Annotated in this window: 107 protein-coding genes and 1 tRNA gene (2 of these 108 only partly in view); 56 read left to right on the top strand and 52 right to left on the bottom strand. The window is 61.7% G+C overall.

Annotated elements, in window-relative coordinates; genetic code table 11:
- Positions 1-930, bottom strand: the 5' portion of a protein-coding gene (locus R0J92_RS10190; RefSeq protein ID WP_411051578.1) for an NCS1 family transporter. 447 nt of this gene lie to the left of the window's left edge; the window shows 930 of its 1,377 coding nt (coding positions 1-930); the start codon lies at positions 928-930; its stop codon lies off the left edge, out of view.
- Between the two features lie 35 nt (positions 931-965).
- Positions 966-1,664, bottom strand: a complete 699-nt coding sequence (locus R0J92_RS10185; RefSeq protein ID WP_106165130.1) for an aspartate/glutamate racemase family protein — start codon at positions 1,662-1,664, stop codon at positions 966-968.
- Positions 1,665-1,798: 134 nt separating this feature from the next.
- Here R0J92_RS10185 and R0J92_RS10180 point away from each other — a divergent pair, with 134 nt between their 5' ends.
- Positions 1,799-2,485 carry a GntR family transcriptional regulator gene (locus R0J92_RS10180; protein WP_411051577.1) on the top strand — a complete coding sequence of 229 codons (687 nt, stop codon included), beginning with the start codon at positions 1,799-1,801 and terminating at the stop codon, positions 2,483-2,485.
- Between the two features lie 944 nt (positions 2,486-3,429).
- Here R0J92_RS10180 and R0J92_RS10175 read toward each other — a convergent pair.
- The 4 genes from R0J92_RS10175 to R0J92_RS10160 are packed head-to-tail and all read right to left on the bottom strand — an operon-like array spanning position 3,430 to position 8,093.
- Entirely contained in the window at positions 3,430-4,341 is a 912-nt protein-coding gene (locus R0J92_RS10175) for a glycoside hydrolase family 26 protein (protein WP_106165127.1), read from the bottom strand.
- Complete coding sequence (locus R0J92_RS10170) at positions 4,338-6,185, bottom strand: glycosyltransferase family 2 protein (RefSeq protein ID WP_411051576.1); 1,848 nt, start codon at positions 6,183-6,185, stop codon at positions 4,338-4,340. The genes R0J92_RS10175 and R0J92_RS10170 overlap by 4 nt, the downstream gene beginning before the upstream one ends.
- On the bottom strand, positions 6,169-7,173 hold the full coding sequence (gene galE, locus R0J92_RS10165; RefSeq protein WP_411051575.1) for a UDP-glucose 4-epimerase GalE: 1,005 nt from the start codon (positions 7,171-7,173) through the stop codon (positions 6,169-6,171). Before galE ends, R0J92_RS10170 begins: the two co-directional genes overlap by 17 nt.
- Entirely contained in the window at positions 7,170-8,093 is a 924-nt protein-coding gene (locus tag R0J92_RS10160; protein WP_411051601.1) for a UDP-glucuronic acid decarboxylase family protein, read from the bottom strand. The genes galE and R0J92_RS10160 overlap by 4 nt, the downstream gene beginning before the upstream one ends.
- Here R0J92_RS10160 and R0J92_RS10155 point away from each other — a divergent pair.
- The gene (locus tag R0J92_RS10155; RefSeq protein ID WP_411051604.1) at positions 8,010-8,189 is read left to right on the top strand and encodes a hypothetical protein; all 180 of its coding nucleotides are present in this window, start codon (positions 8,010-8,012) and stop codon (positions 8,187-8,189) included. The genes R0J92_RS10160 and R0J92_RS10155 overlap by 84 nt on opposite strands.
- A gap of 212 nt (positions 8,190-8,401) precedes the next feature.
- Here the strand turns inward: R0J92_RS10155 and R0J92_RS10150 are convergent, their stop codons facing one another.
- The 3 genes from R0J92_RS10150 to R0J92_RS10140 form a co-directional block, all read right to left on the bottom strand.
- The gene (locus R0J92_RS10150) at positions 8,402-8,902 is read right to left on the bottom strand and encodes a hypothetical protein (protein ID WP_106165123.1); all 501 of its coding nucleotides are present in this window, start codon (positions 8,900-8,902) and stop codon (positions 8,402-8,404) included.
- Positions 8,899-9,666, bottom strand: coding sequence for a helix-turn-helix transcriptional regulator (locus R0J92_RS10145; protein WP_243395070.1), 768 nt, complete (start codon positions 9,664-9,666; stop codon positions 8,899-8,901). Before R0J92_RS10145 ends, R0J92_RS10150 begins: the two co-directional genes overlap by 4 nt.
- 196 nt (positions 9,667-9,862) lie before the next feature.
- A complete protein-coding gene (locus R0J92_RS10140; protein WP_411051574.1) occupies positions 9,863-10,057 on the bottom strand; it encodes a hypothetical protein in 195 nt (64 codons plus the stop codon).
- Between the two features lie 790 nt (positions 10,058-10,847).
- Between R0J92_RS10140 and R0J92_RS10135 the strand changes: the two genes are divergently transcribed.
- The 4 genes from R0J92_RS10135 (at position 10,848) to R0J92_RS10120 (ending at position 18,213) form a co-directional block, all read left to right on the top strand.
- Positions 10,848-12,593 carry a hypothetical protein gene (locus tag R0J92_RS10135; protein WP_411051573.1) on the top strand — a complete coding sequence of 582 codons (1,746 nt, stop codon included), beginning with the start codon at positions 10,848-10,850 and terminating at the stop codon, positions 12,591-12,593.
- A 140-nt stretch (positions 12,594-12,733) separates the two neighbouring features.
- Entirely contained in the window at positions 12,734-14,821 is a 2,088-nt protein-coding gene (locus tag R0J92_RS10130) for a type I secretion protein ATPase (RefSeq protein ID WP_411051572.1), read from the top strand.
- Between the two features lie 16 nt (positions 14,822-14,837).
- Positions 14,838-16,880: a type I secretion system permease/ATPase gene (locus R0J92_RS10125; RefSeq protein ID WP_411051600.1), complete on the top strand. Its 2,043-nt coding sequence runs from the start codon at positions 14,838-14,840 to the stop codon at positions 16,878-16,880.
- On the top strand, positions 16,873-18,213 hold the full coding sequence (locus R0J92_RS10120; RefSeq protein WP_106165119.1) for an HlyD family type I secretion periplasmic adaptor subunit: 1,341 nt from the start codon (positions 16,873-16,875) through the stop codon (positions 18,211-18,213). Before R0J92_RS10125 ends, R0J92_RS10120 begins: the two co-directional genes overlap by 8 nt.
- Positions 18,214-18,336: 123 nt before the next feature.
- Here R0J92_RS10120 and metH read toward each other — a convergent pair whose 3' ends face one another.
- From metH to R0J92_RS10105, 3 genes are all read right to left on the bottom strand, one after another.
- Positions 18,337-21,054, bottom strand: a complete 2,718-nt coding sequence (metH, locus tag R0J92_RS10115) for a methionine synthase (RefSeq protein ID WP_411051571.1) — start codon at positions 21,052-21,054, stop codon at positions 18,337-18,339.
- Positions 21,047-22,108 (bottom strand): homocysteine S-methyltransferase family protein, encoded by a 1,062-nt coding sequence (locus R0J92_RS10110; RefSeq protein ID WP_106165117.1) that lies wholly within the window; start codon positions 22,106-22,108, stop codon positions 21,047-21,049. The genes metH and R0J92_RS10110 overlap by 8 nt, the downstream gene beginning before the upstream one ends.
- Before the next feature lie 937 nt (positions 22,109-23,045).
- On the bottom strand, positions 23,046-24,101 hold the full coding sequence (locus R0J92_RS10105) for a Glu/Leu/Phe/Val family dehydrogenase (protein ID WP_411051570.1): 1,056 nt from the start codon (positions 24,099-24,101) through the stop codon (positions 23,046-23,048).
- A 126-nt stretch (positions 24,102-24,227) separates the two neighbouring features.
- Between R0J92_RS10105 and R0J92_RS10100 the strand changes: the two genes are divergently transcribed.
- From R0J92_RS10100 to R0J92_RS10090, 3 genes are all read left to right on the top strand, one after another.
- Positions 24,228-24,695 carry an Lrp/AsnC family transcriptional regulator gene (locus R0J92_RS10100; RefSeq protein WP_411051569.1) on the top strand — a complete coding sequence of 156 codons (468 nt, stop codon included), beginning with the start codon at positions 24,228-24,230 and terminating at the stop codon, positions 24,693-24,695.
- 166 nt (positions 24,696-24,861) lie between these two features.
- Complete coding sequence (locus R0J92_RS10095) at positions 24,862-25,263, top strand: HU family DNA-binding protein (RefSeq protein WP_411051568.1); 402 nt, start codon at positions 24,862-24,864, stop codon at positions 25,261-25,263.
- 19 nt (positions 25,264-25,282) lie between these two features.
- A tRNA-Val gene (locus R0J92_RS10090) sits at positions 25,283-25,357 on the top strand.
- A 590-nt stretch (positions 25,358-25,947) separates the two neighbouring features.
- On the opposite strand, the gene lon is transcribed toward R0J92_RS10090, so the two are convergent.
- From lon to tgt, 3 genes are all read right to left on the bottom strand, one after another.
- Positions 25,948-28,356: an endopeptidase La gene (gene lon, locus R0J92_RS10085; protein WP_106163461.1), complete on the bottom strand. Its 2,409-nt coding sequence runs from the start codon at positions 28,354-28,356 to the stop codon at positions 25,948-25,950.
- Between the two features lie 334 nt (positions 28,357-28,690).
- A complete protein-coding gene (locus tag R0J92_RS10080) occupies positions 28,691-29,776 on the bottom strand; it encodes an alkene reductase (RefSeq protein ID WP_207796907.1) in 1,086 nt (361 codons plus the stop codon).
- Between the two features lie 273 nt (positions 29,777-30,049).
- Positions 30,050-31,180, bottom strand: coding sequence for a tRNA guanosine(34) transglycosylase Tgt (gene tgt / locus R0J92_RS10075; RefSeq protein WP_411051567.1), 1,131 nt, complete (start codon positions 31,178-31,180; stop codon positions 30,050-30,052).
- A gap of 70 nt (positions 31,181-31,250) precedes the next feature.
- On the opposite strand from tgt, the gene rimK reads away from it, so the two are divergent.
- The 6 genes from rimK to tpiA all read left to right on the top strand — a co-directional run bounded on the left by rimK (position 31,251) and on the right by tpiA (position 35,789).
- Entirely contained in the window at positions 31,251-32,666 is a 1,416-nt protein-coding gene (gene rimK, locus R0J92_RS10070) for a 30S ribosomal protein S6--L-glutamate ligase (protein ID WP_106163458.1), read from the top strand.
- A gap of 93 nt (positions 32,667-32,759) precedes the next feature.
- Entirely contained in the window at positions 32,760-33,647 is an 888-nt protein-coding gene (locus R0J92_RS10065; RefSeq protein ID WP_106163457.1) for an SPFH domain-containing protein, read from the top strand.
- Positions 33,647-33,919, top strand: coding sequence for an NfeD family protein (locus R0J92_RS10060; protein WP_411051566.1), 273 nt, complete (start codon positions 33,647-33,649; stop codon positions 33,917-33,919). Before R0J92_RS10065 ends, R0J92_RS10060 begins: the two co-directional genes overlap by 1 nt.
- A gap of 116 nt (positions 33,920-34,035) precedes the next feature.
- Entirely contained in the window at positions 34,036-34,398 is a 363-nt protein-coding gene (locus tag R0J92_RS10055) for an SUF system Fe-S cluster assembly protein (RefSeq protein ID WP_106163455.1), read from the top strand.
- A 122-nt stretch (positions 34,399-34,520) separates the two neighbouring features.
- Positions 34,521-34,877 carry a HesB/IscA family protein gene (locus R0J92_RS10050; RefSeq protein ID WP_106163454.1) on the top strand — a complete coding sequence of 119 codons (357 nt, stop codon included), beginning with the start codon at positions 34,521-34,523 and terminating at the stop codon, positions 34,875-34,877.
- Between the two features lie 171 nt (positions 34,878-35,048).
- Entirely contained in the window at positions 35,049-35,789 is a 741-nt protein-coding gene (tpiA, locus tag R0J92_RS10045) for a triose-phosphate isomerase (protein WP_411051565.1), read from the top strand.
- Positions 35,790-35,998: 209 nt separating this feature from the next.
- Here tpiA and R0J92_RS10040 read toward each other — a convergent pair whose 3' ends face one another.
- The 5 genes from R0J92_RS10040 to R0J92_RS10020 form a co-directional block, all read right to left on the bottom strand.
- The gene (locus R0J92_RS10040) at positions 35,999-37,375 is read right to left on the bottom strand and encodes a TRAP transporter large permease (RefSeq protein WP_106163452.1); all 1,377 of its coding nucleotides are present in this window, start codon (positions 37,373-37,375) and stop codon (positions 35,999-36,001) included.
- On the bottom strand, positions 37,375-38,052 hold the full coding sequence (locus R0J92_RS10035; RefSeq protein ID WP_411051564.1) for a TRAP transporter small permease: 678 nt from the start codon (positions 38,050-38,052) through the stop codon (positions 37,375-37,377). The genes R0J92_RS10040 and R0J92_RS10035 overlap by 1 nt, the downstream gene beginning before the upstream one ends.
- Positions 38,053-38,169: 117 nt before the next feature.
- A complete protein-coding gene (locus tag R0J92_RS10030; protein ID WP_106163451.1) occupies positions 38,170-39,174 on the bottom strand; it encodes a DctP family TRAP transporter solute-binding subunit in 1,005 nt (334 codons plus the stop codon).
- Between the two features lie 249 nt (positions 39,175-39,423).
- Positions 39,424-40,653 carry a sigma-54-dependent transcriptional regulator gene (locus tag R0J92_RS10025; protein WP_106163487.1) on the bottom strand — a complete coding sequence of 410 codons (1,230 nt, stop codon included), beginning with the start codon at positions 40,651-40,653 and terminating at the stop codon, positions 39,424-39,426.
- Positions 40,654-40,673: 20 nt separating this feature from the next.
- Positions 40,674-42,425, bottom strand: coding sequence for an ATP-binding protein (locus R0J92_RS10020; protein ID WP_411051563.1), 1,752 nt, complete (start codon positions 42,423-42,425; stop codon positions 40,674-40,676).
- Between the two features lie 61 nt (positions 42,426-42,486).
- Between R0J92_RS10020 and R0J92_RS10015 the strand changes: the two genes are divergently transcribed.
- Positions 42,487-43,674, top strand: coding sequence for a cytochrome P450 (locus tag R0J92_RS10015; protein WP_411051562.1), 1,188 nt, complete (start codon positions 42,487-42,489; stop codon positions 43,672-43,674).
- Positions 43,675-43,848: 174 nt separating this feature from the next.
- Here R0J92_RS10015 and R0J92_RS10010 read toward each other — a convergent pair whose 3' ends face one another.
- Complete coding sequence (locus tag R0J92_RS10010; RefSeq protein ID WP_411051561.1) at positions 43,849-44,757, bottom strand: LysR substrate-binding domain-containing protein; 909 nt, start codon at positions 44,755-44,757, stop codon at positions 43,849-43,851.
- A 105-nt stretch (positions 44,758-44,862) separates the two neighbouring features.
- Here R0J92_RS10010 and R0J92_RS10005 point away from each other — a divergent pair, with 105 nt between their 5' ends.
- Positions 44,863-45,144 (top strand): hypothetical protein, encoded by a 282-nt coding sequence (locus tag R0J92_RS10005; protein WP_411051560.1) that lies wholly within the window; start codon positions 44,863-44,865, stop codon positions 45,142-45,144.
- Between the two features lie 105 nt (positions 45,145-45,249).
- Here the strand turns inward: R0J92_RS10005 and R0J92_RS10000 are convergent, their stop codons facing one another.
- Positions 45,250-45,729, bottom strand: coding sequence for an Lrp/AsnC family transcriptional regulator (locus R0J92_RS10000; protein ID WP_106163446.1), 480 nt, complete (start codon positions 45,727-45,729; stop codon positions 45,250-45,252).
- A gap of 145 nt (positions 45,730-45,874) precedes the next feature.
- Between R0J92_RS10000 and cobA the strand changes: the two genes are divergently transcribed.
- From cobA to R0J92_RS09970, 6 genes are all read left to right on the top strand, one after another.
- On the top strand, positions 45,875-46,696 hold the full coding sequence (cobA, locus tag R0J92_RS09995) for a uroporphyrinogen-III C-methyltransferase (protein ID WP_411051559.1): 822 nt from the start codon (positions 45,875-45,877) through the stop codon (positions 46,694-46,696).
- Entirely contained in the window at positions 46,696-47,016 is a 321-nt protein-coding gene (locus R0J92_RS09990) for a DUF2849 domain-containing protein (protein WP_411051558.1), read from the top strand. Before cobA ends, R0J92_RS09990 begins: the two co-directional genes overlap by 1 nt.
- A complete protein-coding gene (locus tag R0J92_RS09985) occupies positions 47,009-48,676 on the top strand; it encodes a nitrite/sulfite reductase (protein ID WP_411051557.1) in 1,668 nt (555 codons plus the stop codon). Before R0J92_RS09990 ends, R0J92_RS09985 begins: the two co-directional genes overlap by 8 nt.
- A gap of 3 nt (positions 48,677-48,679) precedes the next feature.
- Entirely contained in the window at positions 48,680-49,441 is a 762-nt protein-coding gene (locus tag R0J92_RS09980) for a phosphoadenylyl-sulfate reductase (protein ID WP_317385801.1), read from the top strand.
- Positions 49,442-49,446: 5 nt separating this feature from the next.
- Positions 49,447-49,851, top strand: coding sequence for a DUF934 domain-containing protein (locus R0J92_RS09975; protein ID WP_411051556.1), 405 nt, complete (start codon positions 49,447-49,449; stop codon positions 49,849-49,851).
- 156 nt (positions 49,852-50,007) lie between these two features.
- On the top strand, positions 50,008-50,889 hold the full coding sequence (locus tag R0J92_RS09970; protein WP_411051599.1) for a ferredoxin--NADP reductase: 882 nt from the start codon (positions 50,008-50,010) through the stop codon (positions 50,887-50,889).
- 102 nt (positions 50,890-50,991) lie between these two features.
- Here the strand turns inward: R0J92_RS09970 and R0J92_RS09965 are convergent, their stop codons facing one another.
- The gene (locus R0J92_RS09965) at positions 50,992-51,822 is read right to left on the bottom strand and encodes a hypothetical protein (protein ID WP_411051555.1); all 831 of its coding nucleotides are present in this window, start codon (positions 51,820-51,822) and stop codon (positions 50,992-50,994) included.
- A gap of 248 nt (positions 51,823-52,070) precedes the next feature.
- On the opposite strand from R0J92_RS09965, the gene infC reads away from it, so the two are divergent.
- Both infC and R0J92_RS09955 read left to right on the top strand, forming a co-directional pair.
- On the top strand, positions 52,071-52,619 hold the full coding sequence (infC, locus tag R0J92_RS09960; protein ID WP_106163439.1) for a translation initiation factor IF-3: 549 nt from the start codon (positions 52,071-52,073) through the stop codon (positions 52,617-52,619).
- Between the two features lie 220 nt (positions 52,620-52,839).
- On the top strand, positions 52,840-53,478 hold the full coding sequence (locus R0J92_RS09955) for a methyl-accepting chemotaxis protein (RefSeq protein ID WP_317385798.1): 639 nt from the start codon (positions 52,840-52,842) through the stop codon (positions 53,476-53,478).
- Between the two features lie 88 nt (positions 53,479-53,566).
- Here the strand turns inward: R0J92_RS09955 and R0J92_RS09950 are convergent, their stop codons facing one another.
- The 7 genes from R0J92_RS09950 to R0J92_RS09920 all read right to left on the bottom strand — a co-directional run bounded on the left by R0J92_RS09950 (position 53,567) and on the right by R0J92_RS09920 (position 62,076).
- Positions 53,567-54,352 (bottom strand): FAD binding domain-containing protein, encoded by a 786-nt coding sequence (locus tag R0J92_RS09950; protein ID WP_411051554.1) that lies wholly within the window; start codon positions 54,350-54,352, stop codon positions 53,567-53,569.
- A 94-nt stretch (positions 54,353-54,446) separates the two neighbouring features.
- Positions 54,447-56,825 (bottom strand): xanthine dehydrogenase family protein molybdopterin-binding subunit, encoded by a 2,379-nt coding sequence (locus R0J92_RS09945; RefSeq protein WP_411051553.1) that lies wholly within the window; start codon positions 56,823-56,825, stop codon positions 54,447-54,449.
- A 151-nt stretch (positions 56,826-56,976) separates the two neighbouring features.
- A complete protein-coding gene (locus R0J92_RS09940) occupies positions 56,977-57,462 on the bottom strand; it encodes a (2Fe-2S)-binding protein (RefSeq protein WP_106163435.1) in 486 nt (161 codons plus the stop codon).
- 205 nt (positions 57,463-57,667) lie between these two features.
- Complete coding sequence (locus tag R0J92_RS09935) at positions 57,668-58,666, bottom strand: molybdopterin-binding protein (protein WP_411051552.1); 999 nt, start codon at positions 58,664-58,666, stop codon at positions 57,668-57,670.
- Positions 58,663-59,664 (bottom strand): XdhC family protein, encoded by a 1,002-nt coding sequence (locus R0J92_RS09930; protein WP_411051551.1) that lies wholly within the window; start codon positions 59,662-59,664, stop codon positions 58,663-58,665. Before R0J92_RS09930 ends, R0J92_RS09935 begins: the two co-directional genes overlap by 4 nt.
- A gap of 162 nt (positions 59,665-59,826) precedes the next feature.
- Positions 59,827-61,095 carry a vWA domain-containing protein gene (locus R0J92_RS09925; protein ID WP_411051550.1) on the bottom strand — a complete coding sequence of 423 codons (1,269 nt, stop codon included), beginning with the start codon at positions 61,093-61,095 and terminating at the stop codon, positions 59,827-59,829.
- A 63-nt stretch (positions 61,096-61,158) separates the two neighbouring features.
- Positions 61,159-62,076: a MoxR family ATPase gene (locus R0J92_RS09920; RefSeq protein WP_317385792.1), complete on the bottom strand. Its 918-nt coding sequence runs from the start codon at positions 62,074-62,076 to the stop codon at positions 61,159-61,161.
- A 187-nt stretch (positions 62,077-62,263) separates the two neighbouring features.
- Between R0J92_RS09920 and R0J92_RS09915 the strand changes: the two genes are divergently transcribed.
- From R0J92_RS09915 to R0J92_RS09805, 23 genes are all read left to right on the top strand, one after another.
- On the top strand, positions 62,264-63,292 hold the full coding sequence (locus R0J92_RS09915) for a glycosyltransferase family 2 protein (RefSeq protein ID WP_411051549.1): 1,029 nt from the start codon (positions 62,264-62,266) through the stop codon (positions 63,290-63,292).
- Positions 63,292-63,960: a sulfotransferase gene (locus R0J92_RS09910; RefSeq protein WP_411051548.1), complete on the top strand. Its 669-nt coding sequence runs from the start codon at positions 63,292-63,294 to the stop codon at positions 63,958-63,960. Before R0J92_RS09915 ends, R0J92_RS09910 begins: the two co-directional genes overlap by 1 nt.
- Entirely contained in the window at positions 63,960-66,323 is a 2,364-nt protein-coding gene (locus R0J92_RS09905) for a glycosyltransferase family 2 protein (RefSeq protein ID WP_411051547.1), read from the top strand. Before R0J92_RS09910 ends, R0J92_RS09905 begins: the two co-directional genes overlap by 1 nt.
- 2 nt (positions 66,324-66,325) lie before the next feature.
- Positions 66,326-67,423 carry a glycosyltransferase family 2 protein gene (locus R0J92_RS09900; RefSeq protein ID WP_411051598.1) on the top strand — a complete coding sequence of 366 codons (1,098 nt, stop codon included), beginning with the start codon at positions 66,326-66,328 and terminating at the stop codon, positions 67,421-67,423.
- Between the two features lie 126 nt (positions 67,424-67,549).
- Positions 67,550-68,545 (top strand): phosphoadenosine phosphosulfate reductase, encoded by a 996-nt coding sequence (locus tag R0J92_RS09895; protein ID WP_317385788.1) that lies wholly within the window; start codon positions 67,550-67,552, stop codon positions 68,543-68,545.
- A gap of 42 nt (positions 68,546-68,587) precedes the next feature.
- Positions 68,588-69,628 carry a dihydroorotase gene (pyrC, locus tag R0J92_RS09890; protein WP_411051546.1) on the top strand — a complete coding sequence of 347 codons (1,041 nt, stop codon included), beginning with the start codon at positions 68,588-68,590 and terminating at the stop codon, positions 69,626-69,628.
- A 76-nt stretch (positions 69,629-69,704) separates the two neighbouring features.
- Complete coding sequence (locus R0J92_RS09885; protein WP_411051545.1) at positions 69,705-70,385, top strand: orotate phosphoribosyltransferase; 681 nt, start codon at positions 69,705-69,707, stop codon at positions 70,383-70,385.
- A 252-nt stretch (positions 70,386-70,637) separates the two neighbouring features.
- A complete protein-coding gene (locus R0J92_RS09880) occupies positions 70,638-72,155 on the top strand; it encodes a replicative DNA helicase (RefSeq protein WP_411051544.1) in 1,518 nt (505 codons plus the stop codon).
- Between the two features lie 184 nt (positions 72,156-72,339).
- On the top strand, positions 72,340-73,377 hold the full coding sequence (gene alr / locus R0J92_RS09875; RefSeq protein ID WP_106163423.1) for an alanine racemase: 1,038 nt from the start codon (positions 72,340-72,342) through the stop codon (positions 73,375-73,377).
- Positions 73,374-74,156 (top strand): MlaE family ABC transporter permease, encoded by a 783-nt coding sequence (locus R0J92_RS09870; RefSeq protein WP_106163422.1) that lies wholly within the window; start codon positions 73,374-73,376, stop codon positions 74,154-74,156. Before alr ends, R0J92_RS09870 begins: the two co-directional genes overlap by 4 nt.
- Positions 74,157-74,164: 8 nt before the next feature.
- Positions 74,165-74,911: an ABC transporter ATP-binding protein gene (locus tag R0J92_RS09865; RefSeq protein WP_411051597.1), complete on the top strand. Its 747-nt coding sequence runs from the start codon at positions 74,165-74,167 to the stop codon at positions 74,909-74,911.
- A 9-nt stretch (positions 74,912-74,920) separates the two neighbouring features.
- On the top strand, positions 74,921-75,871 hold the full coding sequence (locus tag R0J92_RS09860; protein WP_411051543.1) for a DUF2971 domain-containing protein: 951 nt from the start codon (positions 74,921-74,923) through the stop codon (positions 75,869-75,871).
- A 3-nt stretch (positions 75,872-75,874) separates the two neighbouring features.
- The gene (locus tag R0J92_RS09855) at positions 75,875-76,330 is read left to right on the top strand and encodes a paraquat-inducible protein A (RefSeq protein WP_411051542.1); all 456 of its coding nucleotides are present in this window, start codon (positions 75,875-75,877) and stop codon (positions 76,328-76,330) included.
- Between the two features lie 362 nt (positions 76,331-76,692).
- Positions 76,693-78,057 carry a DNA repair protein RadA gene (gene radA, locus R0J92_RS09850; RefSeq protein ID WP_317385783.1) on the top strand — a complete coding sequence of 455 codons (1,365 nt, stop codon included), beginning with the start codon at positions 76,693-76,695 and terminating at the stop codon, positions 78,055-78,057.
- A 43-nt stretch (positions 78,058-78,100) separates the two neighbouring features.
- Entirely contained in the window at positions 78,101-78,655 is a 555-nt protein-coding gene (locus tag R0J92_RS09845) for a CvpA family protein (RefSeq protein ID WP_106163416.1), read from the top strand.
- 388 nt (positions 78,656-79,043) lie between these two features.
- Positions 79,044-79,769 (top strand): Hint domain-containing protein, encoded by a 726-nt coding sequence (locus R0J92_RS09840; RefSeq protein ID WP_411051541.1) that lies wholly within the window; start codon positions 79,044-79,046, stop codon positions 79,767-79,769.
- A gap of 444 nt (positions 79,770-80,213) precedes the next feature.
- Positions 80,214-81,734, top strand: a complete 1,521-nt coding sequence (purF, locus tag R0J92_RS09835) for an amidophosphoribosyltransferase (protein ID WP_411051540.1) — start codon at positions 80,214-80,216, stop codon at positions 81,732-81,734.
- A 175-nt stretch (positions 81,735-81,909) separates the two neighbouring features.
- Positions 81,910-82,473 carry a DUF2199 domain-containing protein gene (locus R0J92_RS09830; RefSeq protein ID WP_106163484.1) on the top strand — a complete coding sequence of 188 codons (564 nt, stop codon included), beginning with the start codon at positions 81,910-81,912 and terminating at the stop codon, positions 82,471-82,473.
- A 193-nt stretch (positions 82,474-82,666) separates the two neighbouring features.
- Positions 82,667-82,924 carry a hypothetical protein gene (locus R0J92_RS09825; RefSeq protein WP_106163413.1) on the top strand — a complete coding sequence of 86 codons (258 nt, stop codon included), beginning with the start codon at positions 82,667-82,669 and terminating at the stop codon, positions 82,922-82,924.
- 79 nt (positions 82,925-83,003) lie between these two features.
- Positions 83,004-83,651 (top strand): SDR family NAD(P)-dependent oxidoreductase, encoded by a 648-nt coding sequence (locus R0J92_RS09820; RefSeq protein WP_317385780.1) that lies wholly within the window; start codon positions 83,004-83,006, stop codon positions 83,649-83,651.
- A 251-nt stretch (positions 83,652-83,902) separates the two neighbouring features.
- Positions 83,903-84,685: a 5'/3'-nucleotidase SurE gene (gene surE / locus R0J92_RS09815; RefSeq protein ID WP_411051539.1), complete on the top strand. Its 783-nt coding sequence runs from the start codon at positions 83,903-83,905 to the stop codon at positions 84,683-84,685.
- On the top strand, positions 84,682-85,329 hold the full coding sequence (locus R0J92_RS09810; RefSeq protein WP_106163410.1) for a protein-L-isoaspartate(D-aspartate) O-methyltransferase: 648 nt from the start codon (positions 84,682-84,684) through the stop codon (positions 85,327-85,329). The genes surE and R0J92_RS09810 overlap by 4 nt, the downstream gene beginning before the upstream one ends.
- A gap of 128 nt (positions 85,330-85,457) precedes the next feature.
- On the top strand, positions 85,458-86,684 hold the full coding sequence (locus R0J92_RS09805; RefSeq protein ID WP_317385778.1) for a peptidoglycan DD-metalloendopeptidase family protein: 1,227 nt from the start codon (positions 85,458-85,460) through the stop codon (positions 86,682-86,684).
- Positions 86,685-87,064: 380 nt separating this feature from the next.
- On the opposite strand, the gene R0J92_RS09800 is transcribed toward R0J92_RS09805, so the two are convergent.
- The 4 genes from R0J92_RS09800 to R0J92_RS09785 form a co-directional block, all read right to left on the bottom strand.
- A complete protein-coding gene (locus R0J92_RS09800; protein WP_411051538.1) occupies positions 87,065-87,919 on the bottom strand; it encodes an ATP-binding protein in 855 nt (284 codons plus the stop codon).
- A gap of 150 nt (positions 87,920-88,069) precedes the next feature.
- On the bottom strand, positions 88,070-88,960 hold the full coding sequence (gene tatC, locus R0J92_RS09795; protein ID WP_106163408.1) for a twin-arginine translocase subunit TatC: 891 nt from the start codon (positions 88,958-88,960) through the stop codon (positions 88,070-88,072).
- A complete protein-coding gene (gene tatB, locus R0J92_RS09790; RefSeq protein ID WP_411051537.1) occupies positions 88,957-89,454 on the bottom strand; it encodes a Sec-independent protein translocase protein TatB in 498 nt (165 codons plus the stop codon). The genes tatC and tatB overlap by 4 nt, the downstream gene beginning before the upstream one ends.
- A 6-nt stretch (positions 89,455-89,460) precedes the next feature.
- Entirely contained in the window at positions 89,461-89,679 is a 219-nt protein-coding gene (locus R0J92_RS09785; RefSeq protein WP_106163406.1) for a twin-arginine translocase TatA/TatE family subunit, read from the bottom strand.
- 245 nt (positions 89,680-89,924) lie between these two features.
- Here R0J92_RS09785 and R0J92_RS09780 point away from each other — a divergent pair, with 245 nt between their 5' ends.
- The 3 genes from R0J92_RS09780 to R0J92_RS09770 all read left to right on the top strand — a co-directional run bounded on the left by R0J92_RS09780 (position 89,925) and on the right by R0J92_RS09770 (position 91,585).
- On the top strand, positions 89,925-90,236 hold the full coding sequence (locus R0J92_RS09780; RefSeq protein WP_411051536.1) for a hypothetical protein: 312 nt from the start codon (positions 89,925-89,927) through the stop codon (positions 90,234-90,236).
- Positions 90,237-90,396: 160 nt separating this feature from the next.
- Entirely contained in the window at positions 90,397-90,816 is a 420-nt protein-coding gene (locus R0J92_RS09775) for an ACT domain-containing protein (RefSeq protein ID WP_411051535.1), read from the top strand.
- Between the two features lie 79 nt (positions 90,817-90,895).
- The gene (locus R0J92_RS09770; protein ID WP_411051534.1) at positions 90,896-91,585 is read left to right on the top strand and encodes a helix-turn-helix transcriptional regulator; all 690 of its coding nucleotides are present in this window, start codon (positions 90,896-90,898) and stop codon (positions 91,583-91,585) included.
- A gap of 45 nt (positions 91,586-91,630) precedes the next feature.
- On the opposite strand, the gene R0J92_RS09765 is transcribed toward R0J92_RS09770, so the two are convergent.
- The 4 genes from R0J92_RS09765 to R0J92_RS09750 form a co-directional block, all read right to left on the bottom strand.
- Positions 91,631-92,482: a GNAT family N-acetyltransferase gene (locus R0J92_RS09765; RefSeq protein WP_411051533.1), complete on the bottom strand. Its 852-nt coding sequence runs from the start codon at positions 92,480-92,482 to the stop codon at positions 91,631-91,633.
- 42 nt (positions 92,483-92,524) lie between these two features.
- Entirely contained in the window at positions 92,525-93,640 is a 1,116-nt protein-coding gene (locus tag R0J92_RS09760; protein WP_106163481.1) for an ABC transporter ATP-binding protein, read from the bottom strand.
- A gap of 81 nt (positions 93,641-93,721) precedes the next feature.
- Complete coding sequence (locus R0J92_RS09755; RefSeq protein WP_411051532.1) at positions 93,722-94,840, bottom strand: hypothetical protein; 1,119 nt, start codon at positions 94,838-94,840, stop codon at positions 93,722-93,724.
- Positions 94,841-94,844: 4 nt separating this feature from the next.
- Complete coding sequence (locus R0J92_RS09750) at positions 94,845-95,624, bottom strand: SDR family oxidoreductase (RefSeq protein WP_411051531.1); 780 nt, start codon at positions 95,622-95,624, stop codon at positions 94,845-94,847.
- Between the two features lie 213 nt (positions 95,625-95,837).
- Between R0J92_RS09750 and R0J92_RS09745 the strand changes: the two genes are divergently transcribed.
- Positions 95,838-96,848 carry a Hint domain-containing protein gene (locus tag R0J92_RS09745; protein WP_411051530.1) on the top strand — a complete coding sequence of 337 codons (1,011 nt, stop codon included), beginning with the start codon at positions 95,838-95,840 and terminating at the stop codon, positions 96,846-96,848.
- Positions 96,849-96,896: 48 nt separating this feature from the next.
- Here R0J92_RS09745 and R0J92_RS09740 read toward each other — a convergent pair whose 3' ends face one another.
- Positions 96,897-97,280, bottom strand: a complete 384-nt coding sequence (locus R0J92_RS09740; protein ID WP_411051529.1) for a hypothetical protein — start codon at positions 97,278-97,280, stop codon at positions 96,897-96,899.
- A 4-nt stretch (positions 97,281-97,284) separates the two neighbouring features.
- Positions 97,285-97,578 (bottom strand): YqjD family protein, encoded by a 294-nt coding sequence (locus tag R0J92_RS09735; RefSeq protein ID WP_411051528.1) that lies wholly within the window; start codon positions 97,576-97,578, stop codon positions 97,285-97,287.
- A 187-nt stretch (positions 97,579-97,765) separates the two neighbouring features.
- On the opposite strand from R0J92_RS09735, the gene R0J92_RS09730 reads away from it, so the two are divergent.
- The 4 genes from R0J92_RS09730 to R0J92_RS09715 all read left to right on the top strand — a co-directional run bounded on the left by R0J92_RS09730 (position 97,766) and on the right by R0J92_RS09715 (position 102,450).
- Complete coding sequence (locus tag R0J92_RS09730) at positions 97,766-99,373, top strand: peptide chain release factor 3 (RefSeq protein WP_106163397.1); 1,608 nt, start codon at positions 97,766-97,768, stop codon at positions 99,371-99,373.
- A 66-nt stretch (positions 99,374-99,439) separates the two neighbouring features.
- Complete coding sequence (locus tag R0J92_RS09725; protein WP_411051527.1) at positions 99,440-100,393, top strand: glycosyltransferase family 2 protein; 954 nt, start codon at positions 99,440-99,442, stop codon at positions 100,391-100,393.
- 193 nt (positions 100,394-100,586) lie between these two features.
- Positions 100,587-102,098 carry a DEAD/DEAH box helicase gene (locus R0J92_RS09720; RefSeq protein ID WP_411051526.1) on the top strand — a complete coding sequence of 504 codons (1,512 nt, stop codon included), beginning with the start codon at positions 100,587-100,589 and terminating at the stop codon, positions 102,096-102,098.
- Positions 102,099-102,210: 112 nt separating this feature from the next.
- Positions 102,211-102,450 carry an RSP_7527 family protein gene (locus tag R0J92_RS09715; protein WP_411051525.1) on the top strand — a complete coding sequence of 80 codons (240 nt, stop codon included), beginning with the start codon at positions 102,211-102,213 and terminating at the stop codon, positions 102,448-102,450.
- 178 nt (positions 102,451-102,628) lie between these two features.
- Here R0J92_RS09715 and R0J92_RS09710 read toward each other — a convergent pair whose 3' ends face one another.
- From R0J92_RS09710 to R0J92_RS09655, 12 genes are all read right to left on the bottom strand, one after another.
- Positions 102,629-104,299 carry a ribonuclease J gene (locus R0J92_RS09710; RefSeq protein WP_411051524.1) on the bottom strand — a complete coding sequence of 557 codons (1,671 nt, stop codon included), beginning with the start codon at positions 104,297-104,299 and terminating at the stop codon, positions 102,629-102,631.
- Positions 104,296-105,078, bottom strand: coding sequence for a type III pantothenate kinase (locus R0J92_RS09705; protein WP_106163393.1), 783 nt, complete (start codon positions 105,076-105,078; stop codon positions 104,296-104,298). Before R0J92_RS09705 ends, R0J92_RS09710 begins: the two co-directional genes overlap by 4 nt.
- Positions 105,079-105,092: 14 nt before the next feature.
- Positions 105,093-105,842 (bottom strand): biotin--[acetyl-CoA-carboxylase] ligase, encoded by a 750-nt coding sequence (locus R0J92_RS09700; RefSeq protein ID WP_411051523.1) that lies wholly within the window; start codon positions 105,840-105,842, stop codon positions 105,093-105,095.
- Between the two features lie 88 nt (positions 105,843-105,930).
- Positions 105,931-107,367: an NADH-quinone oxidoreductase subunit NuoN gene (nuoN, locus tag R0J92_RS09695; RefSeq protein ID WP_106163391.1), complete on the bottom strand. Its 1,437-nt coding sequence runs from the start codon at positions 107,365-107,367 to the stop codon at positions 105,931-105,933.
- A 12-nt stretch (positions 107,368-107,379) separates the two neighbouring features.
- On the bottom strand, positions 107,380-108,945 hold the full coding sequence (locus R0J92_RS09690; protein WP_411051522.1) for an NADH-quinone oxidoreductase subunit M: 1,566 nt from the start codon (positions 108,943-108,945) through the stop codon (positions 107,380-107,382).
- Positions 108,945-111,053 (bottom strand): NADH-quinone oxidoreductase subunit L, encoded by a 2,109-nt coding sequence (gene nuoL / locus R0J92_RS09685; protein ID WP_411051521.1) that lies wholly within the window; start codon positions 111,051-111,053, stop codon positions 108,945-108,947. The genes R0J92_RS09690 and nuoL overlap by 1 nt, the downstream gene beginning before the upstream one ends.
- Before the next feature lie 5 nt (positions 111,054-111,058).
- Positions 111,059-111,364 (bottom strand): NADH-quinone oxidoreductase subunit NuoK, encoded by a 306-nt coding sequence (nuoK, locus tag R0J92_RS09680; protein WP_005624625.1) that lies wholly within the window; start codon positions 111,362-111,364, stop codon positions 111,059-111,061.
- A 3-nt stretch (positions 111,365-111,367) separates the two neighbouring features.
- Positions 111,368-111,970, bottom strand: a complete 603-nt coding sequence (locus tag R0J92_RS09675; protein ID WP_106163388.1) for an NADH-quinone oxidoreductase subunit J — start codon at positions 111,968-111,970, stop codon at positions 111,368-111,370.
- A complete protein-coding gene (locus tag R0J92_RS09670; RefSeq protein WP_106163387.1) occupies positions 111,967-112,377 on the bottom strand; it encodes a carboxymuconolactone decarboxylase family protein in 411 nt (136 codons plus the stop codon). Before R0J92_RS09670 ends, R0J92_RS09675 begins: the two co-directional genes overlap by 4 nt.
- Complete coding sequence (nuoI, locus tag R0J92_RS09665) at positions 112,374-112,868, bottom strand: NADH-quinone oxidoreductase subunit NuoI (RefSeq protein ID WP_106163386.1); 495 nt, start codon at positions 112,866-112,868, stop codon at positions 112,374-112,376. Before nuoI ends, R0J92_RS09670 begins: the two co-directional genes overlap by 4 nt.
- Before the next feature lies 1 nt (position 112,869).
- Entirely contained in the window at positions 112,870-113,907 is a 1,038-nt protein-coding gene (gene nuoH / locus R0J92_RS09660; RefSeq protein WP_106163385.1) for an NADH-quinone oxidoreductase subunit NuoH, read from the bottom strand.
- Positions 113,908-113,913: 6 nt separating this feature from the next.
- Positions 113,914-114,204, bottom strand: the 3' portion of a protein-coding gene (locus R0J92_RS09655; RefSeq protein WP_411051520.1) for a hypothetical protein. It continues 102 nt past the right edge of the window; 291 of the gene's 393 nt are visible here — the last part of the coding sequence; its start codon lies beyond the right edge, outside the window — the gene reads right to left on this strand; it ends in the stop codon at positions 113,914-113,916.

Here is a 114,204-nt window from a genome sequence, read left to right as displayed (position 1 = left end):
AAAAGCGATGAACAGCAGCGTGATCACAAGCAGCGGCTTGTTGTCCACCGCGCTGGAGAACACCTTGATCGGATCCACTTCGCCGGTTGCGCCAGACACCATCAGGCCGATCAACCCCATGAACAATGTCGCGGGCAGGATCGAGTTGGCATAGATGGCGATCTGTCGAACCGGGCCGACATTGCGCCGCAGCTCACGGGAATAGTCGGACACATTCAGCATCATGGTGCTGTAAATGCCCAGGAACAGCATGGTCGCGCCCCAGAACGGAGCCCCCCAGGTGCCTTCGACATTGACCAGATTGGCCGAGATTTCCTCGCCGTATTTGCTGATCACGCTGAAGAACATGTAGACCAGCGACCCGATGATAAAGACCGAGCCGATGTTCTCCAGCCATTTGATACCGTGAAAGCCAAGCACCGACAGGCCGATCTGCAGAAGCTGAAAGCCAATGAAGAACACCACAATGTTGTCATAGCCAAACAGCGTATCAGACACGAGATTGAGCGCGCCGGCCCCGATCCAGCTTTGAAAGCCAAACCAGACAATGGCGGGCACGGACCTCACCAGCGCTGGCAGCCGGGTACCGGAAAAGCCAAATGCAGACCGCGCCTGCACCATGAAGGGGATGCCGTATTTATGCCCGGCCTGCCCGTTGATCATCAGTGCTGCGCCGATGACCGTGCAACCAATGCCGATCGCGACGAGGGTCTGCAGCAGGTTCAATGTCCCCACCAGGCCCGAGCCGATAGTAAATGTCCCGATCGACACGCAACCGCCAAGCCAGGCAAACAGGTAGGACCAAGGGTCCATGATCCGTGTCTGCTGCGGCGCCAGGCTCTCCTCCCCGACCCCCTTGCCGCTATGGTCCTCTGTGTGTCCGTCTGTGCCACCACCCACGGCAGCCTCCAGATCTGTATTCATGGTCATGTCTTCCTCCCTGACATTCCTAGTTTATTCTGGGCTCACTTTTTATTGGGCCTCGCGTATGCATTTATTTTGCTGGTCTTGAGGCCGCAGCTCGCCAGTGCCTCGACCATTCGGACGGCAACACTGACCCCATCAATGACCGGAATGCCGGTTTCCTCACTGAGCCATGCAGTCAGGTCCGCCATGCCCGCGCAGCCCAGAACAACCGCTTCGCAATGGTCCTCTTCGATGGCGCGCAGGATTTCACGACGGATCTTGTCGCGCGCGTCAGAGCCCTCTTCTTCCAGTGCGAGGACCGGAATCTCAGCAGAGCGCACCCGGCGACACTGGTGCGAAAGCCCGTAGCCGTGCACGAGATGTTCGATCACCGGCACGGCGCGCGGCAAAGTGGTCACAACCGAAAAGGACGTCGCCAGCATGCTGGCCGCCTTTACCGCAGCCTCGCAAATACCAAGGACCGGCCCGGTTGCCAGTTCGCGGCAGGCGCCGATGCCCGGATCGTCGAAACAGGCAACCACGATCCCATCCACACCCTGTTCTTCGGCCGCGGCAACCTGCGCCAGCAGACCGGGCAGTGACATGGCCTCGTCGAAATGGCCTTCGATGCTGGCCGGTGCGCCCTGGGCAGTGGCGCCCAGAATGGTCACTCCGGGGCCGGCGACAGTCTTGGCCGCTTCGACGATCTTCCCTGTCATCGACTCGGTCGAATTGGGATTGACGACGAGAATTTTCATGAGCTCCTCCTTTGTTGCCATATTTTGTTAACAATCCTTGATAACAAGTCAAGCATGCCGTCGCCTCATGCCATTGCAATGCAGCCCTCCGGTCCTTAAGTTGCCTCTGTGCAAGAAAAACTTTTCAGGGCCCGATGAAGGATTCTCCCGAAGATTTGATCGTGAACGCGATTCTCGATGCCATCGCTGAACAGCGACTGCCAGCTGGCACCAAGTTGGGCGAGCAGGCGTTGAGTGATCTGTTTGCCTGTAACCGGGCCAATGTGCGCCGGGCGCTTGCGTCGCTTGCGGCACAGCAAGTTGTGGAGCTGCGCCCAAATCGCGGTGCGTTTGTGATGACGCCCTCCCCGAAAGAGGCTCGCGACATATTTCAGGCTCGCCGCGCGATCGAAAGCACCATTGCGCGGCATGCCGCAGGTCAGGCTTCTGCTGGCGACATCACATTTCTGCGCGACAATATCATCGAGGAGGCCCAGGCCCATAGGGCAGGAGACAAACCTGCGGAGCTGCGCGCCTCGCGTCAGTTTCACATGCGTATCGCGCAAATAGCAGGAAATCTTGTGCTGGAGCGGTTCCTGTCGGAACTCACGATGCGCAGCACGCTCATTCTGGGACTGTACTCCCGCACTGGCAGCTCTTCCTGCGCGGAGGATGAGCATGACAGGATTGTCGACGCCCTACAGAACGGCAGCGTAGACGAGCTGGTCCGGCTGGTGGATGAGCATCTGCGCCATTTGGAGAAGGGCTTGAACTTCGAAGAGCCGCCTGCGGCCCCTATGAGCCTGAAGGAACAGCTGATGGTTCCGCGCAGCGCGTCGTAACAAGGCTAGAGAAACGGTCGCTTTGCCGGCGACACAGCAAGCCGTGCCAGCAGGCACACGCCGCCAACATGACATGTGTAATTGGTGCCATGGTCAGAGTGCGCGCAGCGCTTCGCGTATCGACCGTCCTGCCGTGACAGGTATATGGCTGGCACCTCAAATGAGACCAGAAAAGACACTATATCAAACTGATAGAGACGACGGCTCAAGCGCCGCCATGTGCTTCTCTAGAGGGCACCACGCACTCGGACCGAGTTGGAAAGGCCCGCGTCTGAAAACCTGCGGAAATCGGTGCTACAGATCTCTGACACCGCGTCAACGGCGATAGCACCGGGACTTTTTACCAAAACCTGCAGGGGTGCAAACATAGCTGCCTGACCCCGAGGCAAGTACAACTTTGGTGGGGTCATTCTTGGGAGCGTTGACCTCATTCGCCTGAACGTCAAATGCGCTCCCGGCGATCAATGTTGCGCCCAACGCAAACACACAAAAACCGCGCCGAAACCGGCGTGCAACCTGTACTACCACAACTGCTCTCCTCGGGTTGTGAGCCCGCATTTGATCTAGCGGGTCTCTTTACCTGTGCCACTTCTAGGCCAACAATTTATTAACGGTCAAGAAGATGGCAGGAGTTGGGCGCGCTCTGGGCACACCGGCTTGAGAAGAGAATTGAAGCTTCGTCCAGTAAAAAACGCCGGTAGACATACCGGCGCAGTTTCCATTTATCCAAAACCAACAGATCGTTACAAAACGCACTTCAGGTGGTGCCTTCCCCATGCTGAAGAGGCACAGGGGCCACAAGATCACTCAGGCAAAAAACTGCCACTGCACAGCGGAAACGGGTCTGAAACCGGCCATCGCAGTCGCTTGCAGCGCCGTCGGCTCGGCGAATCCACGTCAGCTGATCACAGAGCGTGACGGCAGCCTTTGGAGCTGACCGGCGATCACTCCAAGATATGTGCCGTCTGGCGCCAGTTCGGTAAGCCAAACCCGTCGGGCCAAGGATAGACCTCTTGCTGTCCGAAATAGACCACCGCAGCCAACTCGGGATATGCGTCGCCCATGGTGCGGATATCTGCATTCCAGCGGGCGACATGTTCGGCATCACCGACAAAGCCCAGCTCGGCCACCATGACTGGTTTGCCGAATTCAACCGCACGGTCATAGCGCGGGCCGAAGATCTCGGCAAAGCTCAGTGACTGGCCCAGGATTTCACCTTCCCAAGGTTGATAGCTGAAGACCGACAGCCCGACCACATCGACAACATCGTCGCCCGGATAATAGTCAGCCATGTTCTCCCGGCCCAGCGGCGACCACATGTACTTTGCGTCCGGCGCACTGCCACGGCAGACATCATTCATCCGCCGATATGCGGAGATGTAGCGCTCCGGCTCCCAGCCCGCCCAGATGAACTGACCGCTGTCATCGTCCATTTCCTGCGCCCAGCGGATCGTCATGGGAATGTCCAGGCTCCCGAGGGCGGTGCAGATGGCAGCCATCTTTTCGTCATAGGCACCAGACTCGATCCCATTTCGCAGCACGCTTGGTGAATTGCGCTCATCCCGCGACCAGGTCCAGGGCTCGATCGTCACAAGCAGGGTGCGGTCGCGCTCCTTTGCATAGGTCTCCGCTTCCTTGAGGCTTGGCAGCAAGACGTCCTCCCAGGGAAGAAACAGATGTTCGATCGACACCCCGGCAAGGTCGGTGAAGTCGCCATTTGGATCGTAGACACCAAACGGCAGGCTTCCGGGCGGCACCGTCTGCGCCGCAGGTGCACTGACCGTTGCAAGAACCAGCGTTGCCGCGACCCCAAGATTTCTGAAGGTCTGGCGTTTGAAGTCCGATAGGCGTTTCATTTTCCCGTCCTTTGCGAAGTAAAAGAGTTAAGCAGCTGAATGTACCAGTCCGAGTCGTAGGTCATGATTGGAGCGTTGGCGGTGCTCCGCCCTGCCCCAGAGACCGGAAAATGCGGCCTGAAGATCTTGATCCCGCCCCCTGTGTCCGTAAGCGCAATCAGCGCCGCATTGCTGCGCTCGCCAAAGCCGAGAACGATGGACCCCGACAGAAGCAGCACGCAGCCGAACTGGATCGCGGTGCGCAGCGGCCAGGAGAAGAACCTGATCCCGTTTTCGCTGAGATGTTTGAGCACGATCACCAGAAACAGAACGGTATAGATCAGCGCGTTGATCAGCGCGAAAATGTAAAATCCGGCCGCCTGCGAGATCTCCTCGATCAACAGGACGGGCAGCAGCGACATCAGGGCCAGCGCCACATAGGGCAGCAGAACCGCCCATGGGAGCACGGACACCGCACCGCTGCCCTTTGGCGTGACCCGAAAGTCGACAAAGCCACCAAACAAACGGTCGCGCACGGCCATCGCAATGCCCAGCAAGACCCAAGGCCATTGCGCAAAGGCAAAAGCCAGCTTCTCCCAGCCCAGAACCTTGGCGTCATACGGCCTGAAGAACCCATCCGACCGTAAGCACCACACCAACGTCAGCAGCGCGATCGTCGATGGCCAGACATGGCCGACAAAGGCGGGAAAGGTGACATCGACATAGCGCACGTCAAACAGCAGCGCGAGAATGGGAAAGACGAACATCAACGCCATGAACCCGGCAAGAAGTGGATAGCAGAGCTGACAGAACACGAACTGAATTCGATGCCGCACAGACAGACGCATGAAATAGGACGGCGTGTACTGCAGGAAGATGGTCATCAGGCTGCGTGACCACTGAAACTCCTGAACAATCAGATCGAGAAAGGTTGCGGGACCGTCGCCAAGGGCGATCGCATCCATCGCGTGCATCCCCTTCCAGCCACCGGCATTCATCAGCATTGAGGTTGAATGGTCCTCTGCCAGCTCCGGGCCCAATCCGCCGACCTCACGCAGCGCTTTCGTACGCACCGCATAATGAGATCCGATACACATCGGAGCCAGACCATTTGCATAGCCAGCCTGCACCACACCATGGAAAACAGCCTCGCTGTGCAGACGGCTGCGCGCCGCCCAGCTTGTGCCGGAATTCTGCGAACAGATGCTTGGCGCGCTCACATATCCGACCTGCGGGTCGGCAAAGGCTCTCAGGATTTCGCGCAGGTAGTTGGGTTGCGGTACGTGATCCGCATCCAGCTGCGAGACAAAATCATAGCGGTCATATCCGTAACGATCGTAGAAATACGCCAGATTGCCTTCCTTGCAGCGGGTGCGCCGTGGCCAGGTCTTGCGATGATAGGCCTCTACCCCCTTGCGGGTTGAAATCTGGACCCCGTTTTCTGCGCACCAGTCCCGGGTCATCTGATCCGGATCCTCATCCGCAAGCCAGGTGTCATGTGGGACGTCCTGTGCCAGCATTGCGATCAGCGTGGTTCGGACAATTTCAAACGGTTCCGACGGTGCCTTGGTCACCACCATGGCAACGCGGTGCGGCCCAAGGTCCCCAACACGCCCGGTGGCGTGATGCGCCCGCATAAAGAAGAACAGCAGATAGGCCTGAACAAAGAACACCCAGAAGACACAGAGTGTCACAGGCCAGTAGAGGAACCACTGCGTGTAATGGACCGGCTGAAGCCACCATTGCCAGAAGAAGACAGCGGCAGACAGCCACAGCAGCGACAGGATCAGATATTTGACCCGAAGCGCGCCCTTGAGGACAGGGGCCCGGTAGATCTGGCGCGAGAGGTCATGCAGATTCCGCATCTTTCACCTCCAACATCCCAAAGCTGCGGGCAGCATCTGTCACGATCGTATCGATGTCAGACCGTTGCGGATCAAACCCGAGGGTCTGCCGGGCAAAGCTCGTGTCTGCGACCAGAACCGGCGGGTCCCCTGCGCGACGCTCCGCCATTCGGGTTCTGACATGGCATTGGGTAATCCGCTCAACGGTCTGCACGATTTCAAGGTTCGACACGCCCCGACCGCTTCCAAGGTTCACGGTCAGGTTGCCCTTGCGCGCCTCCAGATAGCCAAGGGCCTGAAGGTGCCCCTGCACCAAGTCGCTGACGTGGATGTAATCCCGGATGCAGGTGCCATCAGGCGTGTCATAATCTGCCCCGAACAGAGTGAGCAGATCCCGCCGGCCCGCAGCCGTGAACAGCGTCAGCGGCACCAGATGTGTCTCGGGATCATGGTCTTCGGCAAGAGCGCCACTTGCATCGGCCCCCGCCACATTGAAATACCGCAGTATTGCGAATGACATCCCGGCCTGCTGCGCGACATCGCGCAGCATCCGCTCACAGATCAGCTTGCTTTCGCCATAGGGGTTGATCGGCCGTTGCGCCGTGGACTCCTTCACTGGAATTGCATCGGGTATGCCATAAGTGGCGCAGCTGCTGGACAATACAAAGCGCTGCACCCCCGCGCCCTCGCAGGCCCGCAGCAGGGACAGCATCCCGCCCACATTGTTGTCGTAGTACTTCATCGGGTCGGACACCGACTCTCCGACATAGGCAGATGCGGCAAAATGCATGACGGTCGAAACCTCATGCGCAACCAGCGCGTCGGTCAGCTGCGCGGTGTCGCGCAAGTCGAGTTCGGCAAGCGGTCCCCAGCGGATCGCAGAGCGGTTTCCCGTCGAAAGGTTGTCGACAACAAGCGGCACCCGCCCTTCGCGCGCCAGCGCGTAGCACGCGTGGCTGCCGATATACCCGGCGCCGCCGGTGACACATATGTTGCCAAGGCTCGTCATTCCGCGACCAGAAGCCTGGTGGCCGGTCCGCCGAGATGGGCGGCAAAATACGGCACCGTCTTTTTCAGACCCTCCGCCAGAGATACCTTTGGAGCCCAGTGCAGATCCGCCATTGCCTTTGTAATATCCGGACGGCGTTGTCTGGGATCATCGACAGGCAGATCGAGATATTCGATCGCGGATTTGGACCCCAGCGTAGCGATGATGTGCCGCGCCACTTCGGTGATCGTGAACTCGCCGGGATTGCCCAGATTATAGGGGGTCACCTCCTCGTCATCAGCCGCCATGAGCGCCATCAGACCATCGACAAGATCGCTGATGAAACAGAACGACCGCGTTTGGGAGCCATCGCCGTAAACGGTAACCGGAGTCCCGGAGAGCGCCTGCGTCACAAAGTTGGAAATCACCCGTCCGTCCGCCGGACACATACCCGGCCCATAGGTATTGAAAATACGGGCGACACGTGTCCTTGCGCCGCGTGAGTGGTGGAAATCGTAAAACAGCGTCTCGACCGCCCGCTTGCCCTCATCGTAGCAGGAGCGCGGCCCCATGGTATTTACGTTGCCACGATAGGCTTCAGCCTGCGGCGAAATTTCGGGGTCGCCATACACTTCGGATGTGGACGACTGCAAAATCGTTGCGTCGTGGCGCAAGGCCAGCTCCAGCAGATTGAGCGCCCCGAACACGTTCGTCTTGAAGGTATGGATCGGGTCGACCTGATACTTTTTCGGCGACGCCGCGCAGGCCAGATTGTAGATCTCGTCCACCGGGCCAAGATCCGGCAAAGGGTCGATGATATCGTGAGAAATACAGGTGAAGTTCTGTTCATCCTGCAAATGCACGATGTTGCACGTCCGCCCGGTCTGGAAATTATCGATACAGATGACATCATGGCCATCCTGAACAAGGCGCTGGCACAGATGCCCTCCAACAAACCCAGCTCCCCCCGCTACAACAATCCGGCGAAGATCCTGACCTGTCCGTCTGCGCATCAGGAACGGCGAGAAAGATACTGACATTGCACACCCCCAAGGTGGAAATCAGCAGCTCAGATTTGCGGATTTACGCAGATGCTCTAGAACGGAACAAAAGCAGACTATCATTGCTTTTCTTCGCCGCTTTCAAGCTGCTAAAATGAAATTTATCGAGGGTATCAGCGTAAAATCAGAGCATTTTTCTGTGAAGCTAGCAATAGGGTTACACCTTACGGTTAGCCTGTCGCAGCGCTCTATTTTGGGTAGTCGAACTGGGCAATAACCTTCCAGATATTGAGGTTTATGGCAGTCAGCTCAGAGATCGCCGCCTCGATATCCTCAGCCGCCGCATCATTGAGCGGCGTGGACTGACCAATCTTCAGCGTATCCCTGCGATCTGCAATCCGCATCAGGATCGTATGCGGGTTCCCCCCATCGGCATCAAACGCATAGATGCAGTGGTTATACCTGTTCCGGAGCGCGGATTGTCGCTGGATCCGTCCGGTCAATGCCAGGATCGGCGCGCGCTCCGTCGCGGATACCTTATCGAGCTTGGTAAGCCGCTCCACCAGGTCGATACGCGCCCGCGTGGTATTCAGCGTTAGGAAGATCACCGTGGCGATCTCCTTGTCCACACCGGCGAGTCCGGCGATCAGATGGATGAGCAGGCTTTCGGTATTTGTCCATGCATAGTTCAGCTTGCCGACAAGCAACAGGAACCCGTCAAAGTTGAGTTGCTTCTCCGTATCGGTCATTGAACCAGATGGTCTGAACCGTGATTTTCGAGAAACCAGACCGCAGCCTCTGTCCGGTTGTTTACCCCAAGTTTGGCAATCACGTGATGGATATGCAGCTTGACCGTATGTTCGGACAGGCCGAGCCGATTGGCGATAAGCTTGTTCTGCTTCCCCTCCGCGACACAGGACAGCACCTGAGCCTCCCGGGTGGTCAATCGGATGCCAACGGCCTTGGCCGTCCGCGCTTCAAGTGCTTCTTTTTGAGCGACACGCGCCGCCTCGCAGGCGTGGTCTGTTTTTTCAGATGTTGACGCTGTGTCATTGCCTTGAAAAAAAATATCGTGCAATTCATCCGGCACGAAATTTTCTCCGCAAACCAATAACCGCAGCAATGTAAGCCAACGGTCCAGATCACGGTTCATGGGAAGAAATGCAACCCGTCGGCGCGGATGCAATTCGCGCATCTTGCACAGGAACGATTTCGCCAATTCAGCTTGCCGATATGCAAATGCAATTGTCGCACTTGGAAACGCTTCTTGTATGCGCTCCATCTGATCAACCAGCGTTTTGCCCATGGATTGGTTTAGAATAACCGACCGCACCCGGTCAGGTCTCTCCAAATTCAGGGCGATCAATTCGTCTATCGTTTCAAGCCGTTCGAACTTAACTGAGCTGAAACTAATAGTAGCAAGATCAATAGCAGAGGAGGAAAAATCATGCGAATTCCCCACAAAATAGCATGCGATCCCACTAAACTCATGTACACATTCTTTACTCGTCATGTCGCATTCCACCTGGATGTAGCGCACTGCAACCACTCAAAGACTGTCATATAGACAAGAGTCACCACACCTCTCTTTAATCTTTCAGCAGCGCTCGGGATGGTTTCATGCGCAATAAGCAGGGAAACAATTCCCTGATCGCAACATCTAAGAATCGCGCCCAAACCCCCGAAATACGTATGGCCTAGCAAAATTATCACAATTTAAATCTACTGTCTGTATTTTTCGGTAAAGATCCGCTCATGGCGTCTTTCATACCCACCTCACGCCAGGGTAATTGCCTGAATTCAGGTTTAAAATTCTGAAATAGAACATCATCGCCCCAGTCGATCCAGTTGAGTGCTTCAGGCGCCGAAACCTTCCCGAACTCTGTGAAGTCGCGAGCACTCATAAGTTCAAAAAATCACCCCAACACGCTGTTTTTAATACTACATTACAGACTCTATGAAGATCTCAACCGAACAGAGAATCACTCAAAGGGTTCTGCGAACTACGCACCTCCCTGTCCCCACAACCAGCATGTGCCTTAATCAAACCTTGCAATCGCATTAAAGTTGTGCCGCGCCTGACGATCAAGACCAGACAGATTGATACACACCTATCATTTTTCGAAAACCATCGGCCTGACATTGGTGCCTGATCCATCCGCAAGCTCATAGAGTCGTATTTTGAAATACAGCCTCCAGGATGAGAACTTCCGATCAGGGCGTATACACCTTTTTCCGGACACCCTAACCTAATTATCTACATTAAAGCTGCGCAGCGATGTTTCAGCGCACTTAAATTACCCACCCCATGGCAAAATACCAATAATTAACAAAAGGTTAATGCCTCGATTCAAAAACTAACCCCTATGGATGGGTAGTTTTGCGGCTGCGTTTTCGCAATGCTCGGTCTGTCTCGTCCTGAGACCTGCGTGATCGTTACCTCACGCTGAGACCAAACTGAAAATAGCGGCGTGATTACCTCTGCACTTTCAGTTCAAAGTCATCGCTTTTGAAAAATTGTATAGCAAGAAAGGGGGGGGCCAAATACACTTCAGCACATCAATCGCGGACCAGCGGAAGAACATCCCGTTCACCTGCGGCACCGCATCTTCATGACAACTCACCAATCGCACACCCTGATGATCGCTTTTGAAATGAGCGGCGATCCGGGGAATGCTTTACCGGAGAAATACAATGTCAAATAAAACACCATTCCTTTTCGGCAACTGGGGCGACTCTCAGGATCAGGAGCAGGACCAGGATCAAGGTCAGGGCCAAGGTCAGCTGCAAGCTGAGCTTCAGGCACAACTGCAAGCCCAGGGCCAACACTCCGATCAGGATCAAGACCAAGGTCAAGGCCAGTACCAGGCCAGTGAAAGCTGGAATGGCAACATGAATGGCAATGGCAACGGTAACTTGAACGGCAATGGAAATGCGAACGGCAACCACAACGGGAATGCCAACGGCAACGCCAATGGCAACCATAACGGGAACTCCAATGGGAATGCCAACGCCAATGCCAACGCCAATGCCAACCTGAACGCCAATGGCAACCACAACAGCAACACCAACACCACCGACACGACCGTTGATGTGGATGTTGATGTCGATCTGGGTGGCTATGAGCCGACAGATGATGACTTTGCCGATATCGATCTCGATCACTCCAACGCCGGTGACTTCATCATGGCGCATGGCAACATCGACTATAATCCCGGCAATGACCTCGACCTGGACAACATGCTGAACGACGCCCTGAACGGTGCCGGCAATGATGCCGGAACGATCAATGCGCAGTCCAACAACCTTCAGGACAACGATCACCTGAGCAATGTGTCCAACAGCGGCACCATGACTCAGACCAACACGTCCAGTGGTGGCACCGCCACATCCGATGACGGTATCGCTGCCGGCGCGGCAGGCGGATCCGGTGGTGGTCATGCAAACGCGAACGGTGCTGGCGCGCTTGGCGGCCTCGGTATCGGCGGTGCAGCCGGCGCAACCGGTGGCGCCAGCGGAGCGGCTGGAAACGGTGCAGCCCAGGGCGGCACCGGTGCAGCTGGCGGTAGCGCAGCGGCCATCGGCCTCGGTGTCGGAATTGGTGGTGCTGGGTCTGATTCAGATGCCACCAGCGACGATGGCGGTGATGCGTCCTCGATCGGTGCGGGTCTGGGCGTTGGTCTTGGCGTTGCCGGATCCAATGCGGATGGCGGCAACACCGGGGATGCCGGTGGGATCGGTGTCGGAACCGGTGCCGCAGGGGCCGGCGCGGACAGCAGCGACGCTGGGGATGCCGGCGCAGTCGGTGCTGGTCTGGGTCTGCTTGGCCTTGGTCTGGCCGGAGCTGACGGTGGCAACACCGGAGATTCCGACGCAGACGCAACTGGCGCAGGTCTTGGTTCCGGATCCGGTCAGAGCGGCAACGGTGGCGACGCCGGATCGCTTGCCTCTGCAGCCGGTAGTGGCGCGGGCAACGGTGCGGGCGGCAACGCCAACGGTGGTGACGGCGGTGACGCTGGTGCATGGGCTGCTGCGATGAGCAACGCTCAGGGCAATGGCGGTATGAACCTTGCCGGCGCCGGTGACGGCGGTGACGGCTACGGCGGTCATGCCTGGGGCGGCGACAGCGGTGATGGCTTCGGTGGCCAGGCGGTTGTCGGTGGCGTCCAGGCTGGCGGCGGTGTCGGCGGCAATGGCGGCAACGCCACAACTGGTGCCGGTGGTGCTGGTGGCGATGCCGGAATGTGGGGATCGAACAATGGTGACGACGGCTTCGTGACCGGCGAATCCTTCGCTTCGGCGGCGTCGCAGATCGACACCACGGCGTTCAACCAGAGCATCGTGATGGGGGCCAACGTTCTTGGCAACACCGTTGATATGACCGTGGTCGGCGGGGGCTTCAGCTCCAGCTACATCGGCGACGATGGCGACGGCGCGTAAGTCAAACACACCATTGATCGGGCCCGCTCTGCGGGCCCGATCTGTCTTGAACTTTCCAGAACCGACTGCGGATTTTTCATCCGCCCAGAACAAAATACCGAGGTGAGCGGCCATTCAATCGCAGAAATTGGGGCCAGAAAATGTTCGATAAAACAACCGAAGTCATCGCGCACATGATCGGTGTATTCCACATCGCAGTCGAAGAAGCGCGCATGCGCGATGTCTATGCCAAATTCAAGGCGATCCAGGCGGCAGAACCGGACACAGAAGAGCTGATCCACATCGCCGTCACGCTCAACGTCCCATACACACTCACGGACTTCACGCCCGAGGTGGACTATACCCCCTCGACGACCGACTATTTCTTTGCCCCCGCCGACTACGGTCTCTTTTTCAGAGGGCTTCCCTACCAGCAGCCTTTTGCCCCGGTGCCAGAGCAGACCGATACGCCGCAGAGCCAGGCGCCCTTGCCCTTCATCAATGGTCGTCCGCTTCTGACGCTGGAACCGCCGGGCAGCGTTGCGACGATCACGATTCAGGCGGCCTGGATGGATGATAGCGACGAATTGTACCTCAACGACGTTCAGGCCGTTTTTGTAGATCCGTCGGAATACGTGACCTCACTGCACACATCCTATCTGGTTGCCCAAACGCTTGGGGCGATGTCGACCGATGCGCCGCTGGATTTCAGCCAGAGCACGCTCACCGCAGCGATTACCCTGCATGAAAATATGGGTGCCACAGATGGCGCATCTCGCATTGGTGAAACGGTGAGCGTCTTTCACGGTGCCGACGCGGACGGCAGCCATATGGACGGTGAAACGGTCGAGGACACACCAATTCTGGACGACGTCATGCCGGCGTACTTCAGCGACGAGAATCCGGACGTCGCGCTGGAGGCAGATGGATCGGACGAGACCTCATCGACCGATGCGCCTGCAGAGGGGACCGCAGAGGGGAACGACGATCCTGACGCGCTGGAAAACACCGACCCCTTCGAAGGTTTGGACGGATCGTCGTCAGATGACGGGCTATTTGACATCGACGCGGGGCACAACGTGGTGACCGGCGGCAATGTCATGATCAATGACGCATCCATTTCAGTTGGCTGGCTGGATGCGCCGGTGATCTCCGTCATGGGGGATGTCGTCGAGCTGAATTCAATCAGTCAGGTGAATGTTCTGTTCGAACACGTCACCCTGAACGGACATGGGGCGGCATCGCTCTCTGCAAGTTTCAATGTCGCCATGATGTCCTACACCTCAACGGCGCCGGTAGCCGAGGATGGGACAACGCCAGCCGACAGCCCGGCAGAGGACCTCGGCCTACCTCAAAACTGGGCTGTGACCCGCATCGACGGCGATATTCTGACTGTGAACTGGGTCAATCAGTTCAGCTTCATGACGGACCATGACCGCGCGGATATCCAATTCACCGGCAGCAACACGCATATCGTGATGGGCGACAATACCATCGCCAACGTGGTCGATCTCGCCGAGATTGGCTACGGTTACGACCTGATCATGATCGGCGGCAGCCTGATTACGATCAATCAGATCAGCCAGACCAATGTGATGATGGACTACGACACCATTACCTCATCGGCAGACGTCCCCTTCACCTTTTCCGGCGGTGACAACCTGCTGTTCAACGGCGCAAGCATCTCGACCACCGGGGTCAACAGCTACGGTGAGATGACATCGAATTTCGCGACCGCGAGCGAGGCCTTTGCTGCCGGGGCCACCACCATCACGGAAGACGTCGCCCATGACAGTGTGTTCGAGGGCGATGATCTTCTGACCGTCTTGTATATCTCCGGCGACCTCACAACCGTGAACTGGCTGGAGCAGACCAATGTCATGGGGGATTCCGATCAGGTTCACCTCGCGTTGGACAACTTCGAGGACCAGACCGGCGCTTCGGTGGATCTGGTCACCGGATCAAACGCCGCGATCAACCTGGCCTCCGTCGACGTCTACGGCATCGACTCCGAAGTCCGGGTCGAAGGCGATGTCTACAGCGATGCCCTGCTCTATCAGGCCAATCTGATCGACACGGACTCCGACCCGCTGGGCGTCGCCCTGCCCGCACTCGCCACCGAGGCGGTGGCCTTTCTGGCCGACGGTATGATCGGCCCGGACACAGAGACCTCCAACGATATCGAAATCATCGCAACCCCGCCCGAATACAGCGGAAGCCCCGACATGATGCAAACAATGTTGGCCTGATAAATAGAGTGATATGATGTTAGATAAGACCTTTTCCGGCTCTGGCGATGCGCCCGGCGCTACACCAAAAGATACTCAAAACACATCCAGTACCCCATCTCCCGATCAGGAGACTCAGCCCCCCCTCAAACTCACGCCCGAACTTCGGTGCGACCAAACCGAAAAGATGGGGGCCACCCAACGCATTCCAAAGGGACTTGGCGGCGTCCAGATCGAGGCCGACACCGGCCCCACCCTCAAATCAGGCGGAGGCAAGCCACCCGCAAATACCAACACCGGCAATGGCGGGGGCGACGGTGGTGGCTCGACGCCACAGTTCCATAAACGTGCAGGGCCCGAGCAGTTTGTTCAACAGCTGCAAAGGGGGCGCAAGGTCGTGCGCCGCAACCTCGGCTTTGTCATGGTCCTGACCTGCGCCACAAACTTGCTGGTGCTGGCCATTCCGATTTACCTGTTCCAGATCTCGGATCGGGTTCTGACCAGCCGATCCCTCGACACGCTCATCATGCTGACCGTGGTGATCGCAGGGGCGGTGATCCTGCAAGCCATCTTTGACGCGGTGAGACGCTTCATCCTGATGCGCACCGCTGTCGAGGTTGCAGTCCTGCTCGGTGCTCCCGTGCTCAGCGCCGCCGCACATGCCTCGCTGCATGACAATGGACGCCAGTATCAAACGCTTGGGGATCTGCAATTGCTGCGCTCCTTCCTAGTGTCAGGCACATTGATCTCCTTTCTGGATGTGCCGTTTGCCCCCCTGTTCATTCTCGCGATTTTCATGGTGCATCCACATCTCGGCATGATTGTGATCGGAACCGCGATTGCGCTCATGATCATCGCGCTGATCAACCAGAAGGTCACATCCAAGCCCTTTGCCGAGGCCAATCAGGCCCAATCGCGGGCGAATATGCATCTCGACTCCATGTCGCGGAACAGCCAGATCATCAACGCTCTGGCAATGGTGCCCGAAGCGGTTGCCCTGTGGGGGCGCGACACGGCTGCCTCCCTGCGCGCGCAGGTCATTGCACAGGACCGCAACATCGTCTGGGCCGCCGTGTCGCGCGGGGCGCGGTTGCTCACGCAGATTGCCATGCTGGGCTGGGGTGCATTTCTTGCACTGGAAGGTGAAATCACCGGTGGCATGGTGATCGCCGCATCCATCATCGCCGGTCGTGCGCTGGCTCCGATCGAAGGGTCGATCGAAGGCTGGAACGGGTTTTCGCAATCCCGCGCCGCCTATGACAGGGTGTCCAAACTGATGATGTCCTCGGTGCAGAAGTTCGAAAAGCTCCGCCTGCCCCGACCCGAAGGACGCCTGAACGTCGAACGCCTGCTGTTCGTTCCCGCCGGCACCAAGCAGGTGATCCTGAACGGGCTGACCTTCGGCCTCAATCCCGGTGACTCTCTGGCGGTGATCGGCAACTCCGGCGCGGGCAAGACGACACTGGGCAAGATGCTGGTAGGATCGATCCTGCCGACATCCGGCAACGTGCGGCTTGATCTGATGGATCTGCGCAATTGGGACGAGCGCCAGCTGGGCGAGAACATCGGCTATCTGCCGCAGGACGTGCAGCTCTTTCCCGGATCGATCAAGAACAACATCGCCCGGATGCGCGCTGGCGCCAAGGATGAGGATATCCATCGCGCCGCCCTGCTGGCTGATGTACACGACATGATCGCTTCCCTGCCCCATGGGTATGAAACCATGGTTGCGGCGGATGGCTCACCCCTGTCCGGCGGCCAGAAACAACGGATCGCCCTAGCGCGGGCGTTCTTTGGCAATCCGCGCTTTCTGGTTCTGGACGAGCCGAACTCCAACCTCGACACCTCTGGCGACCAGGCTCTGGCCAATGCCATCCGCCACGCAGGCGAAGCAGGCATCACGGTGGTCGTGATCACGCAGAAGCCTTCACTGCTGAGCGTGGTGGACAAGATCATGCTGCTCGCGGATGGCAATATCGTTCTGTTCGGCGAACGCCAGCAAGTGCTGCAAAAACTGTCGGAACGCACCTCGGGTGGCAAGCTTCCGTCGCAAGGCAATGGAGGGCCGCGCAATGTCTGACATGACTGCATATGTCGCGCCTGCAGAATGGTACGAGGACGTGCCTCGCTCGGTCAAAAAACACGTCAGCTTCGGGCTTTTCCTTTTGGTCTTTGGCATTGGCGGGTTTGGTCTCTGGGCCTTCATGGCGCCTCTGGCCGCTGCGGTCATTTCGCAGGGCAGCTTCGTTGCCACCGGCAGCAACAAGATCGTGCAGCACCTTGAAGGCGGGATTATCAAGGCCATTCTCGTCGAAGAAGGCGAAAACGTCGTCGCAGGACAACCCATTGTCCTGCTGGATGAAACCTCTGCCCTTGCGACCGAACGAGAGCTTTTCTTGCGTCAGGTTCGACTTGAAGCGATGGAGACCCGGATCCTTGCCGAATACAATCGCAAGGACACGCTGGTCTATCCGCCAAAGCTGGAACAGCTGCGCTCTGACTTCAATGTGGCAGCGATGCTTGATGGGCAGCAGATCGTCTTCAACGCCGCCACCCAGCAGTTGCGCAACGACATAAACCTGCTCAATCAAAGCATCGAAGCGCTCAGGGACAGGTCGTCCGGCTACGAGAAACAACTGATCGCCACCCGTGCGCAGCTGGAGATCCTCGAGGAGGACTCCGAGGCCAAGGAACAATTGCTGGAAAAGGGGCTTGTGCGAAAGACCGAATACAACACCCTGCGCCGGGCGCTTGCCGAAGCCAAAGGGCAGATCGGGCGGTTGGAGTCGGAGGTCGACGAGACCGCCTCCCTGTCGCGTCGCTACGAGTCACAGATCACGCAGACCATCAACGAACGACAAAGCGCTGCGCTGGATGAGTTGCAGGCGGTACAATCCGAGCTTGAAAGCGTCCGCGAACAGGCCCGCAAGGCTGAGAGCGTCCTCAACCGAACCGAAATCGTCGCGCCGGTCTCGGGCACCGTCATTCGTCTGCATTATCATACGGCCGGTGGCGTCGTCGAAAGCGGCAAGGCCATTCTGGAAATCCTGCCCACCGGCGAGCCGCTGATCATCGAGGTCCAGATCCCGCGCACTGAAATTGATGTGGTCCGCAAAGGTCAGGCCGCGACCGTCAGGCTGACGGCACTGAACCAACGCACCACACCCATTCTGCAGGGCGAGGTCTACTATGTCTCTGCGGATGCGATCCTGGATCGCTCGCAGGAGCTGCCTCAGGAAATCTACGTGGCACGTATCTCGGTCGCACCGAGCGAGCTGGACCGTGTACGCGGCTTCACGCCCACACCGGGCATGCCCGCCCAGATCATGATTCAGACCCAGAACCGGACATTCATCCAATATCTGATGAAGCCTGTCGCAGACAGCATGATCCGGGCCTTCAGGGAACAGTGATCGGGAACAGCGGTGGTCACATCAGATTACCGGAGCTGTTAGTCAAATCGCGTGCGCCCGCTGGCTGAACGGCAGGCGTCGCCCTCTGGCGCCAACCGGGCCGCCAAGACGGCGGCCCGACCGTTATTCCGCAGCCACCGCGGCAGAGCTGGTGGGGCGATAGTTCAGGATCGGGGACAACCAGCGTTCCGCTTCGGCCAGATCCATTCCCTTGCGCACGGCATAATCCGCCACCTGATCGCGCTCGACCTTGGCCACGCCAAAGTAATAAGCCTCGGGATGACCGAGATAGAGCCCGGACACCGATGACCCCGGCCACATTGCCATGCTTTCGGTCAGCTCAACGCCTGTGTTCGCCTCCGCATCAAGCAGATCAAAAAGCGTCCGCTTCTCGGTGTGGTCCGGTTGCGCAGGGTAACCGGGGGCGGGGCGAATACCATCATAGGGCTCACCGATCAGCTCCTGCGGCTCAAACTGCTCATCCTTTGCATAGCCCCAGTGCTCGCGCCGCACCTGCTGGTGCAGCATCTCAGCCATGGCCTCTGCAAACCGATCCGCAAGCGCCTTGACCATGATCGCACCATAGTCGTCTCCGGCTTTCTCAAAGCGCTCGGAAATCGCCAGTTCCTCCGGCCCCGCCGTGACCACAAAGCCACCAACCCAATCGGGCGTGCCTTCCGGCGCGACGAAATCCGCAAGCGCCAGATTGGGGCTGTCCTTGCGCTTGGAGGTCTGCTGGCGCAGCGTGTGCAGCGTGGCCAGCGTCTCGGTGCGCGCATCGTTCTGGAACAGACGAATGTCATCCCCGACCGCGTTGGCGGGCCAGAACCCCACAACCGCGCGCGGTCCGAACCAGTTTTCGTCGATGATCTGCTTCAGCATCGCCTGTGCGTCCTGAAACAGGTTGCGCGCCGCCTCGCCATATTTCTCGTGCTCGAGAATACGCGGATAGACGCCCTTCAACTCCCACGTCTGAAAGAACGGCGTCCAGTCAATGTAGCGGGCGATCTCCGCAAGATCCCAGCCCTCGATCACGCGCGCGCCGGTAAAGGACGGCGCGGTTGCGGAATAGTCGGACCAGTCGATCTTCATCGCATTGGCGCGCGCCGCCTCCAGCGGCAGGCGCTGCTTGGCCCGCTCCGCGCGTTCGTGGCGCTCTGTCACTTCGGAATATTCTGTGCGGATGCCGTCGATATAGGGCTGCTTCTGCGTCTTGCTAAGCAGCGCAGACACCACCCCAACCGCGCGACTGGCGTCGGTGACATAGATCGCCTGGCTCTTGGTATAGTTCGGCGCGATCTTGACGGCGGTATGCACCTTGGAGGTTGTGGCCCCGCCGATCAGCAGGGGCACGTCGAACGCCTCCCGCTCCATTTCCGAAGCCAGATGCACCATCTCGTCCAGCGATGGGGTGATCAGACCGGACAGGCCGATGATATCCACATTATGGGCCTTAGCCTCTTCGAGGATCTTTTGCGGCGGCACCATCACCCCAAGGTCGATGATCTCGTAATTGTTGCAGGCCAGAACAACGCCGACGATATTCTTGCCGATGTCGTGCACATCGCCTTTTACCGTGGCCATCAGCACGCGCCCGGCGCTCTCACGCTGCCCCTCGTCCTGCGCTTCCATATAGGGCAGCAGAACTGCAACCGCCTGCTTCATCACGCGGGCCGATTTCACCACCTGCGGCAGGAACATCTTGCCGGCGCCAAACAGGTCGCCCACCACATTCATGCCCGCCATCAGCGGCCCCTCGATCACATCGAGCGGTTTGTCTGCGGCCACACGCGCCGCTTCGGTGTCTTCATCGACAAATTCGGTGATCCCGTTGACCAGCGCATGCTCCAGCCGCTTTTCGACCGGCCATTCCCGCCAGGCGAGATCGCGTTTCTTCTCTTCGCGCTTGTTGCCCTTGAAGCGCTCCGCGATGTCGAGAAGGTTCTCGGTCGCACTCTCCCCATTGGCCGGGGTGCGGTTCAGGACCACATCCTCGCAGGCCTCGCGCAGATCGGCGTCAATCTGGTCATAGACCACCAGTTGCCCCGCGTTGACGATGCCCATGTCCATGCCCGCCTGAATGGCGTGATACAGGAACACCGCATGCATCGCCTCGCGCACCGGGTCATTGCCACGAAAGCTGAACGACAGGTTGGAGACCCCGCCAGAGATGTGACAATGCGGCAGGTTTTCCCGGATCCAGCGCGTCGCCTCGATGAAATCAACGCCGTAATTGTCGTGTTCGTCGATCCCCGTGGCCACGGCAAAGACGTTGGGATCAAAGATGATATCCTCGGGGGGAAAGCCAACCTTCTCGGTCAGGATCCGGTAGGCGCGGGCGCAGATCTCGGTCTTGCGTTCAAAACTGTCCGCCTGCCCCGTCTCGTCAAAGGCCATGACCACCACGGCGGCACCGTAAGCAAGGCACAGGCTGGCCTGATGCAGAAACGCCTCCTCGCCTTCCTTCAGCGAAATCGAATTGACCACCGGCTTGCCCTGCACACATTGCAGACCCGCCTCGATCACCTCCCATTTGGAGCTGTCGATCATCACCGGCACGCGGGCGATGTCAGGCTCTGCCGCAACCAGATTGAGGAAGTCGACCATCACCTGTTTGGAGTCGATCAGCCCCTCGTCCATGTTGACGTCGATGATCTGGGCGCCGTTCTCCACCTGATCGCGGGCCACATCCAGCGCGGTGGCATAGTCGCGGTTGGTAATCAGCTTTCGGAACTTGGCCGAACCAGTGACATTGGTGCGCTCGCCCACGTTGACGAACGGGATGTCCTTGGTGAGCACAAAGGGTTCCAGCCCCGAAAGGCGCAGCAGCGGATCAGACATTGTTGGTCCCTCTTGGTTTGCGCGGCGCATAGGGGGCCACTTGCTCGGCGATGGCGCGGATATGCTCGGGCGTGGTGCCGCAGCAGCCCCCCACCACATTCACCAGCCCCTCTTTCGCAAAGACCGCGACCTTGCTGGCGGTGTCGTCCGGTTCCTCGTCATATTGACCAAAGGCATTGGGCAGACCGGCGTTCGGATAGGCGCAGATCATGGTTTCGGCAACGCCCGACAATTCCGCCAGATGCGGCCGCATGGCATCGGCACCAAGGGCGCAGTTCAATCCCACGGTAAAGGGGCGCGCGTGGCGCACCGAATGCCAGAAGGCGGTCGGGGTCTGACCCGACAGTGTCCGCCCCGAGGCATCGGTAATCGTGCCCGAAATCATCAGCGGCAGGCGACGGCCGATCTTGGCGAAACTCTCAAACGCGGCAAACAGCGCCGCCTTGGCGTTCAACGTGTCAAAGATGGTTTCGATCAGGATCAGGTCGGACCCGCCCTCGATCAGCCCGTCGATCTGCTGACCATAGGCACGGCGCAGATCATCGAAGGTGACCGCGCGGTAACCGGGATCATTCACATCCGGGCTGATGGAGGCGGTTCGGTTGGTCGGTCCAACAGCCCCCGCCACGTAGCGCGGGCGGCCATCCTCGGCTTGCGCCCGATCCGCCGCGCGCCGCGCCACCTGCGCGCCTGCGACGTTCAGGTCATGTACCGCCGTCTCCAACCCATAGTCCGCCTGCGCAATGGTGGTGGAGGAAAACGTGTTGGTTTCAAGAATATCCGCCCCCGCCAGAGCGAACTGCAGCTGGATATCCTCCACCGCCTTGGGCTGGGTCAGTACCAAAAGGTCGTTGTTGCCTTTTTGCGGATGGTCCGATTGGTGGTGTCTGCACCCCGGCCCGTGAATGTGGCCATTGGCAGTAAAATCCTCCTCGGTCATGTTCAGGGTCTGAATCATCGTCCCCATGGCACCATCCAGCACGAGGATGCGATCTCGGGCGGCGGCGTCTAGGGCTTTGAAACTGTCGGTGATCGGGAGGGAAAAATTGATCATATCGGTCCTATCATATCGAGGTGCCTCGATACCGAACATCGCCGATCACAATCAAATGCATAATCTGCGACAACAACATGAGGTTCATTCATGTTCAGCCAAACTGCCTTCCTCGCACCCTGCCCGCCCGCCCTCGCTGAGCGAGACCGGAAAACGGACAAAGCACCGCACCTTCCCCAATCGCATTGGGCCCAGCCGGGACCACGCATACTGCGAACCCGGCCAGCAGAATTGGAGGGCAAAAACGGAGGGTCGTTGAGCAAGCACGTGTGCTCGGACGAAGGCGAACTGAAGGGAGAGCGAATAAGCGGCAACTGCTGAGCTCTATGTCTTCCCGAGGCGGACGAACAGGACACATCCCGTTGCTGAAGGGTAAACGGCGCAAAGACCGCAGCCCTCTATAAAATTGCTCGACATACTGGCGCCCTATGAAGAACGAAGGTGGTGATGGTGGACGGAATGATACCGAAGGAGGTGAAGGTGCGCGCGATCACGATCCCGGGTTTCTCATCCGAGCGACTGAACTGACCTGACGCGCTCCGTGCCAAGACGGTTGAAAAGATCCCAGCTGGAGCCGGGATGCGCGAAACGGCTGAGTAGATCGGCGCGAAAAGATCATTGGTCGCTCTCTGAGTTGTGAAGGCCGATACGTCCGCGAAGAACCCAGCTCTTGCAGAGGTCGTTGCTCCGGCGGCCCATTATGCTGGATGCCCCCCCTGCACCTTTGTTTGAAAGCTGGTCTCTGGGGGCACATTCCTGTCCGGATGTGTCAGCTCCGGTGCCATGTCGCGACAGCATGCAGTCTGCCACACAGAGATGAACGCGCGCCGATCAGGGCGCGCGCTCTATTGGCAACGGGATGCGAGGCTCTGCCTCGCGCTCCGAGATATTTATTAAAAGCTGAAGGGGGCGGTCGGCCTGTCGCCCGCTGATGTGGTTATTCGGCGGCCTGCGGCGCGGCCATCATGCGATCCACGGTCGCCACAGCGACGGTATCGGGACTGACATTCTGCGCTTTGGCTTCGGTCAGGATGCGGATCATCGTCTGGTCGAGTGCTGCGAGTTTCTCGTCTACGAAACCACTGCGGTCCGAGATCTTCAGGATCTCGGTGGCGACATTGATGATGCCACCGCCATTGGCCACGAAATCCGGAGCGTAGAGAATTCCGCGCGCGTGCAGCGCCTTGGCATCCTCCGGGGTGGCGAGCTGGTTGTTGGCGCCCCCCGCCACGATGGAGGTCCTGAGCTGCGGGATGGTTTGGTCGTTGAGAATGCCGCCGATGGCGCAGGGAGCAAAGATATCGGCCTCGACGCCATAGATCGCGTCCAGCGCCACCGGGGTGGCGTCAAAGGCCTTTACAGCGGCGGCGACCCGCACCGGGTCGATATCGGTGACGATCAGATTTGCCCCGGCCTGGCGCAGCAAGCCAGCCAGATGCCAGCCCACATGGCCAAGCCCCTGCAGGCTGACGGAGCGACCGGTCAGATCCGAGCTGCCGTGGCGGGCGGCATGTGTGGTGCGGATGGCGTTGAAGATGCCGCGTGCGGTGATCGGTGAGGGATCGCCGCTGGCAAACTCACCTGCGGGCAGGCCGGCGACATAGGCCGTCTCCTCGCCTATCACCGACATGTCCTCGGGCGTTACCCCCATGTCTTCGGCGGTGAAATACTGCCCCTTCAGGCTCTCGATGGCGCGGCCAAAGGCGCGCAGCAGGTCGGGCGTTTTCTGCGTCGCCGGGTCGGCGATGATCACAGCCTTGCCGCCGCCCAGCGGCAGGCCAGCCGCGGCGTTCTTGTAGGTCATGCCGGCGGAGAGGCGGGAGACATCCTCCAGCGCGGCCTCGAAGGTTTCATAGGGTCGCATCCGCAGCCCACCGGCTGCAGGGCCAAGCTGGGTGGAGTGGATGGCGATGAGACCGAGGAGCCCACTGTCGGGATCTTCGACGCGGTGGATTGCCTCGTGGGTGGAACTGGGAATCAAGGTCATGGTCATAGCTGCTCCTCCTGCCTGTTGGGCGACCATATCCTGAGGTGGACGCCGAAATTCTCCAATTGCAGTTTGTTTTCCTGTAGTATTTAGAGGAATCCTCCAAAACTCTCTGGATTATGGGTGAAAATCATGGATGCTCTCGACCGGAAGATCATTTCCGCACTGCAGCGGGACGGACGCATGACCATGGCGGATCTGTCGGAGGCAGTGGGACTGTCGCCAACGCCCTGCGCCCGGCGGGTGGCCAACCTTGAGAAAACCGGCGTCATTGTGGGCTATGGCGCGCGGGTCGACCAGACCAAGTTGGGCCTGCCGGTCACCATCTTTGTCGCGGTGGAGCTGGAGCGGCAATCCCGGGATGCGCTGCAAAAGTTCGAGGCCGCCGTGCGCCGGTTCGATCAGGTCATGGAGTGCTACTTGATGACCGGCACCCGCGATATTCTGCTCAGGGTGGTGGCGGCGAGCCTGAGTGACTTTGATGATTTCCTGGAAAATCGCCTGATGTGTGTGCCCGGCATCCGCAACACCCGGTCGAGTTTTACGCTGCGCACAATGGTTCAGCGCAGCGCATTGCCCGAGCGTGTAACCCGTGCTTGATCCCTAGCGCGCTCGGAATTCCACATGCATTCGCACGCCAGAACCGTTAGGCTGCCTCTCAATGGATCTGGCATATCCGGTCTGCGGAGAAATGCCGGGCACCGTCCGCCCTTCGGGCGCAACTTGAGCAGAGCGAAAGACAGGACCAATGGCAAATTCCAAACCTATGACTCAGCACCCCACCGGGACGCCTGATGTGACGCCCACACCCGAGGATGCGGCGGATACATCATCGACGCCATCCAGTCAGGCGGACCCGAGCACAACGTCTGAAGTGCTGGATTTGCGCAAGAAAGAACTGATAGATCAGGTGGTTGAACGCACCGGTGTGAAGAAGCGAGACGCCAAGCCGGTGATCGAAGCGATGCTGGCGGTTTTGGGAGAGGCGATCAGTGCGGAGCGTTCGGCCAATCTGGAACCGCTTGGAAAGCTGCGCGTCACCCGCAGCAAGGACACACCGAACGGGCGTTTGCATGTCTGTCGCTTGCGTCGAAAAAAGGCCGTCTCTGAAAAACCGACCGAGGAGACAAAAACTGCGCCGGCCCCTCTTGCAGAGCGTGACGGCTGACGTTAATACCCTGTCTCACGGGTGATTAGCTCAGTGGTAGAGCGCTTCGTTCACATCGAAGATGTCAGGAGTTCAAATCTCTTATCACCCACCATATTTTCAGAATATTTGCTGATCTCGTACGAACCTGGCTTAGACCTGATAGGTGATGGCGACGTTGGAGAGCCCTAGGTACTGGGCCACTATCCCAAGCTGGATGCTTTTAGCCACCATGGCAACAGAGGCAGAGTGCCGGATAATCTGTAAGTAAGGTCACATCGTGAAGGCGCGCGCGTTCAGATGCCACCTCAAAGCCATTGCGAAGGCTCTCAACTGGTCCTGCAACATACTCGATCACATAATCTGATAGGGCCGCGTCATGAGCTGTTTGTAACACTGCGCGATTTCCCGCATTCATTGGAACGATGGCGCGCAGTTTCCTCAATTTGGCGGCGCCCACGCACAGGGTGATGTCACCTCGCTGAAAATCAACGTGATCCCAAGTCAGATCCAACCGATCAGGCGCGGGAAAGGCCCCCGTGGATCCCCCTCGCTTGCCCTCCCGGCGAGGCCGCCATCTGCTGCATTGGGTCGCCAAGTGACCCTCATCGCACAACCAGGCACAGACCACACGTAGACCGGCCGGACGCAAAAAGGGCGCCCCAGGATGGGACGCCCCGATATTCAAAGCCGCAGATGCGACGGTCAGTGGGCCGTAGCGCCACTCTTGTCGTCGCCTTTCAGCGCGGCCGCAGCGGCGGCGGCCTCTTCGGCCTCCTCGTCCCACTCGATCGGGTCCGGCGCACGCACCAGAGCGATCTTCAGCACTTCGGACACGTTCTCGACAGGGATGATCTCCAGCCCTTCTTTCACGTTGTCCGGAATCTCCGGCAGGTCTTTTTCGTTCTCCTTGGGGATGAGAACGGTCTTGATCCCACCGCGCAGCGCCGCCAGCAGTTTTTCCTTCAGACCACCGATCGCCAGCGCATGGCCCCGCAGGGTGACCTCGCCTGTCATCGCGATATCCTTGCGCACCGGAATGCCCGTCAGCACAGACACGATGGAGGTCACCATCGCCAGACCAGCCGAAGGGCCATCCTTGGGCGTCGCGCCTTCGGGGACGTGGACGTGAATGTCCCATTTGTCAAAGCGCGGCGGCTTGATGCCCAGGCGCGGCGAGACTGAGCGCACATAAGAGCTGGCCGCCTCGATCGATTCCTTCATCACATCGCCCAGCTTGCCGGTGGTCTTCATCCGACCCTTGCCCGGCAGGCGCAGCGCCTCGATGGATAGCAGCTCACCACCGACGGAGGTATAGGCCAGCCCGGTCACCACACCGACCTGATCCTCCAGCTCCGCCAGACCGTAGCGATATTTCGCAACGCCAAGGAAATCATCCAGATTATCCTTGGACACCGAAACCGTTTCCGCCTGTTTCTTGACGATGGAGGTCAGCGCCTTGCGGGCCACCTTGGCAATTTCGCGTTCGAGGTTCCGCACACCGGCCTCGCGAGTGTAGGTGCGGATGATCTCGGTCAGCGCATCGTCCGACAGTTCGAATTCCTTGGCCTTGAGGCCGTGGTTCTTCACCTGTTTGGAGATCAGGTGCTGCTTGGCGATCTCGCGCTTTTCGTCCTCGGTGTAGCCCGACAGCGGAATGATCTCCATCCGGTCCAAGAGCGGCCCCGGCATGTTGTAGCTGTTCGAGGTGGTCAGGAACATCACGTTCGAGAGGTCGTATTCGACCTCCAGATAGTGGTCCACGAAAGTGCCGTTCTGTTCCGGATCAAGCACTTCGAGCATCGCCGAGGCCGGATCGCCCCGGAAGTCCTGACCCATCTTGTCGATCTCATCCAAGAGGATCAGCGGGTTGGTGGTCTTGGCCTTCTTCAGCGCCTGGATGATCTTGCCCGGCATGGAGCCAATGTAGGTCCGGCGGTGACCGCGGATCTCGGACTCGTCGCGCACGCCACCCAGAGAAATCCGGATGAACTCACGGCCCGTCGCCTTGGCCACGGACTTGCCCAGCGAGGTCTTACCCACGCCCGGAGGGCCAACGAGGCAGAGGATCGGGCCCTTGAGCTTGGCCGAGCGCTGCTGCACCGCGAGATATTCGACGATACGCTCTTTGACCTTTTCAAGGCCGTAGTGATCCTTGTCGAGGATGTCCTGCGCGCGGTTCAGATCCTTTTTGACGCGGGATTTTGTGCCCCACGGGATCGACAGCATCCAGTCGAGGTAGTTGCGCACGACGGTCGCTTCGGCCGACATCGGCGACATGTTCTTGAGCTTCTTCATCTCGGCATCGGCCTTTTCGCGGGCCTCTTTCGACAGTTTTGTCGCCTCGATCTTTTCTTCCAGCTCAACGATTTCGCCGGCGCCGTCCTCACCGTCGCCCAGTTCCTTCTGAATGGCCTTCATCTGCTCATTCAGGTAATATTCGCGCTGGGTCTTCTCCATCTGCGTCTTGACGCGGGTCTTGATCTTTTTCTCGACCTGCAGCACCGACAGTTCGGACTGCATCAGGGCATAGACCTTCTCCAGCCGCTCGCTGACCGGCAGGGTTTCCAGAAGCTCCTGCTTGCGGTCCACCTCGATACCAAGGTGACCGGCAACCAGATCCGCCAGTTTCGCCGGTTCGGTGGTCTCGCCCACGGCGGTCAGCGCCTCTTCGGGGATGTTCTTGCGCACTTTGGCGTAGCGCTCGAACTCATCACCCACGGTCCGCAGCAGCGCCTCGGTGGTGGTCACATCGCCGGGCATCTCCGCCAGCGCCTCGGCACGTGCCTCGAAGAAGGTGTCATTGTCCAGGAACTCGGTGATCTTTACACGCTGCTGCCCCTCGACCAGCACCTTCACGGTGCCATCGGGCAGTTTCAGCAGCTGCAGCACATTGGCCAGCACGCCGGTGCGATAGATACCATCCTGATCCGGATCGTCCTCGGAGGGGTCGATCTGGCTGGACAAGAGAATCTGCTTGTCATCGGACATCACCTCTTCGAGGGCGTGCACCGACTTCTCCCGACCCACGAACAGCGGCACGATCATGTGGGGGAAGACCACGATATCGCGCAGCGGCAGAACGGGGTAGGAGGAATTGAGAGGCTCTTGCATACTCGGTCCTTTTTTTTGGCAAGACGTCCAGGCCCCGTTTCATCGGCAACCGCGGTCGTCTCCTAACTCGGATTGTTTATTTGGTCAGGCTGATCGAGTTATTCAACCGCCGCGTCTCAAGCTTTGCCCTTTAGAATGCCCTGAGCATGACCTGACCACAAGGGCGCAAATGGTGAAACGGTGAGCAAAGCCCTAACGCCGCTCATCAATGCCGCTTGGCACATTCGAGACAGGCCTGGCTTGGATATTCCAGGCTTTTTGCGGGCGTTGTGCAGCAGGCGGATCCTCCCGCCTGCTGCGTCTTGATACCCTGACGGAGGGGCAGAGTCTGGGCCTATTCCGCCGCCTGCAACTCCAGCGTGGGATAGTCGGTGAACCCTTCGTCTCCACCGCCATAAAAACTCGCTTGATCGCCTTCCGCCAAGGGAGCGTCCGCCTTGAGGCGCGCCACCAGATCCGGGTTGGAGATGAAGGGGCGACCGAAGGCCACCAGATCCACCGCGCCGCTTTCGGTCCGGGCCAAGGCCGTTTCACGGTCATAGCCGTTATTGGCCATGTAGGTCCCGGTGTAGAGCTGGCGCAGAGTCTCAAAATCCCCCTCGCGCGCGCCTCCGGTGTCCCCTTCGATCAGGTGCAGATAGGCCAGCCCATAAGTGTTCAGCCGTTCGATCAGCGGGGTGTAGTGGGCCACCGGGTCGCTGTCAGAGACATCGTTAAAGCTGGCAAAGGGCGACAGACGCACGCCAATGCGGCCCGGCTCCCAGACGGTGGCCAATGCGTCCAAGACCTCAAACAGGAAACGCGCCCGATTTTCTGCCGATCCGCCATAAGCGTCGGTGCGGGTGTTGACCCCATCCTTGAGGAATTGTTCCAGCAAATAGCCATTGGCGGCATGCAGCTCAACGCCGTCAAATCCAGCATCCTTGGCGTATTTCGCGGCCTGAACGTAGTCTTCGATCACGCGCTGGATGCCTGCAACGGTCAGCGCCTCGGGCGTCGCGGTCGGCTCAAACCCCGCATGCGTGAAGGTCTGAGCATCGGCCGCCTGATCGGTGGGCCCAACAGCCTTTACGCCCTCGGGCAGAAGCGAGTCATGGGTGATCCGCCCCACATGCCACAGCTGGATCACGATCTTGCCGCCCTTGGCATGCACCGCATCGGTGACCTTGCGCCATGCTGCCGCCTGCGCGGCGGTGTGGATGCCGGGGGTCTGGATATAGCCCTTGGCCTCGGCACTGATCTGACTGCCTTCGGTGATGATCAGACCGGCGCTGGCACGTTGGGCATAGTATTCGACGTGACGGTCGAGCACCTCTCCGGTGCTGTCGTCGGCACGGTTGCGCGTCAGCGGCGCCATCACCACGCGGTTGGTCAACTCAAGGGCACCGGCGGTGTTTGCGGCAAACAGTTTCTGGCTCACGGGGAGTATCCTTCGCTCAAAGCATCCAGCAACAGGAATGTTGCCTCACAAGAGCTGAGCATCCCACCTCTGCCTTTCAACCCTCCAGCAATGAGAATGTTTTGGGACCCCCAAAAACTCGCGTGATCGCCCCCTTCGCCCCGCAAACATGCAATAAAATATCTCATGATATCAAAATTTTAAAAGGCCACCTCAAAGGGCGGCCTTTTGAAGTTCACAAAGAGGTGCGCGACTACCCACCCCTGCGGCGGGCCGGGTTCAAACCCGCGCGGGTCACAAGGGTTCGATATCGCCTTGTGCACGATTGTCGTGAAAATTCTTCTGCCAGGCCTCAAATGTGCCCGCTGCGATTGACTCGCGCATGCCTGCCATGATGTCCTGAAAGTAATGCAGATTGTGCCATGTCAGAAGCATACCGGAGATCATCTCGTTCGACCGGAACACGTGGTGCAGATAGGCGCGCGAATAATTGCTGCATGCCGGGCAGCTGCAGTTTTCATCCAGCGGACGCGGGTCGTCCTGATGGCGGGCGTTCTTGATGTTAACCACACCGTGCCGGGTGAAGGCCTGTCCGGTGCGCCCCGAACGCGAGGGCAGCACGCAGTCCATCATGTCGATGCCACGCGCCACCGCGCCCACGATGTCGTCGGGCTTGCCCACCCCCATCAGATAGCGCGGCTTGTCCTGAGGCAGCATGTCGGGCGCATAGTCCAGACAACCAAACATGGCCTCCTGGCCCTCGCCCACCGCAAGGCCGCCGACCGCGTAGCCGTCAAAGCCGACCTTGGTGAGCGCCTCGGCGCTTTCCTCGCGAAAATCCTTCTCCAGCCCGCCCTGCTGAATGCCAAACAGCGCATAGCCCGGACGATCTCCGAAGGCCTCGCGCGAGCGTTCCGCCCATCGCATCGACAGGCGCATGCTCTCGGCGATGCGATCCCGGTCGGCGGGCAGCGCGGGGCATTCGTCGAAACACATCACAATGTCAGAACCCAACAGCCGCTGGATCTCCATCGAGCGTTCCGGCGTCAGCTCATGCCGCGAGCCGTCGATGTGGCTCTTGAAGGTGACGCCCTTCTCGGTCAGCTTGCGCAGCCCTGCCAGCGACATCACCTGAAAGCCACCGGAGTCGGTCAGGATCGGCCGGTCCCAGTTCATGAACTTGTGCAAACCTCCCAAGCGGTCGATCCGCTCCGCAGTGGGGCGCAGCATCAGATGGTAGGTATTGCCCAAGAGGATGTCGGCCCCGGTGGCACGTACGCTTTCCGGCATCATCGCCTTGACCGTGGCAGCGGTGCCGACCGGCATGAAGGCAGGCGTGCGGATGTCGCCGCGCGGTGTGTGGATTACACCTGTGCGGGCCTTGCCGTCCGTTGCTGTCATTTCAAAGTTGAAAAGCTCTGCCATCTCATGTTCCTGCGTCAGTCTGCACACCGCTCAGGCGGTGATTCCCCCCTAATGCCAAGGAGACGTCTCCATGTCCACAGATGACCCGAACCAGAATCTGCGTCTTGGGTGGGAGGAATGGGTCAGATTGCCGACGCTCGGCCTGCCCGCCCTGCGCGCCAAGATCGACACCGGCGCGCGGACCTCTGCCCTGCATGCCACCGATATCGAGACCTTCGGTCCACAGAATGCGCCCAAGGTGCGTTTTACCGTACATCCCATTCCGGGGCGCGATGACTTGCTCATTCCCTGCTCGGCCAGGATCAAGGACCGGCGCGAGGTGACCTCCTCCAACGGGGATCGCGAGCTGCGCTATGTGATCGAGACCGACCTTGAGATCGGCGGCGTGACCTGGCCGGTGGAGGTGACGCTGACAGACCGGCGCGGCATGGCGCTGCATATGCTGCTGGGTCGTCAGGCGCTGACCGAGAACATCTCCATCGTACCGTCGGAACGCTATTGCCAGCCGGAGCTGGACTACTCCGTCTATGCCACCCCGGCGATCCGCAAGAAGGCGCCCAACCGCGCCCTGCGCATCGCGGTGCTGAGCCGCGAGGACAATTACTCCACCCGCCGTCTGGTCGAAGAGGGCGAAAACCGAGGCCACTCGGTGGAGGTCATCGACACCACCCGCTGCTACATGTCGATCAACGCGCTGGCGCCCGAGATCCACTATGACGGCAAGCGCCTGCCACGCTATGACGCGGTGATCCCGCGCATCGGCGCGTCGGTCACCCAATATGGCACCGCGCTCTTGCGGCAGTTCGAGACCATTGGCACCTATTGCGTCAACGGCAGCGCCGGCATCACCGCCAGCCGCGACAAGCTGCACGCGCATCAGCTCTTGGCACGCCACAAGATCGGCATGCCGCCCACCGCCTTCGCCGCCTCGCCCAAGGACACCAACGCGCTGATCGACATCGTCGGCGGTGCGCCCCTGATCGTGAAGCTCTTGGAAAGCACCCAAGGCAAGGGCGTGGTGCTGGCGGAGACCAAGAAGGCCGCTGAATCCGTCATCACCGCCTTTCGCGGTCTCAAGGCAAACTTTCTGGTGCAGCAATTTGTGAAGGAGGCCGCCGGAGTCGACATCCGCTGTTTCGTGGTGGGCTCCAAGGTGGTCGCGGCGATGAAACGCTCCGGTGCCGAGGGCGATTTTCGCTCCAACCTGCACCTGGGCGGCAGCGCCGTGTCGGTCCGCATCACCAAGGAGGAACGCTCCACCGCGATCCGCGCCGCCAAGTGTTTCGGCCTCGGTGTGGCGGGCGTCGACCTGCTGCGCTCGGAAACCGGGCCCAAGGTGCTGGAGGTCAATTCCTCGCCCGGGCTGGAGGGGATCGAGAAGACCTCCAAGAAAGACATGGCCGCATTGATCCATGACGAGATCGAGGCCAACGTCCGCCCCACCCCGCTGCGCAGCCGCAAGGCGCTCGAGAACGCGGCCGAGTAATCGGGGGCACAGAGGGTCGCGCTTTCCCCTTGACCCGGCACCGGGCAAGGGGGACGTTGCCGCCCAACGCTGTTTTACATCCGGATTTTTCCCATGAACGAACAAGAGATCATCGACGCCCTCTCTGGCGGTCTGCTGTATATCCTCGGGGCCGTTTTCCTGATTATCGTGATCTTCAAAGGGGTGCGCATTGTGCCCCAGTCGGAGAAATTCGTGGTCGAGCGCTTTGGTCGGCTCAAGGCGGTGCTGGGGCCGGGCATCAACTTCATCGTGCCCTTCCTCGACGTGGTGCGCCACAAGGTCTCCATCCTCGAACGTCAGCTGCCCAACGCCAGCCAGGACGCCATCACCCGCGACAACGTGCTGGTGGAGATCGACACCTCGGTGTTCTACCGCATCCTGGAGCCGGAAAAGACCGTCTACCGCATCCGCGATGTGGATGGGGCGATTTCCACCACCGTGGCGGGCATCGTGCGCGCCGAGATCGGCAAGATGGATCTGGACGAGGTGCAATCCAACCGCTCGCAACTGATCGGCGAGATCAAGCGCAGCGTCGAAAGTGCAGTGGATGACTGGGGCATCGAAGTGACCCGCGCCGAGATCCTCGATGTGAACCTCGATCAGGCCACCCGCGATGCGATGCTGCAGCAGCTCAACGCCGAACGCGCCCGCCGCGCCCATGTGACCGAGGCCGAGGGCAAGAAACGGGCGGTGGAACTCTCTGCTGATGCAGAGCTTTATGCCGCCGAACAGACCGCCAAGGCGCGTCGCATTCAGGCCGAGGCCGAGGCCTTTGCCACCGAGGTCGTGGCCAAGGCGATCGCCGAAAACGGCCTCGCCGCCGCGCAGTATCAGGTGGCGCTGAAACAGGTCGAGGCGCTGAATGCGCTTGGCAATGGTGACGGCAAGCAGACCATCATCGTGCCCGCCCAGGCGATCGAGGCCTTTGGCAACGCCTTCAACATGCTGAAGGGCAAGTAATGGGCGCGCTCTGGTCACTGTGGTGGATCTGGGGCGCGCTGGCGCTGGTGCTGGGCATTGCCGAGATCCTGCTGCCGGGGTTCATCTTCCTCGGCTTCGCCATCGGCGCGGTCTGCGTGGCCGTGCTTTTGCTGATGTCACTGAGCGTGTCGCTGCCGCTGCTGTTGCTGGTCTTCGCTGCCCTGTCTCTGGTGGCGTGGCTGATGCTGAGGCGCCTGTTCGCCCTGCCCAAAGGCCAGGTGAAGACCTTTGACACGGATATCAACGACTGAGCGCGGCCCCTCAGTCTGTTTCGGGCCAGAACACGGAGGTCGAGTGCGTTCGGGCACTGGACCTCCGTGCCTTCATTTCCTATATAAACAGTCAGAAACCTGATCGAGAGTCCTGAATGACCGACGCATCCGAACCGCTTGAGGGCACGCCACTTATTGCGCCCTCCTCCGTGTCCCATCCGCTCTACGAGCCGGTGGTCGAAGCCTGCCGCACCGTGTATGACCCGGAAATCCCGGTTAATATCTACGAGCTTGGCCTGATCTACACCGTTGAAATTTCAGAAGAAAACGACGTGAAGATCATCATGACCCTGACCGCGCCCGGCTGCCCTGTGGCCGGTGAGATGCCCGGCTGGATCGTCGATGCGATCTCGCCCGTGGCCGGCGTCAAGAGCGTTGATGTGGAAATGACCTGGGAGCCGCCCTGGGGCATGGACATGATGTCCGATGAGGCCCGGCTGGAGCTGGGCTTCATGTGATCGAACCCCTGTGGTCGCAATATCGTGATCACAGGCCCCTGTTCTCCTTCATGGATGAGACACCCCTTGATGAGAGGCGCCGCGCCACCTAGGTTACAGGGTAACACAAACGGAGCCTTTTCATGTTCGGTATCCCCGGCAAACAAGCTGTCACCATCACCCCCCGCGCCTCTGCGCAGATCTCCAAGCTGATGGCGAGCGCAGGCCACGCGGGTCTGCGTATCGGCGTCAAGAAGGGCGGCTGCGCGGGCATGGAATACACCATGGAATATGTCGACCAGCCCGACCCCAACGACGAGGTGGTAGAGCAGGATGGTGCTAAGGTGCTGATCGCGCCGATGGCGCAGATGTTCCTCTTCGGCACCGAGATCGACTATGAAACCTCGCTGCTGGAATCCAGCTTCAAGTTCAACAACCCCAATGTCGCCGATGCCTGTGGCTGCGGCGAGTCGATCAGCTTCAAGGTGGGCGGGGAGTAACCTCCTCCCGGTGTTCGGATAAAACAAGGCCGCCGCGTGCTGCCGCATAAACAGGGTGGCCGCGCGCCGCCCTTTTTTGTGGCCCCGCGCGCGTCGCGATTGCCCGCTCCGGCCCCCGGTGCTACCACCAACAGCAATTCAGACACAGAACACCAATGAAAGGGGGGCGACATGGCGCGCAAACTTGCAGCAGGCAATTGGAAAATGAACGGCACCGGCGACAGCCTGACGGAGCTGGAGGCCCTGGCCAAGGGCGATCTGCCACAGGGCGTCGAAGTGCTGATCTGCCCACCCGCGCCGCTGATTTCGCGCGCGGCCGAGATTGCTGGCGGCATCCGCATCGGCGGGCAAGACTGCCACGCCGCGGCCTCCGGCGCGCATACCGGCGACACCAGCGCGGTGATGCTGAAGGATGCGGGCGCCAGCTACGTGATCCTCGGCCACTCCGAACGCCGCAGTGATCATGGCGAGAGCGACGAGGTGGTGCGCGCCAAGACCGAGGCCGCCTATGCAGCCGATCTGACCGCCGTGGTCTGCGTCGGCGAAACGCTGGAGGACCGCGAGGCGGGCTCCACCCTGCAGGTGGTCTGCATGCAGCTTGCTGGCTCCCTGCCCGACAGCGTCACCGCCAACAACACTGTGGTGGCCTATGAGCCGGTCTGGGCGATCGGTACCGGCAAGGTGCCGACGCTGGAGCAGATCGCCGAGGTGCACGCCGCCCTGCGCGATGCGCTGACCCAGCGCTACGGCGACGCGGGCGACAATATTCCGCTGCTCTATGGTGGGTCGGTCAAGCCGGGCAATGCGGCCGATATCTTTGCCACCGCCAATGTGGACGGCGCATTGGTGGGCGGCGCGAGCCTGAAGTCGGCTGATTTTGGCCCCATCATCGCCGCACTGGCCGCCAGCTGAGGAACGCGCCTAGCGGCGCGGCCTCTGGCGGGGATATTTGAGAAGAAGATGAAGGGGGCGCGCGCCCCCTTTTTTACCTTGGATATCTTGCCGGGGTGCATGCTTGCCGCAGCGCACTCAAGACCACACTATCAGAACAAGAAGGCGCCCGAGGAGAGATCTCCCCGGGCGCCTTTTTGTTCGCCAAATCATAGCGACGCGATGTCGGGCTATTTTGTTATGATCTCTGGTCCCATGATCATATTCGGCAGGAAGGTGGAGATCGCCGGAATATAGGTCACCATGATCAGGAACACGAAGAGCACGGCAAGGAACGGCAGGGCTGCGCGCACTACGGCCATCATCGGCATGCCCGCCACGCCGGAGGTCACAAAGAGGTTGAGCCCCACAGGCGGCGTGATCATCCCGATTTCCATGTTCACCACCATGATGATGCCCAGATGGATCGGGTCGATGCCCAGTTCGATGGCGATCGGGAACACCAGCGGCGCGACGATCACCAGAAGACCCGAGGGCTCCATGAACTGACCACCGATCAGCAGGATCACGTTCACCACGATCAGGAACATCACCGGACCAAAGCCCGCGGACAGCATCGCATTGGCGATATGCTGCGGCACCTGCTCGTCGGTCAGCACATGTTTCAGGATCAGCGCATTGGCGATCACGAACAGCAGTGTCACGGTCAGCTTGCCGGCCTCAAACAGCGTGTGCTTGGTGTCCGGGTGGACAAAGGCCGTGATCAGCGCCTGCGGCATCTTCAGGAGCGATGTTTTGGGCTGGCCTTCGCCATTGGAGAGCGGCCCCATGTCCTTGTAGACAAAGCAGGCGATCAGGAACGCGTAGACCGCTGCAACCGCTGCCGCTTCGGTCGGGGTGAAGATACCGCCGTAGATACCGCCCAGGATGATGACGATCAGGAACAGGCCCCAGCCCGCATCCCGCGCGGATTGAAACACCTCGCCCCAGCCATTCCAGTCGCCCTTGGGCAGGTTCTTGACCTTGGCCATCACGTAGATGGTCACCATCAGCATGATGCCCGCCATCAGGCCCGGGATCACACCGGCCAGGAACATCCGCCCCACCGAGACCTCGACCGCTGCCGCATAGACCACCATCACGATGGAGGGCGGGATCAGAATGCCGAGCGTCCCGGCGTTACAGATCACACCGGCGGCGAATTCCTTGGAATAGCCCACCTGGCGCATGCCTGCGATCACGATCGAGCCGATCGCCACAACCGTGGCCGGAGAGGAGCCAGACAGCGCCGCGAACAACATGCAGGCAAACACGCCCGCAATGGCCAGACCACCCGGCAGGTGACCGACGCAGGCGATGGAGAAGCGGATGATCCGCCGCGCCACGCCGCCCGTGGTCATGAAGCTGGAGGCAAGAATGAAGAACGGGATCGCAAGCAGGGTGAAATGACCCTCAAAGGCCTGGAACAATGTTCCCGCCACCGAGGCCAGCGAGCTGTCGGAATAGATCAGCAGGAATAGCGTGGAGGACAGGCCGAGCGATACAGCGATCGGCACGCCGATCAGCAACAGGCTGATGACCAGCGTAAAAAGAAGGACAACTTCCATCAGTCATGCTCTCCCTGTTGAGCGCGAACTGCTTCGAGTTCGTCTTCGACTTCGTGACTTGCGACCAGACGATCCGCCTGCCCGCTCAGGATCTGCAGCGCCGCCTGTACAAAGCGCAGCACCAGCAGGAGCATCGACAGCGGCAACACCAGATAGGGAACCACCTTGGGCAGTTTCTCGTAGGAGTCGCCGTAGTTGATCAGATCCTCCAGAAAGCGCAGAAACCCGAGCATCGGCACATCCTGCACCTCGTAAAAGCTCTGACTGCGCGCGGAGGTATCAAACCCGGTGGGGAACCAACGGCCCGAGGTGGGCGGCAGATCCGCAAACACGGCCCAGTAGTCATAGGCGCCCTTCAGCATCAGCAGCGAGAAGGCGATACAGACAGCCGCAGCGATCAGGCCCACGATGCGACGTGCGCCCGCGGGCAGCATGTTGACGATGGCATCGACCCCCAGATGCGCATGCACCTTGACCGCGTAGGAGGCGCCCAAAAGCACCAGCCAGGCAAAGAGGAACACCGTGACTTCCAGCGCCCAGAGGATGTTTGAATTGAAGACGTAGCGCGCGACCACATTGGAAAATGTGATGATCGTCATGCCGCCGAGCAGGGCGGCGATCAGCGTTTCTTCAAGTGAATGAATGAACCCGGACGGGCCGGAACTTGCCCCCGACATTGTTGTCTCCCCAATTTTCCGGAAAAGAAGCTGCGGCTGGATGATCTCCGCCGCAAAGGTGACGGAGCGCATGTATCACGCGCTCCGAACAGATTTTGTGCGAGGTCCCAGTCGGGATCAGAGGCCGGCGTTGATGGCCTGTGCGGCGTCGATCATGTCCTGACCAACGTCACCGGAGAACTGCTCCCAGACCGGCTTCATCACATCGACCCAGGCCTGACGCTGCTCGCCTGACAGCTGGCGCACCTCGCCCCCTGCTGCAACGATGGCCTCTTTGGCTTCGTTGTTGACGCGGGTGGACTCTGCGTTCCGGGTTGCAGTGACTTCATTCATGATGGTCATGAACTGATCACGCACTTCCGGATCGAGGCTGTCGAGCCAGTCAACCGAAGCCACAACCAGATAGTCGAGCACACCGTGGTTGGTTTCGGTGATGCCGTCCTGCACCTCGAAGAACTTCTTGCCGTAGATGTTGGACCAGGTGTTTTCCTGACCGTCCACAACACCCTGCTGCAGCGCGCCGTAAACCTCGGAGAAGGCCATTTTCTGCGGGCTGCCGCCGATCGCTTCCATCTGGGCTACCAGCACGTCGGAGGACTGCACGCGGAACTTCAGACCATCGGCATCGGAGGGTTCCAGCAGCGGCTTGTTGGCCGACATCTGCTTCATGCCATTGTGCCAGTAGCCAAGACCCTGCAGGCCACGGCGCTGCATGCTGTCGAGCATCGCCTGACCGTTGTCAGAGGCCTGGAACGCGTCCACGGCGTCGATGTTCTTGAACATGAACGGCAGGTCGAAGAGGCGGAACTGCTTGGTGAACTTCTCGAATTTCGACAGGGAGGGCGCGGCCAGTTGCACGTCGCCCTGCAGCATCGCCTCAAGCACCTTGTTGTCGTCATAAAGCGTGGAGTTCGGATAGACGACGATGCACATGGTGCCGTCCATCTCTTCGTTCACCCGCTTCTCCAGCAAAGACGCCGCGATGCCCTTGGGGTGTTTGTCGGTGTTGGTAACATGGCTGAACTTGACGACGATTTCGCCATCGTCGCAGGCATCCGCCTGAGCAACGCCAGCGGTTACGGTCAGCGCCATTGCAGTGGCGGCAGCAGTCAGAAACTTCATGGTGATCCTCCCTAAGAATCAATTTTCTTCCTCTGACTCCGAACAAGCGTCCAGAGCTTGATCGCTAGAATTGGCAAAGGCGGGGATCCGCTCAAGCAAGCATTGAAAAAACCTCCGAAATTCAGCTTTTTTCTTTTATTTTCTGATGCTTGAGAATCATTTCGGAAGGCAACTCACGACTACGGCACCGTCGTTGTGCGAGATTTCGCACAACGAGAGTCGCGCCTTGTGCGAAAAACCGCACACCCGTTAGCGCCGGTAGTCTTCGGGCCGAATCCCGTAGCGGGCCAGTTTGTCGTAGAAGGTCTTGCGCGGCAGCTTCAGCGCCTCGGCAGCGGCAGAGGCCTTGCCGTTCTGCCGCCCCAGTGCGGCAATCAGCAGCGAGCGTTCGACCTGTGCCATCTGTTCCGCCAGCCCGAGGTCAGCGGCCTTGGAGACCTCCTCCGGCATGCCAAGGACAAAGCGCATGGCCGCAGACATCAGCGAGCGCGCGTTGCCCGGCCAGTCCATTGCCATGAGGCTGGCCAGCGTGTCCGGGTTGATTTCCGGCGTATCGATGCCGGCCTGTTCAGCGGCCTGCGCGACGTAATGGCGAAACAGCACCGGAATATCGTCGCGCCGCTCCACCAGAGCCGGGATCCGCACCCGCATCACATCGAGCCGGTAGTACAGATCCGCGTTGAATGCGCCCGCAGCCACACGTTCGGCCAGATCCGAGGAGGACCCGCCGATAATGCGCGTCTCGGCGCCCTGTTCCAGCCGCTCCAGCACCGCAAACTGCGTCGCGTCCGGCATGGCGGAGAGCTCGTCAAGAAACAGTGACCCGCCCTCGGCGCTGCGGCACAGCTCTTCAAACAGCTCTGGCGTCAGCCCGGCGGCGGGGCGTTTGACAAAGGCCCCCTGCCCCCGGCGTGACATCAGATGCACCACTTCGGCGACCTTGGGAATGCCGCTGCCCGGTGGGCCCGACACCAGCACCTCCGCCTCTGTCGGGGCCACCGACCGGATGCGCGCGCGCAACTCCTGTGCCTGTGGCGATGAGCCGATCAACATGCGCGCGGCCGGATCGCCGCTTTCAAGCTGAGTTTGCAGGCGCCGGTTCTCCAGCACCAACGCGCGGGTCTTCAACGCGCGTTCCAGCACCGCCAGCAGCGTTGCCGCGTCGCAGGGTTTTTCAAGGAAATCAAAGGCCCCTTCGGACATCGCCTTGACCGCCATGGGAATGTCGCCCTCGCCGGTCAGCAGCACTACCGGCAGCTCTGCGTCCATCGTCTGGGCATAGTCCAGCAGGTGAAACCCGTCGCGCCCCGGCATCCGCATGTCCGACAGGATGACCCCTTCGAACCCGGGCGTGATGTGGTCCTTTGCCGCCACAAAAGACCCCGCCGTCACCGCATCCAGATCGCTCAGTTCCAGTGTCTGCGCCAGTGCCTCGCGCACCGCAGCGTCATCATCGACCAGCAAGACCTTGCGTGTCACGGGTCGGGCATGGGGGCGCATCATGCGGCGTCTTCCTCTTTCCAATGTTCAAGTTCAACAGTGAACAGCGCACCGCGCGCGGTATTGGTGCCGCGGATATTGCCACCGAAGCTTTGCACCAACCCGTAGGAGATCGACAAGCCCAACCCCATGCCTTCGGAGCTGCCAACCGCCTTGGTGGTGTAGAACGGCTCAAACACCTTTTCGGGCTGATGCAGGCCGGGGCCGATGTCCTGCACCGTGACCGCAAGACGGGGCCCGGGGTCGATGGCAATCGTGATGTGGCGATCTGGCTGCTCCAACATCGCATCGGTGGCGTTGTTGATGAGGTTCACAAAGACCTGCGTCAGCCGCACCTCGCCACCACGGGCAAAGATCGGCCCCGTCGCCTCCGGGTGCCAGTCAAGGGTGACGGCATGGTCGCGCAGACGGGTTTCGGTCAGTTCCACCGCCGCGTTGATCACCTGCAGCAAGTCGACCTTTCCCACCGGCTCGCTCTCATTGCGGGCAAAGGCGCGCAGGTTCTTGATGATCCGCGCCATGCGGGCAGACATCTGCGCGATGCGGTTCAGGTTCTCGCCCGCGCGCTCTGCCTTGCCGCGCGCCACAAAGGCCTGGCCGTTTTCGGCAAACTGCTGGATCGCCATCAGCGGCTGGTTCAACTCGTGACTGATGCCCGCCGACATCTGCCCGAGGGCCGAGAGTTTGTCAGCCTGCACCAGCTCCGCCTGCGCTTGTTTCAGCGCCGCTTCGGCCTCTCTGCGTTCGCGCACCTCGCGACGCAGCAACTGGTTCGCCTCGGAGAGGGCGCGAGTGCGGGTATCGACCCGCAGCTCCAGCGCCGCATTGGTCTCGGCGAGGGTGCGGCGACGCTCCGCCACCCAGAACAGGATCGTACCAAAGGCCAAACAGACCGCCGCCATCGCCAGTGTCTGCAGCAGGGCAATGCGCTGCGCTGGTGTCACATCGACAAGGATCTCACCCCGCATCCCGATCGCCGGGAGGTCAATCCCCAAGTGCAGCGCCTCGCTTGGCAAATACGGGCTCCAGTCCTGCCGCCAGATCTCATGCGTGCCCACATACCGCTGGGTCAGCGGCAAATCCCCGCCATCGGCCATTCGCAGACCGGGATTGTCATCATCCCGCTGCCAGAACAGCAGCTCAAACCGGTTCGACATGAAGACCCGGCCATCCTCGATGGTGAAGTAAACCGCCGGCAATGAGCCGCGCCAAGTCTGCTCGACCACTTCGATATCGGCAACAACCACCAAGGTCCCCCGGACCTGCCCTCTCGGTCCGAAATCAGGTGCCGCAAAGAAATAGGCCCTGCGATTGCCAGCGGGCAGCACCATCGGCTCCGCTCCCATGGCGCCTTGCATGGCGCGGCGGAAGTAGCGCTTGTCCGAGACGTTGCGCCCCGCCACCCCTTCTGCCGCCGCCAGCACCTGGCCCTGGGCATCGGCGTAGAACACATCCAGCGCCCCGGTCTTGTCGGCGACGCCGCGCAACAACACTTCTGCCGCACGGCGACCAACGGGTTCATCCAGGCGCCGCAGTGCCGGGTGGGTCACCACCAGCACCGCCTGTTCGCGAAAGATCTGCAACTGGGTGCTGACCCGATCAGAGGCCAGTGCCAGATCCGAGGCGCTGCGCTCCGCCAGGGCGGTTAGCGCCTGACGATATCCCGAGGACCAGACCGCCGCAGACAGCACCGCGATGGCACAGGCGACGCCGAAAATGAGAGCAAGGCGGGGGTGGCGGGTGTCCAACATTGCGCCACAATAGCAAAGCCCCCCTTGCCAAGACCAGAGACCTCGGCAAAAAGCTATATCCATGAAGACACTGACCCAATCCCCGACCGAGCCGGACTTTGTCCAGAACCCCTACCCGTTCTATGACGCCGCGCGCGCCAGCGGCAAAATCGGCTATTGGCAGGACTACAAGATGGCCGCGGCCTTCAGCCATGACGCGGTGCATATGCTGCTACGCGACCGCCGCTTCGGCCGCGAGATCCCGGCAGAGATGGCAAGCGAGGGGCCGGCGCATCTCGCACCCTTCCTGGCCGTGGAGGCGCATTCAATGCTGGATGCCGAGCCCCCACGTCACACCCGCCTGCGCAAACTGGTGATGCGCGCCTTCACCAGCCGCGAAATCAAGGCGCTGGCGCCGGGGCTGGAAACGCTGTGTCATGATCTGATCGACGCCTTTCCGCAGGACGCGCCCTTCGATCTGCTGACAGACTATTGCACCCAGGTGCCGGTGATCGCGATCTGCCGGCTGCTGGGGGTGCCGGAAGAGATGGCGCCGCAGCTTCTGGACTGGTCGCACAAGATGGTGGCGATGTATCAGGCCTCCAAAACGCCCGAGACCGAACATGCCGCCGCCCGCGCCAGCCAGGAGTTCATGGACTTCCTGCGCGTATACGTCGAGCAGCGCCGCAGCACCCCTGGCGAGGATCTGATCACCCGCCTGATCCAGGCGGAAGAGGACGGCGAGAGCCTCACCACGGATGAGCTGATCGGCACTTGCATCCTGCTGCTGAACGCCGGGCATGAGGCCACGGTGCATTCGCTGGGCAACGGGGTGAAGACCATGCTGCAGAAAGGCTGGCAGCCCGACTGGCTGGTGCCCGAGGGCATCAGCGGGCTGGTGGAGGAGATCCTGCGCTATGACCCGCCGCTGCATATGTTCACCCGCTACGCCTATGAGGAGGTCGAGATCTTCGGCCATGCCTTCCGGCGCGGCGATCAGGTGGCCTTGATGCTGGCCGCCGCCAACCGTGACCCGGAGGCGCTGGAGCGAGCCGATCAGTTCGACCCGACCCGCCCGGCCAAGGTGAACAAGAGCTTTGGCGGTGGTCTGCATTTCTGCGTCGGCGCGCCGCTGGCACGGATGGAGATGGAGATTGCCCTGCCGATCCTCTTCGCCCGCTGCCCGGATCTGAAACTGGCGGCAGAGCCGGTGTTTTCCAACAGCTACCATTTTCACGGGCTGACCCAACTTCTGGTGACCCGCAACTGACAGTGAGTGGGGGGCTCCCGCCCACGCGGCAGGGATCACAGATCCCCTTGCGCAGTTGGGCCCGGCGCCGCTGACGCGGCGCGGCGCTTCTGTTTCACCTTTTATCAAATACCTCGGGGTGAGGCGCGATCGCGCCGAGGGGGCAGCGCCCCCTTCTCCGCAACCCGCGTTCCGTCACTCCGGCAGAGCCGAAAGCGCCGCCCGGCACGGCCCCTCCATGAGCCAGTCGCGAAAGGCGGCCACCTTGGGGTCATGCCATTTCTGCCGCTCGCCGATCAGCGCATAAGCCCCCTCCGGCGTGCCGCAGGTCATCTCGGGGAAGGGCAGGACCAGATCGCCGCGCGCCAGTTCATCTTGGCACAGCACCAAATCCGCCATCACCACACCGGCCCCCATCACCGCCGCACGCGTGGCCATGTCGAGGTTGGGAAACACCTCGCCACTGACCGCATCCACCTGCTCCACACCGAAATGCTGCACCCATGTGGGCCAGTCGCGGCGGCGCGGGCTTTCATGCAGCAGGCGGTGCTGCGCCAGCGCCTCGGGCCCCTCGGCCAGCCCCGGCAGCAGCGACGGCGCGCAGGCAGGCGCAAGGATCATCTCGAACAAGGGCAGCACCTCGATGTCCTCGGGCCGTCCGGGGCGGTTCTGCAGGGAGATGCCAAGATCATACTCCGAAGCCTCGAACCCCTTGTTGCTGTAGAAATCGGTGGTCAGCCGCAGCTTGATCTCCGGATGGGCCGCGCGAAACTGCTCTAGCTGCGGCAGCAGCCAGCGGATCGACAGGGTCGGCGGGCAGATCACCCGCAGCTCTGCCGCATCCGCCGCGATCTGCTCCACCTCCTGCATCATCATCGCAAAGGCCTGCGTCAGCACCGGATAAAGCCGCCGCCCCGCGGTGGTCAGCGCCACCCCGCGGGCATGGCGGTGGAACAGCTGCACGCCCAGGTGATCCTCCAGGATCTTCACCTGACGGCTGATCGCGCCACGGGTCACAAACAGCTCCTCCGCCGCAGTGATGAAGCCCTCGTGGCGGGCGGCGGCCTCGAAGGCGCGCAGGGCATTGAGGGGCGGCAGACGCATCACATCACCATGGATCAGTTTTCCTGATCCAATTGTGGAATTTAAGTGGTTTGCGCGCAAGCCCCCTCGCCCCCTATCCCTGCGGCAGGAAACGGAGGCCATGGCATGATCGATTTACTGAAAAAAGACGCAGCGCAGCCGCTGTCCGTACGCGCGCAGCCGGTTCTGGATTGGATTTTACGCGCTATCCTCATCCGGAAAACTATGCCTGTCCCCGCAGCTGGCCACGCAGGGGTGCAGGTGCCGCATGACGTGCTGCAGCGACTGGCGGAGACCTCGCCGCATCTGCTGGCCGACATTGGCATTCGGTCCACGGACCAGGTGGAGGCCACATCACCCTGGCAGCTGGACGACGGTCGGCACCTGATGCTGCGCCCGCCGCTGTGATCGGCAAACGGGGGTGACAGCCGCCAGAACCATGGCCGCCGTCGCCCTACCCAAAGGTCAGTTCAGGCCAAGGTCAGTCCGCCGCGCGGCCAATACACTCTGGGGTCAGTCCACCCGGATCTGCTCCAGCGGCAGGTGAGTGGTGGATTTGATCTCCTCCATCGACAACAGCGCGGTGACATTATGCACCCGCACCTCGGAGATCAGCGCCTGATAGAACTTGTCATAGGCACGTGCGTTCTTCACCCGAACCTTCAGGATATAGTCGATATCGCCTGCCAGCCGGTGGGCCTCCTGCACTTCGGGGCGTTCCTGCAGGGCCTTGAGAAAACTCGCCTGCCACGCGGCCTCATGCTCCGAGGTGCGGATCAACACGAAGAAACAGGCCTCGAACCCCAGCGCCTCGGCATCTAGGATCATGGTCTGGTTTCCCACCACGCCAGCCTCGCGCAATTTACGGATGCGATTCCACACCGGGGTCTTGGAACTGCCCACTTGCTTGGCAATTTCGTCCAGAGATTGGCCTGCATCGCGCTGCAGTTCCGCCAGAATTTTCCGGTCCGTGGCGTCGATCCGCACAGTCATTCCAAATTTCTCCCAAGTTGAGGACGTCCGGACCTTGGCCCTCCGGGCAGCGGGACATGTGTCCTTATTCTCCCGCGCATGTAGCGGTCAGGTGGGAATATTTCCTATATCTAGTCACAAGTCAAACACAGGAACGGAGGCTTCAATGCCGCGCGACACCCATCATATCCCCGCCCCCGTGCCGCCCCTCGCGGGAGCCATGGGCGTGATGTGTCCGGGCGTGGTGGCCTTTGCGGGCTCCGGGCCGGGCGATCCGGATCTTCTGACCCTCAAGGTGCTGAAGGCGCTGCGCGAGGCGGATGTGATCCTGTTTGATCGTCTGGTCAGCGCCGAGATCATGGCGCTGGCCCATGACGGTGCCATTCTCGAGGACGTCGGCAAGGAGGGCTTTGGCCCGTCGATGGCGCAGGAAGACATCTGCGCGCGGCTGGTGCATCACGCCCAACGCGGCCGCAAGGTGCTGCGGCTGAAATCCGGCGACCCGACCATCTTTGGCCGCCTCGACGAAGAACTCACCGCCTGCGAAGCCGCCGGTATCGACGCGCAGATCCTGCCCGGCATCACCGCCGCCTCTGCCGCCGTGGCCGCCATCGGTCAGAGCCTGACCCAGCGGGGGCGCAATTCCTCGGTGCGGTTTCTGACCGGGCACGACATGAAGGGCTTTGCCGATCACGACTGGGCGCAGCTGGCGCGCTCTGGTGAGGTGGCGGCCGTCTACATGGGCAAGAAGTCCGCGCGCTTCGTGCAGGGCCGCCTGCTGATGCATGGGGCCGACCGCGACATGGCCGTAACCGTAGTGGAGAACGCCTCCCGCGCCGATCAGCGCGTGCTGGCCACCACCCTTGACACACTGCCCGCCGATCTGGCCGCCGCCGCCTTTGCTGGCCCGGCACTCACCTTCCTCGGGCTGGCGCCGCGCGTTGCCGTCGCTGCCGCCCACGACAAAATTCAGATGGAGCTTGCCTGATGGCCCGTGCATTCACCCCCAAAGTCGTCACCGCCAATGATCTTCTCGAAGGCGACGTGATCTACCTGACCGCCGCCAACACCTGGACCCGCGAGCTGCAGGCAGCCGAGTTGATCACCGACGAGGCCGAAGCGCAGCTGCGTCTGCTGGAAGCCCAGAGCCAGCCGCAGATCGCCGTTGGCGCCTATCTCGCCGATGCCAAACCCGGCGAGCAGGGCCCCGAGCCCACCCATTTCCGCGAGGAGTTCCGGCGCACCGGCCCCTCGAACTATGCCCACGGTAAGCAAGAAGCCAAACTGGAGGCCACTGCAGATGTATAAGTACAACGACTTCGACTCCGCCTTCCTCGCCGAACGCAACCGTCAGTTCCGCACTCAGGTGGAGCGCCGCATCGACGGCGCCCTCACCGAGGATGAGTTCAAGCCGCTGCGCCTGATGAACGGTCTCTATCTGCAGCTGCACGCCTACATGCTGCGGGTGGCGATCCCCTATGGCACGCTGAACCCGAACCAGATGCGTGCGCTGGCGCTGCTGGCGGCGAAGTGGGACAAGGGCTATGGCCACTTCACCACCCGCCAGAACATCCAGTACAACTGGCCGAAGCTGAAGGACGTGCCGGACATGCTGGACGCGCTGGCCGAGGTGAACCTGCACGCCATTCAGACCTCCGGCAACACCATCCGCAACGTGACCGCCGACCATTTCGCCGGTGCCGCCGCAGATGAGATCGAAGATCCGCGCCCCATCGCCGAGTTGATCCGGCAATGGTCCACCGACCACCCGGAATTCCAGTTCATGGGCCGCAAGTTCAAGATTGCCGTCTCCGGTGCCTCCAACGACCGCGCGGTGCTGAAGGCGCATGACCTCGCCGTGCAGATCGTTAAGAACGACGAGGGCGAAGTCGGCTATCAGGTGCTGGTCGGCGGTGGCCTTGGCCGCACACCGATGATCGGCAAGGTGCTCAATGACTTTGTCGCCGCCGATGACCTGCTTCCTTATATCGAGAGCGTGATCTCGGTCTGGAACCAGCTGGGCCGTCGCGACAACAAGTACAAGGCGCGCATCAAGATCACCGTGCACGAGCTGGGTCTGGAGAAGATCCGCGAGCTGACCGAGGAACGCTTTGCCCAGGTGCGCCCGACCTTCGGCGGTGCCGATCAGGCGCTGTTTCAGGACATCCAGCGCCACTTTGCCGCGCCTGAATTCCGTGACGGCGGCACCGAGGGCTTTGACGCCGCTTACGACTCCGACCCGGTGTTCCGCGCCTGGGCCGATACCAACCTCGCCGCGCACAAGGCGCCGGGCCATGCGATCGTGACCATCTCGACCAAGAAACACGGCGCGACGCCGGGCGACGCGACCGCGGAGCAGATGCGCGAGATGGCGGATATCGCCGAAGAGTTCGCCTACGGCGAGCTGCGCATCAGCCATGAGCAGAACGTGATCCTGCCGCATGTGCACAAGAACGACCTGCCGGCGATCCACGCGCGTCTGAAGGCCGCCGATCTGGCCACCGCCAATATCGGTCTGATCTCGGACATCATCGCCTGCCCCGGCATGGATTACTGCGCGCTGGCCACCGCCCGCTCGATCCCGGTCGCGCAGGAGATTGCCACCCGGTTCGAAGACCTGAAGATGGAGCACGACGTGGGCCATCTGCAGATCAAGATCTCCGGCTGCATCAACGCCTGCGGCCATCACCATGTGGGCCATATCGGCATCCTTGGTCTGGATCGCGCCGGTGTCGAGAACTACCAGATCACCCTTGGCGGTGATGCGACCGAAACGGCAGCGATCGGCACCCGCACCGGGCCCGGCTTTGCCTATGACGAGATCGTCCCCGCGGTGGAACGCATCGTGGCGACCTACCTGGAGCAGCGCGAGAGTGCGGAGGAGGAATTCCTCCAGACCTATCGCCGGGTCGGTATGGAGCCCTTCAAGGCGGCGCTCTACCCGGCCTCCGAGAAAAAGGTGGCCTGAGCCATGACCCGCATTGACCAGGAAATACAGGGCCAGCCCGCGCCGTCGCGCAGCGCGTTGGCCCTGGCCGAACAGGTGGCGGCGCTGAACGCGCGGTTCAAGCACCATTCGGCCACCTCCGTGATGGAGGGTGCCCTTCGCGATGCCGGACACATCGCCCTGGTCTCCTCCTTCGGCGCGGAATCGGTGGTGCTGTTGCATATGGCCGCGGTGATCGACCCGATGGTGCCGGTGCTGTTTGTCGACACCGAACTGCTGTTCACCGAAACGCTGGTCTATCAGCAGGAGGTGAGCGAGCGTCTGGGCCTGAAGAACGTGCGTGTCATCAAGGCCGATGACATCGCCGAAAAGGACCCTTACGGCGCGCTGCGGTTCTCCGACACGGATGCTTGCTGCGCCCTGCGCAAGACACTGCCGCTGCAGCATGCGCTGGCAGGCTATGACGGCTGGATCACCGGTCGCAAGCGGTTCCAGTCCGGCACCCGCGCCGCGCTTGACTTCTTTGAGGTCGAAGACGGAACGGGACGGATGAAGATCAACCCGCTGGCCCATTGGGCGCCCGAGGATGTGCGCGCCTATATGGATGAGAACCGCCTGCCCCGTCACCCGCTGGTGGCCAAGGGCTATCCCTCCATCGGCTGTGCCCCCTGCACCAGCCCGGTGAAGGAAGGCGAAGATCCCCGCGCCGGTCGCTGGCGCAACCAGAACAAGGAAGAATGCGGCATCCACGTGGTGGATGGCCAGTTCGTCCGTACAGGAGCTTGAGTGAGATGAGCGTTATCGTAACCGACGCGGGCTTTGCCCATGACGACTGGACCGGCGGCTTTGAGGGCGCACATGTGCTCGACCTGACGTCTGACACCGACCCGGCCTCGCTGAAAGGCCAGCTGGACGGCGTGGAGATGATCCGCGTTGACTTCCCGGCCTTTTCCGACGGGCGTGGATTTACCATTGCGCGCATGCTGCGCCTGATGGGATATGACAGGCGCCTGCGTGCCAAGGGCCATGTGATCTCGGATCAATATGCCATGGTGCGCCGGGTGGGTTTTGACGAGGTGGAGATTTCCGACGATCTCGCCACCCGCCAGCCCGAAGGCGAATGGCTGTTCCGTGCCAATTGGCAAAGCCATAACTACCAGGCCCGCCTGCGCGCGCAGTCCAACGCCGCGCGCTAAGCCAGCCCCCAAGACACCGCCGTCAGGCCTCTCTTTTCCGGCCCCGCATGCCCCATGCCGGGCCGGATCTGCGCAAGATCGCCGCAGGAGGGGTTCCCCTGACCTGGATCAATGCTTAATCAGAGGTGCCGGCCTATCCCCGCTGGCAGAGACATGATGAACGAGATTGCCGCCGTGACCGAGACTGTGAGTGAGCCTGTGACCGAAGCCGTTGCGCCTGAAAAGGCAAAACCCGCCCTGCCCGACGCCCAGATCGTGACGCAAGTCAAACACTGGACGGACCGGCTGTTTTCCTTCCGCTGCACGCGGCCTGCATCCTTGCGCTTTCGCTCGGGCGAGTTTGTGATGATCGGTCTGATGAACGATCCCGACCCCAAGACCGGCAAGGTGAAGCCCTTGCTGCGCGCCTATTCCATCGCCTCGCCGAGCTGGGACGAGGAAATGGAGTTCTACTCGATCAAGGTGCAGGACGGCCCGCTGACCTCCAAGCTGCAGCACATCAAGGTCGGTGACGAGATCATCCTGCGCCCGAAACCCGTCGGCACCCTGGTGCATGACGCGCTGATCCCGGGCAAGCGGATCTGGTTCTTTGCCACCGGCACCGGCTTTGCGCCCTTTGCCTCGCTGCTGCGCGAGCCGCAGACCTATGAGGACTACGACGAGATCGTCATCACCCACACCTGCCGCGAGGCCGGTGAGTTGACCTATGGCCGTGAGCTGATCGAAAGCCTGAAGACGGATGAGCTGCTGAATGAGGTGATCGGCGAAGGCTTCTGGAAGAAGATCAAATACTACCCCACCACCACCCGTGAAGAGAGCGCCAAGATGGGCCGCATCACCGACCTGATGCGCTCTGGCGAGGCGTTTGAGGATCTGGGCGTGCCGCCGCTGAACCCGGAAAGCGACCGCGCGATGATCTGCGGCAACCTTGCGTTCAACCTGGAACTGAAGGACCTGTTTGAAAATACCTATGGTCTGGAAGAAGGCGCGAACTCCAAACCTGCGCATTTCGTGGTGGAAAAAGCCTTCCTCGACTGATCTGCCAGCCCCGCCTGGGGCACGCGCAGTCAGGACAAACAAAAACGCCCTCGCGAGAGTATCGCGAGGGCGTTTTCATTTTGCGGTCGTCCGACGTGCGGATCAGTAGCCCAGAGCAGAGCGCGCCTGTTGCAGCGCCGCTTTCAGCAGATCCGGGTTGTCGCGCGCTTGGGTGATCGCCGATTTTACGGCAGTCTTTTTCAGCGGGTCCAGCTCGGAGCTGTCGATCATCTCGACAACCTTGTCGTAGTTGAACCCTTCCGGGGTCAGCAGAGCGGCCGGAGTTTCGGCGTCCACAGTCGCATCGGCAGCGACATCACCCTCCACGGTGCCCTCATCCACAAGCGCATCGCCCGCGTCCGGGGAAAGGGTCTCCTGCACTGCGGCGGCGGAGTCCTCTGCGGTATCCTGCGCGCCAGACGCCAGATCAGCGGCCCCTTCGCTCACGGCCTCGACCGCATCGGATGCGGTGTCCTGTGCAGTTTCAACGGCACTCGCGGCACCATCCTGCACGGCCTCTACCGCGTCAGACGCGGTGTCCTGTGCAGCCTCAACGGCGCTTGCGGTGCCATCCTGCACAGCCTCTACCGCGTCTGCAGCCTGCTCCTGTGCGCTCTCAGCTGTGGCGGCGACACCCTCGCTGATGTTGGCTGCTGCCTCAGATGCTGCCTCGGCTGCATTCTCAACCGCGTCAGAGGCTTGTTCGGCCACCGCGTTGGCAGCTTCTTCCGCTTCGGCTGCCGTCTCTTCGACCTCGGCGGTGGCATCGGTCTCATCAGTGCTGTCGGTCTCTACCGGGGTGGCAGGCTCAGCTTCGTTTGCAATCTCTGTCGGTGTTTCTGTTACAACCGGTTCCTCGGGCTGGTTCAGATACCAAACGGCCCCGGCAACAACCACGAGGCCAACAGCGGCGCCCACTCCTGCGATTTTCATGGCAAAGTCCTTCGATGCTATCGTCCCGATGTGGGACGGATTGCACATGTACTTCTGATGGAATGCCGCCTACAACAAGGGGGAAGTCGCAACAGACGCTCCCCTCGGCCATGCTTTGCCAATGTGACCGGGACTGGCGTGAAAACTCTCGCCAATCGTGAAAAGCCCTGTGTTTCCGGCTTGCAAGACCGCCAGACACCCTTTAGTTTCCCGGCTCAAATTTCTGCAATTATCAAAGGATAGAACCCATAGCTCGCAGACCTCATAACGCGCCGCCGACCCGTGATACCGGCCCGCGCGTCAACGACAAAATCCGCGCCTCCGAAATCCGCCTGATCGGTGCAGATGGCGATAACGTCGGTGTTGTGCATCCTGCCAAGGCGATGCAGATGGCTGAAGAGGCTGGTCTGGATCTGGTAGAGATTTCACCCAACGCCGCCCCGCCCGTCTGCAAGATCATGGACTACGGCAAGTTCAAGTATGAACAGCAGAAACGCGAAAGCGAAGCGCGCAAGAAGCAGAAGATCATCGAGGTCAAAGAGGTCAAGTTCCGTCCCAACACGGACACCCACGACTATGAGGTGAAGATGCGCAACGTCTTCAAATTCCTCGAAAATGGCGATAAGGTCAAAATCACCCTGCGGTTCCGTGGTCGTGAAATGGCCCACCAGAACCTTGGTCGTGAGCTGCTGCACCGCGTCGCCGGCGACATCAAGGAAATCGGCAAGGTCGAGAACATGCCGAAGATGGAAGGTCGTCAGATGATCATGATGATCGGCCCGCTGCCCGCGAAATAAATCTCCGGCCTTGTCACACCGGTGACTGTATAAAGCCTCCCCCAGATTGCTGCGGGGAGGCTTTTTGCTTCGTCGTCTCGCTTGGCCTGCCGTTGGCCCCTGTCGCGATGCTCCATGAAGGCGAAAATCGTCGCGCCATCGCAAACTTACCGATCATCGTTAGCAGTGCCTTAAGAGGAATGGCATAGGTTCTCTCCGTGCATCATAGGAACGGACCCGCATGAGCCTCACTGACATTCAGAGCAACGCGTTGATGGCCATCGGCCCCTGCCGCATCGCATCCCTCTCGCTGGTGGCGCTATCGCATCAGCCCGCCGATGCCGACGAACCTTCGGGCAGCAGCCGGGCGCAGAAACTCTCGACCGCACGCATCGAAACCGCCTTTGGAATGCTCTCAGAAGGGCTCGATGCCCAGCTGGAGGCGGCGAATCATCAGCTCCCTCCCGAATTGGACGACCAGCGTCAGGCCTGCATCCGCGTTCTGGAACCGCTTCACGCCGCGGTGACCTCCGGCTCCGGAACGGTATTGTCCCGGATCGGCGCAATTCCAAAGGTTGCAGAGCTCTGTCTGGAGCAGCTGGAGCCAACGGTGTCCCGGTTCCTCGAGGATCTGGTCCAGCATCTCGGCGACGCCGAACGCAGCCGCGAGGCCAAACGCTCCGGCGACATGCTCGAAGCAGTCCGCAACGCCGAAGCGGTGGGTCGCAATATCCGCCTGATCGCCTTCAACGCCTCGATCGAGGCGGCGCGGATCGGGGATCAGGGCAAGGGCTTTGCGGTCATCGCCACGGAAATCCGTGGCCTGGCCGACCGCACCCAGTCCCTGCTGACCGAAATCGCCGGTTTCATGCGCGCCTGACAGTCCGATTTCAGAGACCGCATGACAAAGGCGCCACAGGAGGTCCTGGGCGCCTTTTGCTGTTGGTGGTCTACATCCTGTCGCTGGATCAGCTGGCCGCCGCCACGGCCCGTTTGGTCATGACGCCCACCAGATGAGCGCGATAGGCCTTGGTGCCGTGAATGTCGCCTATCATGCCATCGGCCTCCACCGTCAGCCCGCTGATCGCATCGGCGGAAAAATCCGTCGCCAGCGCCGCCTCGGCCGCGCCCCAGCGGAACACCCCCTCTTCCGACGCGCCGGTCACGGCCACCCGCACGCCGTCCGCAAACCGCGCCACAAACACGCCCACCAGCGCAAAGCGCGAGGCCGGTTGCAGGAACTTCTGGTAATTTGCCACCTCAGGCTGCGGGAACTTCACAGCGGTGACAATCTCGCCCTCCTCCAGCGCGGTTGTGAACATGCCTTGGAAATAGTCATCTGCCGCAATCTCGCGGGCATTTGTGACGATGGTGGCACCAGATCCCAGCACCGCTGCCGGATAGCAAGCCGCCGGGTCATTATTGGCGATCGAGCCGCCCAGTGTGCCGCGGTTCCGAACCGCCGGATCGCCGATCTGCCCCGCCAGCGCTGCCAACGCCGGATAGGCCCCCGCGCCCTCTGCCACGTCGGCATGGGTCATGGCGCCGCCAATGACCAGCTGTCCGCCTTCGCTGCGGATGCCTTTCATCTCGTCAATGCCACTCAGGCTCACCAGGGTGGAGGGCATCGCAAGCCGTTGTTTCAGCGTCGGAATCAGGGTCTGCCCGCCGCCCAGCGCCTGCGCATCCTCTTCGCTCAGCGCCTTCGCGGCCTCCGCGACGCTCGCTGGTCGCGCGAACTCAAACTCATACATCGCTCATCCTTTCCGAAAGTTCCCCTGCGCGGGGCTTTCATCTTTTTCCAAATACCTCGGGGAGCGCGAGGGGCAGCGCCCCTCGCCCCATCTTTCAGCCCTGCATGGCCGCCCAGACCCGCGCGGGGGTCAGCGGCATGTCGATATGGGTCACATCCTTGCCGGCAGAGCGCAGCGCATCCACCACCGCATTGACCACCGCCGGCGGCGAGCCGATCGCCCCGGCCTCGCCACAGCCCTTCACCCCAAGCGGATTATGGGTGCAGGGCGTCTGGCAGGAATGATCGACCTGATAGAACGGCACATCATCGGCCCGCGGCATGGCGTAATCCATGAACGACGCCGACAGCAGCTGTCCGTCCTCATCATAGACACAGCCCTCCAAGAGCGCCTGACCGATGCCCTGTCCAAGACCGCCATGCACCTGCCCGTCGACGATCATCGGGTTGACCACATTGCCAAAGTCATCGGCGGCGGCAAAGCGTTCGATGGTCACCTTCCCCGTATCGGGATCGACCTCCACCTCGCAGGCATAGGCCCCCGCGGGATAGGTGAAGTTCGCCGGGTCGTAGAACGCCGTCTCCTCCAGCCCCGGTTCGATCTCCTCCAGCGGATAGTTATGCGGCACATAGGCCGCCAGGGTCACATCGCCCCAGGCCACGGATTTGTCGGTGCCGGCGATCGAGAACTGTCCGTCCTTCAGCTCGACATCCGCATCCGAAGCCTCCATCAGATGGGCGGCGATCTTCTTGGCCTTGTTGATGATTTTCTCGGTTGCCTTCACCATCGCCGAGCCGCCCACCGCGAGGGAGCGCGAGCCATAGGTGCCCATGCCCATCGGCGTGTTGGCGGTGTCGCCATGTTCGATCTCCACCATATCCTCGGGGATGCCGATCATCTCGGAGATCACCTGCGGAAAGGACGTCTCGTGTCCCTGGCCGTGGCTGTGACTGCCGGTCATCACCACGATGCCGCCGGTGGCGTTGACCCGCACCGTGGCGCTCTCATAGAGGCCCGCCCGCGCGCCGAGCTGCCCCACGAGGTTCGAGGGCGCGATGCCGCAGGCCTCGATATAGCAGTTCACTCCCAGACCGCGCAGCTTGCCGGCCTTCTCGCTCTCGGCTCGGCGCCCATCAAAGCCCTTGATGTCGGCGATCTCTTCGAGCTTGTCCATCGTCGCCACGTAATCGCCGGTGTCATATTCCACCGCCACAGGGGTGGCATAGGGAAACTCGGTGATGAAGTTCTGCCGTCGAAGCGCGATGGGATCGACGTTCAGCTCTCGGGCCGCCTTGTCGATGACGCGTTCCAGCTGATAGGTCGCTTCGGGCCGCCCCGCGCCGCGATAGGCATCGACCGGCACCGTATTGGTGAACACCGCCTTGACGTTCACGTAGATCAGCGGCGTCTTGTAGGTGCCCGCCATCAGCGTGCCGTGCAGCCAGGTGGGCACCGAGGGCGCAAAGGTCGACAGATAAGCGCCCATATTGGCGTGAGTGTCGGTGCGCAGCGCGGTGAAATTGTTGTCCGCGTCCAGCGCCAGTTCGATCTTGGTGACATGATCGCGGCCATGGGCGTCGGACATGAAGGCCTCGCTGCGCGAGGAGGTCCATTTTACCGCCCGGTTCAGGGCCTTGGCGGCAAAGGTGCAGAACGCTTCTTCGGCGTAGTGAAAGATCTTGGAGCCAAATCCGCCGCCCACATCGGGTGCCACCACGCGCAGCTTGTGTTCCGGGATGCCAAGCACAAAGGCCCCCATCAACAGGCGGATCACATGCGGGTTCTGGCTGGTGGTATAGAGCGTGCTCTCACCGGTGGCGCGGTTGAAATCGCCCACCGCCACGCGCGGCTCCATCGGGTTGGCGACCAGCCGGTTGTTGACCAGTTCCAGCGTGGTGACATGCGCGGCATCCTCAAACGCCTTGGCGACCGCCTCCTTGTTTTCCTCCACAAAGCCCCAGTCGTAACAAAGGTTGGAGGTCAGATCGTCATGCACCTTGGGCGCATCCTCGGCCAGTGCCGCCTTCATGTCGATCACGGCGGGCAGGTCTTCGATGTCCAACTCGATCGCCTCGGCAGCGTCTCGCGCCTGTTCGGCCGTGGCGGCCACCACGGCAGCGATGGGGTCGCCCACGTGGCGGACCTTGCCCTGTGCCAGAACGGGGTGTGCCGGTTCCTGCATCACCTCGCCAAAGCGGTCGGTCACCTGCCAGCCGCAGGGCAGCCCGCCGACGGCTTCGAAATCCGCACCGGTAAAGACGCGCAGCACCCCGGGCATCGCCGCCGCAACTGCAGTGTCGAGGGACGTGATCCGCCCATGCGCCACGTCCGAGCGCAGGAAATGCACGTAGGCCTGACCGTTTACGTTGATGTCGTCGGTGTAATTGCCGGTCCCGGACAGGAACCTGATGTCCTCTCGCCGTTTGCTGGCGGCGCCGATGCCGCTCTCCTTGGCGTCGATATCCTTGGGCATAATCCAATCTCCTCCCAGAAATACGGGCCGGGTCATGTGGCGGCGCAACCGGGCTCCTCTTCCCGTCAACGCCTGACCGAACGGTCCGTCGGAATGTCACAGGGTACTTGCAGCCCATCCCGGGACGGGCTGTTACGCGTTTTCGCCGGTGCTACTCTGCCGCGATGGCAGAGACATCCTGACCGGAGGCCGCCATGATCGCCTTGACGATATTGTGGTAGCCGGTGCAGCGGCAGAGGTTGCCCTCCAGGTAGTGGCGGATCTCGCCCTCGGAGGGTTTCGGGTTGTCTTTCAGCAGCGCGGCGGCCGACATCACCATGCCCGGCGTGCAGAAGCCGCATTGAAGCCCGTGATGTTCCTGAAACGCCGCCTGGATTGCATTCAGCGTGCCGTCAGCGGCGGCCTGGCCTTCGATGGTGGCGACCTCTGCCCCCTCGGCCTCGAGCGCCAGCATGGTGCAGGCTTTCACTGCCTTGCCGTCCACATGCACGACGCAGGCGCCGCATTGGCTGGTATCGCAACCGACGTGGGTGCCGGTGAGCCCCTGCTGGTCGCGCAGGAACGACACCAGCAATGTGCGACCTTCGACATCCCCGGACATGGGCGTGCCGTTCACGGTCATGGAGACCTTCGTCATAAAATCCTCCCTAGCTTGAAATCATTTGTCTGGCTGAGGTCAGTTAACCACGGGTCAGGACGTGGCGCGAGGATTTTATGCGGCAAGGCATGGCGGAAGAAATCGGGGAGTTTGCAGACTTCGTCAGGCCGGAAGGCTGGACAGCGCCTGGCTCCCCCGGGAAGGCGCTTCACGCCTCCCCAAGGACAGGCACGGCCCTCGGAGTTTACTCCCCATCCCGCCGCGGCCGCGGCCGGGTCGGGATTTCCTTTAACAGCCCGCCGACCCCCATGGCGGCAATATCCGCCGACGTCACGTCAATGCCGCAGACCACTCGTTCCAGCACCCAATCCGCGCCATTGAGCGCTGGTGATCGGGCACAGCCCGGCAGGCCGATCACCGGCTTTTCACCCAACTGGCCAAGGAACAGCAAATTGCCCGGATCCACCGGCATGCCGAACCGCGTGACCGTGCCGCCAGCCAGCCGCACCGCCTCCGGCGCGACATCCGCCGGATCCGAGGTGGCAGAGCCGGTGAGCACAAACAGCACCTCCCCCGGGGCCGCACGCAGGGCGGTGGCGATCTCGGGCGCACAATGCGGCACCACCACGCGAGGACTGAGGGAGAGCCCCATCCGGTCCAGCCGCCCGGCCATGGCGGCGCGGCCCTTGTCGGACGGCATGTCTTCGGTGACGCGGGTCTCGACCAAAGTGGCCGAGCCATAGTGCGGCAGAACCACCCGTATCGCCCCGGCCGCCTGCGCCAGCGCCACCAACAGCTTTGCCTTCGGCACGGCGTAGGAAATAATCTTGATCGTCGCGATCATGCCCCCCGCATCAACCCGGTGATAATCCGGCACCGTGGCGACAGAGATCATCGGATCGACACTGTTGATCGCCCCCACCTGCGCCGCCGCCACCCGGGTAACGCCGGGCGCAAGCGCATAGAGGTTGACCCGTCCCGCCCCGGCGCCCGAAATGCGCAGGCCCAGCGCCGCGGCATCCGGTGCCATTGCCTGCGCGAGTCGCAACGCGGCGTCATCCTCATGCAGGTCGCCGGGGTCGAGCCGGGCCACGATGACCTCGGTCAGCCCGGCCTGCTGCAGTTCCTGCAGGTCCTCCGGCGTCAGGGTGGTGCCCTTGGCGATGCGCCGCCCCGCCCCCTGCAGCGAATGGGCAAGCAGGCAGCCCTCGGCCTGCCCGACCGGCACCGGGCCGAACTTCATTCCGCCTTGCCCCGCAGCACAGCCGTCATCTCAGCGAGGATCGACACCGCGATTTCCGCCGGGCTGGCCGCGCCGATGTCGAGACCGACCGGGCCGTGAATGCGGGCGATGTCGTCCTGCATGAACCCTGCGGCGATCATCCGCTGATGGCGCTGGCCATGAGTGCGTTTGGAGCCCAGCGCACCGATATAGAAACACTCCCCCCGCAGCGCCGCCATCAGCGCCGGGTCATCCAGTTTCGGGTCATGGGTCAAGAGCACCAGCGCGGTGCGAGAATCCAGCCCGAGTTTCTCCACCGCCTCATCCGGCCAGTCGTCGAGAATGCGCTCACCCGGGAAGCGTTCGGCAGAGCCAAAGGCAGCGCGCGGCTCGATCAGCACCGGGTCATAGCCGGCGATCCGGGCCATCGGCAGCAGCGCCTTGGCGATATGGACGGCGCCTACCACAATCAGCCGCAGCGGCGGGTTGTGCACCGCCACAAATGTAGTGCCGTCCTCCTCGACACCGGAGCGGTCCAAGCGCATGCGGTCGGGGTAGGAGGCGAGATTGACCAGATGGCCATGACCGCTCGTCAAATCCACCTCATAAGCCAGCGGGCGGCGTTCGGTGCGGGCCAGCACCAGCGCCTCCAGCACCTCTGTCTTCAGCGTATGGCCGACCGGTTCCAGCAGCACCTTGATGGTGCCACCGCAGGCCAGCCCGACGGCGAAGGCATCATCGTCGCTGACGCCAAATTCCAGCAGCTTGTGGGTGCAAGCCTCCAGCGCCGCCTGCGCCTCCAGGATCACCGCGCCCTCGACACAGCCACCGGAGACTGAGCCCTCCATCCGGCCATCGCCGGCAACCACCAGCTGAGAGCCGGTCCGCCGCGGCGCCGAGCCCCAGGTCTGCACCACCGTGCACAAGACCGCACCGACGCCCTCGCGGTGCCACTGCAGCGCCAGCTCCGGCGCATTGTCAAAGATGGTGAAGTCGGCCTGTGCGGTGCCAATTGTCATGGTGAAAATCCCGGTGCCTGTTGTCCCTCAAGCTTGCGCCTGACGGGGTGAAATTCAAGAACAATCCGTGCCAAATTGCCGGTGTTTTGTCACCCGGTATCGGGCGGCGTGACCTCCGGCCTGAGGGGCCCGTCGTCCGGCAAAGCGGCCTCGCGCAAGGCCTCAGCCCTGCAGCATTGCCATCAGCCGCGCCTTCTCGCCGCTGTCCTCGGGGCGGGAGAGCGCCTCGGCCAGCGCTTCCAGCGAGGCGATGTTGTGGCCGGCGCGAAAGCTGTCCACATGCGGCAGCATAGCACGGATGCCCTGCGCACGGGGAGCAAACCCCTTCCAGCGCATCAGCGGGTTGAGCCAGATCAGGTGGCGGGCGGAGCGCTGCAGGCGCTGCATCTCGCGGCTCAGATCCTCCGGCGCTGCGCGGTCGAGCCCGTCGGTGACCAGCAGAACCACAGCGCCCTGCCCCATCACCCGGCGCGACCAGTCGCGGTTGAAGCCATGCAGGCAATCACCGATGCGGGTGCCGCCCTCCCAGTCCTGCGCTTCCGCCCCGGCGGCGGCGAGGGCCGCATCCACGTCGCGTTGCCGCAGATGGCGGGTGATATTGGTGAGGCGGGTGCCGAAGGTAAATCCATGCACATTGGCCCAGCCCTGTGTCTTGCGACCGCCGCGCGCATTGGCGACAGCATGCAGGAACTGCAGCACCATACGGCTGTACTGGCTCATCGACCCGGAGATGTCACAAAGCACCACCAGGTTCGGATATCGTGTCGCGGGGCGCGTCAGAGCGATCCGGTGCAGCTCGCCGCCAGTGCGGCAGGCGCCACGCATCGTGCGCCGCCAATCCGCCCGCGCGCCCAGCGGTGACGGTAGATGGCGGCGCGTTTTCATCGGCTTGACCGGCAGGGTGAGGCGGGCCAGCATGCGCTTGGCCTGTTCCAGTTCCGCGATACTCATCTGCTCGAAATCCAGCGTCTTCAGCCGTTCCTCAGCCGACAGCGTCAGGGAGGCGTCGATTTCGATCTCGGTGCCCTGCTCCTGCCACTCCTCCGGCAGATCCTCGGGCAGCCGCCCCTGCAGCAGCGCCTCGGCGGCGCGTTTTTCGGCCGGTTTCGCAGCGCGCTCCTGCTGCACGCCGCGGATCGCTGGCAGCATCGCCGCCATCATATGTTCCAGATAGCGCGGGTCGCGCCAATAGAGCCGGAAGACCTGCGCAAATACCACGCGCTCTTCGGGCCGCGACACGAAACAGGCATGCAGGCACCAGTAGAAATCCCGCCGCGAGGTAAAGCCCGCCGCCGCCACCGCTTCTACCGCGCCCAACACCCGCCCGGTGCCGACCTTCAGCCCCGCCTTGCGCAGGGCGCGCGCGAAATGTGTGAGATTGGCCACCAGCTTCGGGTGCTCCGGCAGGACAAGCGGGGCATAGCCTGCCATCAGCCCCGACGGGGGCCTTGCCCCCGCACCCCCAAGGTATTTTCAAAAAGATGAAGGCTCATGTCAGCCCTCCGGCAGCGCGGCACGGGCCTGATCAAGCAGGCGCTTGGCCTCGGAGCCCTGAAGTTTTGCAATGTCGTCCTGATATTTCAGGATCGCGCCCAGCGTGTCGGCGATGACCTCGGGGCTGAGCGTCACCACGTCGAGCGCCAGCAGGCAGTTGGCCCAGTCGATGGTCTCTGCCACCCCCGGCTTCTTGAACAGATCCTCGGTGCGCAAGGCCTGCACAAAGGCCACCACTTCGCGGCTGAGAGTCTCGGCGGCCTGCGGCACGCGGGCGTGCAGTATTTCCAGTTCGCGGTCGAAGTCCGGATAGTCCACCCAATGATAGAGGCAGCGCCGTTTCAGCGCGTCATGCACCTCGCGAGTGCGGTTGGAGGTCAGGATTACCGTTGGCGGCTCTGGTGCCTTGATGGTGCCCAGCTCCGGGATGGTGACCTGAAAATCAGAGAGCGCCTCCAGCAGGAAGGCCTCGAAGGGTTCATCCGTGCGGTCCAACTCGTCGATCAGCAAAATCGGCGCGCCGCGCGTATCGGGCTGCATCGCCTGCAGCAGCGGGCGAGCGATCAGATACTCCTCGGAGAACAGCTCGGCCTGCAGCGCCTGACGATCAGCGCTGCCGGTGGCCTCGGCAGTGCGGATCGCCACCATTTGTGCCGCGAAGTTCCATTCATAGACGGCGCTGGCGGCATCCAGCCCTTCGTAGCATTGCAGCCGGATCAGGGGGCGGTCGGTAACGGTGGCCAGAGCCTTGGCGATCTCGGTTTTGCCAACCCCGGCTTCGCCTTCCAGAAACAGTGGCCGGCCCAACCGCGCAGACAGGAACACCACCGTCGCCAGCGCCCGACCACAGACATAGCCCGCCTCGGCGAGCTGCGCCTGCACCGCGTCGATGGAGTGAAATCCGCCCTGCTCCGTCATGTCGCCCCTCCCGTTGCTTGCGACCAAGAGGCCACGCCCGCAGCGGCGCGTCAAGCGGAGGAGCTGCAACAGATCGTCAGTTCCCCGTCGCCGGAGATTGACGACACGCGCCGGCGGGTGCAACAAGTCAGACGCGTCGGAAGATCCGGGCACGCGGGCGGCGTGGACGAGGGGAAGGAACAGCGACATGCGCATCACTGCGGTGACCTGCGTCAAGAATGAAGGCCCGTTCCTGTTGGAGTGGATCGCCTACAACCGCCTGATCGGCGTGACAGATTTCCTGTTCTACTCCAACGATTGCACCGACGGCACCGATGCGCTGCTGGACGCGCTGGCCGCGCGCGGCGGTGTCACCCATCTGCCCAACCCGGCACAGGGGCGCGCCTATCAGATGGAGGCGCTGAAGGACTGCGCCCATCGCCCCGTCGTTCAGAACGCCGACTGGCTTTGGATCGCGGATGTGGACGAGTTCCTGAACATTCACGTGGGCGATCACAGCATCCCGGCGCTGATCAACGCCTGTGACGATCCGCAGGCCATATCGCTCAGCTTCCAGTTCTTTGCCAGCGGCGGCATCGAGGCCTTTGAGGACCGTCCGGTGATCGAACAGTTCACCCGCTGCCACAATCCAGACATCTGGTGCGGCGAGACGGCAATCGAGGTCAAAACCCTGACCCGCAAGGACTTTCCGCTCGGGTACTACGGCGCGCATCGTCCGTTCCTGAAGAAGAACATCGCCGCAGAGGCCCGCCCGCGCTGGTGTGATGGCGGTGGGCGACAGGTGCAGCACCGGTTTCTCGTCGCCGCCAACCCGCGGCGCATCCGCAAATTCCCGGCCAAGGGCGCGCGCGCATTGGCAACACTCAACCATTACGCGCTGCGCTCGCTCGACAGCTATCTGGTCAAGAACGACAGAGGCGATGTGAACCGCGAGAACCGCGCCTTTGACGACACCTATTGGCGTGAGCGCAATGATCCCGTCTGGGAGGACCGCTCGATCCTGCGCATGCTGCCCGCGCTACACACCGCGCTGGATGAGATGAAAGCCGACCCGGAGATCGCACGGCTGCATGCGGACTGCGTCGCACGGCACCTGGCGCGACGCGACGCGTTGCTGACCCAGCCCTCCTATCAGGCCATGCGGGCGCAGCTGCAACGCGCCTCTGTCCTGCCGCCGCAGGAAGAGGACATGCTGACACGGTTGGGACTGCTGTAGTGGCCGTGAGCATCATCAACCTCGGCCTGCCCAAATCCGGGACCACCACGTTGAAACACGCGCTGGACCGGGCCGGATATACCGTGGCCGATCACCGCATCAAGGCGCGCGAGACCCCGGATGACCCCGCGGACCGGGTCTTTGTCGGGGCGCTGATGTATGAGGGGCTGTATAAATACGGCGACCCGCTGGCCCTGCTGAAAGACTATGATGCGCTGACCGAAGTGAGCTTTATCTACGGTGGCACCTCGGTCTGGCCACAATGTGACCATGCCATGTTGCTGGCGCTGCGCAAACTGCACCCCAAGCTGTGTTTCATCGCCACCCGGCGCGCCACCGAGGAGTTGGCGCGGTCCATCATGCGCTGGAACAACCTTGGCAAACTGCGCATTCCGTTGTCGACGGTTCCGGGCCTGCCCGTGGGCTATGGCCATGAGGTCGACGAGCAAATGATCTGGATCGATGGCCATTACGAGGCGCTGACCCATTGGTTCCGCACGGACCCGCTGTATCTGGAGCTTGATGTGGCGGCGCCTGATGCGCGATCTAAGCTGGAACGATTTCTGGGCTACGACCTGCCGTGGTGGGGGCAGTCCAACATCAATCCCGAAGACCGTGACACGCCGGAGACGGGTGCGGAACCGACAGAAGAGAAAGACGCGGACTGATGCGGATCTACTTGCATATCGGTGTTCACAGAGCGGCCAGTGAACGGTTGCAGGCCGTTCTGGCCGACAAGCGCGACCTCTTGATAAGTCGGGGCGTGATGGTGCCACGTGCTGCAGGCCCAAAGAACCACACCCGCCTTTTCATGGCCGTCACCGATCCGGATCACGTGGATCCCCTGCGCTACAACCGGGGCTTTATCGGGGCGGCCAAACAGGCCGAGCTGCGCGAGGGGCTGATGGAGGCCCTGCGCGCGGATGTGGCAAAGCACGCCCCGCATACGCTGATCCTGAGCGCCTATCAGCTTGGCACGCAGCTGTCGCGCCCGAGCGAACTGGCGCGGTTGAAGGCGTTGCTCGCGCCGCTGTCGGACGACATTCGCATTGTTGCGCATCTGGAGGCACAGGCGCGCCTGTTGCCCGAGGTCTTTGCCGAGCAGGTTCAGGAGGGCCGCGCAAACGGTCTGGCGCGCGAAGTGGAACTGACGCGGGAAGACAGCTGGTGGGCGGCGGCACAGGACACGCTGCCGCCGGTGGACCCGCAGGCCGGCCAGTTCGAGGAAACCCAGGGCGCCCCCTACTGGCTGGATTATCAGGCGTTGCAGACGGTCTGGGAAGAGGTCTTTGGCCCCGGCTCCGTGGCCTTTCGCAGCTATGACGCGGCGCTGTTCGACAGTGCCGAGGTGACGGACGAGATCTGCGCCGCCTTTGACATCGAAGGGCAGATTGGCCGCGCTGCGCCGGCAAAACCAACGCCGGCGATCTCTGCCGCCTGGCTGACGCGCGGACGACAGTTCAACGCACTGCTGCTGAAACTGCTGGCGCAGGGCAATCACATCCTGCCGCGCAAGCTGTGGCGGCAGATGATCCAGGACCTGCATGTGGACGGCCCGACCATCGATCCTGCGCGACTGGGCGCAGTGACGCGGTTTTTTGCGGCGGACAATGCGCGGCTCTGCGCCGTCCATCCGGACCTGTCGCCAGAGGTGTTCGAGGTCGCCGCCTCGACCGAGGATTGGGTGGAAGCCGACCCGCAAATGGGGTTTCGCGCCTCGCAATACCTGCTGGCCTTCCTGCACCGGATCGAGAAGGCGACAGCGGAGGAACGCGCCGCACGCGAGGGGGACCTTCTGGCGCACCAGAGCGCTCGCGCGGCGCAGGACAGCGCAGCGGGTGCCGCACCCTCGGCCAAGGCGCGCCGGTTGTTACCCCCACTGGCGCTGAAGAACTTCGCGATGTTGCAGGGCTCTTCGTTCAAACCGCATGATCGCCTTGGTCAGGTGGACGAGACGGCTCAAATGCCCCCCTATACGGAGGTGGCCCCGCGCAAACTCCCAAAAGGGCAGAGCGGCAATGTCATAGTTGGCTGCATGAAGGATGAGGCGCCCTATATCCTCGAATGGGTGGCTTATCACCGCATGATTGGGGTCGATCATTTCCTGATCTACACCAATGGCTGCAGCGACGGCACCTCGGAACTGCTGGACCGCCTGCAGGCGCTCGGCATCCTGCAGCACCGCAACAACGACAACTGGAAGGGCAACTCCCCCCAGCAATATGCGCTCAATCAGTCGCTAAAAGAGCCGGTCATAAAACAAGCGGACTGGGTGATCCATATCGATGTGGATGAGTTCATGAACGTGCGCTGCGGCAATGGCACATTGGCGGATTTCTTTGACCATGTGCCGGACGCCACCAATGTCGCGATGACATGGCGATTGTTTGGACACAATGGCGTCACCACCCTCAATGACCGTCCGGTGATCGCGCAGTTCGATCATTGCGCACCGAAGTTCTGCCCCAAGCCGCATACGGTCTGGGGCTTCAAGACCATGTTCAAACCCATTGGCGCCTATAAGAAAATCTCCTGTCACCGGCCCAACAAGCTGGAAGAGGATAAGCGCGCGCAGGTGAAATGGGTCAATGGCTCCGGTCAGGACATGACGCAAGAGGTGGCGGACAACGGCTGGCGCAGCTCGAAAAAATCCATCGGCTATGACCTGCTGCAACTGAACCACTATGCGCTGCGCTCGGCCGAGAGTTTCCTGGTCAAACGCCAGCGCGGCCGGGCGCTGCATGTGGATCGCTCGATCGGGCTCAACTACTGGATCCGCATGGACTGGAACGACCATCGCGATGTCACCATTCAGCGCAACCTGCCGAGGATGCAGGCGGAACTGGCGCGGCTGCTGGAGGACAAGACCCTGCGCGATCTGCATGAGGCCGGGTTGGCTTGGCACCGCGCAAAAGCCGCAGATCTGCATCAGGTGCCGGAGTTCGAAGAGCTTTATCGTCAGGCATTGGAGATCGACATCACCGCAACCGAACGCGTGGCCTGGGCGCTCTCGCTGGATCTGGAGAGCTGATGATGCGCACGCTGGCTGTTTTGACCGTCCGCAACGAGGCCGCTTATCTGCTGGAATGGCTGGCGCATCACAAGGCGGTGGGGTTTACGGATTTCCTCGTCTTATCCAACGATTGCGACGATCAGACCGTGGCGATGCTGGATCGGCTGGACGAGCTGGGCCACCTCGCGCATGTGGAAAACACCGGCCCCTTTGACAAGGGCGGTATCCAATTCACCGCCATGAAACGTGCCGACAAGCACCGGCTGACCAAACGTGCCGACTGGATCATGGCGCTGGATATCGACGAGTTCGTCAACATCCACGCTGGCAAGGGCCAGATCAGCGATCTGCTGGAGGCGCTGCCGCAGGCCGACGCGATCACGCTCACCTGGCGGCTGTTCGGCAACGCGGATCAGGTCCGCTATCAGGGCGAGCGCGTCACCGACCGTTTCACCCGCGCCGCCCCTGCGGTGATGCACTGGCCGTGGCGCGCGTCGATGTTCAAGACCCTGTTTCGCAACTCCGGCGTTTACCGCAAGATCGGCATCCATCGCCCCCGCAGCGTAAAGGACGACGACGCGCTGGACCACTATCGCTGGTTCGACTGCGTCGGACGGGAGTTGATGGGGGATTTCAAAACCAAACGGGTGTTTTCCAACTACGGGCAGGACAATTTCCAGCTGGCGCAGCTCAACCACTATCCGCTTGGCGCGATGGAGAGCTATGTGCTCAAGGCTGATCGCGGTCGCGCGGTCCACTCGGATGATATGCTGGATATCGACTACTGGGTGGAACGCAACTTCAACACCGAAGAAGACACTTCGATCAGCCGATACCGCCCGGCCCGCGACGCCATCCTGGAGATGTTCCTGGAGGACGCGACGCTGACAAAGCTGCATGACCGCGCGGTGCAATGGCGCAAGGACCGCTTTATGGAGCTGATGCGCGCGGAACCCTATCGCGCCCTGTTTGGCCGCTTGATGATGACGCCGCAGTCGCGCCCCATCAACCAGGTCACCGGACGCACGCTGGCAGGGTTTGCCATGTTGGGACGACGCGCCGCGCAGGCGGGCGGCAGCAATGACAGCGGAAAATCTCCCCCCAAGGACGACAGCTGAGCATCAGTTATCCCCAATGCGGCAACAATCGCCGACAATTGGGCCAAGCTTTTTCTAAATTTAGCCTCAATCTGCGCCTACTTCTGTCGGTGAACAAAGCCGACAAACGGGTGGCAGGTGGCGCGTATGCAAGACGACACAGATATCCTCGAGCAAGACCTCTCCGGGTTGAAGCCCGCCGAATGGCAGGCGCGTCTGGCGGAGATGGCCGAGGAAAACGGCATGTATCAGCCGCTTGGGGATCGCCATTTTGCCACGTTCATTGATCAGGGCAACACCTTGCTGGTGACGTTCGAGAGCCGTCAGGGCATCGAGAGCTTCTCCGAGACTGCGCAGCCGCTTGGTTTTGATCTGGTCAAGAATCTGGGCTGGTCCCATCTGTGCCTGATATCCGATGGTGACACCTGGTTCCGCGAAGCCCGCATCTATGGCTTCTTCGATCAATTGATCGACGATGGCTTCTTTGAAGAATTCGACAATGTGGTCTTCTACGGCGCGGGCCCCTGTGGCTACGCGGCGGCGGCGTTTTCCGTTGCCGCCCCCGGTGCCACGGTGGTGGCCATTCAGCCGCAGGCCACGCTGGACCCACGTATGACCGAATGGGACGACCGCTTTGTCGAGATGCGCCGCACCTCCTTCACGGACCGTTACGGCTATGCCCCGGATATGCTGGATGCCGCCGATCAGGCCTTTGTGCTCTTTGACCCCTATCAGTCACTGGACGCGATGCATGCCGCATTGTTTGCGCGTCCCAACGTGACCCGCCTGCGCATGCCCTGCATGGGCGATGCGATCCAGACCCGGCTGATTGAGATGGAGATCCTCTATCGGATCATGTCCCTGGCGGGCAGCGGACGTCTGACGGCCCAGTCCTTCCACCGGCTGGCACGCGCGCGGCGCGACAATAATGTCTATCTGCGCAATGTGCTGAACAGGCTCGACTACCTCGAACGCCCCTATCTGAACGTGCTTCTGTGTCGAAACGTCAATGATCGCCGCCGAATGCCGCGCTTTCGCCGCCGCCTGCGCGATCTGGAACGCCGCGGCGCGGAGGGCGAGTTCCGCCTGCCCCCCGGCACGGTACTGCCTCAGGACAAGTCCCAGACCGACAGCGGGCATTAACCCGCCTTCCCAAGCTCATGGCGCTGTGCTAACGCCTGCGCCATGACCCAGAGCCTGACGATCACCCGCCCCGACGACTGGCACCTGCACCTGCGCGATGGCGACATGCTGCGCGCGGTGCTGCCGGAAACAGCCCGCCATTTTGGCCGCGCCATCATCATGCCCAACCTCGTGCCGCCGGTTGTCACCGGCGCGCAGGCCGCCGCCTACCGCGACCGTATCCTCGCGGCATTGCCCGAAGGCATGACGTTTGAGCCCCTGATGACGCTCTACCTTACCGAGGACACCGACCCGCAGGATGTGGCCGCCGCCCATGCTTCCGGTCTGGTCAAGGCCGTGAAGCTCTACCCGGCCGGGGCCACCACCAACTCCGCCTCCGGTGTCACCGATTTCGACAAGGTGCGCCCAGTGCTGGAGAAGATGGCAGAGATCGGCCTGCCGCTTTGCACCCACGGTGAGGTCACCGACCACGACATCGACATCTTTGACCGTGAGGCGGTGTTCATCGACCGGGTTCTGGACCCGGTCCGCCGCGCCACCCCGGGCCTGCGCGTGGTGATGGAGCATATCACCACCAAGAATGCCGTTGATTACGTCCACTCGCAGGAGACCGACCTCGGCGCAACGATCACCACGCATCACCTGATCATCAACCGCAACCATATCCTGGTGGGCGGGATCAAGCCGCATTACTACTGCCTGCCCGTCGCCAAGCGCGAAGAGCACCGCATCGCCCTGCGCCAGGCCGCCACCTCCGGCGATGCACGGTTCTTCCTGGGCACCGACTCGGCGCCGCACACGGATGCCAATAAGCTGCAGACCTGCGGCTGCGCGGGCTGTTTCACCGCCACCAACACCATGGCGCTGCTGGCCCATGTGTTCGAAGAAGACGGCGCGCTAGAGCAGCTCGAAGGGTTTGCCTCAAAGAACGGCCCCGCCTTCTATCGCCTGCCGGAAAACGACAGCCAGATCACCCTGATGAAACAGGACGCCCCCGTCGCTTTCCCGGAACAGATCGACACGCCGGACGGCCCGGTCACCGTCTTTGATCCCGGCTTTGCGGTGCATTGGACCGTCGCCTGATTTCATCTTCTTGATAAATATCCCCGCCGGAGGCTCCCGCCCGCGCCTCTGGCACTCTGCTCTCGAAGGATACGCCATGATCCCCTCCTCCTACCCGTCACCCGAAGAAATCGCCCGCCTCTCCGCCCGGATGCTGCTGGAAATCGGCGCGGTGAACTTCAACACCGATGAGCCCTACACGCTGGCCTCCGGCCTGCCCTCGCCGAGCTACATCGACTGTCGCAAGCTGATCTCCTTCCCGCGCATCCGCTCCACATTGATGGATTTCATGGCCGTCACAGTGATGCGCAACGCCGGTTTCGAGGCGTTTGACAATATCGCCGGCGGCGAGACCGCAGGCATCCCCTTTGCCGCCTTGGTAGCCGAACGTCTCGCCCTGCCGATGACCTATGTGCGCAAGAAGCCAAAGGGCTACGGCAAGAATGCCCGCATCGAAGGCGCAATGAACGAGGGCGAACGGGTGCTGCTGGTGGAGGACCTGACCACGGACGGCGGCTCCAAACTGTCCTTCGTGGATGCAATCCGCGAGACTGGCGCGACCTGCGGCCACACGGCGGTGATCTTCTACTATGACATCTTCCCCGAAACCACCAAGACGCTGGGCGATCACGGCGTCGAGCTGCACCACCTGTGCACCTGGTGGGACGTGTTGGCAGAGGCCCGCGCACAAGCGAGCTTCAGCACACAAACCCTTGATGAAGTAGAGAAATTCCTGCACGATCCGCGCGGTTGGCAGGACGCAAACAAGAAAGCCTGAGGAAAACTTCACCCCCAAGGCTACGGATTTCTGTGGAAAAGGCCGCCCCGAATCGGAGCGGCCTTTTCCATATCATGTGGCTGCCACCCCAACCGCACACCATATGAAGAAGCTGTTGAGGCATAATCCGACGTTTCGAAAAATTGCCCACATCCGTCTCTGCGGTTATCCTCAATTCATCCACAGGGATTTCCAGATGGAAATCAGGTCCGGTTCCAGCGTAGAACACGAGCCTATCACAAGAGAGCAGACATGAACGAGATCACCTCCTTTAACGGCGATCCACAGCCGCCCGCGTCACCAGACTCCAGCGGCGCGGCAGGTGAAGCACAGGCATCGGAATTGCCCCACTCCGTCGAGGCGGAACAGCAGTTGCTGGGGGCAATTCTCACCAACAATGACGTCTACGACAAGGTCGCCTCGATCATCAATTCCTCGCATTTCTACGATCCCGTGCACGCCCGGATCTACGAGGTGGCGGCGGCGCGGATTTCCAAGAACGCGCTGGCCTCGCCGGTGACGCTCAAGGCCTTCATGGAGGACGACCAAGGGCTGCGCGAACTGGGTGGGCCGGCCTATCTGGCCAAACTGGCCTCGGCCTCGATCTCGGCCTTTGCGGTGCGCGACTATGCGCAGATGATCTATGATCTGGCGATCCGGCGCGAGCTGATTGCCCTCGGCCAGACCATCGCCGACAAGGCACGCCGGGTCGATGTCGCCTCGGAACCCAAGGAACAGATCGTCGAGGCGGAACAGCAGCTCTATTCGCTGGCCGAACAGGGCCAGACCGAGCAGGGCTTCAAATCCTTCTTGCGCGCGGTGACCGAGGCGGTGAATGTCACCAACGAGGCCTATCAGCGCGGCGGCGGCATGGCCGGGATCTCTACCGGGCTGGATGATCTCGACAAGCAGCTTGGTGGCCTGCACCCCTCGGACCTGCTGATCCTTGCCGGACGTCCCTCGATGGGGAAAACCTCGCTGGCGACCAACATCGCCTTCAATGTCGCCAAGGCTTATAAGCGCGGGCTGAAACCGGATGGCAGCGAAGGCGCACTCGATGGCGGCGTCGTCGGCTTCTTCAGCCTGGAGATGTCGGCCGAGCAGCTGGCAGGCCGGATTCTCGCCGAAGCCTCGGAGATCTCCAGCCACAAGATCCGTCAGGGTGACATGACCGAAGAGGAGTTCCGCCGCTTCGTGCAGGCCGCCAAGGACCTCGAAAGCTGCCCGCTCTTCATCGACGACACGCCGGCGATCCCGATCTCGCAGTTGGCCGCCCGCGCCCGGCGCCTGAAGCGGACCCATGGGCTTGACCTTCTGGTGATCGACTATCTGCAGCTCTGCCGCGGCATGGCCGAAAACCGGGTGAACGAGATTGCCGAGATCTCCATGGGCATGAAAGCCATCGCCAAGGAGCTGAACATCCCCGTGGTCGCCCTCTCGCAGCTGTCGCGTCAGGTGGAAAGCCGCGACGACAAACGCCCGCAGCTTTCGGACCTGCGGGAATCCGGCTCGATCGAACAGGATGCGGACGTGGTGATGTTCGTGTTCCGCGAGGAATACTACAAGGAACGCGAAAAGCCCGGCGATCACGAACTCGACAAGATGGAAGAGTGGAAACAAGCGATGGAGCGTCTACACGCCAAGGCCGAAGTCATCGTCGGCAAACAGCGTCACGGCCCCATCGGCACGGTGGAGTTGTCGTTCGAGGCGCAGTTCACCCGCTTCGGCAACCTTGCCAAATCCTGGCAACAGCAGCCCGACGGCTACTGAGCGCAAGGCCGCTCCGGGGCCTCTGCCCTCCCCTTCATCTTTTCAAAAATATCTCGGGGGAGGCCCATCGGGCCGGGGGCAGCGCCCCCTCCGCGCCCGCAAACACAGCGCAACAGCCCGCCCAAAGCGTGCTGCGCTGCGGTTTCCCCCTTGACCCCGGTGGCCTCCATGTCATGAACGACGCATGAGTACGGCACGTTTGAAAATCAACCTGGATGCGCTTGCGATCAACTGGCGCAATCTGGATGCCAAGACCGGCTGCGAGACCGCAGCGGTGGTCAAGGCGAATGGCTATGGTCTCGAAGCAGGCCGCGTCGGCAAGGCGCTGGCACAGGCTGGGGCCCGCAACTTCTTTGTCGCCATCGCGGAGGAAGGCATCGCCCTGCGCCGCGCGATCGGCCCCGGTCCGGGGATCTCGGTGTTTTCCGGCCATATGGAGGGCGACGCCAAGCTGCTGCGCGACTTTCAGCTGACGCCGATGCTCAACTCGCTGGACCAGATGCTACGCCATTTCGAGGCGCTTCCGGGTCATCCCTTTGGCGTGCAGCTCGACAGCGGCATGAACCGGCTGGGTATGGAGGCCGCTGAATGGATGGCGGTGCGCGATATCGCGCTGGATCAAAACCCGGTCCTCTTGATGTCGCATCTGGCCTGTTCGGACGAGCCCGGCCACGGCATGAACCCCTATCAGCTGAAGAACTTCATCGAGATGACCGAGGGGCTGAACCTGCCCCGCTCTCTCGCTGCCACCGGCGGGCTGCTCTTGGGCCGCGACTATCACTTTGACCTCTGCCGCCCGGGTATCGGCCTTTATGGCGGTGCGCCCTATAGTGACGCGCTGCCGGTGGTCGAGCTGGAGGTGCCGGTGATCCAGACCCGCGACCTCGCCCCCGGCGAAAGCGTCGGCTACGGCAACACCTGGATCGCACAGCGCGACACCCGCATCGCCACGCTGGCCGCCGGATACGCCGACGGGTTGCACCGCGCCTTTCAGCGACAGGGCATCATGGCCTATGCGGGCTCCACCCCCTGTCCCGTGGTGGGCCGTATCTCCATGGATCTGATCACCGTCGACGTCACCGAGCTCAACGAGGTGCCGCCTTACCTGAGCCTGATGAATGAGGCGCAAACGGTAGATGTGCTCGCCAACGCCGCCGATACCATCGGCTACGAGGTGCTGACCTCGCTTGGCAACCGCTATGCGAGGACCTACAGCGCATGACCCCTGCCTCCGCCCTTGGGATGATCGGCCGCACGTCGCTTGGCCGCCTCGCCGCCCTCGGGCGGATCACCCGCTTTGCCGCCTCGACCTTCAGCCACATGATGCGCCCGCCGTTTTATCCGCGCGAGTTCCTGCTGGCTCTGCTGCAGGTCGGGTGGCTGTCCCTGCCCGTCGTGGCGCTGACCGCGATCTTCACTGGCGGCGCGCTGGCGCTGCAAATCTATGCAGGTGGCGCACGTTTCAACGCCGAGGCCGTGGTGCCGCAGATCGTCGCCATCGGCATGGTGCGTGAACTCGGCCCGGTGCTGGTGGGCCTGATGATCGCGGCGCGGGTGACCTCGTCGATTGCCGCCGAAATCGCCACCATGAAGGTGACCGAGCAGATCGACGCGCTGGTGACGCTCTCCACCAACCCCATGAAATACCTCGTCGCGCCGCGTGTGCTGGCGGCCCTGATCACCGTGCCGGTGCTGGTGGGTGTCGGCGATATCATCGGCATCATGGGCGGCTATGTGGTGGCCACCGAGACGCTTGATTTCAACGCAGCCGCCTACCTCAAGAACACTGTCGATTTCCTTGAGCTGCGCGATATCGTCTCAAGCTTGGTCAAAGGCGCGGCCTTCGGCACCATCGCCGCCCTCATGGGCTGCTACTACGGCATGCAGTCGGGCCGCGGCGCGCAAGGCGTGGGACAGGCCACCAAAAGCTCGGTCGAGGCCGCCGCCGTGTTGATCCTCGCCGCCAACTTCGTGCTGACCGGGGTGTTTTTCTCGCTATGACCCAACCGATGATTGAAATGCGCCAGGTCGCCAAGGCCTTTGGCTCCAACGCGGTGCTGCGTGGTGTTGACCTCGATGTGGCAAAGGGGTCCTCAACGGTGATCATCGGTGGCTCCGGCACCGGCAAATCAGTGGCGCTGAAATGCATCCTTGGCCTGATCGAGCCGGACACGGGCGAGATCCGGGTGGATGGCAAGCCCGTTGGCCAGGGGGATCGTGATGCCTTCCTGTCTCGCTTCGGCATGTTGTTCCAAGGCGGCGCGCTGTTTGACTCACTGCCGGTTTGGCAGAATGTCGCCTTTCGCCTGCTGCGTGGTAGCCTCGCGCGCCCCAAGGACGAGGCCCGCGAGATCGCCATTGAGAAACTGCGCCGTGTCGGTCTTAAGGCCGATGTCGCCGACCGCCTGCCCGCCGAACTGTCCGGCGGCATGCAAAAACGTGTCGGCCTTGCCCGCGCCATCGCCGCCGAGCCGGAAATCATCTTTTTCGACGAGCCCACCACCGGGCTGGACCCGATCATGTCCGGCGTCATCAACGACCTGATCCGTGAGATCGTCGTGGAGATGGGCGCCACCGCCATGACCATCACCCACGACATGACCTCCGTGCGCGCCATCGCCGACAATGTCGCCATGCTGCACGGCGGCAAGATCCGCTGGACCGGCCCGGTTGCGGAGATGGATCACTCGGGCGACCCTTACGTGGAGCAATTCATCTCCGGCAGTGCGGAGGGGCCGATAGAAGCGGTGCGGTAGGAGGCATACATGCCATCGAGACAACTCCACCAACTCTTGCAGCCGTATGCTTCCCGCCGTTTGGAAGCTGCTAAAGCTGAGAAAATTTGCTTTTCCCATTACACGAGCGCAGACGCCGCGTTGAGCATTATTCGCAACAGAGAAATCTGGCTGCGAAGTGCGAACGTGATGAATGATTTTTCCGAAATAGCTCACGGGCAAAACTGCCTAGTGCATGCGTGGAAGAACACATCTTTCGGGCAACGCCTGCAAGCCGTCATGAACAGAAGGCAAGACGGCCTTTCAAAACAGCTTGAGGCTACATTTAACAAATACCTAACAGATCGTCACACCGACACATACTTGATGTCCATTTCAGAACATCATCCAGATGATGATCGGTTGGGAAAACTCTCTATGTGGCGCGCGTATGGTGGCCATACTAATGTGGCATTTGTTTTCAATACCTCCCCGTTGTTCTCTGAAAGCGCGGCTCTTCCCGCTTTCTCCAGTCCAGTACTATATGCAACAGTCGCCGAGTTTGCAGATCACTTCAGTCAGGTGGTTACTGGCCTAGAGGAGAACTTTGCGGTCGTACAAAACACAGACCCAAACCAGCTTGTATCTGAGCTATTCTTTGCTCTTCACATGGCAGTTCTATCGACGAAACACCCGGGTTTTGCTGAAGAGAAAGAATGGCGAATACTCCATTCCCCTTCTCTCTGGCCGTCTGAACGGATCAAGTTTGATGTCGTATCAATCTCCGGCGTCCCACAGAAAGTCTACAAGATTTCCTTGGAAAACTTCCCGAATGAAGGTTTCACAGGGGCTTCCTTGCCCGAAGTGCTAGAGGAAATAATTATTGGTCCAACCCAATTTCCATATCCCATTTACGACGCTTTGGTTCATGAACTAACCGAAGCTGGCGTGGCAAATGCTCCAAGTAAAGTGCGCGTGTCTGACATACCCCTCAGAAAATAGTCAATGATCCTCCGCCTCGCCAACCTTTCCCTGCTAATCCTCTATCCCGTCGCGTGGTTTGCACCTCTGTTACGGGCAGGCCTCCTGCCGATCTTCGGCCTGTCGGAAATCTCCGTCCTCACCGGCCTTCAGAGCCTCTGGGGCAGTGACATCGTGCTGGCGCTGGTGGTCACCGCATTTGCGCTCTTCGCACCCTACCTCAAAACCATCGGCCTCGCGCTGGTGCAGTTCCGCCTGCTGGATGCGCGCAGTCTGCCGGTGCTCTCCGTCCTCGGAAAACTCGCCATGGCAGATGTCTTCCTCATCGCGCTCTATATCACTCTGGCAAAGGGCATCGGCTACGCGACCATCGAAACCGCCTGGGGGCTCTATCTTTTCACCGCCTGTATTCTCGCGTCCATCATCCTGTCGATCCTGACCGAGCGCCAGATCCGCCGCACGTCGCCGGCGGGTCAATGACGGCCCATCGGCCGCCGCGCGCACGCGCGGTCGCAGATCATTGAGGCGCGGGCGACGCGCCCTAGCACTGGTGATGGCGCGTTCAGGGCAGACCTGCCCCTGAACCGCTTCTCAGCAGATCCTTTCCTTGCCCATCGCCAACCGACACGCTGCTGGTGTCACCGCGCAGCGCAGCTGCGCCGGGCCCAACAGGAGCAGATCATCTCTGGATGATCGCCCAACTGGCGGGAGCGCCCCCTTGCGGATGCGACGGAGGGGCCTCGCCCCCGGCCCTCCCCAGACCGCGCTCGGGATATGTCCGGTCAGAAAACGCATCCAACACCCACTTGAACAAATCGGAAACATCTGCCACATCTCACCCCATGGCAAAGACATCTTTCTCCTGCTCCGCATGTGGGGCCTCTTATTCGAAATGGTCCGGTCGCTGCGAGGGCTGTGGCGAATGGAACTCGATCTCCGAGGACAAGGGCCTCACCTCCGCAGGGCCTGCCAAGAAATCTCTCGGCGCAATGCGGGGCAAGCGGGTGCCGCTTACTGATCTGGCCACCCAGGAAACCCCGCCTCCGCGCACCCATTGTGGCGTCGCGGAGCTGGACCGGGTGCTGGGCGGCGGGCTGGTGGAGGCCTCGGCAATCCTCGTCGGCGGTGATCCCGGCATCGGCAAGTCAACGCTGCTGCTGCAGGCGGCGGCGCAGTTTGCCCATGCGGGGCTGAAAACCATCTATGTCTCGGGCGAGGAAGCCTCCGCCCAGGTGCGCATGCGGGCGCAACGGCTGGGGCTGGCCGACGCGCCGGTGAAACTGGCGGCGGAAACCAATCTGCGCGATATCCTGACCACGCTGGAGGCGGAAAAGCCGCAGCTGGCAATCATCGACTCGATCCAGACCATGTGGGCCGACAATGTCGACAGCGCGCCGGGCTCCGTCAGCCAGGTGCGTGCCGCCGCGCATGAGCTGACCACATTCGCCAAGGCAAATGGGGTGTCCATCGTCATGGTCGGTCACGTCACCAAGGAGGGCCAGATCGCCGGTCCCCGCGTGGTGGAGCATATGGTCGACACGGTGCTCTACTTCGAGGGTGAGCGCGGCCATCAGTTCCGCATCCTGCGGGCAGTGAAGAACCGCTTTGGTCCCGCCGATGAGATCGGCGTGTTCGAGATGACCGGCGCCGGGCTGGCGCAGGTGCTCAACCCCTCGGCGCTGTTTCTGTCGGAACGCGGTCAGCCCTCGCCCGGGTCGGTGGTTTTTGCCGGCATAGAGGGCACCCGCCCGGTACTGGTGGAGATGCAGGCGCTGGTGGCGCCCTCGCCACATTCACAACCGCGTCGCGCCGTGGTGGGCTGGGACAGTTCGCGCCTTGCGATGATCCTGGCGGTGCTGGAGGCGCGCTGCGGCATTCCCTTTGCCGGGCTCGACGTCTATCTCAACGTCGCCGGTGGCATGAAAATCACCGAACCCGCAGCCGACCTTGCAGTGGCCGCCGCACTGTTGAGCGCGCGTGAGGACACCGCACTTCCCTCCGATACGGTGATTTTTGGCGAAATATCTCTGTCCGGTGCCCTCAGACCGGCCCCTCAGACGGAAAACCGGTTGAAAGAAGCGCAAAAACTTGGTTTCACGGCGTCGATCGCTCCGAGTGGCGGCAAATCCGTATCCGTCCCCGGCCTGACCCTGCGCCCGGCCTCTGACCTCACAGGATTTGTTGGCGAATATTTCGGAGCAGGCTAAAAGGCCACTCAAGGTATTTTTCGCGGGCAAACAGGCGAGGGACATGGAAGGTTTCACCATTATCGACGGCGCGGTAGCGCTGGTCATCGTAGTTTCGGCACTACTCGCCTATGCGCGCGGCTTTGTACGCGAAGTCATGGCCATCATCGGATGGGTTGCGGCAGGTGTGCTGGCTTATATGTTCGCCCCCCAGGCAGAACCGCTCATGGCGGAGATCCCGGTGGTGGGTGAGTTCATCGCCGACAGTTGCGAATTGTCGCTGATCGCGGCGTTCTTTGCGGTCTTCGCGATCGCATTGATCATCGTCTCTTTCTTCACGCCACTGCTGGCGGGTCTGATCCAGCGCTCGGCACTGGGGGGGCTTGATCAGGGGGCCGGGTTCTTCTTCGGCGTCCTGCGCGGCATCCTCCTCGTGGTGATCGCCTTCTTCGTCTATAACGTGGTGATGACCGGTCAGAGCTTCACCATGGTGGACGAGAGCCGCTCTGCCGCAGTGTTCAACCAGGTGATCGGCAAGGTCGAGGAACAGAACCCCGAGCAAGCGCTTGGCTGGGTTACTCAGAAATACGAAGACCTGATCTCGTCCTGCGAAGGCTGACGGTCACACACATACGAGATTAAAACGGGGCGCCCTCATCGGGCGCCCTTTTTCGTGCGGCGCGATGCCAGCGCGTATCCGCAGAGCGATCCCGGGCCCGAGCCCGGATATTCACAGAGTTTTGCAGAAACTGCCCGATTGCTCCCCCTTGAAGAATCGATTCTGCCTCCCGCCGTGGCTGTGTGAAAAACTTGCAAATATCCTTAACAACTCCTTAATTTGCACCAGTCAGGCCGTTAACCTTTGGGAATGACTGTGTTTTTCGCACCTCAAACCCGCTTCGGTACCGAAACTGTCCCAAGCCTGCCCCATTCTTGTCCCAATTCGGGGGCCAATTGAGATCAACGAAGGCAAAAAGCCTCGCCGCTCTCAGAAGGGACATTTGGACATGCTGCTGGATCACACCACCGCGTTTACAGACTATCAGCCGGTTGACCTGCTTCTGGACCTGCGTTTGCACGACGCAGAGGATCAGGCCGCCGCCCGCTCCCGTCCACAACAGGGCGGTGTGCTGCCCGGCACCCTGATCGAGACCGAATGCGGCTTTAAACAGGCCCGTGCCCTGCGACCCGGTGACATGGTGCAAACCTTTGACGGCGGCCAGCGCGAGGTGGTGACCATTCGTCATTCCGTGCCGCGTCTCACCGCGATGGTGCATGTCCCTGTCGGCGCGCTTGGCAATGACGCAGCCCTTGAGCTGCCCTCTGATGCGGTTGTGGCGGTTTCGGGCGATCTTGCTCTTGATCTCTTTGACCTTCCGGTTGTGACCGTGAAACTGGTGGCCCTGATCGGCCACAATGGCATCAGCACCGCCCTGCCCCAGCGCCTCGCCCGGATCCACATCGGATGCGCCGAAGAAGAACTGCTTTGGACCGAAGGTGGCCTGGTGCTGAACGCCGGAGAGCCAGAAGACGACGGGTTCTACAGCCTGCTGTCGTTCACCGAGGCGCGCCGGATCGTGGCTGCGGGTCGCGAAGATCACAGCGCAAGCGAGATCGCTGCCGAAGTGACCTCGGACGAGGACGGCGATGATGCCGCATTCCTCGGCCTTGATGCGGCGCCGCTGCCCGCCTTTGACCCCATCGACCTGCTGTTTGGCCGCTACGCCGCGTGATCGGACAGCCGCCACGGACACCTCCCTTCACGTCCTGATTGCGCGCCAACGCGCCAAGGGCCGCCTCAGGTCGGAAATCCTGCCCGGATCTGCGCGACTTTGTGATCCTTTGATGACATTGCCCGCGAGACAGCCTATGTGAGGGCCGTCACTGTTCGACAGGATTCGGAGCCAAACCCGCTGTGTTGACCCGGTACTCAGCTGACCTGCGCCGCCCCTCGCGTGTTGCAGGATCTGCCCTTCTGGCACCCAACAGCCGCAGTGCAGCCCGCGTTAGCGCCGCGCTGCGCCCCACTGGCTCCGCCTTCCCGTTCACGAGAAACCTTCTACATCATGACCCGGCGCATCGCACCGCGGTCCTGGCCTGTGACGTTCCCGTCGCGGCCTCTGTCGCCACAGCCTCCGGGCTGTAAGCAAAACGAACGATTATATTGGAGCCTCGCCATGTGCGGTATCTTGGGCATCGCAAGCAGAACCGAACAAGTGTTTGCGGAACTCTATGACGGGTTGCTGATGCTTCAGCACCGTGGCCAGGATGCGTCAGGCATCGTCACCTACGGCGACGGGTTCTTCCGCGAACGCAAAGCCAACGGTCTGGTCAAGGATGTGTTCGGCGCAAAGGATGCCGAGACCCTGCAGGGTCGTGTTGGCATGGGCCATGTGCGCTACCCCACTGCCGGGTCGCTCTCTGCAGCCGAAGCGCAGCCGTTCTTTGTGAACGCGCCTTATGGCATCTATCTGGTGCACAACGGCAATATCACCAATACCGAGCAACAGCGCGCCAAGGTCACCGGCAAATACAGCCGCCACCTGCGCACCACCTCGGATTCCGAGATCCTGCTGAACGTGCTGGCCGACAAGGTGGCAGACGCGATCAAGGTCAACGGCAACGCCGATCCGATCCGCAACATCTTTGCCGGGGTGAAGATGACGATGGAGCGCGTGCAAGGCGCCTATTCCGTGATCTGCCTGATTGCCGGCGTTGGCATGCTCGCCTTCCGCGACCCGCACGGCATCCGCCCGCTGTCGGTGGCCCAACGCGACGCAGAAGGCGACGGGGATGATTTTGCCTTTGCCTCCGAAGACGTGGCTTTTGGCATCAACGGGTTCAAGAAACTGCGTGACCTGAAACCCGGCGAAGCGATTCTGGTGGATCTGGAGGGCAACAAGCATGAGTTCCAGGCGGTCGAAGGCAAGCTGACGCCCTGTATTTTCGAATATGTCTACCTGGCACGTCCCGATTCCATGCTGGATGGTATTTCAGTCTACAAGACACAGATCCGCATGGGCGAAGCGCTGGCAAAGCAGATCGCCGACTCCGGTCTCGATATCGACGCCGTCATCCCGGTGCCCGACAGTGCCCGCCCCGTTGCGCTGGAGGTCTCCAACTCGCTCGGCATCCGTTACCGCGAGGCGCTGGTGAAGAACCGCTACGTCGGCCGGACCTTCATCATGCCCGGTCAGGAAGAGCGGCAAAAATCGGTCCGGCGCAAGCTGAACGCCATTCCGCTGGAGATGAAGGATCGCAATATCCTGCTGATCGATGACTCGATCGTACGCGGCAACACGATCAAGAAGATCGTACAGATGTGCCGCGAGGCTGGTGCCAAGAAGGTCTACATCGCGTCCGCCTCCCCGCCGGTGAAACACCCCAATGTCTATGGCATCGACATGCCGACGAAACACGAGCTGATTGCCAATGGGCTGAACCTCGAGGAGATTCGCGAAGAACTGGGCGCCGATGCCCTGTTCTACCAGAAACTTGAGGATCTGGTCTGGGCCGCAAAGGAAGGCAATTCAGAGATCGAGCAGTTCGATTGCTCCTGCTTTGACGGACAGTATGTCACCGGATCGGTCAGCGAGGACTACCTGAACACGCTTGAGGGCAGCAGCCGCGTCAGCAAGAAAATCAAGGACATGCCCGATGCGGGCAAATCCTGGAACGGCGCCACGCTGGCCAGCTGATCGGGCAGATCGCGGGTCATAGCCCAATCAGGGCCTGCGACCTTCGCGGCGCACCATGCTCAGCGATTGCACTTTGCGCTCAACAGGCGTAATGGAGCGGCGCAAACACCGCCAATGGCGCTGACCCGCACAGGTCAGCGCCTTTCTCTATTTGATTTTCGAAAGGGGCGCCTTCTTGGACGCGCATCTTGCCCGTATGCTGAGTTCTTCGCGTCAGTGCCGCTGCTGCGGCGGGACCTTTGCTCAGCTCCTCAGCCTCTCCTGCGACCGGCCCGACATCGTGCCGGCGGATCTGCAGGTGCAGGACAACACCGCCATCTTTGTCTCAGAAGGCGATGTGCTGACCGAGGATTTCTGCCGCTTCGGAAGCCTGCGGTTCCTGCGTGCGGTACTGGCCATTCCGCTTGCGGATTCGCGCGGCGAGGAGTTCATCCTCGGCACCTGGGCCGGTGTCAGCGAGGACGTCTTTGACGAATATCTTGACCTGTTTGAGCTGCGTGAGGGCGAGAGCATGGGCAGCCAACCCGCGTGGCTGTCGAACCAGATCCCGCCCGAGAGCGGCGGCCCGCTGGCCTGCATGCTGCACATGCGCCCCGAGGGGCAATATCCGGAGCTGCAGGTGTCCGAGGTCAATCATGATCTCGCCCGGATGCAGGAGCTGGGTCTCGATCTCGAAGAACTGCTGGTCTTCCTGCACGCCTATGGGCACGATCTTGCCTCTCTGGTGTATGACGCCTGAGAACAGGCGTTGTTCTGCGCATTGAGCCGCCTGGCGTCGGCTGCGCACCGCCGGGGCGCCCCTGCCCCCGCTTCCGCCGGTCCATAGGTGCTGATACCAGCGCCGCACACTCACGCGACACACCACTCACATATGACATTCCCGCCTGTTCGGTCACCGGTTCGCCAGTCCGGGCACGGGTGCTGGAGCCGACATGGCCAACTCTCAAACTGCAACCGCAGAAGCCCTCGCCACCGAGAAGAACGCGCTGCCCGACCGTAACCTCTCTCTGATCGGCCTGTTCGGGACACCAAACGACATGCAGGGCATGGTGCGCCTGGCCTCAGGTCGCATCAAAACGGTCAAGACCGGTGAACGGCTGCCGATCGGGCGTATCGTCGGCATTGATGTCGAAGGGCTATTGATCGAACGCGGCGGCGAAGTCGGACGGTTGCCGATCTTCACCAACTGAGTGCGCATCTCGTCGCAGCGATCCCCCGCAGATGTTGCGGGGCTTGACCCCGGCGCAACCGCGCAGCATGTAGGCGCCCATGACCGAAAAACTCGCCCTTATCACCGGGGCCTCGCGGGGCCTTGGCGCCGCTCTGGCCGAGGCGCTTGCGCCCACTCATCACATCATTGCCGTCGCCCGGACCACGGGCGCGCTCGAAGAGCTGGACGACCGCATCAAGGCGTCTGGCGGCTCTGCCACCCTTGCGCCGATGGACATCACCGTACCCGAGGCGATGGCGACCCTCTGTCGTGGCATCTTTGATCGCTGGGGCAAGCTGGATCTCTGGCTCCACTGCGCCATTCATGCCGCCCCTCTCAGCCCTGCGCATCACGTTGCAGCCAAGGACTGGAAGAAATCGGTCGACATCAATGCCAGCGCCCCGTCGGTGCTGATCCCCTATATCGCCCCGCTTCTGGGTCAATCCGGTCGCGCCGTGTTCTTTGACGATGCACGCGCGGGCGAGAAATTCTTTGGCGCATATGGCGCGACCAAGGCGGCTCAGATCGCGCTTGCCCGCAGCTGGCAGGCGGAGACGGCGCGCACCGGCCCCTCCGTGCGCCTGCTGACACCGCCGCCGATGCCAACCGCCCTGCGCGCCCGTTTCTTCCCCGGTGAAGATCGTGATGCGCTGACCTCGCCGACGGAGGCAGCAGCAGAGCTGCTGCCGCAGATCCTCGCGGACTGAGGTCACCGGGGGTCGGATTTTCCGGCTCAGAACATTTGGGGGTGCGGGGCCACGCCCCGGCCCCATGCCCTGATCGCGACAAAACGGGCGATTTGGTCACACAGTCCCCTCTCCCCAGCTGAAAATCCGGGCAAAAACCTTGCCCTGCCGCCCCCTGCCGCCTATTCAGGGGCCAGCCCGAAGGGCTGTGCGAGCAGCCCAAAACGGACAAAAACGCCGCAGAAAATACAAAATATACGCAAGGGGTCACAATGCGCATTCTGGTCACCAACGACGACGGCATCAGCGCACCCGGACTGGCCGTGCTGGAAGCGATCGCCGCCGATCTTGCCGGATCTGACGGCGAGGTCTGGACCGTCGCGCCCGCCTTCGAGCAATCCGGCGTTGGCCATTGCATCAGCTACACGCATCCCTCCATCCTGTCGGAACTGGGCCCGCGCCGTTTCGCCGCCGAAGGATCGCCGGCGGACTGCGTACTGGCGGCCCTGCATGTGGTCATGAAGGACCATCGCCCCGATCTGGTGCTGTCGGGCGTGAACCGCGGTAACAACTCCGCCGAAAACGCGCTTTATTCCGGCACCCTCGGCGGAGCCATGGAAGGCGCGTTGCAAGGCGTGCCTGCGATGGCGCTGTCGCAGTATTTCGGCAGTGAGAACCGCGATCTGGACAATCCGTTCGAAGCCGCGCGTCAGCATGGTGCCGATGTGGTCCGCAAGCTGCTGGCTGCACAGCCTGCAAACGATCAGCCCTACGGCCTGTTCTACAACATCAACTTCCCCCCAGTTGCCGCCTCTGATGTCAAAGGCACCCGCGTCACCACGCAGGGCTGCCGCGAGGGCAAGCGGTTCTCGGCGCAAGAGCAGTTCTCGCCCAACGGCAAGCGCTTCATCTGGGTCAAGGGTGGCGACCAGCAGGTCACCACCGCACCCGGCACCGATGCGGCGGCAAACCTTGCGGGCTTCATCTCTGTCACACCGATGCGGGCGGATCTTACGGCGCATGACACGCTGGAGGCCCTGAAGGCGATCGAATGAGTGGCCTGGACGCTGAAACCAAGATGCAGTTTCTATTCGCCCTGCGCTCACGCGGGGTGACGGAGTCGACGGTGCTCGAAGCGATGGAAGCGATAGATCGCGGATTGTTCCTGCGCGGCTTCTTTTCCGAACGGGCCTATGAGGACGTGCCGCTGCCAATCGCCTGTGGTCAGACCATTTCTCAGCCCTCCGTGGTGGGGCTGATGACCCAGGCCCTGCAGGTCAACGCCCGCGACACCGTGCTCGAAGTCGGCACCGGGTCAGGCTATCAGGCCGCCGTGCTCGCCAAGCTTGCGCGCCGGGTCTATACCGTGGATCGCCATGGCCGGCTGGTGCAGGAGGCGCGGCAGGTGTTCCAGCGGCTCGGGCTTGCCAATATCACCTCGATGGTCGGCGATGGCAGCCATGGCATGCCGGATCAGGCACCCTTTGATCGAATCATCGTGACCGCCGCTGCCGAAGACCCGCCCGGTCCGCTCCTGGCGCAATTGAAGGTCGGCGGCATCATGGTGGTGCCGGTTGGGCAATCTGATGCCGTGCAAACGCTCATTCGTGTGCGTAAGATGGAAAATGGGCTGGAATATGATGAATTGCGCCCGGTCCGCTTTGTTCCTCTGCTGGAAGGGCTTGGAAAAGACACCTGAGCTGTCCTATTCCCTCAGCAGCCCCGTTGCGCTGTAGCGGTCTTCCGGACAGTCCCGGGCATGAAAACAGAACGCTGCCGTCCAAGTCTCCGCCAGAACGGGGACACCATTCGAGGAGAGCAAGAGACATGACCCGCCCCAGCAAGGTCTTCCGCCCCAGATCCCTGCGTCCGGCAGCGCTGCTGCCGCTGACATTGGTGGCCGCCGCCTGTACGGCGCCGCTGGATTATGACCTGCGTGGTCAGATCGGCGCGTTCAACACCACCAAGGCCGCACAGACCGCGACCGAGACCCGCCCGGCGCCGGACACCCGCGGTCTGATCACCTACCCCTCCTATCAGGTTGCCGTGGCGCGCAATGGCGACACGGTTGCCGATCTGGCGAGACGTGTTGGCCTTCCCGCAGTGGAAGTGGCACGGTTCAATGGCGTTGAGACAGCCGATCAGCTGCGCCGCGGTGAGGTTCTGGTGATGCCGCGCCGTGCGCCCGAAACTTCGGCACGCGGTGGCAACCGCTCCCCTGGTGGAGTCGATATTGCCTCGCTGGCTGGCAGTGCCATCGACAATGCGCCGGAAAGTTCGCCCAATCCGGGCTCCGTCACCACCACCACGCTGCAGACCACACCGGCCAAACCGGCGCCGACGCGCGTCCAGGGTGGCCCCGAGCCCGTACGCCACAAGGTCACGCGTGGGGAGACCGCCTATACCATCGCCCGCCTCTACCAGATCCCGGTGAAGTCTCTGGCGGAATGGAATGGCCTTGGCAGCGATTTCGCGATCCGCGAAGGGCAGTACCTGCTGATCCCTCTGAAAGATCCAAACGCGCCGGTTCCCGCGGCCGTAGAGACCGAAACCTCGGTCACCGCCCCCGGACAGGGCAGCAGCACGCCGACGCCTCCCAGCGCCACCCAACCGCTGCCCGATGAAAAGGTGAAACCTGCCGCCGATGCCCGCACGGATCCCAAGCCGACGGTCAAGGTCGAACAGCCGACGCGCGCCTCCCAGGCGGCCATGGCGTACCCGGTGACGGGCAAGATCGTCCGCGCCTATTCGAAGGGCAAGAACGACGGCATCGACATTTCAGCCGCGCCGGGCAGCCCTGTAAAGGCGGCAGAAGCGGGCACCGTTGCCGCCATCACGGAGGATTCAAACAAGGTCCCGATCATCGTGATCCGCCACGATCGCAACCTCCTGTCGGTTTACGCCAATGTGGATGGCATCAAGGTCAAGAAGGGCGACCGCGTCAATCGCGGTCAATCCATCGCCCAGCTCCGTGGCAGCGCAGACGAGGCCTATGTCCACTTTGAGGTGCGTGACGGTTTCGAAAGCGTCGACCCTCTGCCCTACCTGCAGTAAATCCGCCGCTGGCGACAGGCGCCGCGCCGGACCGCAAGGTCCGGCGCCCGGCCCAACGGGAGCCGGGCGCGCAAGCGCGTGGGCGACGGGCGGGAGCTCCCCCCGCCTCTCCAATCTCGACGATGAACGCGGGAGCCTCGCGTTGGGGATGTCTCACGTCTCACCGGTGGGCCACAAGCTCTGAGTCTAGCCGCAACGCGGGGCCTGAGTATGTCGCGACCCGCTCCTTCCCATCAGTCCGCAAATCACCGATCAGTAAGCCCTCCCGTAGCGCTCCCGCCCGGTTCCGCCGCCGCTGCCGCGACGACCAAACCCGTTGGGCCAAGCGCCGCAGCCCTGTCGGGCTGCGGCGTGCGCCTGACCGCACGGTCAGCTCACCATCAACGCAGGGTGACGCCGTGCCGTCCGGCCAGATCGGTGAAGAACTGCCATGCCACCCGGCCCGAACGGGCACCGCGAGTGGCCTGCCATTCGATCGCCTCGGCGCGCAGGGTCTCGGGGTCCACCTCGACGCCATAGGCGGCGCAATAGCCGCCGATCATCGCCAGATAGGCGTCCTGGTTGCAGGGGTGGAAGCCCAGCCACAGACCAAAGCGATCCGACAGCGAGACCTTCTCCTCCACCGCCTCGGACGGGTTGATCGCCGAGGACCGCTCGTTCTCGATCATATCGCGGGGCATCAGGTGGCGGCGGTTGGAGGTGGCGTAGAACACCACATTCTCCGGCCGGCCCTCGATGCCACCATCCAGCACCGCCTTCAGGCTCTTGTAATGCTGGTCATCATGGCTGAACGACAGGTCGTCACAGTAAAGGATGAACCGATGCGGCGCATCGCGCAGATGGTTCAGCAGCCGCGCCACCGAGGGCAGATCCTCGCGTTGCAGCTCCACCAGCTTGAGATCGCCAAACTCGGACGCCAGCGTGCCGTGGATCGCCTTCACCAGCGAGGATTTCCCCATGCCGCGTGCGCCCCACAGCAGCGCATTGTTGGCCGCGTGCCCGGCGGCAAAGCGGCGGGTGTTCTCAAGCAATGTGTCGCGCGAACGCTCGATCCCCACCAAGAGGTCCAGCTCCACCCGGTTGATTTGCGGCACCGGCTCCAGCCGGTCCGGGCCCACATGCCACACAAAGCCGGACGCGGCGGCGAAATCCGGGGTGGCCAGTGGCGCCGGCGCCATGCGCTCCAACGCCTCTGCAATGCGGCTCAATGCGTCCTGATCCAAATCCTGTGCCATCTCTGTGGTCCTTCCTTCGCGAGTTGAGCGATGACAAACCATGTTCCGACCCAAGCGGCAAGGGGCGCGACCTGCAGCCTCCGCAACGCAAAAGCGCGCCCCGTGGGGCGCGCCTTTTCTTATCTCAGGGTCGGAGGAGAGCGGCAATGATCACTCGCCGTCGACCTCATCATCGTAGAAGCCCTCAGCGCGCAATTGCGCCTCGCGTTTGCGTTCCACCCGACGCACCAGGAAGATCGACACCTCATAGAGCCCATACACAACGGTAAACAGGATGATCTGGGTGATCACATCCGGCGGGGTCACCAAGGCGGCCAGCACCAGAATCGCCACCACCGCGTATTTGCGCATCGCGCCGAGACCTTCGGCGCTGACCAGCCCGGCCTTGCCCATCAGGGTCAACAGCACAGGCAGCTGGAAGCACAGGCCAAAGGCCATGATGAATTTCAGCGTGATATCAAGGCTCTCGTTGACCTTGCCGAAGAAGGTGATCTTCACCCCTTCGGAGGTCTCCGGCACCACGGCCACATCACCGGGCACATCGCCGCCGGTGGCCTGCGACAGCAGCCCGGCAAAGATAGAGCTGACATCGGCAAACCCGAGGAAGAACTGCATCGCCAGCGGTGTCACCACAAATTGCGCAAAGCTCGCGCCCAGCAGGAACATGAAGGGCGAGGCGATCAGGAACGGCAGAAAGGCGCCCTTTTCGTTCTTGTAGAGCCCCGGCGCCACAAACCGCCAAAGCTGATAGCCGATCACCGGGAAGGACAGCGCAAAGCCGAACACCATGGAGATGCGGAACAGGGTGAACAGATATTCCTGCGGCGAGGTATATTGCAGCGTCGGCGAGGGGTCGCCCAGCTCGCGCAGGGTGGCCTCGATCGGCTGCACCAGGAACTGCAGGATCGGCTCTGCCACGATGAAAGCGAGGATGATGCCCACTGCAAAGGCCATCACCGCCCGGATCAACCGGGTGCGCAGCTCCGCCAGATGCTCGATCAGCGGCGCTGCGGAATCGTCAAGATCGTCTGTCTGGCTCATGCCTTGGTCTCACTGTCGGACGCCGAGGGCGCGGCGGCGGTATCGGCGGCAGGTGTCAGCGCGGCTTCAGCCTCTTCCGCCTTAGCCATGGCCTCTGCGGCCTCTTTGGCCTTGCGTTCTGCTGCGGCCCGCGCGGTTGCGGCCTGGATCTTCTTGGCGCTATCGGCCCGCTCGGCGGCCAGTTTGCCGGTCTCGCTGTCGGCGTCGAATTTCGTCGGGTCGATGCTGTCGGTCAGGTCACGGGTGGCCTGTTTGACGCTGTCCATCGCCGAGCCCATCGGGTTGGTCGCGGTCTTGAAGCTCTTCTTGATGTCACTGACGCCGCTTTCCTCGGCCGCGTCTTCCATCGCGCGGCTGAATTCACGGGCCATGCCGCGCGCCTTGCCCACAAACCGGCCCACGTTGCGGAACAACATGGGCAGATCCTTGGGCCCGACCACGATCAGGGCCACAACGCCGATGATCAGAAGCTCGGTCCAGCCAAGATCGAACATAGAGGATTATACCTTGTCTTTTTCGGCGTCTGCCGGGGTGACATCCTTGGCATCTTCCGCGGCGTCGTCTTCCAGCTCCTTGGAGCCTTCGCTGATGCCTTTCTTGAAGGAGGTGATGCCCTTGCCGACCTCACCCATCAACGAGGAAATCTTGCCGCGACCAAAGAGAACCAGAACCACGACGGCGATGAGGAGGATGCCGGGAAGGCCGATATTGTTGAGCATGGGGAGTGCCTTTCGTTTAGCGGGGCGCCGCGCGGAGGTTCGCGGGCGGCGCCAGAATACGTTGTCCTGTCCCGAGTGATAGGCCCTGCGCGCTGCGGTGCAAAGCGCGGCATAGGCAATCCGCACCGCCAAACCCGACCTGATCGTATTATTTAGCGTGGCCGATCACCCAACTGACAGGTTTATGTCAGTTGCCCTGCTTTAGGACAGGCGCATTGCAACCGTCAAGACAAGGAAGACGACAGATGAGCAATGCCGTGATCGAAGTGGTAACTTTCAAGCTGAACCCCGGTGTCAGCGATGCCGACTATGTGGCCGCAAGCCAAATGACCGAGGATTTTGTGCGCGGACTGCCGGGGTTCGTGGCGCGCAGCCTCTCAAAAGGCGAGGATGGCAGCTGGATGGACTATGTGATCTGGTCCGACATGACGGCAGCCAGAGAGGCCGCAGCCAAGTTCTCGCAAGCAGACTGCACCGCCGACATGATGCGGATGATCGACCCGGCGACAGTGGCGCTGCGGCACGAAACCCGCCTGTGGATGATGGCAGCGGCCTGACACCCTGCCCGAGGCTTTGCCACCTCCACTCGGCGTGATCTCATGACCCGTTCCATTGGCCTGCGACACATTCACTCCATAGGAACGAGCGCGGGCTCTGCTAGCGACAGAGGGGCACGCCGCAGCACAGGCGGCGTGCCCCATCACAGGAGAACCACGGATGACAGGCCATAGAGATCAAAAGGATCAGAGCCGGACCAACCAGATACGCCTGCGCATGTTGCCCGGGCGCTATGCGGTGGCGCAGCTGGCACCGGATGCGCCCCTGCCGGACTGGTTTGACGGGCCAGGCTTTACGGCCATGGCACGGGCTGAGGACGAGCTGACGCTTATCTGTCTGGAGGACCGCGTGCCCGATAATATCACCGCCGAACGGGGCTGGAGTTGCTTGCGCAGTGTCGGCCCCTTTGCCTTTGACGCGGCCGGGATTGTTCGCGATCTGGTCACGCCGCTGTCGGACAATGGCATCGGCGTCTTTGTCTGCTGCACGTTCGACGGTGAACATCTGTTGCTGCCATCGGCACAGGAACAGCGGGCACGCGCACAGCTTGAGGCCGCCGGTCATGTGTTTGAACCCTAGAAGCCGACATCCGTCGCCTCTTGACCGCAGGCGGGGCTGCGGGCGATGCAGGGGAACTCATCGGAGAGCCTGACCACCCATGCGCCGCACAGACCGCCTGTTCGAACTGATCCAGATCCTGCGCGATGGCAAGCTGCACCGCGCTCAGGACATGGCCGCGCGGCTCGAGGTCTCCACCCGCACCATCTATCGCGACATGGACACGCTGGTGGCCTCGGGCGTGCCGGTGGAGGGCGAACGCGGCGTCGGCTACATGGTGCGCGAGGCGATCACCCTGCCCCCGCTGACCCTGACCCCGGCAGAGCTGGAGGCGCTGAACCTCGGCATGGCGATCGTCGCCGAAGCCGCCGATGCGGAGCTGAAGGCCGCCGCCGAGAGCCTTGCTGCGAAGGTCGATGCGGTGCTGCCGCTGGAAACCGTGGCCGAGGCCGATGCGTGGAAATTTGCGGTCTACCCCTTTGCCGACGTGGCGCGGGGCTTTGCCCAGATGCCGACCCTGCGCGCCGCAATCAAGGCGCGCCAGAAACTGGCGCTGCGCTATCGCCGCATCGACGGAACCCTGACCGAGCGGGTGATCCGCCCCCTGCATATGGAATACTGGGGCCGGGTCTGGACCCTCACCGCCTGGTGCGAGACGCGTGGCGATTTCCGGGTGTTCCGGGTTGATCTGATCGAGGCCGCCGAGGCATTGCCCGAATTGTTCGTGGATGAACCGGGCAAGCGGCTGCAGGACTACTCCCCCTACGAGACGGGACCGGAGGGCGCATAACCCGCGCCGTTGGCCTCGCCCCGGATCACTTATACTGGCGAGACCCTACCCAAGTTCGAAACTGGTCACGCCGTAGATCATGTCTTGCGCCACTTCCGGGGCCTTGCCCCGATACATCCGCGCGGTCTCGAACACCGGCTCCAGCCCCAAATCGCGGGCCAGCGCCATTGCCGAGCCATTCGGCTCCGGCACGTCCAGAAAGACCTCTTCGTCTTCGGGCCAGTCCTTCAACAGGCCCGCCAGCACAGACAGGGCTGCCGCGCGGGAGGTGGCCACCAGCGGGCCGATCTTGGCACCACTCCGGCAGCGCCGCAGAGTGCCGAACCCCTGCATTTCTCCGTCGGAATGCACCGCAATGCTGACATGACCCGGCGTGGTGAACCACGCCTTCCAGAACTCAGGCCGTCGCGCCGGGAAGACACGCGCATCCAGCGCAGTGACCTCTGCCGAGGGCGTATCAAGCCAGGTCAGCGTATAGGCGTCCGATACTCTCAGCCGTCCGCGCGGCACGCCGCCAAAGCGGATGTTGCGCCATGCAAAGGCAAAGCCAGAACGGCGGTAGTTCTCCTGCTGATCCACCACCCCATCAAGCCCCACCGTGCGATTGCCCGCATGTTCCAGCGCCTTTGTCCACAGCGCACGGCCATAGCCCTGCCCGCGATACTCCGGCGCAACGATGTAGAAGCCAAGAAACGCAAAGGCATCGCCATAGGTCACGACAGAGATGCAGGCGATCATCTCGCCGGCAAGTAAGCCGCCCCAAAAGCCCTGCGGGTCCTGCGCCGCGAAACAGCCCGCGTCCTGCAGTCCGGGGTTCCAGCCTTCGCCCGCGGCCCAGGCCACAGCGGTGTCGATTTCATCCCGTGTCAGGGGGCGGATCTCATAGTTCTCTAGCATCGCGACCTCCGTCATTTTCGAGGTCACCATGACGGAGGAAGATCACCGTGGAAAGACGAAACACCGATCACGCGGCACGGTCAGCCACATCGCGCGTCCCTCCGCCGGCAGGAAGACATTGGGCACCGTCGCCTTCAGCACCGAGCCGTCAAAGTCCATGCGGAACTCCACCAGACTCTCGTTGCCGAGAAAGCGCGCACGCTGGACCACGCCACGGGCGGGTACGCCCTCCTTGTTGGTGGCTTCCGGACCGCGGCCATTGCGGTCGAAATCAATGCGGATGTGCTGTGGGCGAAAGACGATTTCAACATCCGTCCCATCCGGCACGCCGGGGGCGAGAAACTGGCCGAAGGCGGTTTCCGCCAGCGCACCATTGACCTGCGCTGGCAGGATGTTGACGTCGGAGAAAAATGCCACCGCCGCCTTGTCCACCGGGCGAGTATAGACGTTATAGGGCGCGCCTTGCTGCACGATGCGCCCGTCGCGCATCAACGCGATCTCATCCGCCATGCGCATGGCTTCTTCGGGTTCATGGGTGACCAGCAGGACAGCGGTGTCCTCTTCTTTCAACAGGCTCAGCGTCTCGTCACGGATGCCGTCGCGCAGGCGGTTGTCGAGGCCGGAGAACGGCTCGTCCATCAGCATGATCTTGGGGCTGGGCGCCAAGGCGCGTGCCAAGGCCACCCGCTGTTGCTCACCGCCCGAGAGCTGATGCGGATAATCGTCGATGTATTGCGCCAGCGCCACCCGGTCCAGAAGCTCGCGCGCCCGTGCACGTTTCTGCTCCTTGGGTCCTTTCAGGCCAAAGGCCACGTTGTCACCGACGCTGAGGTGCGGAAACAGGGCAAAGTCCTGAAACATCAGGCCGATCTCGCGCCGCTCCGGCGGCACGCGAAACACCGTGTCGCAGATCAGCTTACCATCGACATAGATCTCGCCCTCGTCCTGCATCTCCACCCCGGCGACCATGCGCAGGGTGGTGGATTTGCCGCAGCCGGAAGGGCCGAGCAGACAGGTCACCTGCCCCGGCAGCACCCGCAGCGAGACATCATCCACCACCGCGCGCCCCTCGAAGAAGCGGCGGATGTTGCGGATCTCCAGCCGGGGCGTCACCTCATGGCCGTCGGCCTGAGCGGGCGGCAGCGCGGATTGGGTCATCTGCTGGGGCATTGCGGGGCCTTTATTCCTGTGTCCCGTGACAACATCGGGCGTCGGGCGCTGATATCAAGGCGGCTTGCCTCAGGCAAGGAGCTCCACCTCGCCCTCGGCGCGCGGCACCCCATTGACCATCAGCGTCACCTGATGCGCGCCGGGCAGCAGGGTGAAGGTGGAGGCCTGCGCCTTCAGCGGATGCGATTTCTGCAGGCTGAGGCCGCCCGCGCCAAGGCTGCCGGTCTTCCACTTGAAGACCTTGGTTGAGGTCTTGCCACCGGCGCGCTGAAAGGTCAGCGCATAGTCCACAAGCACCCGTGCCCCTTGTGCGCCCTGCAGGTCAGCCCCCAGCGCGAGCTTGTCACCGATGCGCACGCTGGCGGGCAGTTGTAATCGCGCGGTTAGCTCCAGATCCGGGTCATAGCCCAACAGTCGCAAGGCCCGTGGATCGCCCGCCTTCACCAACCCGCGCAGCGCGTGCGAGGTGATCCAGTCCAGCTCTTTCTGCGCCTGCACCCCCTGCCCTTGCCAATCGGTCAGCCGGTCGATGACGAGCTGCGGGTCCTTTTTGGCGATATCGTTGAGGTGATTGGCCACGGAGCGGGTGACAAAACGTGTCGGGTCGCTGTGCAGCTGGTCTAGGATCGGCAGCGGCGCCGCCAGCGGCAGGTTCACAGCCAGCCCCCAGGGCAGACGCGGCCGGGTGCCCTCGCTGGCGAGACGGCGGACGTGATAGCTGTCGTGCGCGGCCCATTTGGTGACGCGGGCCAGCACTGGTTCCGGCCAGCGTTTCAACAGCGGGCGAATGGCATATTCCATCGAGAATCGCTGCGTGATCGCCTCCAGCAGGTCGAGCGCCAGGGGCAAATCCGCCTCCTCCTTGGTCAGGGCCGTCACCCATTCGCCGATCGGGGCAAAGATGAAGTCACCAAAATCATCATCCCGCAGGCTCGGGTCCAACGGCGGTGGCAACGCCGCCATAATCACCGGCGCCACCTGCGCCAATCCGCCCGGCACATGCGCCGAGAGCTGCGCGGCGAGCCAGTTGATCCGCTCCTTGAGTTCCAGATCCAGCAACCGCGCCATCACGGCACTCTCGAAACCGGCGGCATCGAACGCCGGGTCGGCGGCGGAAAAAAGCCCCGCCAGATAGCGGGTCTTTTCCAGATTAAACAGCTGATCCTTCAGCGAAAACGCCTCGGCCATGCGATCAGATCGTCATGTTGGTGGCGCCGCCATCCAACAGGATGTTCTGGCCGACAATGAAACCTGCATGCTGCGAGCAGAGGAAGGCGCAGGCGGCACCGAACTCCTGCCGGGTGCCATAGCGGCCCGTGGGAATGCTGGCCGCGCGCTGCGCCTGCGCCTCCTCCATGGAGATGCCCTTGGCCTCGGCCACGCCGGTGTCGAGAGATACCGCGCGGTCGGTGGCGTGGATACCGGGCAGCAGGTTGTTGATGGTCACGCCTTTTGCGGCAACCTGGCGCGACGTGCCCGCCACATAGCCGGTGAGGCCGGTGCGCGCCGCATTCGAAAGGCCCAGAGCCGGGATCGGCGCCTTGACCGATTGCGAGGTGATGTTGACCACACGGCCCCAGCCCGCTTCGATCATCGTCGGCATCAGCGCCTTCATCAGCGCGATGGGGCTGAGCATATTGGCATCAAGAGCGCGGATGAAGTCGTCACGCTCCCAATCGCTCCAGACACCCGGCGGCGGGCCGCCCGCATTGGTCACCAGGATATCGACACCAGCGGCGCGGGCGATCAACTCGGCGCGATCATCAGCATTGCTCACGTCGCCTGCCTGGGTCTCCACCTTGACGCCGTAGCGATCACGGATGTGCTGGGCCGATGCCTCCAGCGCCTCCGTGCCGCGCGCGTTCATCACCAGATCGACACCTGCCTCGGCCAATGCTTCTGCACAGCCCAGACCTAACCCTTTGCTCGATGCGCATACCAATGCGCGCTTTCCGTGAATGCCGAGATCCATGACAGTCTTCTCCAGTATTGCAGCGAATTGCCCGGACACTGCCAGTCGGAGCGCCCCATTGCCAGACGACAACGGCGTCAGGACCGCGTTTTTTTCTCATAGCTGCCCGCCTCTCGCCCAAGTGTGAACCTAGTGTTCACTCAAACAAGCGCAGAGTGAGGCCGCACCAAAGTGCAATCCGCGTAGCGGAGCAAACCAAAGAGGGGGTTCGACGTGAACCGCGACGCCATCTCGATACAGTCCCTACCGGCCTATCAAGCCGAGCAGTTCTGCGTGGACATCGGAGCAAACGCCGGTGATCCGATCAGCGTGCTTGATGAACTGGTCATGGATGACATCTATGAGCTGGGGGCCCGCGCCACGACAGATCGGCTTGAGCTCGCAGCGCATGTGGATGGCGGCTTTTCAGTACATGGGAGCTCTGCGCTTGGCACGCCCGATGCGGCATTGTTCCTCGATTGTGTCGTGACACTGATGCCGGATCGTGGTGCTGCAACAGATGCGCTCATTCTGGTCGAGGTCGACAACGAAGGGCTGATTTCGCAGATTTATCTGGTACCGCAGGCCCCGCTCATCCCCTGCACCGGTTATCGTCTGGTCAATGCAAGCCGACACAATGTGCGGCAACGTCTGGCGCAAATGACCTGCGTCGCCTTCACCCGTGGCACCCGGATCAGCATGAGCACCGGTGAACAGCGCCTGATCGAAGAGCTGACCCCCGGGGACCAGATCCTGACACGAGACAGCGGCGCGCAGACCATCACCTGGATTGGACGCACAACAGTTCGGGCTGTAGGCGAAATGGCTCCGATTCTGATCCGCAAGGGCGCGCTGAACAATGCGCGCGACCTGATCGTCAGCCCGGATCACCGCTTGATGGTCTATCAGCGGTCAGATCAACTTGGGACAGGCAGGGCGGAACTCCTGCTGCGCGCGCGGGATCTGGTCAATGGCGAGACGGTCGTGGTGCAGGATGGCGGATATGTCGAGTATTTCCAGATCCTCTTTGATCGCCACTATATCATCTATGCCGAGGGAATCGCGGCAGAATCCCTGTTTGTGGACGCCGTGACTAAGCCGGTGCTGCCGGAGGATGTGCGGCAGCGACACGTTCGGCTGTCCAGGCCTCACGCATCGCGCGCGAACTACGGACTGGACGTCAAACGCGAAATGCTAACCCGGCCGGATGCCGTGGCCTTGCTGAGACGCGCCTCGCAGCGTTGAGGCAGGTACAGGGCTGAGGCAGAAGCGGGCGCGCGCAGCCCGACAATTTCAGCCGGTGCCGCGCGTCTGAGAACGGGCAAACCCTGCCCCTTCACTCATGCCTGCCATAAACGCATCCGCCACGGTTGGTGCGGTGGCGGCATGTCCATTCGGGTGCGCCACGTGCGGAGACCCGGATTGCGCTGTTTCAGGCGGATAATGCGCCTCGTCACCGACAGCGGCTTTGAGCAGAAGAAAGACGCCCGAAAAGCCGAACCACAGGCAGGCGAGGATCAGCCCGGCGATGGCATGCGTCTGGCCCGAGTCCAAGAGCGCAGAGTAGAGGGCGGCGGAGGCAAAGCCCGCGCCCACGGCCGCACTGATCGCGCACAAGGTTGCGAACAGAACCCGGCGCGCACCGCGCCGGGCCTTGGTTCTAAGAAGCCTCAACATCAGATCAGCGACGGTTGCTCAGGTAACCCAGCGCAAACCCAAGCCCCGCAGCGACGGCGGTGGCCGCAAGCGGCTGGGCACGCACGGCGTCTTCGGCCTGACGCGTCATCTGGGCAGCACCATCAGACATCGCTTGCGTCTGCTCACGGACTGTATCCTGCGCAGCGTCGCGGGCCTTGCCTGCGCGATCCTTGGTAAGATCGGACACTGAGCGCGTAAGTGCGGAGACGTCCGAACGCAAGACTTCCATCTGAGCTGCAATATCATCGGTCGAGGGGGCGGTCTGGTCCTTGGGCATGAGGATGCTCCTTTCTCGTTTCATTCCGTGTTCGAGCAGACAACGTGCGCACACAGGATTTGTTCCGACAAATTACGCAGGCTGCGCATAATCCTCCGGGTCAGTGGCTTAATCACCGCGCGCTTTCAGGACGGCCGAACACCGCTTTTCCTTGCCTCGCTCCAGCTTTGTGGCTAAGGCCAGCCCCATGTTGGACACCGCTCAAAACCGCCCAGACCTGCCGCCGGAAATCGCGCGGCGCCGCACCTTTGCGATCATTTCGCACCCGGATGCGGGCAAGACCACGCTGACCGAGAAGTTTCTCCTGTATGGTGGCGCCATCCAGATGGCCGGTCAGGTGCGCGCCAAGGGCGAGGCCCGGCGCACGCGGTCCGACTTCATGCAGATGGAAAAGGACCGCGGCATCTCCGTCTCGGCCTCGGCGATGTCGTTTGATTACGGCAACTTCCGATACAATCTTGTCGACACCCCCGGCCACTCGGATTTCTCCGAGGACACCTATCGCACGCTCACAGCGGTGGATGCGGCGGTGATGGTGATCGACGGCGCCAAGGGTGTGGAAAGCCAGACACAGAAGCTGTTCGAGGTCTGCCGCCTGCGCGACCTGCCGATCCTGACCTTCTGTAACAAGATGGACCGCGAGAGCCGCGACACCTTTGAAATCATCGACGAGATTCAGGAAAACCTCGCCATTGACGTCACCCCGGCCAGCTGGCCGATCGGCGTCGGGCGCGATTTCGTCGGCTGCTATGATCTTCTGCGCGACCGGCTGGAGCTGATGGACCGCGCTGACCGCAACAAGGTCGGCGAGAGCATCTCCATCAACGGTCTGGACGACCCGAAACTGGCCGAGCATGTGCCCGCGCATCTTCTGGAAAAGCTGCTGGAAGAGGTCGAAATGGCGCGTGAGCTGATGCCGGCGCTGGACCCGCAGGCGGTGCTCGAAGGGCATATGACTCCGATCTGGTTCGGCTCCGCGATCAACTCCTTCGGGGTGCGCGAACTGATGGACGGTATCGGCGCCTATGGCCCCGAGCCGCAGATCCAGTCCGCCGAGCCGCGCAAGATCGCACCGGAGGAAAAGAAGGTCGCGGGTTTTGTCTTCAAAGTGCAGGCCAATATGGACCCCAAGCACCGCGACCGGGTGGCCTTCGTGCGCCTCGCCTCGGGGCATTTCAAACGCGGCATGAAGCTGACCCATGTGCGCAGCAAGAAGCCGATGGCGATCTCCAACCCGGTGCTGTTCCTCGCCTCCGACCGCGAACTGGCGGAAGAGGCCTGGGGCGGCGACATCATCGGCATTCCCAATCATGGCCAATTGCGCATCGGCGATACGCTGACCGAGGGCGAGGCGCTGCGGGTGACCGGCATCCCCTCCTTCGCGCCGGAGCTGCTGCAGGGCGTCCGCGCGGGCGATCCGATGAAGGCCAAGCACCTGGAAAAGGCGCTGATGCAGTTTGCGGAGGAAGGCGCTGCCAAAGTGTTCAAACCCTCGATCGGGTCGGGCTTCATCGTCGGCGTTGTTGGCCAGCTGCAGTTTGAAGTGCTCGCCAGCCGGATCGAGATGGAATACGGCCTGCCGGTGCGTTTCGAGGCCAGCCAGTTCACCTCGGCCCGCTGGGTGCATGGCGACAAGGCGGCGGTGGAGAAATTCGCCACTGCCAACAAGCAGCACATCGCCCACGACAATGACGGTGACGTCGTATATATGACGCGGCTGCAATGGGACATCGACCGGGTGGAGCGGGACTATCCCGACTTGAAACTCTCCTCGACCAAGGAAATGATGGTCTGAGACCGCGGGCGCCCCTCACCGGGCGCCCGTTTTGGTTGGACAAGGCAATAACACAGGCGCAGGTACATGCAGGACCCATCGGCGACCGCAAAATGGGGCCTCGTCGCCACGCTCAAGGCTGAGGCCCCCGCGATACTGGACTTTTGCGCCTGGCATCTGGAACAGGGCGCGCATCGGCTGTTTCTCTACCTGGATGCGCCCTGCCCCGAGGTGCTGCCGCATCTGAAGGCCCACCCCAAGATCCGGGTGATCGAGACGGATGCCGCCCATTGGCAAAAACGCCGAGGCCGGGTGCCTCAGAAACATCAGGTCCGCCAGAGCCTCAACGCCACCCGCGCCTATCGCCGGCAGGCGGGCGACCTGGACTGGCTGATCCATGTTGATGTGGACGAGTTTCTATGGTCGCAAACCCCAATCCATTCACACCTTGGGGCGCTGCCGCCGGACGTGCTCTGCGCCCGCGTGCGGCCACTGGAATCACTGGCGGGTGGCCAGGACGTCTTCAAGGCGCGCATCCCCCAATCCCCCGAGCAGGACACGGTGGCAGCGCGGCTCTATCCGCAATTCGGGCCCTACCTGCGGGGGGGATTCATCAGCCATGTGCAGGGAAAGCTGTTTGTCCGCACCGGCCTCGACGACGTCGACCTGCGCATCCACAATGTCTATGTGGACGCGCAGGAAAACCCCGCCGCGACAGAGCTGGCGGACGTCGATCTCTGTCATCTGCATGCCACGGATTGGACCCACTGGCTGCAGCACTATCGCTATCGGCTGCAGAAGGGCTCCTACCGGTCGGAGCTGCGCCCCTCCGGCGCCCGCGCCGCGGCTGGCGTCACCCTGCATCAGCTTCTGTCGCAGATCGAATCAGATCGGGGCGAGGCCGGCCTGCGCGCTTTCTTCGACGAGATCTGCGCCGACAGTCCGGAGTTGCGCGCTAAATTGGACGCAGAAGGGCTGTTGCGGCGGCGTGACCTGCCGTTGACACAGCTCCGCCGGAAACATTTCACACGATTTAGCTGAAATGTTCCCGAAATACTGCAAATCCCTCGGGCCATTCACAGATCTGCGCCGCGGTATCGCGATCATTTGACCGTATCTCGCAATTTTGCTATGTGCCCTGCATCCGGGGACTCCTGCATGGGCAAGGGTCCGACTGATACCGGCATAGAGACACACGCGCGGGCCAGGTCAGTGTCCGCAAAAACGGACGCATATGACAAAATTCACCGATCTGAACCTGAATCCAAAGGTCCTCAAAGCGATTGAGGAAGCAGGATACGAAAATCCGACCCCGATTCAGTCGGGCGCCATTCCAGCCGCACTGGAAGGGCGCGATGTCCTCGGGATCGCTCAGACCGGCACCGGCAAGACAGCCTCCTTCACCCTGCCGATGATCACCCGTCTGGCGCGCGGGCGCGCGCGGGCGCGGATGCCACGGTCGCTGGTGCTGTGCCCCACACGGGAGCTGGCCGCACAGGTTGCCGAGAACTTCGACACCTACGCCAAGCACGTGAAACTGACGAAGGCGCTACTGATCGGCGGCGTGTCCTTCAAGGAGCAGGACGCGGCGATTGACCGTGGCGTCGACGTGCTGATCGCCACTCCGGGTCGCCTGCTGGACCATTTCGAACGCGGCAAGCTACTGCTGACCGGAATCGAAATCATGGTGGTGGACGAGGCCGACCGGATGCTCGACATGGGTTTCATCCCGGACATCGAACGCATCTTCTCGCTGACCCCCTTCACCCGCCAGACACTGTTCTTCTCCGCCACCATGGCGCCGGAGATCGAGCGCATCACCAACACCTTCCTCTCTGGCCCAGAGCGGGTGGAAATCGCGCGGCAAGCGACCACCTCGGAGACCATCGAACAGGCCGTGGTGATGTTCAAAGCGTCCCGCAAGGACCGCGAAGCGACCGAGAAACGTAGGGTCCTGCGCGAGCTGATCGATCAGGAAGGCGAAGGCATCAAGAACGCCATCATCTTCTGCAACCGCAAGACCGACGTCGATATGGTGGCCAAGTCGCTGAAGAAATACGGCTATGACGCAGCCCCGATCCACGGCGATCTGGACCAGAGCCAGCGCACACGCACCCTCGACGGGTTCCGCGAAGGCGCGCTGAAGTTCCTCATCGCCTCTGATGTGGCCGCGCGTGGTTTGGATGTGCCCTCTGTGAGCCATGTGATCAACTTTGACGTGCCCGGCCACGCCGAGGACTACGTTCACCGCATCGGCCGCACCGGCCGCGCCGGACGTGACGGCAAGGCGATCACCATCTGCACTCCGCGCGACGAGAAGGCACTGGATGCGGTCGAAGGCCTGGTGCAAAAGCAGATCACCCGCCTGGAGAACCCAGTGAAGCCAGCAGCGCGTAAAGCTGCGGCCCCGGCAGAGGACTCCGCTGACACGCCGAAGCCAAAACCGACCCGTCGCAGCCGCAGCAAGCCTGCCGCCCAAAAGCCCGACACCAGCGCCAGCCCCGCCGAAGCCAATCCTGTTGTAGAGGTCGAACAACCACAGCAGGCGCCTGTGCAAGCGGTCCAAGAAAAACCTGCAAGGTCGCAAGATCGGCCACAGCAGGATGCCGGCACCGGAAGCAAGCCCAATAAATCCCGATCCTCCCGTGGGCGTCGGGATGATCGCCGCGACGAGAAGGTCGTGGGCATGGGCGACCATATGCCCAGCTTCATTGCGCTGAGCTTTGACGAGCGTCGCGCCGGCTGATCCGACCAAACACCTTGATCTGAAAACCGCCCTGCCCTTGGCACGGGCGGTTTTTCTATGCCGATCACCCCGATGCCGCGTTGCAGCAGCGGCATAGCGGGATTGCCAAGCTATGCGATGTGCACAGGCCGATGATGGACTAAATACCGGGCATCAAATGAATACCCAAGGTGATGTTATGGACCTGCGATCAACTGCCCCGCTCTTGAGCGACGACTTGAAAGAAATTGAACTCCGCGCCCGCCGTATGCGTGCAGAAGCTTTTGCGGCGATGTTTTCCGCAATCGGCTCCGCATTGGTCCGCTCGATCAAGGCCCCTGCCCTGATCTTCAGCCGCCCCCGCGCAGCCTGAGTTCAACTTGACCAGACGTGGCGCGCACCACCGCGCCCGACTGACGAAAAACGCCCGGACCTGATCGGTCCGGGCGTTTTCTGTTCCAGAGGCCTATACCTCCTTCATCTTTTCAAAAATATCTCGGGGGTGAAGTGCCCCGCAGGGGCACGAGGGGGCAGCGCCCCCTCCTCCCAGATCAGCGCATGCGGCTGACGACCACCGTGACCTCAGGTTTCTTGCCGATTTCCGATTGGGCCGTCTGACGCGCCACGCGCTTCAGCTCCTGTTCCAGCTTGTCGTCGTCCTTCAGGGTCTTCTTGCCGGCGCGCATCAGGAACTGGTTCAGGTCCTCTTCCATGACCTCCGCAAGCGCGGCATTGGACTGGCCGGTCTCGGCCAGACCCTTCAGATCCACCCAAGGTTCCCCGAGCGGCTCGTCATCCTCGTCGAGGATCGCGGTCACCACCACAAGGCCATTCAGCGCCATACGGATACGATCCCGCACGATGCCATCCATGGCGCCAATCTTGACCGAGCCATCCAGATAGGTGCGACCGGTGTCGATATATTCCGCCACCTTGGGCGCATCACCGGTCAGATCCACCATCATGCCGTTGACAGCGATGGTCGAGGCGATGCCCTTCTCCTCGCCCAGACGGGCGTGCTGACGCAGGTGGCGGTGCTCGCCGTGCATCGGGATCAGGATCTTGGGCTTCACGATGTCATGCATGCGCTCCAGATCCGGCCGGTTGGCGTGACCCGACACGTGATAAAGACCGGAGGAATCATCCACCACATCCACACCGCGCTCGGAGAACTGGTTCATAACCCAGATCACACCCTTCTCGTTACCGGGAATGGTCTTGGAGGAGAACAGGAACAGATCGCCCTCTTTCAGCTCCAGGCCGCGATACTTGCCGCGCGCCAGCTGCGCGGACGCCGCACGGCGCTCCCCCTGAGACCCGGTGATGATCAGCATCAGGTTTTCGCGCGGGATGTCCCCGGCTTCTTCCGGCTGCACCACGGCCGGAAAATCGGTCAGAACGCCGGTCTGGATCGAGGCCTCGATCATCCGGTTCATGGCCCGGCCCAACAGCACGATGGAGCGGCCCGCGCGGACGCCAGCCTCCGCCAGAGTCTTCACCCGCGCCACGTTGGAGGCAAAGGTGGTCGCCGCCACCATGCCGGAGGCCCCGGCAACCAGCTGGGTGATGTTGTCGCCCAGATCGCTCTCTGACCGACCCGCATGCTGGGTGAACACATTGGTGGAATCGCAGATCAGCGCCTGCACCCCATCCTTGGAAATCTCGGCCCAGAGGTCGGGATCAAAGGCCTCGCCGACGATCGGCTTCTCGTCCAGCTTGAAATCGCCGGTATGCACCACACGGCCCGCCGGGCTGTCGATGACCAGACCACCGGATTCTGGGATCGAGTGGGAGATCGGCACCGCGCTGATGGAGAAAGGACCAAGCTTGACCACATCCGGCCAGGGCGAGATCGTCACCACCTTCTCGGGGTCGTGGCCCTGCTCTTCCATCTTGCGACGCGCGATATTGGCCGTGAAGGCGCGGGCGTAAACCGGCACGTTGTTCAGACGGCTATAAAGATGCGCCACCGCCCCGATGTGGTCCTCGTGGGCGTGGGTGATGAAGATGCCCTCCAACTGGTCGGCGCGATCGGCCAGCCAGGTGATGTCGGGCATGATCAGATCCACGCCGGGGGTGGTGTCCATGTCGGGAAAGGCCACGCCCAGATCGACGAGAATCAGGCGTTCCTTGCCCGGAGCGCCGTAGCCGTAGACATAGGCGTTCATGCCAATTTCACCCGCCCCGCCAAGGGGCAGATAGATCAAACGTTCACTGCTCATACGTGAGTACCGATATCCTTGTTGTGTTCGTGGATGAGCCTCAGGCCTTGCATGGTCAGGTCATCCTCATATGCGTCAAATAGATCTGCTGTCTGCTGGAAGAGCGGCGCCAGCCCGCCGGTAGATATGACTTTCATCGGCACGGCAGCCTCGGCGCGGATCTGGGTGCAGATCTCGCGCACCAGTCCGACATAGCCCCAGAACACGCCCGACTGCATGCAGGTCACGGTATTGGTGCCGATCACCTTCTGCGGCTTTGAAATGTCCACATGCGGCAGCGCCGCCGCCGCGTGGTGCAGCGCCTCTAGGCTGAGGTTGACACCCGGGGCGATCACACCGCCCACATAAGCACCGTCGCGAGCCACGACATCAAACGTCGTGGCGGTGCCGAAGTCGACGACAATCAGGTCGCCACCGTATTTCTTGTACCCCGCCACCGTGTTCACCAACCGATCCGGTCCCACGGTAGTGCCGGCATCCACGCGCGTGCCGACCGGCAGTGCGCATTCGGGCTTGCCCACCACCAGCGGGCGGGTGTTGAAATACCGATCCGCAAGGACACGCAGGTTGAACACCACGCGCGGCACGGTGGAGGAAATGATCACATCGGTGATCTTGGCCTTCACCCCCTGCAGGGACATCAACGTGGAAAGCCAGACGTAATACTGATCCGCCGTGCGCTGCCATTCGGTCGAGGTGCGCCAATGGCCGATCATCTGATCGCCATCCCAAAGTGCAAAGACCGTGTTGGTGTTGCCGCAGTCAACCGCGAGAAGCATGTGCCCCGCCTCCGTCAGAAAAAGATATCCGCAGCGGGGATGGTGACCTTCCCCTTGGCGGTGGTGAGAACGAGGTTGCCCGCGTCGTCTATGGTCTCGAACGTGCCCGATGTCTCCTCGCGCGCAGTGCGTGCGGTGATGACCTCGCCCAGCTTGGCAGCGCGTGACAGCCACAGCTCGCGGATCGGAGCAAAGCCGTAGGTAGTGAACTGCTCCTCATGGCAGGCAAAGGCAAGGGCCAAAGCCGACAGGAAGGTCTCCGGGTCAACCCGAACGCCGGTTTCGGATTGCAGCGACACCGGCCAGACCGCGCCCGGTTCCAGCCATTCCTTCATCGGGGTCTGCGCCAGGTTCACGCCAATCCCCACAGAGAGATAGTCCACCCCTGCCCCGGCGCCGGAGCTTTCCAACAGGATGCCGGCCAGCTTGCCACCATTCAGCAGCACGTCATTGGGCCATTTGAGCGCCAGACCAGCGGTGCGGCCAGTGACCGTCTCCACCGCATCATAAAGCGCCAGCGCGGCAACAAAGCTGCGCAGGGCGATCTGATCCGGGCTGCCCGCGGGACGATAGACCAATGTGCCGGCGAAATTTCCCTCGGGGTCGGTCCAGGCACGCCCCCGCCGTCCGCGCCCCTTGGTCTGGCGCAGCGCGAGGATCCATTCCGGGCCGGTAAGCTCCGGCGCAAGGCGGGCGGCCTCATCCAGGGTGCTGTCAACATCCGCCAGCACGCGGCGCCCGTATCCGATTGGCCAATCTGTCATGCGCGCCCCTTTAGCACTGGCATCAGCAAAAGGCAAAAGGCCCGGTCGCACCGGACCGGGCCTTTTGACGAATTATTGCCTGTCGTCTTCAGCGGACCAGCATCGCGGCCGCCGCAGCCGCCGCGCCCTCGACACCGAAGGTGGTGATCACACCGATCAGCATCAGTGCCGCACCGGCGGTGAAAAAGGCCAGCAACACCGGAGAGCGCGAGGTCTCCACATCATCGGCGTCAGCGCCGAAATACATCAGGAACACGATGCGCAAATAGTAGTAGGCCCCGATCACCGACGCGATCACACCCGCGATTGCAAGCCAGGTCATGTTGGCCTCAACCGCGGCGCGCAGCACGAAGAATTTGCCAAAGAAGCCCAGCATCGGCGGCACACCGGCCAACGAGAACAGCAGCACCAGCATCCCCAGCGCACGGCCGGGTTCACGCTTGGCGTATTGGTTCAACGCGCTGATATCAGTGACCGCTTTTCCATCGCGATGCAGCATCATGATGAAGGCAAACGTGCCAATGTTCATCGCCACATAGATCGACATGTAGATCAGCAGCGCCTGAATGCCGAGCGCGGTGCCCGCTGCCAAGCCGATCAGCGCATATCCCATATGCGCAATCGAGGAATAGGCCATCAGGCGTTTCAGGTCTGTCTGGCCGATCGCCGCAACCGCGCCGAGGAACATCGACAGCACCGACAACAGCGCGATGATTTGGCTCCAGTCTTCGACCGCATATCCAAAGGCATCGTGCAGCACACGGGCAAACAGCGCCATCGCTGCAACCTTCGGAGCCGAAGCAAAGAAGGCTGTCACCGGCGTCGGCGCGCCTTCATAAACGTCCGGCGTCCACATGTGGAAGGGCACCGCAGAGACCTTGAACGCCATGCCGGAGATCAGGAAGACAATGCCGAACAACAGGCCAACCGTGACCTCGCCATGCTGGGCGACCTCGATAATGCCGGAGAACAACGTGGTGCCAGCAAACCCATAGACCAGCGACGCGCCGTAAAGCAGCAGACCGGAGGACAGCGCGCCAAGCACGAAATACTTTAGACCGGCCTCGGTGGACTTCACGCTGTCCCGGCGCAGGGCGGCAACCACATACAGCGCCAGAGATTGCAGTTCCAGCCCCATATAAAGCGCCATCAGGTCACCTGCGGAGACCATGACCATCATGCCGATGGCCGAGAGCGCGATCAGGATCGGATATTCAAACCGCAGCATGCCGCGTTTTGACATATAATCCTGCCCCATCACCATCACGGCGGCGGCAGAGAACAGGATCGCTACCTTGGCAAAGCGCGAGAAGGCATCATCGACGAACATGCCGCCAAAGGCCTCGGTCGCGCCAGAGCCGGAGGTTCCGATCCAGATCCCCAGCACCACCATCAGCGCGGCGGTTACCCACACGAGCATCGGCGCCAGCTTGTCCTTGACGGTGTAGACAGCCACGAGCAACGCCGCCATCGAGAAGACGGCGAGGATGATCTCGGGCAGGATCACGGAGAGATCAGCTTGCATCTCATCAGCTCCTTAGTGGGAATTTGTGGCGGCGACATCGACTTCGGCGGTGTCCGACAGGACCCCCGCGTCGGCGACGGCCGTATTGACGGATTGAACGAGCGCTTCGGTCGAAGGACCGATCACGTCGGTAACAACGGCAGGATAGACGCCGAGCAGCAGGGTCATGGCGATGAGCGGCGCAAAGATCCATTTCTCACGGGCGGACATATCCTTAATGGCTTTCAGGCTCTCCTTGATCAGATCGCCAAAGACCACCCGGCGATAAAGCCAGAGCGCATAGCAGGCCGAGAAGATCACGCCGGTGGTGGCGACAAAGGCCACCCAGGTGTTCTCCTGGAAGGCGCCCACAAGGGTCAGGAACTCGCCGATGAAACCGGATGTGCCCGGCAGGCCAACGTTGCCCATGGTGAAGAACATGAACACCAGCGCAAAGGCCGGCATGCGGATCACCAGACCGCCATAGGCGTCGATGTCGCGGGTGTGCATGCGGTCGTAGATCACACCTACACAGAGGAAGAGCGCAGCCGAGATGAACCCGTGGCTGAGCATCTGGAAGATCGCACCATCGACCCCCTGCTGGTTGGCAGTAAAGATGCCCATGGTCACAAAGCCCATATGCGCCACCGAGGAATAGGCGATCAGCTTCTTCATATCCTCCTGCACCATCGCAACCAGCGAGGTGTAGACGATAGCGATTGCGGACATCCACAGGACGACATCGGTCATCACCTCGGAGCCCACCGGGAACATCGGCAGCGAGAAGCGCAGGAAGCCGTAGCCGCCCATCTTCAACAGGATCGCCGCCAGCACCACGGAGCCCGCAGTCGGCGCCTGCACGTGCGCATCCGGCAACCAGGTGTGTACCGGCCACATCGGCATCTTCACCGCAAAGGAGGCAAAGAAGGCCAAGAACAGCAATGTCTGCATGCCGCCCAGAACCTGAACGCCCATCACATCAAAGCTGCTGTAGGAGAACTCATGCGCCAGCAGTTTCACGATATCAGTGGTGCCTGCGTCGAAATACATCGCCACCATTGCCACCAGCATCAGCACCGAGCCGAAGAAAGTATAGAGGAAGAACTTGAACGACGCGTAGATGCGGTCCTTGCCCCCCCAGATGCCGATGATCAGGAACATCGGGATGAGCCCGGCCTCAAAGAACATGTAGAACAGCACCAGGTCCAGCGCCATGAACACGCCGAGCATCAGCGTTTCCAGCACCAGGAAGGCGATCATGTATTCCTTGACCCGGGTGGAGACATTCCAGCTCGCCAGAATGGTCAGCGGCATCACAAAGGTCGTCAGCAGAACGAAAAGCACCGAAATGCCATCGACGCCCATCTTGTACTGCAAGCCAAAGATCCACTCCCGCTCTTCCACGAACTGGAAGCCGGTGTCGGAGGCATCAAAGCCGAAGTAGATGAACAAGCTCACGAAGAAGGTCATCGAGGTGGCGATCAGCGCGACATATTTCGCGTTCCGCCGCGCGGCTTCGTCGTCCCCACGCATCAGCAGCCCCATGACGGCAGCCGCCAGCGCGGGAATGAAGGTTACGATGGAGAGAATATTATCCATCAGTGCGATCCTCCGCCGATCGACATCCAGGTGACAAGGGCGGCAATGCCCAGCACCATATAGAAGGCATAAGTAAAGATGTAACCGGACTGCGCCCGGCCAGCGAGACGGGTGAAGAAGGGCACGATCCCAATAGCGATCCCGTTGAGGAAGCCATCAATGGTCTTGCCGTCGCCCTTCTTCCAGAAGAACTTGCCGATCGCCAGTGCAGGTTTGACGAAGACCACATTGTAGAGTTCGTCAAAGTACCACTTGTTCTTGAGGAACAGGTAGAGCGGACGCTGCTGCTGCGCGAGGCGCTTGGGCAGTTCCGGGTTCACGATATAGAACAGGATCGCCAGCAGCAGACCACCCAGCATGGCGATGAAGGGCGAGACCTTCACCCATTTGGGTGCAGCATGGGCGTCATCGAGCACATGGTTGTCCGGCGCCATATAAAGCGCGCCTTCGCCCGGCTCGCCTGCAAACACATAATGATGCTCGCCAACGGCTGCGGCCTCTTCGCCGTGACCTTCGGTTGCATCAGCGCCATGCGTGGCAGCCTCACCTTCGGCGGCATGCCCCTCGGCAGAGGCTTCTGCCACCGGAATGCCGTAGAATTTGCCAACCTTGTCGGCGTGACCGAAGAAGGAGTTGTACCACAGCATGCCCGAGAACACTGCGCCCAGAGCCAGCACGCCCAGCGGGATCAGCATGACCATCGGGCTTTCATGCGCGTGGTCATGGGTGTGCTTGTCGCCGCGCGGCTTGCCGTAGAAGGTCAGGAAGATCAGGCGCCAGCTGTAGAAGGAGGTCATCGCAGCGGCGATCACCAGCAGCCAGAAGCCATACATGGAGCCGCCCGCATAGGCGCTCTCGATGATGGCATCCTTGGACAGGAAGCCGGCAAACCCGATGTGGGTCAGCGGAATGCCAACGCCGGTGATGGCCAGCGTGCCGATCATCATCGCGGCAAATGTATAAGGGATCTTTTTACGCAAACCGCCGTAGTTCATCATGTCCTGCTCGTGGTGCATCGCATGAATGACCGAGCCCGCTCCAAGAAACAGCATCGCCTTGAAGAAGGCGTGGGTGAACAGGTGGAACATCGCCGCCGAATACATGCCCACGCCCGCAGCCACGAACATGTAGCCGAGCTGCGAACAGGTCGAATAGGCGATCACGCGCTTGATGTCGGTCTGAACCAGACCCACGGTCGCGGCAAAGAACGCCGTGGTGGCACCCAGCACGGTGATAAAGGCGGTCGCTTCGGGGGCAACTTCCATCAGCGGCGACATGCGGCACACGAGGAAGACACCTGCGGTCACCATGGTCGCGGCGTGAATGAGTGCCGACACCGGGGTCGGGCCTTCCATCGCGTCCGGCAGCCAGGTGTGCAGGATCAATTGCGCCGATTTGCCCATGGCGCCGACAAACAGCAGGAAGGCAATCAGGTTGGCCGCGTTCCAGTCGCTCCACAGGAACGACACGGTGGTTTCCGCCAGATCCGGCGTCGCCGCGAAGATGGTGCCGAGGTTGATGCTGTCGGTCAGGAAGAACAGCGCGAAGATCCCCAGCGAAAAGCCGAAGTCCCCCACACGGTTGACGATGAAGGCCTTCATCGCTGCCGCACCGGCAGAGGGCTTGCGGTAGTAGAAACCGATCAGAAGGTAGGACGCAACGCCCACGCCTTCCCAGCCGAAGAACATCTGCACAAGGTTGTTGGAGGTCACCAGCATCAGCATGGCGAAGGTGAAGAACGACAGATAGGCGAAGAAGCGCGGCTTGTAGCTCTCGCCTTCTTTGAACTGCGGATCGTGATCCATGTAGCCGAAGGAATAGAGGTGCACGAGCGCCGACACGGTGGAGATCACGATCAGCATGATCGCGGTCAGCCGATCCAGACGGATCGCCCAAGAGGTCGACAGGCTGCCGCTCTCGATCCAGCGGAAGATCTCGATGATGCGGGTTTCACCGTCAAACGACAGGAAGACGACCCACGACAACAGCGCCGTCAGGAACAACAGGCCGGTGGCGGTCCACATGGCAGCTTTTTCGCCGATGATCTTGTGGCCGAAGCCGCAGATCACCGCCCCCACCAGCGGGGCAAAGAGGAGAATGGTTTCCATCTGGATTAGCCCTTCATCACGTTGATGTCTTCGACAGCGATGGTGCCGCGGTTGCGGAAGAAGCAGACGAGGATCGCAAGACCGATCGCGGCCTCGGCGGCGGCGACGGTCAGCACGAACAGCGTGAACACCTGCCCCACCAGATCGCCAAGGAACGACGAGAAGGCGACAAGGTTGATGTTTACGGCCAGCAGCATGAGTTCGATGCTCATCAAGAGGATGATCACGTTCTTGCGGTTCAGGAAGAGCCCGAAGATACCGATGACGAACAGCGTCGCCGCCACGGTGAGATAATGTTCAAGTCCGATCATTGATCAAAGCCCCTGCCCCGGTTTGATGTCCTTGAGTTCCATGGCCTTGGCCGGATCGCGATACATCTGGGCGAGAACGTCCTGACGTTTCACATCCTTGCGATGGCGCAGGGTCAGAACGATGGCGCCGATCATGGCGACCAGCAGGATCAGACCCGACAGCTGGAACAGAAGGAAATATTGGTCGTAGATGATGAGGCCAAGCGCCTCGGTGTTGTGGCGCCCGTCCGGCATCGGCTGGCTGATGTTCGCGGCCACGTCCTGCGCGCTCTCCCAGGAGCCGAAGGCGATCACGAATTGCATCAGGATCACCAGCCCGATCAGCAGCGCCAGCGGCATGTAGCGGGCCATCTCGGCCTTCAGCTCGGCGAAATCCACGTCGAGCATCATGACAACAAACAGGAACAATACGGCGACCGCGCCCACGTAGACGATGACCAGCAGCATGGCGACAAATTCCGCCCCCAGCAGCACGAACAGCCCGGCCGAGGAAATAAACGCCAGGATCAGCCACAGCACCGAATGCACGGGCTGGCGGCTCACCACGGTGAACAGCCCGCCGGTGATGGCGCTGATGGCGAAGAGGTAAAAGGCAAACACGCTCATGTCTCATCGTCCCCTTTGTCGTCCATGACCTCCTGCGCCAAATCCATTGCGCGGGTCATGGCCGGAATGCCGGCAAACACCGACATCTGTCCGATCGTTTCAACGATCTCTTGTTTCTTCGCGCCCGCAGCAAGAGCGTGGCGCACGGTCTGACGCACGGCGGTATCCGCCTGCGCGCCCTGCATGGTCAACCCCGCCAGCGTCAGCAGCAGCCGGGTCTTGGCATCAAGCCCGTCCTTGTTGACGGTGTTGCCGAACATCATGTCCATGACCTCTTTGGGCATGGTCGGCCAGAGCGCCTCAAACCCTTTGGGAGAGAAACTCTCAAGTGCGGGATTGAGGGCCTTCGCCATCTCCTGCGCCTGGGCCATCATGGCCTCGAAAGGGTTTTTCGGCGTCTCGGTCATCTGTACGGCGCGTCCAGTTCAAGGTTGCGGGCGATCTCTGCTTCCCAGCGCTCGCCATTGGCAAGAAGCTTGTCCTTGTTGTAGAACAGCTCCTCACGGGTCTCGGTTGCGAACTCGAAGTTCGGCCCCTCAACGATGGCGTCCACCGGGCAGGCTTCCTGACAGAAACCGCAGTAGATGCATTTGGTCATGTCGATGTCGTAGCGCGTGGTGCGGCGGCTGCCGTCCTCGCGCGGTTCGGCATCAATGGTGATGGCCTGCGCCGGGCAGATCGCCTCGCAGAGCTTGCAGGCAATGCAGCGTTCCTCGCCATTCGGGTAGCGACGCAGCGCGTGCTCACCGCGAAAGCGCGGGCTGAGCGGGCCTTTCTCATGCGGGTAGTTCAGGGTCGCCTTGGGGGCGAAGAAATACTTCAACCCCAGCTTGAACCCCTGCCAGACGTCCTGCAGCAAGAAGTATTTGGCGGCGCGGGTGTAATCCATCTGGGTCATATCAGCCTCCTGTGCTCCAGCGGGCGAATGCCCCCCAGAACCAATCGAAACGTGCAGCAAAGGCCACGAAGACCACCCAGACCAGCGAGAACGGCAGGAAGACTTTCCAGCCCAGGCGCATCAGCTGGTCGTAGCGGTAACGCGGGGTGATGGCTTTGACCATTGCGAAGAGGAAGAAGAAGAACGCCATCTTCGCGACCATCCACAACGGGCTGTCGGGGATGAACGGAATGGGCGAGAGCCAGCCACCGAAGAACAGCAGCGAGGTGAGCGCGCACATCAGGAAGATGGCGATATATTCCCCAGCCATGAACAAGAGGAACGGCGTCGAGGAGTATTCCACCTGATAGCCCGCAACCAGTTCGGATTCTGCTTCGGGCAGGTCGAACGGTGGGCGGTTGGTTTCCGCAAGGCAGGAGATGAAGAACAGGAACACCATCGGGAAATGCGGCAGCCAGTACCAGTTGAACAACCCGGCCGAGCCGTCCTGCGCGCGGACGATATCGCCAAAGTTCATACTGCCGGTCGACAGGATCACGCCAATGATGATGAGGCCGATGGAGACCTCGTAGGAAATCATCTGTGCCGCCGACCGCAAACTGCCAAGGAACGGGTATTTGGAGTTCGATGCCCAGCCGCCCATGATGACGCCGTAAACCTCGAGCGAGGAGACCGCGAAGACATAGAGGATGGCGACATTGATGTCAGACAGCACCCAAGTGTCACTGAAGGGGATCACCGCCCAGGCGATCATCGCCAGAACAAAGGAGGTGATTGGCGCCATGATAAAGACGGCCCGGTCGGAGCCGGCCGGGATGACCACCTCCTTGACCACGTATTTCAACGCATCCGCCACGGTCTGCAGCAGGCCAAAGACCCCCACCACATTGGGGCCGCGCCGCATCTGGACCGCAGCCCAGATCTTGCGATCCCCGTAAACGAGGAACAGGAGCGAAATCATAACGAAGGCGACGACCGCAAGGGTCTGCGCCAGTATGATGACGGCAATGCCGACAGGGGTGTTAAAGAATTCAGCCATGGGTCCTCACACCGTAGGTATTCCGTTTGCCTTGCAGTCCTGCACCACGACCTGAGCGTCGAGGGTGCGCAAACCGCGCGGTAAGGCTGGCGAGATGGTGTAGACAGCATCCGCCTTCCAAATACCAGACTCTTGTTTCGTTTTTGTGCGCACATGACGCGCAAAGCCATATCCGCGGATCAGCGCATATTGTGCGGCCGCGCAATCGGCATAGTCGTTCAGATCCTCAAGCGCGCCGAGTTGATCCATGGTCACATGGAACTGCACCAGATCCCCATCGAGGAGGCTGGTGTCCAC

Origin of the sequence: Tritonibacter sp. SIMBA_163 (assembly GCF_046535935.1) — a bacterium.
GTDB classification, from domain to species: Bacteria; Pseudomonadota; Alphaproteobacteria; order Rhodobacterales; family Rhodobacteraceae; genus Epibacterium; species Epibacterium scottomollicae.
This window is presented reverse-complemented; position numbering and strand designations above follow the sequence as displayed.

What these genes read in the sequence shown, in the direction of transcription:
- R0J92_RS10185 (WP_106165130.1), bottom strand. Translation starts at nt 1,664, where the DNA reads ATGAAAATTCTCGTCGTCAATCCCAATTCGACCGAGTCGATGACAGGG.
- R0J92_RS10180 (WP_411051577.1), top strand. Translation starts at nt 1,799, where the DNA reads ATGAAGGATTCTCCCGAAGATTTGATCGTGAACGCGATTCTCGATGCC.
- R0J92_RS10175 (WP_106165127.1), bottom strand. Translation starts at nt 4,341, where the DNA reads ATGAAACGCCTATCGGACTTCAAACGCCAGACCTTCAGAAATCTTGGG.
- R0J92_RS10170 (WP_411051576.1), bottom strand. Translation starts at nt 6,185, where the DNA reads ATGCGGAATCTGCATGACCTCTCGCGCCAGATCTACCGGGCCCCTGTC.
- galE (WP_411051575.1), bottom strand. Translation starts at nt 7,173, where the DNA reads ATGACGAGCCTTGGCAACATATGTGTCACCGGCGGCGCCGGGTATATC.
- R0J92_RS10155 (WP_411051604.1), top strand. Translation starts at nt 8,010, where the DNA reads ATGCACGATGTTGCACGTCCGCCCGGTCTGGAAATTATCGATACAGAT.
- R0J92_RS10150 (WP_106165123.1), bottom strand. Translation starts at nt 8,902, where the DNA reads ATGACCGATACGGAGAAGCAACTCAACTTTGACGGGTTCCTGTTGCTT.
- R0J92_RS10145 (WP_243395070.1), bottom strand. Translation starts at nt 9,666, where the DNA reads ATGACGAGTAAAGAATGTGTACATGAGTTTAGTGGGATCGCATGCTAT.
- R0J92_RS10140 (WP_411051574.1), bottom strand. Translation starts at nt 10,057, where the DNA reads ATGAGTGCTCGCGACTTCACAGAGTTCGGGAAGGTTTCGGCGCCTGAA.
- R0J92_RS10135 (WP_411051573.1), top strand. Translation starts at nt 10,848, where the DNA reads ATGTCAAATAAAACACCATTCCTTTTCGGCAACTGGGGCGACTCTCAG.
- R0J92_RS10130 (WP_411051572.1), top strand. Translation starts at nt 12,734, where the DNA reads ATGTTCGATAAAACAACCGAAGTCATCGCGCACATGATCGGTGTATTC.
- R0J92_RS10125 (WP_411051600.1), top strand. Translation starts at nt 14,838, where the DNA reads ATGTTAGATAAGACCTTTTCCGGCTCTGGCGATGCGCCCGGCGCTACA.
- R0J92_RS10120 (WP_106165119.1), top strand. Translation starts at nt 16,873, where the DNA reads ATGTCTGACATGACTGCATATGTCGCGCCTGCAGAATGGTACGAGGAC.
- metH (WP_411051571.1), bottom strand. Translation starts at nt 21,054, where the DNA reads ATGTCTGATCCGCTGCTGCGCCTTTCGGGGCTGGAACCCTTTGTGCTC.
- R0J92_RS10110 (WP_106165117.1), bottom strand. Translation starts at nt 22,108, where the DNA reads ATGATCAATTTTTCCCTCCCGATCACCGACAGTTTCAAAGCCCTAGAC.
- R0J92_RS10105 (WP_411051570.1), bottom strand. Translation starts at nt 24,101, where the DNA reads ATGACCATGACCTTGATTCCCAGTTCCACCCACGAGGCAATCCACCGC.
- R0J92_RS10100 (WP_411051569.1), top strand. Translation starts at nt 24,228, where the DNA reads ATGGATGCTCTCGACCGGAAGATCATTTCCGCACTGCAGCGGGACGGA.
- R0J92_RS10095 (WP_411051568.1), top strand. Translation starts at nt 24,862, where the DNA reads ATGACTCAGCACCCCACCGGGACGCCTGATGTGACGCCCACACCCGAG.
- lon (WP_106163461.1), bottom strand. Translation starts at nt 28,356, where the DNA reads ATGCAAGAGCCTCTCAATTCCTCCTACCCCGTTCTGCCGCTGCGCGAT.
- tgt (WP_411051567.1), bottom strand. Translation starts at nt 31,180, where the DNA reads ATGGCAGAGCTTTTCAACTTTGAAATGACAGCAACGGACGGCAAGGCC.
- rimK (WP_106163458.1), top strand. Translation starts at nt 31,251, where the DNA reads ATGTCCACAGATGACCCGAACCAGAATCTGCGTCTTGGGTGGGAGGAA.
- R0J92_RS10065 (WP_106163457.1), top strand. Translation starts at nt 32,760, where the DNA reads ATGAACGAACAAGAGATCATCGACGCCCTCTCTGGCGGTCTGCTGTAT.
- R0J92_RS10060 (WP_411051566.1), top strand. Translation starts at nt 33,647, where the DNA reads ATGGGCGCGCTCTGGTCACTGTGGTGGATCTGGGGCGCGCTGGCGCTG.
- R0J92_RS10055 (WP_106163455.1), top strand. Translation starts at nt 34,036, where the DNA reads ATGACCGACGCATCCGAACCGCTTGAGGGCACGCCACTTATTGCGCCC.
- R0J92_RS10050 (WP_106163454.1), top strand. Translation starts at nt 34,521, where the DNA reads ATGTTCGGTATCCCCGGCAAACAAGCTGTCACCATCACCCCCCGCGCC.
- tpiA (WP_411051565.1), top strand. Translation starts at nt 35,049, where the DNA reads ATGGCGCGCAAACTTGCAGCAGGCAATTGGAAAATGAACGGCACCGGC.
- R0J92_RS10040 (WP_106163452.1), bottom strand. Translation starts at nt 37,375, where the DNA reads ATGGAAGTTGTCCTTCTTTTTACGCTGGTCATCAGCCTGTTGCTGATC.
- R0J92_RS10035 (WP_411051564.1), bottom strand. Translation starts at nt 38,052, where the DNA reads ATGTCGGGGGCAAGTTCCGGCCCGTCCGGGTTCATTCATTCACTTGAA.
- R0J92_RS10030 (WP_106163451.1), bottom strand. Translation starts at nt 39,174, where the DNA reads ATGAAGTTTCTGACTGCTGCCGCCACTGCAATGGCGCTGACCGTAACC.
- R0J92_RS10020 (WP_411051563.1), bottom strand. Translation starts at nt 42,425, where the DNA reads ATGTTGGACACCCGCCACCCCCGCCTTGCTCTCATTTTCGGCGTCGCC.
- R0J92_RS10015 (WP_411051562.1), top strand. Translation starts at nt 42,487, where the DNA reads ATGAAGACACTGACCCAATCCCCGACCGAGCCGGACTTTGTCCAGAAC.
- R0J92_RS10010 (WP_411051561.1), bottom strand. Translation starts at nt 44,757, where the DNA reads ATGCGTCTGCCGCCCCTCAATGCCCTGCGCGCCTTCGAGGCCGCCGCC.
- R0J92_RS10005 (WP_411051560.1), top strand. Translation starts at nt 44,863, where the DNA reads ATGATCGATTTACTGAAAAAAGACGCAGCGCAGCCGCTGTCCGTACGC.
- R0J92_RS10000 (WP_106163446.1), bottom strand. Translation starts at nt 45,729, where the DNA reads ATGACTGTGCGGATCGACGCCACGGACCGGAAAATTCTGGCGGAACTG.
- cobA (WP_411051559.1), top strand. Translation starts at nt 45,875, where the DNA reads ATGCCGCGCGACACCCATCATATCCCCGCCCCCGTGCCGCCCCTCGCG.
- R0J92_RS09990 (WP_411051558.1), top strand. Translation starts at nt 46,696, where the DNA reads ATGGCCCGTGCATTCACCCCCAAAGTCGTCACCGCCAATGATCTTCTC.
- R0J92_RS09985 (WP_411051557.1), top strand. Translation starts at nt 47,009, where the DNA reads ATGTATAAGTACAACGACTTCGACTCCGCCTTCCTCGCCGAACGCAAC.
- R0J92_RS09980 (WP_317385801.1), top strand. Translation starts at nt 48,680, where the DNA reads ATGACCCGCATTGACCAGGAAATACAGGGCCAGCCCGCGCCGTCGCGC.
- R0J92_RS09975 (WP_411051556.1), top strand. Translation starts at nt 49,447, where the DNA reads ATGAGCGTTATCGTAACCGACGCGGGCTTTGCCCATGACGACTGGACC.
- R0J92_RS09970 (WP_411051599.1), top strand. Translation starts at nt 50,008, where the DNA reads ATGAACGAGATTGCCGCCGTGACCGAGACTGTGAGTGAGCCTGTGACC.
- R0J92_RS09965 (WP_411051555.1), bottom strand. Translation starts at nt 51,822, where the DNA reads ATGAAAATCGCAGGAGTGGGCGCCGCTGTTGGCCTCGTGGTTGTTGCC.
- R0J92_RS09955 (WP_317385798.1), top strand. Translation starts at nt 52,840, where the DNA reads ATGAGCCTCACTGACATTCAGAGCAACGCGTTGATGGCCATCGGCCCC.
- R0J92_RS09950 (WP_411051554.1), bottom strand. Translation starts at nt 54,352, where the DNA reads ATGTATGAGTTTGAGTTCGCGCGACCAGCGAGCGTCGCGGAGGCCGCG.
- R0J92_RS09945 (WP_411051553.1), bottom strand. Translation starts at nt 56,825, where the DNA reads ATGCCCAAGGATATCGACGCCAAGGAGAGCGGCATCGGCGCCGCCAGC.
- R0J92_RS09940 (WP_106163435.1), bottom strand. Translation starts at nt 57,462, where the DNA reads ATGACGAAGGTCTCCATGACCGTGAACGGCACGCCCATGTCCGGGGAT.
- R0J92_RS09935 (WP_411051552.1), bottom strand. Translation starts at nt 58,666, where the DNA reads ATGAAGTTCGGCCCGGTGCCGGTCGGGCAGGCCGAGGGCTGCCTGCTT.
- R0J92_RS09930 (WP_411051551.1), bottom strand. Translation starts at nt 59,664, where the DNA reads ATGACAATTGGCACCGCACAGGCCGACTTCACCATCTTTGACAATGCG.
- R0J92_RS09925 (WP_411051550.1), bottom strand. Translation starts at nt 61,095, where the DNA reads ATGGCAGGCTATGCCCCGCTTGTCCTGCCGGAGCACCCGAAGCTGGTG.
- R0J92_RS09920 (WP_317385792.1), bottom strand. Translation starts at nt 62,076, where the DNA reads ATGACGGAGCAGGGCGGATTTCACTCCATCGACGCGGTGCAGGCGCAG.
- R0J92_RS09915 (WP_411051549.1), top strand. Translation starts at nt 62,264, where the DNA reads ATGCGCATCACTGCGGTGACCTGCGTCAAGAATGAAGGCCCGTTCCTG.
- R0J92_RS09905 (WP_411051547.1), top strand. Translation starts at nt 63,960, where the DNA reads ATGCGGATCTACTTGCATATCGGTGTTCACAGAGCGGCCAGTGAACGG.
- R0J92_RS09900 (WP_411051598.1), top strand. Translation starts at nt 66,326, where the DNA reads ATGCGCACGCTGGCTGTTTTGACCGTCCGCAACGAGGCCGCTTATCTG.
- R0J92_RS09895 (WP_317385788.1), top strand. Translation starts at nt 67,550, where the DNA reads ATGCAAGACGACACAGATATCCTCGAGCAAGACCTCTCCGGGTTGAAG.
- pyrC (WP_411051546.1), top strand. Translation starts at nt 68,588, where the DNA reads ATGACCCAGAGCCTGACGATCACCCGCCCCGACGACTGGCACCTGCAC.
- R0J92_RS09885 (WP_411051545.1), top strand. Translation starts at nt 69,705, where the DNA reads ATGATCCCCTCCTCCTACCCGTCACCCGAAGAAATCGCCCGCCTCTCC.
- R0J92_RS09880 (WP_411051544.1), top strand. Translation starts at nt 70,638, where the DNA reads ATGAACGAGATCACCTCCTTTAACGGCGATCCACAGCCGCCCGCGTCA.
- alr (WP_106163423.1), top strand. Translation starts at nt 72,340, where the DNA reads ATGAGTACGGCACGTTTGAAAATCAACCTGGATGCGCTTGCGATCAAC.
- R0J92_RS09870 (WP_106163422.1), top strand. Translation starts at nt 73,374, where the DNA reads ATGACCCCTGCCTCCGCCCTTGGGATGATCGGCCGCACGTCGCTTGGC.
- R0J92_RS09865 (WP_411051597.1), top strand. Translation starts at nt 74,165, where the DNA reads ATGATTGAAATGCGCCAGGTCGCCAAGGCCTTTGGCTCCAACGCGGTG.
- R0J92_RS09860 (WP_411051543.1), top strand. Translation starts at nt 74,921, where the DNA reads ATGCCATCGAGACAACTCCACCAACTCTTGCAGCCGTATGCTTCCCGC.
- R0J92_RS09855 (WP_411051542.1), top strand. Translation starts at nt 75,875, where the DNA reads ATGATCCTCCGCCTCGCCAACCTTTCCCTGCTAATCCTCTATCCCGTC.
- radA (WP_317385783.1), top strand. Translation starts at nt 76,693, where the DNA reads ATGGCAAAGACATCTTTCTCCTGCTCCGCATGTGGGGCCTCTTATTCG.
- R0J92_RS09845 (WP_106163416.1), top strand. Translation starts at nt 78,101, where the DNA reads ATGGAAGGTTTCACCATTATCGACGGCGCGGTAGCGCTGGTCATCGTA.
- R0J92_RS09840 (WP_411051541.1), top strand. Translation starts at nt 79,044, where the DNA reads ATGCTGCTGGATCACACCACCGCGTTTACAGACTATCAGCCGGTTGAC.
- purF (WP_411051540.1), top strand. Translation starts at nt 80,214, where the DNA reads ATGTGCGGTATCTTGGGCATCGCAAGCAGAACCGAACAAGTGTTTGCG.
- R0J92_RS09825 (WP_106163413.1), top strand. Translation starts at nt 82,667, where the DNA reads ATGGCCAACTCTCAAACTGCAACCGCAGAAGCCCTCGCCACCGAGAAG.
- R0J92_RS09820 (WP_317385780.1), top strand. Translation starts at nt 83,004, where the DNA reads ATGACCGAAAAACTCGCCCTTATCACCGGGGCCTCGCGGGGCCTTGGC.
- surE (WP_411051539.1), top strand. Translation starts at nt 83,903, where the DNA reads ATGCGCATTCTGGTCACCAACGACGACGGCATCAGCGCACCCGGACTG.
- R0J92_RS09810 (WP_106163410.1), top strand. Translation starts at nt 84,682, where the DNA reads ATGAGTGGCCTGGACGCTGAAACCAAGATGCAGTTTCTATTCGCCCTG.
- R0J92_RS09805 (WP_317385778.1), top strand. Translation starts at nt 85,458, where the DNA reads ATGACCCGCCCCAGCAAGGTCTTCCGCCCCAGATCCCTGCGTCCGGCA.
- R0J92_RS09800 (WP_411051538.1), bottom strand. Translation starts at nt 87,919, where the DNA reads ATGGCACAGGATTTGGATCAGGACGCATTGAGCCGCATTGCAGAGGCG.
- tatC (WP_106163408.1), bottom strand. Translation starts at nt 88,960, where the DNA reads ATGAGCCAGACAGACGATCTTGACGATTCCGCAGCGCCGCTGATCGAG.
- tatB (WP_411051537.1), bottom strand. Translation starts at nt 89,454, where the DNA reads ATGTTCGATCTTGGCTGGACCGAGCTTCTGATCATCGGCGTTGTGGCC.
- R0J92_RS09785 (WP_106163406.1), bottom strand. Translation starts at nt 89,679, where the DNA reads ATGCTCAACAATATCGGCCTTCCCGGCATCCTCCTCATCGCCGTCGTG.
- R0J92_RS09780 (WP_411051536.1), top strand. Translation starts at nt 89,925, where the DNA reads ATGAGCAATGCCGTGATCGAAGTGGTAACTTTCAAGCTGAACCCCGGT.
- R0J92_RS09775 (WP_411051535.1), top strand. Translation starts at nt 90,397, where the DNA reads ATGACAGGCCATAGAGATCAAAAGGATCAGAGCCGGACCAACCAGATA.
- R0J92_RS09770 (WP_411051534.1), top strand. Translation starts at nt 90,896, where the DNA reads ATGCGCCGCACAGACCGCCTGTTCGAACTGATCCAGATCCTGCGCGAT.
- R0J92_RS09765 (WP_411051533.1), bottom strand. Translation starts at nt 92,482, where the DNA reads ATGCTAGAGAACTATGAGATCCGCCCCCTGACACGGGATGAAATCGAC.
- R0J92_RS09760 (WP_106163481.1), bottom strand. Translation starts at nt 93,640, where the DNA reads ATGACCCAATCCGCGCTGCCGCCCGCTCAGGCCGACGGCCATGAGGTG.
- R0J92_RS09755 (WP_411051532.1), bottom strand. Translation starts at nt 94,840, where the DNA reads ATGGCCGAGGCGTTTTCGCTGAAGGATCAGCTGTTTAATCTGGAAAAG.
- R0J92_RS09750 (WP_411051531.1), bottom strand. Translation starts at nt 95,624, where the DNA reads ATGGATCTCGGCATTCACGGAAAGCGCGCATTGGTATGCGCATCGAGC.
- R0J92_RS09740 (WP_411051529.1), bottom strand. Translation starts at nt 97,280, where the DNA reads ATGTTGAGGCTTCTTAGAACCAAGGCCCGGCGCGGTGCGCGCCGGGTT.
- R0J92_RS09735 (WP_411051528.1), bottom strand. Translation starts at nt 97,578, where the DNA reads ATGCCCAAGGACCAGACCGCCCCCTCGACCGATGATATTGCAGCTCAG.
- R0J92_RS09730 (WP_106163397.1), top strand. Translation starts at nt 97,766, where the DNA reads ATGTTGGACACCGCTCAAAACCGCCCAGACCTGCCGCCGGAAATCGCG.
- R0J92_RS09725 (WP_411051527.1), top strand. Translation starts at nt 99,440, where the DNA reads ATGCAGGACCCATCGGCGACCGCAAAATGGGGCCTCGTCGCCACGCTC.
- R0J92_RS09720 (WP_411051526.1), top strand. Translation starts at nt 100,587, where the DNA reads ATGACAAAATTCACCGATCTGAACCTGAATCCAAAGGTCCTCAAAGCG.
- R0J92_RS09715 (WP_411051525.1), top strand. Translation starts at nt 102,211, where the DNA reads ATGCGATGTGCACAGGCCGATGATGGACTAAATACCGGGCATCAAATG.
- R0J92_RS09710 (WP_411051524.1), bottom strand. Translation starts at nt 104,299, where the DNA reads ATGAGCAGTGAACGTTTGATCTATCTGCCCCTTGGCGGGGCGGGTGAA.
- R0J92_RS09705 (WP_106163393.1), bottom strand. Translation starts at nt 105,078, where the DNA reads ATGCTTCTCGCGGTTGACTGCGGCAACACCAACACGGTCTTTGCACTT.
- R0J92_RS09700 (WP_411051523.1), bottom strand. Translation starts at nt 105,842, where the DNA reads ATGACAGATTGGCCAATCGGATACGGGCGCCGCGTGCTGGCGGATGTT.
- nuoN (WP_106163391.1), bottom strand. Translation starts at nt 107,367, where the DNA reads ATGCAAGCTGATCTCTCCGTGATCCTGCCCGAGATCATCCTCGCCGTC.
- R0J92_RS09690 (WP_411051522.1), bottom strand. Translation starts at nt 108,945, where the DNA reads ATGGATAATATTCTCTCCATCGTAACCTTCATTCCCGCGCTGGCGGCT.
- nuoL (WP_411051521.1), bottom strand. Translation starts at nt 111,053, where the DNA reads ATGGAAACCATTCTCCTCTTTGCCCCGCTGGTGGGGGCGGTGATCTGC.
- nuoK (WP_005624625.1), bottom strand. Translation starts at nt 111,364, where the DNA reads ATGATCGGACTTGAACATTATCTCACCGTGGCGGCGACGCTGTTCGTC.
- R0J92_RS09675 (WP_106163388.1), bottom strand. Translation starts at nt 111,970, where the DNA reads ATGAGCGTGTTTGCCTTTTACCTCTTCGCCATCAGCGCCATCACCGGC.
- R0J92_RS09670 (WP_106163387.1), bottom strand. Translation starts at nt 112,377, where the DNA reads ATGACCGAGACGCCGAAAAACCCTTTCGAGGCCATGATGGCCCAGGCG.
- nuoI (WP_106163386.1), bottom strand. Translation starts at nt 112,868, where the DNA reads ATGACCCAGATGGATTACACCCGCGCCGCCAAATACTTCTTGCTGCAG.
- nuoH (WP_106163385.1), bottom strand. Translation starts at nt 113,907, where the DNA reads ATGGCTGAATTCTTTAACACCCCTGTCGGCATTGCCGTCATCATACTG.